Source organism: Bacillus sp. LQ16 (genome assembly GCF_057784645.1).
Genome location: NZ_CM173491.1, coordinates 3,652,702 through 3,768,044, shown reverse-complemented (window position 1 = coordinate 3,768,044; position 115,343 = coordinate 3,652,702). Strand labels below are relative to the sequence as shown.

The 115,343-nt window shown below is 35.8% G+C and carries 104 protein-coding genes and 1 riboswitch (2 of these 105 only partly in view); of the genes, 96 read left to right on the top strand and 8 right to left on the bottom strand.

The window, feature by feature from the left end; translation table 11 throughout:
• The 79 genes from smc to mutL form a co-directional block, all read left to right on the top strand.
• Positions 1–195: the 3' end of a chromosome segregation protein SMC gene (gene smc, locus AC3EMB_RS18800; RefSeq protein ID WP_075717457.1), read on the top strand. 3,375 nt of this gene lie to the left of the window's left edge; the window shows 195 of its 3,570 coding nt (coding positions 3,376–3,570); its start codon lies off the left edge, out of view; it ends in the stop codon at positions 193–195.
• A 15-nt stretch (positions 196–210) separates the two neighbouring features.
• Positions 211–1,200 (top strand): signal recognition particle-docking protein FtsY, encoded by a 990-nt coding sequence (ftsY, locus tag AC3EMB_RS18795; RefSeq protein ID WP_000007642.1) that lies wholly within the window; start codon positions 211–213, stop codon positions 1,198–1,200.
• Positions 1,201–1,332: 132 nt separating this feature from the next.
• Positions 1,333–1,665, top strand: a complete 333-nt coding sequence (locus tag AC3EMB_RS18790; RefSeq protein ID WP_000891062.1) for a putative DNA-binding protein — start codon at positions 1,333–1,335, stop codon at positions 1,663–1,665.
• 12 nt (positions 1,666–1,677) lie between these two features.
• Entirely contained in the window at positions 1,678–3,027 is a 1,350-nt protein-coding gene (gene ffh, locus AC3EMB_RS18785) for a signal recognition particle protein (RefSeq protein WP_000863460.1), read from the top strand.
• A gap of 101 nt (positions 3,028–3,128) precedes the next feature.
• Positions 3,129–3,401, top strand: a complete 273-nt coding sequence (gene rpsP, locus AC3EMB_RS18780; RefSeq protein ID WP_000268750.1) for a 30S ribosomal protein S16 — start codon at positions 3,129–3,131, stop codon at positions 3,399–3,401.
• Between the two features lie 14 nt (positions 3,402–3,415).
• The gene (locus AC3EMB_RS18775) at positions 3,416–3,643 is read left to right on the top strand and encodes a KH domain-containing protein (protein WP_000737399.1); all 228 of its coding nucleotides are present in this window, start codon (positions 3,416–3,418) and stop codon (positions 3,641–3,643) included.
• A gap of 120 nt (positions 3,644–3,763) precedes the next feature.
• The gene (gene rimM / locus AC3EMB_RS18770) at positions 3,764–4,279 is read left to right on the top strand and encodes a ribosome maturation factor RimM (RefSeq protein ID WP_000170272.1); all 516 of its coding nucleotides are present in this window, start codon (positions 3,764–3,766) and stop codon (positions 4,277–4,279) included.
• Positions 4,279–5,013, top strand: coding sequence for a tRNA (guanosine(37)-N1)-methyltransferase TrmD (trmD, locus tag AC3EMB_RS18765; RefSeq protein ID WP_000686899.1), 735 nt, complete (start codon positions 4,279–4,281; stop codon positions 5,011–5,013). The genes rimM and trmD overlap by 1 nt, the downstream gene beginning before the upstream one ends.
• Before the next feature lie 146 nt (positions 5,014–5,159).
• Positions 5,160–5,504, top strand: a complete 345-nt coding sequence (rplS, locus tag AC3EMB_RS18760) for a 50S ribosomal protein L19 (protein ID WP_001186516.1) — start codon at positions 5,160–5,162, stop codon at positions 5,502–5,504.
• A gap of 101 nt (positions 5,505–5,605) precedes the next feature.
• Positions 5,606–6,157 carry a signal peptidase I gene (gene lepB / locus AC3EMB_RS18755; protein ID WP_000711852.1) on the top strand — a complete coding sequence of 184 codons (552 nt, stop codon included), beginning with the start codon at positions 5,606–5,608 and terminating at the stop codon, positions 6,155–6,157.
• Positions 6,158–6,177: 20 nt separating this feature from the next.
• Positions 6,178–7,068 carry a ribosome biogenesis GTPase YlqF gene (ylqF, locus tag AC3EMB_RS18750; protein WP_000236702.1) on the top strand — a complete coding sequence of 297 codons (891 nt, stop codon included), beginning with the start codon at positions 6,178–6,180 and terminating at the stop codon, positions 7,066–7,068.
• A gap of 56 nt (positions 7,069–7,124) precedes the next feature.
• Positions 7,125–7,898, top strand: coding sequence for a ribonuclease HII (gene rnhB, locus AC3EMB_RS18745; RefSeq protein ID WP_001194269.1), 774 nt, complete (start codon positions 7,125–7,127; stop codon positions 7,896–7,898).
• A gap of 193 nt (positions 7,899–8,091) precedes the next feature.
• Positions 8,092–9,252 (top strand): ADP-forming succinate--CoA ligase subunit beta, encoded by a 1,161-nt coding sequence (gene sucC, locus AC3EMB_RS18740; protein ID WP_001020790.1) that lies wholly within the window; start codon positions 8,092–8,094, stop codon positions 9,250–9,252.
• Positions 9,253–9,271: 19 nt separating this feature from the next.
• On the top strand, positions 9,272–10,174 hold the full coding sequence (sucD, locus tag AC3EMB_RS18735; RefSeq protein WP_000115178.1) for a succinate--CoA ligase subunit alpha: 903 nt from the start codon (positions 9,272–9,274) through the stop codon (positions 10,172–10,174).
• 87 nt (positions 10,175–10,261) lie between these two features.
• The gene (dprA, locus tag AC3EMB_RS18730) at positions 10,262–11,131 is read left to right on the top strand and encodes a DNA-processing protein DprA (RefSeq protein ID WP_000818046.1); all 870 of its coding nucleotides are present in this window, start codon (positions 10,262–10,264) and stop codon (positions 11,129–11,131) included.
• Between the two features lie 144 nt (positions 11,132–11,275).
• On the top strand, positions 11,276–13,354 hold the full coding sequence (gene topA / locus AC3EMB_RS18725; protein WP_001286955.1) for a type I DNA topoisomerase: 2,079 nt from the start codon (positions 11,276–11,278) through the stop codon (positions 13,352–13,354).
• A gap of 48 nt (positions 13,355–13,402) precedes the next feature.
• Positions 13,403–14,707 carry an FADH(2)-oxidizing methylenetetrahydrofolate--tRNA-(uracil(54)-C(5))-methyltransferase TrmFO gene (gene trmFO / locus AC3EMB_RS18720; protein ID WP_000213006.1) on the top strand — a complete coding sequence of 435 codons (1,305 nt, stop codon included), beginning with the start codon at positions 13,403–13,405 and terminating at the stop codon, positions 14,705–14,707.
• Positions 14,708–14,772: 65 nt separating this feature from the next.
• Complete coding sequence (xerC, locus tag AC3EMB_RS18715; RefSeq protein ID WP_001101245.1) at positions 14,773–15,672, top strand: tyrosine recombinase XerC; 900 nt, start codon at positions 14,773–14,775, stop codon at positions 15,670–15,672.
• Positions 15,673–15,714: 42 nt separating this feature from the next.
• Positions 15,715–16,257 (top strand): ATP-dependent protease proteolytic subunit HslV, encoded by a 543-nt coding sequence (gene hslV, locus AC3EMB_RS18710; protein WP_000526274.1) that lies wholly within the window; start codon positions 15,715–15,717, stop codon positions 16,255–16,257.
• Positions 16,258–16,279: 22 nt separating this feature from the next.
• A complete protein-coding gene (gene hslU / locus AC3EMB_RS18705) occupies positions 16,280–17,671 on the top strand; it encodes an ATP-dependent protease ATPase subunit HslU (RefSeq protein WP_000550085.1) in 1,392 nt (463 codons plus the stop codon).
• A 77-nt stretch (positions 17,672–17,748) separates the two neighbouring features.
• Positions 17,749–18,528, top strand: a complete 780-nt coding sequence (gene codY / locus AC3EMB_RS18700; RefSeq protein ID WP_000421290.1) for a GTP-sensing pleiotropic transcriptional regulator CodY — start codon at positions 17,749–17,751, stop codon at positions 18,526–18,528.
• A gap of 348 nt (positions 18,529–18,876) precedes the next feature.
• Positions 18,877–19,578: a 30S ribosomal protein S2 gene (rpsB, locus tag AC3EMB_RS18695; protein ID WP_000111485.1), complete on the top strand. Its 702-nt coding sequence runs from the start codon at positions 18,877–18,879 to the stop codon at positions 19,576–19,578.
• 103 nt (positions 19,579–19,681) lie between these two features.
• Positions 19,682–20,569, top strand: a complete 888-nt coding sequence (tsf, locus tag AC3EMB_RS18690) for a translation elongation factor Ts (protein WP_016080531.1) — start codon at positions 19,682–19,684, stop codon at positions 20,567–20,569.
• 66 nt (positions 20,570–20,635) lie between these two features.
• Positions 20,636–21,358 carry a UMP kinase gene (gene pyrH / locus AC3EMB_RS18685; RefSeq protein ID WP_000042669.1) on the top strand — a complete coding sequence of 241 codons (723 nt, stop codon included), beginning with the start codon at positions 20,636–20,638 and terminating at the stop codon, positions 21,356–21,358.
• Positions 21,359–21,360: 2 nt separating this feature from the next.
• Entirely contained in the window at positions 21,361–21,918 is a 558-nt protein-coding gene (frr, locus tag AC3EMB_RS18680) for a ribosome recycling factor (RefSeq protein ID WP_000531505.1), read from the top strand.
• A gap of 85 nt (positions 21,919–22,003) precedes the next feature.
• Positions 22,004–22,780 (top strand): undecaprenyl pyrophosphate synthase, encoded by a 777-nt coding sequence (gene uppS, locus AC3EMB_RS18675; RefSeq protein WP_000971296.1) that lies wholly within the window; start codon positions 22,004–22,006, stop codon positions 22,778–22,780.
• A gap of 17 nt (positions 22,781–22,797) precedes the next feature.
• The gene (gene cdsA / locus AC3EMB_RS18670) at positions 22,798–23,589 is read left to right on the top strand and encodes a phosphatidate cytidylyltransferase (RefSeq protein WP_000813592.1); all 792 of its coding nucleotides are present in this window, start codon (positions 22,798–22,800) and stop codon (positions 23,587–23,589) included.
• Between the two features lie 23 nt (positions 23,590–23,612).
• A complete protein-coding gene (dxr, locus tag AC3EMB_RS18665; RefSeq protein ID WP_488517221.1) occupies positions 23,613–24,755 on the top strand; it encodes a 1-deoxy-D-xylulose-5-phosphate reductoisomerase in 1,143 nt (380 codons plus the stop codon).
• Positions 24,756–24,772: 17 nt separating this feature from the next.
• Entirely contained in the window at positions 24,773–26,029 is a 1,257-nt protein-coding gene (rseP, locus tag AC3EMB_RS18660; protein WP_001090233.1) for an RIP metalloprotease RseP, read from the top strand.
• A 109-nt stretch (positions 26,030–26,138) separates the two neighbouring features.
• The gene (locus tag AC3EMB_RS18655; protein WP_488517220.1) at positions 26,139–27,839 is read left to right on the top strand and encodes a proline--tRNA ligase; all 1,701 of its coding nucleotides are present in this window, start codon (positions 26,139–26,141) and stop codon (positions 27,837–27,839) included.
• A gap of 124 nt (positions 27,840–27,963) precedes the next feature.
• Positions 27,964–32,265 carry a PolC-type DNA polymerase III gene (locus tag AC3EMB_RS18650; RefSeq protein WP_053563760.1) on the top strand — a complete coding sequence of 1,434 codons (4,302 nt, stop codon included), beginning with the start codon at positions 27,964–27,966 and terminating at the stop codon, positions 32,263–32,265.
• A gap of 333 nt (positions 32,266–32,598) precedes the next feature.
• Positions 32,599–33,069, top strand: a complete 471-nt coding sequence (rimP, locus tag AC3EMB_RS18645) for a ribosome maturation factor RimP (RefSeq protein ID WP_000359095.1) — start codon at positions 32,599–32,601, stop codon at positions 33,067–33,069.
• Positions 33,070–33,086: 17 nt separating this feature from the next.
• Positions 33,087–34,193: a transcription termination factor NusA gene (gene nusA / locus AC3EMB_RS18640; RefSeq protein ID WP_000102598.1), complete on the top strand. Its 1,107-nt coding sequence runs from the start codon at positions 33,087–33,089 to the stop codon at positions 34,191–34,193.
• 11 nt (positions 34,194–34,204) lie between these two features.
• The gene (gene rnpM / locus AC3EMB_RS18635) at positions 34,205–34,477 is read left to right on the top strand and encodes an RNase P modulator RnpM (protein ID WP_000071125.1); all 273 of its coding nucleotides are present in this window, start codon (positions 34,205–34,207) and stop codon (positions 34,475–34,477) included.
• Positions 34,478–34,789 carry a YlxQ family RNA-binding protein gene (locus AC3EMB_RS18630; RefSeq protein ID WP_001286522.1) on the top strand — a complete coding sequence of 104 codons (312 nt, stop codon included), beginning with the start codon at positions 34,478–34,480 and terminating at the stop codon, positions 34,787–34,789.
• Between the two features lie 4 nt (positions 34,790–34,793).
• On the top strand, positions 34,794–36,860 hold the full coding sequence (gene infB, locus AC3EMB_RS18625; RefSeq protein WP_000036347.1) for a translation initiation factor IF-2: 2,067 nt from the start codon (positions 34,794–34,796) through the stop codon (positions 36,858–36,860).
• Positions 36,857–37,138, top strand: a complete 282-nt coding sequence (locus AC3EMB_RS18620; protein ID WP_000634350.1) for a DUF503 domain-containing protein — start codon at positions 36,857–36,859, stop codon at positions 37,136–37,138. The genes infB and AC3EMB_RS18620 overlap by 4 nt, the downstream gene beginning before the upstream one ends.
• A 15-nt stretch (positions 37,139–37,153) precedes the next feature.
• Positions 37,154–37,510 (top strand): 30S ribosome-binding factor RbfA, encoded by a 357-nt coding sequence (rbfA, locus tag AC3EMB_RS18615; RefSeq protein ID WP_000776437.1) that lies wholly within the window; start codon positions 37,154–37,156, stop codon positions 37,508–37,510.
• An 86-nt stretch (positions 37,511–37,596) separates the two neighbouring features.
• Entirely contained in the window at positions 37,597–38,520 is a 924-nt protein-coding gene (gene truB, locus AC3EMB_RS18610) for a tRNA pseudouridine(55) synthase TruB (protein WP_488517219.1), read from the top strand.
• A gap of 43 nt (positions 38,521–38,563) precedes the next feature.
• Positions 38,564–39,535: a bifunctional riboflavin kinase/FAD synthetase gene (gene ribF, locus AC3EMB_RS18605; RefSeq protein WP_000766703.1), complete on the top strand. Its 972-nt coding sequence runs from the start codon at positions 38,564–38,566 to the stop codon at positions 39,533–39,535.
• 100 nt (positions 39,536–39,635) lie between these two features.
• Entirely contained in the window at positions 39,636–39,905 is a 270-nt protein-coding gene (rpsO, locus tag AC3EMB_RS18600; protein WP_001229392.1) for a 30S ribosomal protein S15, read from the top strand.
• A 160-nt stretch (positions 39,906–40,065) separates the two neighbouring features.
• Positions 40,066–42,204: a polyribonucleotide nucleotidyltransferase gene (gene pnp, locus AC3EMB_RS18595; RefSeq protein ID WP_000076745.1), complete on the top strand. Its 2,139-nt coding sequence runs from the start codon at positions 40,066–40,068 to the stop codon at positions 42,202–42,204.
• A 152-nt stretch (positions 42,205–42,356) separates the two neighbouring features.
• Complete coding sequence (locus tag AC3EMB_RS18590; RefSeq protein WP_488517218.1) at positions 42,357–43,256, top strand: polysaccharide deacetylase family protein; 900 nt, start codon at positions 42,357–42,359, stop codon at positions 43,254–43,256.
• An 87-nt stretch (positions 43,257–43,343) separates the two neighbouring features.
• Positions 43,344–44,585 (top strand): M16 family metallopeptidase, encoded by a 1,242-nt coding sequence (locus tag AC3EMB_RS18585; protein WP_000593001.1) that lies wholly within the window; start codon positions 43,344–43,346, stop codon positions 44,583–44,585.
• 134 nt (positions 44,586–44,719) lie between these two features.
• On the top strand, positions 44,720–44,971 hold the full coding sequence (locus AC3EMB_RS18580) for a YlmC/YmxH family sporulation protein (protein ID WP_001239757.1): 252 nt from the start codon (positions 44,720–44,722) through the stop codon (positions 44,969–44,971).
• 170 nt (positions 44,972–45,141) lie between these two features.
• Positions 45,142–46,041, top strand: coding sequence for a dipicolinic acid synthetase subunit A (dpaA, locus tag AC3EMB_RS18575; RefSeq protein WP_063548471.1), 900 nt, complete (start codon positions 45,142–45,144; stop codon positions 46,039–46,041).
• On the top strand, positions 46,038–46,637 hold the full coding sequence (gene dpaB, locus AC3EMB_RS18570; RefSeq protein ID WP_000053596.1) for a dipicolinate synthase subunit B: 600 nt from the start codon (positions 46,038–46,040) through the stop codon (positions 46,635–46,637). Before dpaA ends, dpaB begins: the two co-directional genes overlap by 4 nt.
• Positions 46,638–46,787: 150 nt before the next feature.
• Positions 46,788–47,834, top strand: a complete 1,047-nt coding sequence (asd, locus tag AC3EMB_RS18565; protein ID WP_000414846.1) for an aspartate-semialdehyde dehydrogenase — start codon at positions 46,788–46,790, stop codon at positions 47,832–47,834.
• A gap of 23 nt (positions 47,835–47,857) precedes the next feature.
• Positions 47,858–49,090, top strand: a complete 1,233-nt coding sequence (gene dapG, locus AC3EMB_RS18560) for an aspartate kinase (protein ID WP_053563763.1) — start codon at positions 47,858–47,860, stop codon at positions 49,088–49,090.
• A gap of 11 nt (positions 49,091–49,101) precedes the next feature.
• Positions 49,102–49,980 carry a 4-hydroxy-tetrahydrodipicolinate synthase gene (gene dapA / locus AC3EMB_RS18555; RefSeq protein ID WP_000564763.1) on the top strand — a complete coding sequence of 293 codons (879 nt, stop codon included), beginning with the start codon at positions 49,102–49,104 and terminating at the stop codon, positions 49,978–49,980.
• Between the two features lie 926 nt (positions 49,981–50,906).
• The gene (locus AC3EMB_RS18550) at positions 50,907–52,577 is read left to right on the top strand and encodes a ribonuclease J (RefSeq protein WP_000823089.1); all 1,671 of its coding nucleotides are present in this window, start codon (positions 50,907–50,909) and stop codon (positions 52,575–52,577) included.
• Between the two features lie 103 nt (positions 52,578–52,680).
• Entirely contained in the window at positions 52,681–53,430 is a 750-nt protein-coding gene (tepA, locus tag AC3EMB_RS18545; protein WP_000139807.1) for a translocation-enhancing protein TepA, read from the top strand.
• Positions 53,427–53,630, top strand: a complete 204-nt coding sequence (locus tag AC3EMB_RS18540; protein ID WP_000605020.1) for a YlzJ-like family protein — start codon at positions 53,427–53,429, stop codon at positions 53,628–53,630. The genes tepA and AC3EMB_RS18540 overlap by 4 nt, the downstream gene beginning before the upstream one ends.
• Before the next feature lie 212 nt (positions 53,631–53,842).
• A complete protein-coding gene (locus tag AC3EMB_RS18535) occupies positions 53,843–56,224 on the top strand; it encodes a DNA translocase FtsK (protein ID WP_001118792.1) in 2,382 nt (793 codons plus the stop codon).
• Between the two features lie 203 nt (positions 56,225–56,427).
• A riboswitch (purine riboswitch) is annotated at positions 56,428–56,529 on the top strand.
• A gap of 233 nt (positions 56,530–56,762) precedes the next feature.
• On the top strand, positions 56,763–57,488 hold the full coding sequence (locus AC3EMB_RS18530; RefSeq protein ID WP_000114182.1) for a GntR family transcriptional regulator: 726 nt from the start codon (positions 56,763–56,765) through the stop codon (positions 57,486–57,488).
• A gap of 92 nt (positions 57,489–57,580) precedes the next feature.
• A complete protein-coding gene (locus AC3EMB_RS18525) occupies positions 57,581–58,657 on the top strand; it encodes a BMP family lipoprotein (protein WP_000725773.1) in 1,077 nt (358 codons plus the stop codon).
• A 117-nt stretch (positions 58,658–58,774) separates the two neighbouring features.
• Positions 58,775–60,307 (top strand): ABC transporter ATP-binding protein, encoded by a 1,533-nt coding sequence (locus AC3EMB_RS18520; protein ID WP_000456925.1) that lies wholly within the window; start codon positions 58,775–58,777, stop codon positions 60,305–60,307.
• Positions 60,300–61,358, top strand: a complete 1,059-nt coding sequence (locus AC3EMB_RS18515; protein ID WP_001085255.1) for an ABC transporter permease — start codon at positions 60,300–60,302, stop codon at positions 61,356–61,358. The genes AC3EMB_RS18520 and AC3EMB_RS18515 overlap by 8 nt, the downstream gene beginning before the upstream one ends.
• Positions 61,359–62,318 carry an ABC transporter permease gene (locus tag AC3EMB_RS18510; RefSeq protein WP_000008857.1) on the top strand — a complete coding sequence of 320 codons (960 nt, stop codon included), beginning with the start codon at positions 61,359–61,361 and terminating at the stop codon, positions 62,316–62,318. It begins immediately after the preceding gene.
• A 209-nt stretch (positions 62,319–62,527) separates the two neighbouring features.
• Entirely contained in the window at positions 62,528–63,802 is a 1,275-nt protein-coding gene (gene yfmF / locus AC3EMB_RS18505) for an EF-P 5-aminopentanol modification-associated protein YfmF (RefSeq protein WP_000772413.1), read from the top strand.
• A complete protein-coding gene (gene yfmH / locus AC3EMB_RS18500; RefSeq protein WP_000411277.1) occupies positions 63,803–65,089 on the top strand; it encodes an EF-P 5-aminopentanol modification-associated protein YfmH in 1,287 nt (428 codons plus the stop codon).
• Positions 65,090–65,189: 100 nt separating this feature from the next.
• Positions 65,190–65,903, top strand: a complete 714-nt coding sequence (gene ymfI, locus AC3EMB_RS18495; RefSeq protein ID WP_023522827.1) for an elongation factor P 5-aminopentanone reductase — start codon at positions 65,190–65,192, stop codon at positions 65,901–65,903.
• A 75-nt stretch (positions 65,904–65,978) separates the two neighbouring features.
• Entirely contained in the window at positions 65,979–66,227 is a 249-nt protein-coding gene (locus AC3EMB_RS18490) for a DUF3243 domain-containing protein (RefSeq protein WP_000114444.1), read from the top strand.
• Between the two features lie 138 nt (positions 66,228–66,365).
• Entirely contained in the window at positions 66,366–67,151 is a 786-nt protein-coding gene (locus AC3EMB_RS18485) for a DUF3388 domain-containing protein (RefSeq protein WP_000574107.1), read from the top strand.
• Positions 67,152–67,172: 21 nt separating this feature from the next.
• A complete protein-coding gene (locus AC3EMB_RS18480) occupies positions 67,173–68,084 on the top strand; it encodes a helix-turn-helix domain-containing protein (protein WP_488517217.1) in 912 nt (303 codons plus the stop codon).
• 63 nt (positions 68,085–68,147) lie between these two features.
• The gene (gene pgsA / locus AC3EMB_RS18475; protein ID WP_001052977.1) at positions 68,148–68,726 is read left to right on the top strand and encodes a CDP-diacylglycerol--glycerol-3-phosphate 3-phosphatidyltransferase; all 579 of its coding nucleotides are present in this window, start codon (positions 68,148–68,150) and stop codon (positions 68,724–68,726) included.
• A gap of 20 nt (positions 68,727–68,746) precedes the next feature.
• Positions 68,747–69,985 (top strand): competence/damage-inducible protein CinA, encoded by a 1,239-nt coding sequence (gene cinA, locus AC3EMB_RS18470; protein WP_029443109.1) that lies wholly within the window; start codon positions 68,747–68,749, stop codon positions 69,983–69,985.
• Positions 69,986–70,129: 144 nt separating this feature from the next.
• Positions 70,130–71,161 carry a recombinase RecA gene (gene recA / locus AC3EMB_RS18465; RefSeq protein ID WP_071729821.1) on the top strand — a complete coding sequence of 344 codons (1,032 nt, stop codon included), beginning with the start codon at positions 70,130–70,132 and terminating at the stop codon, positions 71,159–71,161.
• A gap of 482 nt (positions 71,162–71,643) precedes the next feature.
• The gene (gene rny, locus AC3EMB_RS18460) at positions 71,644–73,209 is read left to right on the top strand and encodes a ribonuclease Y (protein WP_071729824.1); all 1,566 of its coding nucleotides are present in this window, start codon (positions 71,644–71,646) and stop codon (positions 73,207–73,209) included.
• A gap of 162 nt (positions 73,210–73,371) precedes the next feature.
• Positions 73,372–74,166, top strand: coding sequence for a TIGR00282 family metallophosphoesterase (locus tag AC3EMB_RS18455; RefSeq protein ID WP_001221097.1), 795 nt, complete (start codon positions 73,372–73,374; stop codon positions 74,164–74,166).
• A gap of 149 nt (positions 74,167–74,315) precedes the next feature.
• Positions 74,316–74,576 (top strand): stage V sporulation protein SpoVS, encoded by a 261-nt coding sequence (gene spoVS, locus AC3EMB_RS18450; RefSeq protein WP_000404341.1) that lies wholly within the window; start codon positions 74,316–74,318, stop codon positions 74,574–74,576.
• Between the two features lie 59 nt (positions 74,577–74,635).
• A complete protein-coding gene (locus tag AC3EMB_RS18445; RefSeq protein ID WP_078400454.1) occupies positions 74,636–75,559 on the top strand; it encodes a dipeptidase in 924 nt (307 codons plus the stop codon).
• Positions 75,560–75,784: 225 nt separating this feature from the next.
• Positions 75,785–77,542: a 2-oxoacid:acceptor oxidoreductase subunit alpha gene (locus tag AC3EMB_RS18440; protein WP_000625417.1), complete on the top strand. Its 1,758-nt coding sequence runs from the start codon at positions 75,785–75,787 to the stop codon at positions 77,540–77,542.
• Positions 77,529–78,395, top strand: coding sequence for a 2-oxoacid:ferredoxin oxidoreductase subunit beta (locus AC3EMB_RS18435; protein WP_000190155.1), 867 nt, complete (start codon positions 77,529–77,531; stop codon positions 78,393–78,395). The genes AC3EMB_RS18440 and AC3EMB_RS18435 overlap by 14 nt, the downstream gene beginning before the upstream one ends.
• Before the next feature lie 429 nt (positions 78,396–78,824).
• On the top strand, positions 78,825–80,354 hold the full coding sequence (gene miaB / locus AC3EMB_RS18430) for a tRNA (N6-isopentenyl adenosine(37)-C2)-methylthiotransferase MiaB (protein WP_078400453.1): 1,530 nt from the start codon (positions 78,825–78,827) through the stop codon (positions 80,352–80,354).
• 3 nt (positions 80,355–80,357) lie between these two features.
• Entirely contained in the window at positions 80,358–80,789 is a 432-nt protein-coding gene (locus tag AC3EMB_RS18425; RefSeq protein WP_000870460.1) for a YlbF/YmcA family competence regulator, read from the top strand.
• A 127-nt stretch (positions 80,790–80,916) separates the two neighbouring features.
• Entirely contained in the window at positions 80,917–81,459 is a 543-nt protein-coding gene (gene cotE / locus AC3EMB_RS18420) for an outer spore coat protein CotE (RefSeq protein WP_001288799.1), read from the top strand.
• 180 nt (positions 81,460–81,639) lie between these two features.
• A complete protein-coding gene (gene mutS / locus AC3EMB_RS18415; protein ID WP_078400452.1) occupies positions 81,640–84,312 on the top strand; it encodes a DNA mismatch repair protein MutS in 2,673 nt (890 codons plus the stop codon).
• Between the two features lie 8 nt (positions 84,313–84,320).
• The gene (mutL, locus tag AC3EMB_RS18410; RefSeq protein WP_069356114.1) at positions 84,321–86,264 is read left to right on the top strand and encodes a DNA mismatch repair endonuclease MutL; all 1,944 of its coding nucleotides are present in this window, start codon (positions 84,321–84,323) and stop codon (positions 86,262–86,264) included.
• Between the two features lie 278 nt (positions 86,265–86,542).
• Here mutL and AC3EMB_RS18405 read toward each other — a convergent pair whose 3' ends face one another.
• On the bottom strand, positions 86,543–86,728 hold the full coding sequence (locus tag AC3EMB_RS18405) for a hypothetical protein (protein WP_000461138.1): 186 nt from the start codon (positions 86,726–86,728) through the stop codon (positions 86,543–86,545).
• Between the two features lie 504 nt (positions 86,729–87,232).
• Here AC3EMB_RS18405 and AC3EMB_RS18400 point away from each other — a divergent pair.
• A complete protein-coding gene (locus AC3EMB_RS18400; protein ID WP_197242673.1) occupies positions 87,233–90,016 on the top strand; it encodes a dynamin family protein in 2,784 nt (927 codons plus the stop codon).
• Between the two features lie 46 nt (positions 90,017–90,062).
• On the opposite strand, the gene AC3EMB_RS18395 is transcribed toward AC3EMB_RS18400, so the two are convergent.
• The 3 genes from AC3EMB_RS18395 to AC3EMB_RS18385 all read right to left on the bottom strand — a co-directional run bounded on the left by AC3EMB_RS18395 (position 90,063) and on the right by AC3EMB_RS18385 (position 94,884).
• Positions 90,063–91,982: an LTA synthase family protein gene (locus AC3EMB_RS18395; protein ID WP_053563770.1), complete on the bottom strand. Its 1,920-nt coding sequence runs from the start codon at positions 91,980–91,982 to the stop codon at positions 90,063–90,065.
• Between the two features lie 501 nt (positions 91,983–92,483).
• Positions 92,484–93,821 carry an NAD(P)/FAD-dependent oxidoreductase gene (locus AC3EMB_RS18390; protein WP_029443099.1) on the bottom strand — a complete coding sequence of 446 codons (1,338 nt, stop codon included), beginning with the start codon at positions 93,819–93,821 and terminating at the stop codon, positions 92,484–92,486.
• Positions 93,822–94,086: 265 nt separating this feature from the next.
• Complete coding sequence (locus AC3EMB_RS18385) at positions 94,087–94,884, bottom strand: cell wall hydrolase (protein WP_000771005.1); 798 nt, start codon at positions 94,882–94,884, stop codon at positions 94,087–94,089.
• 292 nt (positions 94,885–95,176) lie between these two features.
• Between AC3EMB_RS18385 and AC3EMB_RS18380 the strand changes: the two genes are divergently transcribed.
• The 9 genes from AC3EMB_RS18380 (at position 95,177) to AC3EMB_RS18340 (ending at position 104,089) form a co-directional block, all read left to right on the top strand.
• Positions 95,177–97,018, top strand: coding sequence for a S8 family peptidase (locus tag AC3EMB_RS18380; RefSeq protein WP_069356110.1), 1,842 nt, complete (start codon positions 95,177–95,179; stop codon positions 97,016–97,018).
• 179 nt (positions 97,019–97,197) lie between these two features.
• Positions 97,198–98,187 carry a phosphatidylinositol diacylglycerol-lyase gene (gene plcA, locus AC3EMB_RS18375; RefSeq protein WP_000066297.1) on the top strand — a complete coding sequence of 330 codons (990 nt, stop codon included), beginning with the start codon at positions 97,198–97,200 and terminating at the stop codon, positions 98,185–98,187.
• Between the two features lie 192 nt (positions 98,188–98,379).
• Complete coding sequence (locus AC3EMB_RS18370) at positions 98,380–99,789, top strand: glycoside hydrolase family 1 protein (RefSeq protein WP_000671628.1); 1,410 nt, start codon at positions 98,380–98,382, stop codon at positions 99,787–99,789.
• 30 nt (positions 99,790–99,819) lie between these two features.
• Positions 99,820–100,527, top strand: coding sequence for a GntR family transcriptional regulator (locus tag AC3EMB_RS18365; protein WP_001274912.1), 708 nt, complete (start codon positions 99,820–99,822; stop codon positions 100,525–100,527).
• 219 nt (positions 100,528–100,746) lie between these two features.
• Positions 100,747–100,938 (top strand): hypothetical protein, encoded by a 192-nt coding sequence (locus tag AC3EMB_RS18360; RefSeq protein WP_000006458.1) that lies wholly within the window; start codon positions 100,747–100,749, stop codon positions 100,936–100,938.
• 186 nt (positions 100,939–101,124) lie between these two features.
• Positions 101,125–102,558, top strand: coding sequence for a MocR-like pyridoxine biosynthesis transcription factor PdxR (gene pdxR, locus AC3EMB_RS18355; RefSeq protein WP_000454956.1), 1,434 nt, complete (start codon positions 101,125–101,127; stop codon positions 102,556–102,558).
• A 33-nt stretch (positions 102,559–102,591) separates the two neighbouring features.
• Positions 102,592–102,948, top strand: a complete 357-nt coding sequence (locus AC3EMB_RS18350; protein ID WP_000878380.1) for a CidA/LrgA family holin-like protein — start codon at positions 102,592–102,594, stop codon at positions 102,946–102,948.
• Positions 102,949–102,971: 23 nt separating this feature from the next.
• Positions 102,972–103,643 carry an LrgB family protein gene (locus tag AC3EMB_RS18345; protein ID WP_242806097.1) on the top strand — a complete coding sequence of 224 codons (672 nt, stop codon included), beginning with the start codon at positions 102,972–102,974 and terminating at the stop codon, positions 103,641–103,643.
• Positions 103,644–103,663: 20 nt separating this feature from the next.
• Positions 103,664–104,089, top strand: coding sequence for a YfmQ family protein (locus AC3EMB_RS18340; protein WP_000214633.1), 426 nt, complete (start codon positions 103,664–103,666; stop codon positions 104,087–104,089).
• Between the two features lie 22 nt (positions 104,090–104,111).
• Here the strand turns inward: AC3EMB_RS18340 and AC3EMB_RS18335 are convergent, their stop codons facing one another.
• On the bottom strand, positions 104,112–104,513 hold the full coding sequence (locus AC3EMB_RS18335; protein ID WP_015406501.1) for a CBO0543 family protein: 402 nt from the start codon (positions 104,511–104,513) through the stop codon (positions 104,112–104,114).
• Positions 104,488–105,666 carry a DUF2515 domain-containing protein gene (locus tag AC3EMB_RS18330; protein WP_000375774.1) on the bottom strand — a complete coding sequence of 393 codons (1,179 nt, stop codon included), beginning with the start codon at positions 105,664–105,666 and terminating at the stop codon, positions 104,488–104,490. Before AC3EMB_RS18330 ends, AC3EMB_RS18335 begins: the two co-directional genes overlap by 26 nt.
• Positions 105,667–105,967: 301 nt before the next feature.
• On the opposite strand from AC3EMB_RS18330, the gene AC3EMB_RS18325 reads away from it, so the two are divergent.
• The 4 genes from AC3EMB_RS18325 to murG are packed head-to-tail and all read left to right on the top strand — an operon-like array spanning position 105,968 to position 109,322.
• A complete protein-coding gene (locus AC3EMB_RS18325; protein WP_488517216.1) occupies positions 105,968–106,954 on the top strand; it encodes a UDP-N-acetylglucosamine 4,6-dehydratase family protein in 987 nt (328 codons plus the stop codon).
• The gene (locus tag AC3EMB_RS18320; RefSeq protein ID WP_098679136.1) at positions 106,951–107,862 is read left to right on the top strand and encodes an SDR family oxidoreductase; all 912 of its coding nucleotides are present in this window, start codon (positions 106,951–106,953) and stop codon (positions 107,860–107,862) included. Before AC3EMB_RS18325 ends, AC3EMB_RS18320 begins: the two co-directional genes overlap by 4 nt.
• A complete protein-coding gene (locus AC3EMB_RS18315) occupies positions 107,859–108,209 on the top strand; it encodes a DUF6572 domain-containing protein (protein ID WP_002094117.1) in 351 nt (116 codons plus the stop codon). The genes AC3EMB_RS18320 and AC3EMB_RS18315 overlap by 4 nt, the downstream gene beginning before the upstream one ends.
• A 48-nt stretch (positions 108,210–108,257) precedes the next feature.
• Positions 108,258–109,322, top strand: coding sequence for an undecaprenyldiphospho-muramoylpentapeptide beta-N-acetylglucosaminyltransferase (murG, locus tag AC3EMB_RS18310; protein ID WP_053563777.1), 1,065 nt, complete (start codon positions 108,258–108,260; stop codon positions 109,320–109,322).
• Positions 109,323–109,401: 79 nt separating this feature from the next.
• Here murG and AC3EMB_RS18305 read toward each other — a convergent pair whose 3' ends face one another.
• Positions 109,402–112,122, bottom strand: a complete 2,721-nt coding sequence (locus AC3EMB_RS18305; protein WP_063548421.1) for a sensor domain-containing protein — start codon at positions 112,120–112,122, stop codon at positions 109,402–109,404.
• 407 nt (positions 112,123–112,529) lie between these two features.
• Between AC3EMB_RS18305 and AC3EMB_RS18300 the strand changes: the two genes are divergently transcribed.
• The 3 genes from AC3EMB_RS18300 (at position 112,530) to AC3EMB_RS18290 (ending at position 114,698) form a co-directional block, all read left to right on the top strand.
• Entirely contained in the window at positions 112,530–113,345 is an 816-nt protein-coding gene (locus AC3EMB_RS18300) for an alpha/beta fold hydrolase (protein ID WP_069356107.1), read from the top strand.
• A 138-nt stretch (positions 113,346–113,483) separates the two neighbouring features.
• Positions 113,484–114,059, top strand: a complete 576-nt coding sequence (locus AC3EMB_RS18295; protein WP_053563780.1) for a histidine phosphatase family protein — start codon at positions 113,484–113,486, stop codon at positions 114,057–114,059.
• A 321-nt stretch (positions 114,060–114,380) separates the two neighbouring features.
• A complete protein-coding gene (locus tag AC3EMB_RS18290) occupies positions 114,381–114,698 on the top strand; it encodes a hypothetical protein (protein WP_053563781.1) in 318 nt (105 codons plus the stop codon).
• A 92-nt stretch (positions 114,699–114,790) separates the two neighbouring features.
• On the opposite strand, the gene AC3EMB_RS18285 is transcribed toward AC3EMB_RS18290, so the two are convergent.
• Positions 114,791–115,343 carry the 3' portion of a YczE/YyaS/YitT family protein gene (locus AC3EMB_RS18285; RefSeq protein WP_001241256.1) on the bottom strand. It continues 86 nt past the right edge of the window, so 553 of the gene's 639 nt are visible here — the last part of the coding sequence; its start codon lies beyond the right edge, outside the window; its stop codon occupies positions 114,791–114,793.

Below are 115,343 nucleotides of genomic sequence, written 5' to 3'. Positions count from 1 at the left end.
GAAGCGAATGTAGCTCGTTTTGCACAGTATTTAAAGAAATTTAGTGATGAGACGCAGTTTATTGTAATTACACATAGAAAAGGTACAATGGAAGAGTCTGATGTGTTGTACGGTGTAACAATGCAAGAATCAGGGGTATCTAAACTTGTTTCGGTTCGTTTAGATGCCGGAGAAGAACTTATTGCAAGTGAATAGGAAGGATGGGAAAGTATGAGTTTTTTTAAAAAACTAAAAGAAAAAATTTCAAAACAAACGGATACAGTTACAGAGAAATTTAAACACGGATTAGAAAAAACTAGAAATTCATTTGCGGATAAAGTGAATGATTTAGTGTATCGTTACCGTAAAGTGGACGAAGATTTCTTCGAAGAGTTAGAAGAAATCTTAATTGGTGCAGACGTTGGCGTTGCGACGGTAATGGAATTAATTGATCAATTGAAAGAAGAAGTACAACGTCGTAACATTCAAGATCCAAAAGAAGTACAAGCTGTTATTTCAGAAAAACTAGTGGGAATTTACAAAGGTGACAGCGATTTTAGTAACGAAATTAATATGCAAGAGGACCAATTAACGGTTGTTTTATTTGTTGGTGTTAACGGTGTAGGAAAAACGACAACAATTGGTAAACTGGCGCATAAGTTTAAATCAGAAGGTAAGTCAGTCCTATTGGCAGCAGGAGACACATTCCGTGCTGGGGCGATTGAACAATTAGAAGTATGGGGCGATCGTGTTGGTGTAGAAGTGATTAAACAAGGATCTGGATCTGATCCAGCGGCGGTTATGTATGACGCTGTACAAGCTGCGAAAGCACGTAAGGTAGATGTATTACTGTGTGACACAGCAGGGCGCTTGCAAAATAAAGTAAACTTAATGAAAGAGTTAGAGAAGGTGAAGCGTGTAATTGAGCGTGAAGTACCAGGTGCTCCTCATGAAGTATTGCTTGTTATTGATGCAACAACAGGACAAAACGGTTTAAGCCAAGCGAAAACATTCCGGGAGGCAACGAATGTAACTGGTATTGTTTTAACGAAGTTAGATGGAACTGCTAAAGGTGGTATTGTATTAGCGATTCGTAACGAAATGGATGTACCGGTGAAGTTTGTTGGATTAGGAGAGCAAATGGATGACTTGCAGCAGTTTGATCCAGAACAATATGTGTATGGTTTATTTGCGAACTTAGTAGAAACAGAAGAAGTATAAGCGAAAGAAGCGGTATTTCCGCTTCTTTTTCTATAAAAATATATGATGTTAAGAAAAAAACTTGACACTCTTTTGGACTCCATGTAAACTAATTCATGTAAAGGGAAATCACTTAACAAAGGATGATCCAACATGCTCGAAAAAACAACGAGAATGAACTATTTATTTGATTTTTATCAATCGTTGTTAACGCAAAAACAAAGAAGTTATATGTCGCTTTATTATCTAGATGATTTATCTCTTGGTGAAATTGCGGAAGAATTTGATGTAAGTCGCCAAGCCGTGTATGATAACATTAAACGGACTGAAGCGATGCTTGAAGAATATGAAGAAAAATTAGTATTACTTCAAAAGTTTCAAGAGCGACAGCGACTTGTTGCAAAGCTAAAACAGCTAATCAGCGAAGAAGAGCATGTGAATGAAGAAATGAAACAAGTTGTTGAAGCTATCGAAAAATTAGATTAGGAGGGCGGCAATATGGCATTTGAAGGATTAGCCGACCGACTTCAACAGACAATGCAAAAAATCCGCGGCAAAGGAAAAGTTTCTGAAGCCGATGTGAAAGAAATGATGAGAGAAGTTCGTCTAGCTCTTTTAGAAGCAGATGTTAACTTTAAAGTAGTAAAAGATTTTGTGAAGCGTGTGTCTGAACGTGCTGTCGGACAAGATGTAATGAAAAGTTTGACACCTGGACAACAAGTAATTAAAGTTGTACAGGAAGAACTTACAGAACTTATGGGCGGAGAGCAAAGCAAAATTGCTGTTGCTAATAAGCCACCGACTGTTATTATGATGGTTGGTCTGCAAGGTGCGGGTAAAACAACGACGACAGGTAAGCTTGCGAATTTGCTTCGTAAAAAGCATAATCGTAAACCGATGCTTGTTGCAGCTGATATTTACCGTCCAGCAGCAATTAAACAGCTTGAAACATTAGGGAAGCAATTGGACATGCCTGTATTTTCTTTAGGAGATCAAGTAAGTCCTGTTGAAATTGCGAAACAAGCGATTGCAAAAGCAAAAGAAGATCATCATGATTATGTTTTAATCGATACAGCGGGTCGCCTGCATATCGATGAAGAACTAATGGATGAATTAGCGAAAGTTAAAGAAGTTGCGAAACCGGATGAAATTTTCCTTGTTGTCGATGCGATGACGGGACAAGACGCGGTAAATGTTGCACAAAGTTTCCATGAACAGTTAGGTTTAACAGGTGTTGTATTAACGAAATTAGATGGTGATACGCGCGGTGGTGCTGCATTATCTATTAAGGCTGTAACAAACACACCGATTAAATTTGCTGGTATGGGTGAAAAACTAGATGCAATTGAAGCGTTCCATCCAGAGCGTATGGCATCCCGTATTTTAGGGATGGGCGATGTCTTAACATTGATTGAAAAAGCGCAAGCTACAGTTGATGAAGAGAAAGCAAAAGAACTTGAGCAAAAAATGCGTACGCTTTCGTTTACGCTTGACGATTTCCTAGAACAACTTGGACAAGTGCGTCAACTTGGGCCGCTTGATGAATTGTTAGGAATGCTTCCTGGTGCAAATAAAATTAAAGGGCTGAAAAATGCGCAAGTTGATGAAAAACAAATTGGGCATATTGAGGCAATTATTCGTTCTATGACTAAATTAGAACGAGAACAACCGGAAATAATCAATGCTAGTCGCAAAAAGCGCATTGCCAAAGGTAGCGGTACAACTGTACAAGAAATCAATCGTCTAATCAAACAATTCGATGACATGAAAAAAATGATGAAGACGATGACTGGAATGCAAAAAGGCAAGAAAAAAGGACTAGGTGGATTGAAGTTTCCATTCATGTAAGGAAAAAAAGATGGCTCTGTTAAGAAAAAATACTTTACAAAGCAATAGTCTTTTTGCTAATATAATTATCTGTGTGAAATAAATTCGGAGGTGCTTTATAAATGGCAGTTAAAATTCGTTTAAAACGTATGGGAGCTAAAAAAACTCCTTTCTATCGTGTAGTTGTTGCAGATTCTCGTTCTCCTCGTGACGGACGTTTCATTGAGGAAATCGGAACTTACAATCCAGTTGCTCAACCAGCTGAAGTTAAGATCAACGAAGAAGCAGCATTAAAATGGTTAGGAAATGGTGCTAAACCATCTGATACAGTTCGTAACTTATTCTCTAACCAAGGTATCATGGAGAAATTCCACTTATCTAAACAAGGTAAGTAATTGAGGCAATGACTATGAAGAAGTTAGTCGAGACGATTGTCAAGCCTCTTGTCGATCATCCTGAAGATGTAAAAGTTACACAGGAACTTTACAACGGAGAGATAAAGTATCGATTAACTGTACATCCTGAGGATGTTGGAAAAGTCATTGGAAAGCAAGGGAGAGTTGCGAAAGCGATTCGAATGCTCTTGTATTCAGTGGGACATCATAATGATGAAAAAGTAACACTGGAAATTCAATAAACGTAAAAAGGGCGAGGAGTTATTCCTCTCCCTTTTTTAACATTTAAATAGAGATTGCATGTTCCATCTATGAAATGGAGATGCTTAATTTATATAGAAACCAGGGGTGACATACTATTTATGACAAAATGGTTTAACGTAGGGAAAATTGTAAATACTCATGGCGTAAGAGGAGAAATCCGTGTTATTTCTCGTACTGATTTTCCAGAAGAGCGATATAAAGTAGGAAACACACTATACATATCGAATGAGAAAGACACAGACTACCTTCCGGTGAAGGTAACTTCTCATCGCCAACATAAGACATTCGATTTATTAACATTTGAAGGATATAACAATGTAGATGAAGTAGAGAAGTTTAAAGGTTCTTTAATAAAAGTACCAGAAGAGCAGTTAGGCGAACTTGCTGAAGGTGAATACTACTATCACGAAATTATTGGTTGCAGCGTTGTAACGGAAGAAGGAGAAGCGCTAGGGACAATCAAAGAAATTCTCTCTCCTGGTGCAAATGATGTTTGGGTGATTAAACGTCCGAAGGGTCAAGATCTTTTAATTCCTTATATTGATGACGTTGTACTTCAAGTTAATATTGAAAATAAATTAGTAACCATTCATGTAATGGAAGGGTTGCTATAATGAAAATTGATATTTTAACGTTGTTCCCAGACATGTTTACCGGTGTATTTGGATCTTCTATATTAAAGAAGGCGCAAGAAAAAGAAGCGGTAAACCTTCGTGTTGTTAACTTTCGTGATTATACAACAAGTAAGCATAATAGCGTAGACGATTATCCTTACGGCGGAGGAGCTGGTATGGTGCTTACTCCTCAGCCTATTTTTGATGCTGTAGAAGATTTGACGAAAGAGACAGAGCGTAAGCCGAGAGTTGTCTTAATGTGTCCGCAGGGCGAAAGATTTACGCAGAAGAAAGCGGAAGAGCTTGCAGAGGAAGAACATTTGATCTTTGTATGTGGGCATTATGAAGGGTATGACGAACGAATTCGTGAGCATCTCGTAACGGATGAGATTTCTATTGGTGACTATGTATTAACGGGCGGAGAATTAGCTTCTATGGTTATTACTGATAGTGTTGTACGTCTCTTGCCAGGCGTGCTAGGAAATCATGCTTCACAAGTGGAGGATTCGTTTAGTACAGGTTTATTAGAGCATCCTCATTATACACGTCCGGCTGATTTTCGTGGTATGAAGGTACCGGATGTATTAATGTCAGGGAATCATAAAAATATTGACGAATGGCGACATAAGGAATCTTTGCGCCGTACGTATACGCGTAGACCTGATTTGTTAGATGATAGAGATCTATCTAAACAAGAGAAAAAATGGCTTGAGGAAATAAAGCGAGAGCAGTAATAACTTCATATATTTGCTATTGCAACAGGCCTAGTAATATGCTATTATAACATTTGTGCTACTGAAATCAGTAGCCGTATTAACGATGTTCCGCTGTAATTTATTAAGACTTTATAAGAGCATCTGTTTAAAGGAGAGAATTTAATATGCAACAATTAATCGCAGAAATTACAAAAGGCCAATTAAAAACTGACCTTCCTTCATTCCGTCCTGGTGACACTTTACGTGTACACGTAAAAGTTGTTGAGGGAACTCGTGAAAGAATTCAGCTTTTCGAAGGTGTTGTAATTAAACGTCGTGGTGGCGGAATTAGTGAAACATTCACAGTTCGTAAGATTTCTTACGGTGTAGGTGTTGAGCGTACATTCCCAGTTCACACGCCAAGAATCGCGAAAATCGAAGTACTTCGCCGTGGTAAAGTACGTCGTGCTAAGTTATACTACTTACGTAACCTTCGCGGTAAAAAAGCACGTATTAAAGAAATTCGATAAGACATGTATGGGAGCTTGTAAATGCACAAGCTCCCTTTTTCCAATCTATATGAAATTTTGGTATAATACGAACAGCTTACATAACCGTGGAGGGGAAATGCATGAAAAAAGAGAAGAGTTCACTTTGGGAATGGATTAAAGCAATTTTGATTGCTGTTGTATTAGCTGGTGTTATTAGACAGTTTTTCTTTGCTCCAATTCTCGTAGACGGGGTATCGATGGCACCTACTTTACATGATCGTGATCGAATGATTGTGAATAAAATTGGTTATCACATTGGAGATCCAAAACGCTTTGATATTATCGTATTTCGAGCAACAGAAGATAAAGATTACATTAAGCGCATTATAGGCCTGCCAGGCGATGAAATAGAGTATCGTAATGATAAACTGTATGTTAACGGAAAGGCTTATGAGGAGCCGTATTTAGACAAGCAGAAAAAGCAAATTGCTGACGGACCGCTTACATATGATTTTAATCTTGAAGAAATGACAGGCAAGAAAACTGTCCCAAAAGATCAATTATTTGTTTTAGGTGATAATCGTCGTTTTAGTAAAGATAGCCGTTCAATCGGTACGATTTCAAAGGATCAAGTAATTGGTAAAGCCAATATGTTATATTGGCCGTTAGAAGACGCACGTATTGTGAAATAAATGAAAAAGAAGGTGGCAACATGGTAATTCAATGGTTTCCAGGGCATATGGCGAAGGCTAGACGCCAAGTAACGGAGAAATTAAAATTAATTGATGTTGTAATTGAGCTTGTAGATGCTCGATTACCATTATCATCTCGAAACCCAATGATTGATGAAATCATTACACATAAGCCGAGGCTTGTTGTTTTAAATAAAGCGGATATGGCAGATGATCGTTTAACAAAACAATGGATCGCATATTTTAAAGAAAAAGGCCATATGGCAATTTCGATTAACGCGCAAGCTGGACAAGGTATGAAAGAAATTGCAGCAGCTTGTAAAGTGCTTGTTAAAGAAAAATTTGATAAAATGGTTGCAAAAGGTATTAGACCGAGAGCGATTCGCGCATTAATTGTAGGTATACCAAATGTTGGTAAATCTACATTAATTAATAAATTGGCAAAGAAAAATATTGCTAAAACAGGAGATCGTCCAGGTGTGACAACAGCTCAACAATGGATTAAAGTTGGGAAGGAAATGGAATTGTTAGATACGCCAGGTATTCTGTGGCCTAAATTTGAAGATCAATTAGTGGGTCTTCGCTTAGCGACGACGGGTGCAATTAAAGATTCAATTTTAAATTTACAAGATGTAGCTGTTTACGCATTACGTTTTATGGAGAAACATTATCCAGAACGCTTGAAAGAACGTTACAATTTAAATGAGATTCCAGAAGATATTGTGGAATTATTCGATGCAATTGGAAAAAATAGAGGCTGCTTAATGGGCGGCGGAATGATTGATTATGATAAGACATCTGAGCTTGTACTTCGTGAGCTTCGTGGTGGCAAACTTGGAAAAATGACGTTTGAGACACCGGAAGAGTTTGCAGAGCAAGTAGAAGATGTGGAAAAAATAGAAGAAGTATAAGACGTGCGTTTGTGCGTCTTTTCTTTTTGGATACGTTTAAAAAGGAGCTTGTATAAATGCAAACAATGACGATAAAAGAAGCGGAAAATGTATTGAAAGAAATTATGAATGAAGAAGATGATCGCTTTCAACTGTTAATGAAAGATGAGCGAAAAGGCGTTCAAAAGCTCGTTTTGAAGTGGTATAAACAAAAAGAGTTAGAACAGAAAGAAAAAGAGAAGTTTTTTGAAATGTCCAAGTATGAAAATGCTTTGCGTGAAAAAGGGGTCACGTATATCGCAGGTATTGATGAAGTAGGGCGCGGGCCATTGGCTGGGCCTGTTGTGACGGCAGCTGTCGTTCTTCCTGAGGATTTTTATATTCCAGGGTTAAATGACTCAAAAAAGCTGAGTGAAGCGAAACGTGAGCGTTTTTATGATGAAATAAAAGTACAAGCGATTGCAATTGGAGTTGGAATTGTATCACCGCAAGTTATTGATGAAATTAATATTTACCAAGCAACGAAACAAGCGATGTTAGATGCTGTTGCAAATTTATCTTATACACCCCAACATTTATTAATTGATGCGATGAAGCTTCCCACACCAATTCCGCAAACTTCAATTATTAAAGGTGATGCGAAAAGTGTTTCGATTTCAGCTGCATCCATTATCGCAAAAGTAACGAGAGATCGTATGATGAAAGAACTGGGAGAGAAGTATCCTGAATACGGATTTGAGCAACATATGGGATATGGCACAAAGCAACATTTAGAGGCAATTGAAGTGCATGGAGTATTAGAGGAACACCGAAAGTCATTCGCGCCAATTAAAGATATGATTCAAAAATAAGCTGTAAATATACAGCTTATTTTTTATTTTGGCATATAAACATTACTATTTCCGAAAAAGAATAAAGCGATTTCAGTTTTCTGACACTTTATTGTAGACAGCGTGCCAATCATCTTATACAATGGCAATGTAATGTTTTTTAAACATTAAAAAACTTTTCGAGTAAAACAGGAAAACAGGGGAGGATGGGACCATGAATATCCATGAGTACCAAGGTAAGGCAGTCCTTAGAAGCTATGGGGTTAGCGTTCCGAACGGGAAGGTTGCATTTACAGTAGAAGAAGCTGTAGAAGCAGCGAAAGAATTAGGAACAGATGTATGTGTAGTGAAAGCACAAATTCACGCTGGTGGACGCGGCAAAGCTGGCGGAGTAAAAGTTGCAAAAAATTTAGATGAAGTTCGTACATATGCAGAAAGCATTTTAGGAACTACACTTGTGACACATCAAACAGGTCCTGAAGGTAAGGAAGTAAAACGCTTACTTATCGAAGAAGGTTGCGATATTAAAAAAGAATATTATGTAGGTCTAGTTTTAGATCGTGCAACTTCTCAAGTTGTTTTAATGGCTTCTGAAGAAGGCGGAACAGAAATTGAAGAAGTAGCAGAAAAAACACCTGAAAAAATCTTTAAAGAATATATTGATCCGGCAGTAGGCTTACAAGGTTTCCAAGCGCGCCGAATTGCATTTAACATCAATATTCCAAAAGAGCTTGTAGGACAAGCTGTGAAGTTTATGATGGGCTTATACCGTGCGTTTATTGAAAAAGATTGCTCTATCGCTGAGATTAACCCACTTGTTACAACAGGTGAAGGTAAAGTTATGGCACTAGATGCAAAATTAAACTTTGATTCTAATGCGTTATATCGCCATAAAGACATTTTAGAGCTTCGTGATCTTGACGAAGAAGATGCAAAAGAAATTGAAGCTTCAAAATACGACTTAAACTACATTCCTTTAGATGGAAATATCGGTTGTATGGTTAATGGTGCAGGTTTAGCGATGGCTACAATGGATATCATTAAACATTACCACGGTGACCCAGCTAACTTCTTAGATGTTGGTGGCGGTGCAACTGCTGAAAAAGTTACAGAAGCATTCAAAATTATCCTTTCTGACAAAAATGTAAAAGGTATCTTCGTTAACATTTTTGGTGGCATTATGAAGTGTGATGTTATTGCAGAAGGTGTTATTGAAGCAACGAAACAGGTAGGTCTTGAGTTACCTTTAGTTGTACGTCTTGAAGGTACAAACGTAGAACTAGGTAAGAAAATTTTAAATGAGTCTGGCTTAAATATTGTTGCAGCAGAATCTATGGCAGACGGTGCACAAAAAATTGTTTCACTAGTGGGCTAATAGAAAGCGGGGGAGAAAAATGAGCGTATTAGTTAATAAAGATACAAAAGTTATTGTTCAAGGTATTACAGGTTCTCAAGGTTTATTCCATACAAAACAAATGATTGAATACGGTACGAAAATTGTCGGTGGTGTAACGCCAGGTAAAGGTGGCACTGATATTGAAGGTGTACCAGTATTTGATACTGTAGAAGATGCAGTGAAAGCAACAGGCGCAAACGCTTCAGTTGTATACGTTCCACCCGCTTTTGCGGCTGATGCAATTATGGAAGCAGTTGATGCAGAAATTGATTTAGTAGTATGTATTACTGAAGGAATTCCTGTATTAGATATGGTAAACGTAAAGAGATATATGGCTGGTAAACATACACGTTTACTTGGACCAAACTGCCCAGGTGTTATCACGCCTGATGAATGTAAAATCGGTATTATGCCAGGATACATTCATAAAAAAGGTCATGTAGGTATCGTATCGCGCTCTGGTACTTTAACGTATGAAGCTGTACACCAGTTAACACAAGAGGGTATTGGACAATCTACTGCTGTAGGTATCGGCGGGGACCCTGTTAACGGTACAGACTTTATTGATGCGTTAAAAGCATTTAATGAAGATGAAGAAACACATGCTGTAATTATGATTGGTGAAATCGGCGGTACAGCAGAAGAAGAGGCAGCTGAATGGGTAAAAGCTAATATGACAAAACCTGTTGTAGGCTTCATTGGTGGTCAAACAGCGCCTGCTGGCAAACGTATGGGCCATGCTGGTGCAATCATTTCTGGCGGTAAAGGAACTGCTGCTGAAAAGATTAAAACAATGGAAGCTTGTGGCATTAAAGTAGCTGAAACTCCAGCAGTTATGGGAGAAACGCTAATCTCTGTTTTAAAAGAAAAAGGTTTATTTGAGACTTGCAAAAACTATTAATCTGTAAAAAGACACCCTCTTACTTGAGGGTGTCTTTTTACACTTTTTCTGTTTACATAATAAAAATTATGGGTAAGGAGAATTGAGATGAAAAGAGAGCGATTATTACATCTTCATTACTTGCTAGCAGATTATTGGAAAGCGATGGAGAGGCTACTATATGTCGATCCAGAATTAAAGAACATATATACTTTTAACGAAAAACAAATGGAATACTACACTGGAATATCCTCGAAAAAATCTTCAGAACTAGTGAAATTTCTTCAAAGTTCAAATCTTCCGCAATATATATCTTATTTAGAGAAAAATCGTATTTTTTATATAACGATATGGGATGAAAATTATCCGCAATTATTACGTGAAATACAAGATCCTCCCTTCGTTTTATATGGAAAAGGAGAGAAAGATTTTCTCAATAAAGTAAATAAATTAGCAGTTGTTGGAACGAGAGAACCATCATTATATGGTCATGAGAGTTTGAAGTTTATTTTACACCCTTTATTAGAAAGAGAGTGGCTTATTGTCAGTGGGTTTGCAAAAGGGATAGATACAATGTCTCATGAGATTACAGTAAGGCATCATTGCCCGACTATTGCGATATTAGGGCACGGATTGTCGTTTATGTATCCGAAAGAAAATAGACATTTATATGAAATGTGGAAGGAATATATATTGTTATTGACAGAGTATCCTCCGCACTATGCACCGAAAAAATGGTATTTTCCAAAAAGGAACCGGATTGTTAGTGGTATAAGTAAAGGTGTTTTAGTTGTAGAAGCCAAATCGAGAAGTGGAACACTTATTACTGCAGACCTTGCGTTAGAGCAAAATAGAGAGGTGTTTGCGCTTCCTGGACCTATATTTATAGAGGGGGCATCGGGAACGAATCATCTTATTCAACAAGGAGCAAAATTAGTAAGAAATGCAGAAGATATCTTGGAGGAGATTTTAAATTAACCTTATATTTTCAAATTTTTATTAAACAATTATTGACAAATGGTAGATTGGCACTGTATGGTATATTCATTCTTGATTGACAAAAACAAGAGAAATCAATAAGATTAATGAAGACTTGAATCCACCTCTTAAGGAGGCACTAGCATGTCAGATTACCTCGTAATCGTGGAGTCGCCTTCTAAGGCGAAGACCATTGAGAAATATTTAGGGAAAAAATACAAAGTTGTCGCGTCTATGGGACATGTTCGCGATTTGCCAAAAAGTCAAATGGGGATAGAAGTAAAGAACAACTTCACCCCGAAGTATATTACCATTCGTGGTAAAGGTCCCGTCTTAAAGGATTTAAAATCAGCGGCGAAAAAAGCAAAGAAAGTTTATCTCGCGGCCGATCCAGACCGCGAAGGGGAAGCGATTGCTTGGCATTTAGCGAATACGTTAAATGTGGACGTTGAATCAGATTGTCGGGTTGTGTTTAATGAGATTACGAAAGATGCAATCAAAGAATCATTTAAACATCCTCGCGCAATTAATATGGATTTAGTAGATGCACAACAAGCAAGACGCATACTTGATCGTCTTGTTGGTTACAATATTAGTCCTTTATTATGGAAGAAAGTAAAAAAAGGATTAAGTGCAGGGCGTGTACAATCTGTAGCAGTTCGTTTAATCATCGAACGTGAAAAGGAAATTCAAAGCTTTGAACCTGAAGAATTCTGGACAATTAAAACAGAATTTGTAAAAGGAAAAGACACATTTGAAGCAAGTTTTTACGGTGTAGATGGTGAAAAAGTTCAATTAACGAATGAAACGCAAGTGAATGAAATAATTGAACAGATGAAAGACAATGCGTTTTCAGTTGAAAATGTAACGCGCAAAGAGCGAAAACGTAATCCTGCATTACCGTTTACAACATCTTCCTTGCAACAAGAAGCAGCACGTAAGTTAAATATGCGAGCAAAGAAAACGATGATGCTTGCACAGCAATTGTATGAAGGGATAGATCTTGGAAAACAAGGAACTGTAGGTCTAATTACGTATATGAGAACTGATTCAACACGTATCTCAGAAACAGCTCAAACAGAGGCACGTACTTACATCACTGAAGCGTATGGTACGGAATACATAGGAACAGAAAAGAAGAAAGAATCGAAAAAGTCAAATGCACAAGATGCACATGAGGCAATTCGTCCTACTTCGGTAATGAGAAAGCCAGAGGAACTGAAAAGTTTCTTAAGTCGTGATCAACTTCGATTATATAAATTGATTTGGGAGCGATTTGTTGCAAGTCAAATGGCGTCTGCTATAATGGATACTGTGACAGCGAGACTCATTAATAACAATGTTCAGTTCCGTGCAAGTGGATCGGTTGTAAAGTTCCCAGGATTTATGAAAGTGTATGTAGAGTCGAAAGATGATGGTGCGGAAGAAAAGGATAAGATGTTGCCGCCTTTAGAAGTAGGGGAAACTGTATTTTCAAAGGATTTAGAACCGAAGCAACATTTTACACAACCTCCTCCGCGCTATACAGAGGCCCGTCTAGTAAGAACACTTGAAGAACTTGGAATTGGAAGACCGTCGACTTATGTACCTACACTTGAAACGATTCAAAAACGTGGATATGTAGGTTTGGATAATAAACGCTTCGTTCCGACTGAACTTGGTGAAATAGTAATTGAACTTATTTTAGAGTTTTTCCCAGAAATTATTAACATTGAATTTACTGCCAATATGGAGCAAAGCCTTGATGAAGTAGAAGAAGGAAATGCCAATTGGGTGAAAATTGTTGATGATTTCTACGTAGGATTTGAACCGCGCTTAGAAAAAGCGGAAAAAGAAATGCGTGAAGTGGAAATTAAAGATGAACCCGCTGGGGAAGACTGTGAATTATGCGGACATCCAATGGTCTTTAAAATGGGTAAATACGGGAAGTTTATGGCTTGTTCGAATTTCCCTGATTGTCGTAATACAAAAGCGATTGTGAAAGAAATCGGTGTAACTTGTCCGAAATGTGAAGAAGGACAAATTATTGAGCGTCGCAGTAACAAAAAGAAACGTCTTTTCTATGGATGCGGTACGTATCCAGAGTGTGACTTTGTATCTTGGGATAAGCCAATTGGTCGTAAATGTCCGAAGTGTGAAGGCATGCTTGTAGAGAAAAAGTTAAAAAAAGGCGTGCAAGTACAATGTATTTCGTGCGATTATGAAGAAGAACAACAAATGTGAGCGTAACTGCTCACATTTTTTTCGGGAAGAAAAGGAAAGGTGATATAAATGACAACACAAGTAGTAAACGTCATTGGCGCAGGTCTTGCAGGAAGTGAAGCAGCTTACCAAATTGCAAAACGTGGTGTCCAAGTTAGATTATATGAAATGAGGCCGGTAAGGCAAACACCAGCTCATCACACAGATAAATTTGCTGAATTAGTATGTAGTAACTCACTTCGTGCAAACACTTTAACAAATGCAGTTGGAGTTATTAAAGAGGAAATGCGTTTAATGGATTCTGTAATTATTCGTGCGGCAGACGAGTGCTCTGTACCAGCTGGAGGTGCTTTAGCTGTAGACCGTCATGAGTTCGCAGCTAAAGTAACAGAATACGTAAAAAACCATCCGAATGTAACTGTAGTGAACGAAGAGCTTACTGAAATTCCAGAAGGACCAACAATTATTGCAACAGGTCCACTTACATCTCCTGATCTTGCTGCACAATTAAAAGAACTAACAGGTGAAGATTATTTCTATTTCTACGATGCGGCAGCACCAATCGTAGAAAAAGACAGCATTGACATGAATAAAGTATATTTAAAATCGCGTTATGACAAAGGTGAAGCTGCATATTTAAATTGCCCAATGACAGAAGAAGAGTTTGACCGTTTTTATGAGGCTTTAATTGCTGCTGAGACAGTGCCTTTAAAAGAGTTTGAAAAAGAAATTTTCTTTGAAGGTTGTATGCCAGTAGAAGTTATGGCAAGTAGAGGGAGACAGACGCTAGTATTTGGACCTATGAAACCTGTTGGATTGGAAGATCCAAAAACAGGAAAAACGCCATATGCTGTTGTTCAGTTGCGTCAAGATGATGCAGCGGGAACTTTATACAATATCGTAGGTTTCCAAACGCATTTAAAATGGGGACCACAAAAAGAAGTGCTACAGTTAATTCCGGGACTGGAAAATGCAGAGATTGTACGTTATGGTGTAATGCATCGTAATACGTTTATTAATTCACCTAATTTGCTTCGTCCAACATATCAATATAAACAACGTGATGATTTATTCTTCGCTGGTCAAATGACTGGAGTAGAGGGATATGTTGAATCAGCAGCATCAGGATTATTAGCGGGAATTAATGCTGCACGTCTTGTGCAAGGTGAAGAGCCAGTTGTATTACCGTCAGTAACTGCAATGGGTAGCATGGCAAATTACATTACGGCAACGAATGCTAAAAACTTCCAACCGATGAATGCGAACTTCGGTCTATTTGCACCGTTAGAGAAAAAGATCAAAAAGAAAGCGGAACGAAATGAAGCATACGCAACACGAGCTTTAGAAACAATTCAAAATTTTGTAAATATTTAGTTAAATTTCTTGCAAAGGCTACTAAGTTGTGATACGATTTAGTAGCCTTTATTGAGGTGAGTTGTGTGAATGTGAAGAAATTGTTACAATTATTCGTTGGATATTTACAAATTGAAAGAAATTATTCAAAATATACAATTGCAAGTTATCAAAATGATTTAGAACATTTTGTGCAATTTATGGAGCGAGAAGGCATATCCTCTTTTTTAGACGTTACATACGCGGATGTTCGTTTGTACTTAACGACGTTGCACGATGAAAAGTTAGCCCGTAAATCTGTCGCAAGAAAAGTATCAAGCTTACGAAGTTTATATCGTTTTTTGATGCGTGAAGGTTATCGAAAAGATAATCCGTTTGCACTTGCGTCACTCCCCAAAAAAGAATTGTCAATCCCAAAGTTTTTATATGCTGAAGAGTTAGAGGAATTATTTGAAGTTTCTGACACGGGAACACCATTAGGTCAAAGGAATCAAGCTTTATTAGAGTTGATGTATGCGACTGGAATCCGTGTGAGTGAATGTGTCAATTTACAACTTACCGATATTGACTTTGCGGTGGGAACAATTTTAGTAATGGGAAAAGGAAAAAAACAAAGGTATATTCCGTTCGGAAGCTATGCGCAAGATTCTTTAATTACTTATATAGAGAATGGGAGAAAACAGTTAGTTAATAAGACTGACGAAGACTCTCGTATGGTATTTTTAAATGCGAAAGGTACACCGCTAACAAGTCGTGGAGTACGTTATGTTTTAAATGAACTCATTAAAAAGGCGTCACTGACAATGCGGATAAGTCCCCATATGTTAAGGCATACATTTGCTACACACATGTTAGATGAAGGGGCGGATTTACGTACTGTACAGGAGCTATTAGGTCATGAGAATTTGTCGACTACACAAATTTATACGCATGTCTCTAAAGAAAGATTGCGTTCTGTTTACATGAAGCATCACCCGCGGGCATAAATTGCTTTAAAAGCTATAAAAACAAATAAAGGAGTTTTTTCTATGGGGAATTTCCACGCTACAACGATATTTGCAGTTCATCATAATGGAGAATGTGCAATGGCTGGAGATGGTCAGGTGACAATGGGAAATGCTGTTGTAATGAAACATACAGCTCGTAAAGTTCGCAGACTTTTCCAAGGTAAAGTTTTAGCTGGTTTTGCAGGTTCAGTTGCTGATGCATTTACTCTTTTTGAAATGTTTGAAGGGAAATTAGAAGAGTATAATGGCAACTTGCAGCGTGCTGCTGTTGAAATGGCAAAACAATGGCGTGGCGATAAAATGTTACGTCAACTAGAAGCGATGCTCATTGTCATGGATAAAACAACTATGCTTCTTGTTTCAGGTACAGGAGAAGTGATTGAACCGGATGATGGTATTTTAGCAATTGGATCTGGTGGAAATTATGCGCTTTCTGCAGGTCGTGCTTTAAAGCAATATGCAAGTGAACACTTAACAGCGAAACAAATTGCGAAAGCGAGTTTAGAGATTGCTGGTGATATTTGTGTTTATACGAATCACAACATAATTGTTGAAGAATTGTAGAATCGTAAGGGAGGCATTTTATATGCATTTACATTTTACTCCGCGCCAAATTGTGGAAAAATTAGATCAATATATCATCGGTCAAAAAGACGCAAAGAAAGCGGTTGCTGTAGCGTTGAGAAATCGATACCGTCGCAGTAAATTAGCTGAAAATTTACGTGATGAAATAGCACCTAAAAACATTTTGATGATTGGACCGACAGGTGTTGGGAAAACAGAGGTAGCACGACGAATGGCGAAACTCGTTGGAGCACCTTTTATTAAGGTTGAGGCTACAAAATTCACAGAAGTTGGATATGTGGGTAGAGATGTAGAGTCGATGGTACGTGACCTTGTGGAAACATCGGTTCGTATCGTAAAAGAAGAAATGGTAGTGAAAGTTCAAGATAAAGCAGAAGAGCAAGCGAATCAACGTCTTGTTGAAATTTTAGTACCGAGTCCGGAGAAGCAATCTGGATTTAAAAATCCATTAGAGATGCTTTTCGGGGGCGCTCAAAATTCGAGTCAAACGTCTGATACACAAGAAGATGGTGAAATCGAAAAGAAACGTCAAGATGTGGAGAGAAAGCTTGCTGCAGGGCTTCTTGAAGAAGAGATTGTATCGATTGAAGTGACTGAGCAACAGTCGTCAATGTTTGATATGTTACAAGGAACTGGCATGGAGCAAATGGGAATGAATTTCCAAGATGCGTTAGGGAGTTTTATGCCGAAAAAAACAAAAAAACGTAAACTTTCTGTAAAAGAAGCAAGAAAACTCTTGACAAATGAAGAGGCACAGCGCTTAATTGATATGGATGAAGTTACACAAGAGGCTGTTTATCGTGCTGAACAGCTCGGGATTATTTTTATCGATGAAATTGACAAAATTGCTGGTAAGCAGTCGAATAGCGTAGATGTATCACGTGAAGGTGTGCAACGTGACATTTTGCCAATTGTAGAAGGGTCGAATGTTGCGACAAAATACGGATCAGTAAAAACGGATTATATTTTATTCGTTGCAGCTGGAGCGTTCCATATGTCTAAACCGTCGGATTTAATTCCGGAATTGCAAGGGAGATTTCCGATTCGAGTAGAATTAACAAAATTATCGACAGACGATTTTGTTAAAATATTAATCGAGCCTGACAATGCGTTAATTAAACAATATATGGCATTATTAGCGACTGAAGGTATAGAAATTGAATTTTCAGACGAAGCTATTCGTAAGATTGCTGAGATTGCTTATCAAGTTAATCAGGATACAGATAATATTGGAGCAAGAAGACTTCATACGATTATGGAGAAGCTCCTTGAAGATTTATCGTTTGAAGCATCTGAAATTACGTTAGAGAAAATAACGATAACCCCTCAATACGTTGAGGAGAAATTAGCAACAATTGCTAAAAATAAAGATGTGAGCCAGTTTATTTTGTAATAGTGTCATCAGGTGACTCGCCCTAGTTTCCAAGTGATGAAAAAATATGTGAGTAACATGTAGGAGGAACTTTTGAAATGGAATTATTAGCAAAAACAAGAAAATTAAATGCGTTATTACAGAGCGCAGCAGGGAAGCCTGTAAACTTTAGAGAAATGTCTGACACAATGTGTGAAGTAATCGAAGCAAACGTATTCGTAGTTAGTCGTCGTGGTAAATTACTAGGTTATGCAATTCACCAACAAATCGAAAACGAACGCATGAAGCAAATGCTTGCAGAACGTCAATTCCCAGAAGAATATACACAAAGCTTATTCAACATTACAGAAACATCTTCAAACTTAGATGTGAACAGTGCTTACACAGCATTCCCGGTAGAAAACAGAGAATTATTTGGTCAAGGTTTAACTACAATCGTACCAATCGTTGGTGGTGGTGAGCGTCTAGGTACATTAGTATTAGCTCGTCTTGGTCAAGAGTTCTTAGATGACGATTTAATCCTTGCTGAGTACAGCTCAACTGTTGTAGGCATGGAAATCTTACGTGAAAAAGCAGAAGAAATCGAAGAGGAAGCACGTAGTAAAGCTGTTGTTCAAATGGCGATCAGCTCATTATCTTACAGTGAGTTAGAAGCAATTGAGCATATCTTCGAAGAATTAAATGGAACAGAAGGTTTACTTGTTGCAAGTAAAATTGCTGATCGTGTAGGAATTACTCGTTCTGTAATCGTAAATGCACTACGTAAATTAGAAAGTGCTGGTGTAATTGAGTCTCGCTCTTTAGGTATGAAAGGAACATACATTAAAGTGCTAAACGACAAGTTTCTACAGGAACTTGCTAAATTAAAAACAAACTAATTTATAAAAAACTCTCCTCGATCGAGGAGAGTTTTTTTGTGCAATGGATTGATGGCGCTTGTGAAAAGTGCCATAAGCGTGTTTTCTGGGAAAACTATTAATTGTGTTTTACTTTTTTGCTTAAAAGAAATGAAGGTTGGTAATACTAGAATTCGAGTATGAACAAAGAAAGTTTTACATTGTTCGCATTTTCGACTTGATTGTAATATTTCAGTATGATATAGTAAGCAGTGGTGTCAGTACAAAGTACACACGTTTACTGATTTAAGTGTTGGTGCTACGTTTGTAGTTTCGCTTAGAGATGAAGTAAACGGAGGATATCAAAAACCATTTAGGAGGAACTATATTATGTCAGTAATTTCTATGAAGCAATTGCTTGAAGCTGGTGTTCATTTCGGACATCAAACTCGTCGTTGGAACCCAAAAATGAAGCGTTACATTTTCACAGAGCGTAACGGTATCTACATCATCGACTTACAAAAAACTGTGAAAAAAGTTGAGGAAGCTTACAGAACGATGCGCGACATCGCTGCTGAAGGTGGAGACATCTTATTCGTAGGTACTAAAAAACAAGCACAAGAAGCTATTAAAGAAGAAGCAACTCGTGCTGGTATGTACTTCGTTAACCAACGTTGGTTAGGCGGAACTTTAACAAACTTCCAAACAATCCAAAAGCGTATCAAGCGTCTTAAAGACATCGAAAGAATGCAAGAAGATGGTACTTTCGAAGTACTTCCTAAGAAAGAAGTTGTTCAACTTAAAAAAGAGTTAGAGCGTCTTGAGAAATTCTTAGGCGGTATTAAAGATATGAAAGGTCTTCCAAGTGCATTATTCGTAGTAGACCCTCGTAAAGAGCGTATTGCAGTTGCTGAAGCACGCAAATTACACATTCCAATCATCGGTATCGTTGATACAAACTGTGATCCAGACGAAATCGATCACGTTATCCCAGCAAACGATGATGCAATTCGTGCTGTAAAACTTCTTACATCTAAAATGGCAGACGCGATCCTTGAAGCAAAACAAGGTGAAGAAACTGTTACTGCGTAACAAAGTTGGAAAGGTGATAAGGGGTTCGGCCTTTTATCACCTTTTTTAAGGTATAAACACCTTTATAAAAGGTATAAATACATATTTTAGGAGGATGAAAAATATGGCAATCACTGCTCAAATGGTAAAAGAATTACGTGAAAAAACTGGCGCAGGTATGATGGACTGCAAAAAAGCTTTAACAGAAACTAACGGCGACATGGAGAAGGCAATTGACTTCTTACGCGAAAAAGGTATTGCGAAAGCTGCTAAAAAAGCAGACCGCATTGCTGCTGAAGGTTTAACTTTCATCGAAACAAACGGTAACGACGCTTTAATCTTAGAATTAAACTCTGAAACTGATTTCGTTGCGAAAAACGAAGGTTTCCAAACACTAATTAAAGAATTAGCTGCTCACTTATTAACTAACAAACCAGCTAACGTTGAAGAAGCTATGGCTCAAACAATGGAAAACGGTAAAAACGTTGAAGAGCACATCAACGAAGCAATCGCTAAAATTGGTGAAAAACTTACACTTCGTCGTTTCGAAATCGTATCAAAAACTGATGCAGATGCATTCGGCGCTTACCTACACATGGGTGGACGCATTGGTGTATTAACAGTTCTTGAAGGTTCTACTGATGAAGCTGCTGCTAAAGATGTTGCAATGCACATCGCTGCAGTTAACCCTAAATACATCGACCGCGATGCTGTAACAGCTGAAGAAGTTGAGCATGAGCGTCAAGTATTAACACAACAAGCATTAAACGAAGGCAAGCCTGAAAAAATCGTTGCAAAAATGGTTGAAGGCCGTCTAGGCAAATTCTTCGAAGAGATTTGCTTACTTGACCAAGCATTCGTTAAAAACCCTGATATGAAAGTTCGTCAGTTCGTTGAGTCTAAAGGCGGAACATTAAAAGGATTCGTTCGCTACGCTGTTGGTGAAGGTATCGAAAAACGCGAAGACAACTTTGCTGAAGAAGTAATGAACCAAGTAAAAGGTAGTAACTAATACAGATTAGGGAACACATTGTGTTCCCTTTTTTAAAATAAAGATGTAAGCAATTGGAGGTTCATTATGAGTAAACCGAAATATAATCGTGTCGTTTTAAAGCTAAGTGGAGAAGCTTTAGCTGGAGAGCAAGGATTTGGAATTAATCCAACTGTTATTAAGTCAGTTGCAGAACAAGTAAAAGAAATTGCAGAACTTGATGTAGAGGTTGCTGTTGTTGTTGGTGGCGGTAACATTTGGCGTGGGAAAATTGGAAGTGAAATGGGCATGGATCGTGCAGGAGCAGATTACATGGGCATGTTAGCTACAGTTATGAATTCATTAGCTCTTCAAGATAGCTTGGAGAATATTGGAATCCAAACTCGTGTACAAACTTCAATTGAGATGCGTCAAGTGGCAGAGCCTTACATTCGCCGTAAAGCAGTTCGTCACTTAGAGAAAAAACGTGTTGTTATCTTTGCAGCAGGTACAGGTAATCCATACTTCTCTACAGATACAACAGCAGCATTACGTGCAGCGGAAATCGAAGCAGACGTTATTTTAATGGCAAAAAATAATGTGGATGGCGTATATAGCGCAGATCCATCTATTGACCCAACAGCTACGAAATACGAAACGCTTACTTACTTAGATGTATTAAAAGAAGGTTTAGGTGTAATGGATTCTACAGCTTCTTCTCTATGTATGGATAATGATATTCCATTAATTGTATTCTCAGTTATGGAAAAAGGTAATATTAAACGTGCCGTTTTAGGCGAAAATATTGGAACAGTTGTAAGGGGGAAATAAATATGGGACAACAAGTATTGAAGTCTTCAAATGAAAAAATGGAAAAAGCAGTTGCTGCTTATTCTCGTGAATTAGCAACAGTTCGCGCTGGTCGTGCAAGCTCGTCTGTATTAGATAAGGTACAAGTTGATTACTATGGTGCACCAACACCAGTTGTGCAATTAGCGAACATTACAGTTCCAGAAGCACGTTTACTTGTAATTCAACCTTATGATAAAACTTCTATCGGTGATATCGAAAAAGCAATTTTAAAAGCAGATTTAGGCTTAAACCCTTCTAATGATGGAACTGTAATTCGTATTGCATTCCCTGCATTAACAGAAGAGCGTCGTCGTGATCTTGTTAAAGTTGTGAAAAAATATGCTGAAGAAGCAAAAGTAGCTGTTCGTAACGTACGTCGTGACGGAAATGATGATCTTAAGAAGCTTGAAAAAGCTGGCGAGATTACAGAAGATGATTTAAGAGGATATACTGAAGATATCCAAAAAGAAACAGATAAATATATTGCAAAAGTTGACGAAATCGCAAAAAACAAAGAAAAAGAAATCATGGAAGTGTAATAGCGATAACTTCGCAAATATGACCCTCTTCTTAAGGGGGTCTTTTTACACTTTTAGGCATACGTCTGCTTGTTGGAGGGTATGAATGATGTTTAAAAACTTTCCTTTTTTTAAAGGTAAAAAGGACACATCGTTTGATCATCTCGTTGAAGAAGTGAAAAAAGGATATATCCCAGAACATATTGCCATCATTATGGATGGGAATGGAAGATGGGCAAAGAGGAGAGCAATGCCTCGTATTGCGGGACATCATGAAGGTATGCAAGTTGTAAAGAAAATTACAAAATTTGCAAGTAAACTTAATGTGAAAGTGTTAACTCTTTATGCTTTTTCAACTGAGAACTGGAAAAGACCGAAAAAGGAAGTTGATTATTTAATGAAGCTTCCAGAAGAATTTCTAGGTACATTTTTACCAGAATTGATTGAAGAAAACGTACAAGTCCGAGTAATAGGGCAAAAAGATCGTCTTCCTACGCATACACGCAGAGCGATGGAGAAAGCCATGGAAGATACGAAAGAGAATACGGGATTAATTCTTAATTTCGCGTTAAACTATGGAAGTCGAGATGAAATCGTTTCTGCTGTGCAACATATGATGAAAGATAATGAGGAAGGAAAAATTCGTTCTGAAGAGGTAAGTGAAGAAATGCTTTCCTCCTACTTAATGACGAGTTCTTTACCCGATCCAGAGTTGTTAATCCGAACAAGCGGAGAGCTACGTATTAGTAATTTCATGTTATGGCAAATTGCATATTCGGAGTTTTGGTTTACAGATGTGTATTGGCCAGACTTCAAAGAAGAACATTTGCTAAATGCGATTACTGACTTTCAACATAGAGGGCGCAGATTCGGAGGCGTGTAGAAAGAGAGGGTTTGGTAGTGAAACAGAGAATTATTACTGGAGTGGTTGCTGCCGCGCTATTCATTCCCATCGTAATATACGGTGGCGTGCCTTTTACGGTTTTAGTGTATGCACTTGCTTCTATAGGTTTATATGAATTAATTCGTATGAATAAGCTTACGCTTATTTCAGTACCGACAGTTTTAGCTGCAGTATTATTGTGGATTCTTTTAATTCCAAGTAGTGCATCAGAACTGTTTACATGGATTGGATTAGGTAAATTGGAAATCACATTTGTGATTGTTTTATTACTTTTATCATATACAGTCCTTTCTAAGAATACATTTACTTTTGATAATGCTTCATTTTTACTAATGGCAACGACATATGTGGCAATGGGATTCTTATATTTAAATGAAACGAGAATATTAGGAATTAAATATGTGTTTTGTGCATTATTTGTTATATGGGCTACTGATTCAGGCGCATATTTCGTAGGAAAAGCATTGGGCAAGAGAAAATTGTGGCCAGAAATTAGTCCAAATAAAACGATTGAAGGTTCATTAGGCGGCATCGTTTGTGGAATTATTGTGGCACTTGTTTACAACGTGTTCTTCCCAGTCGAATCGAATGTAGTAATTTTAATTGTGCTGACAATTATCATTTCTATTTTTGGACAAATTGGTGATTTAGTACAATCTGCTTTTAAACGTCATTATGGCGTAAAGGATTCAGGTACAATTTTACCTGGGCATGGTGGTATATTAGATCGAACAGATAGTTGGTTATTCGTTTTACCAATTCTCTACTTCTTATTACAATACAATTAATAAATGAACGAGGGGTTGGAGTCATGAAAAACATTAGTTTATTAGGTGCAAGCGGATCAATTGGTACACAAACTTTAGATGTATTACGCTCGCACCCAGACCAATTCCGTCTCGTTGCTTTTTCTGTAGGGAAAAATATTGACTACGCAGTAAAGGTAATTCAAGAATTTTCTCCGCAAATCGTCTCTGTGCAAAGAGAGGAAGATGTTTTAAAATTACAAACTGTTTCTGGTAATACAAAAATTGTATATGGTAGTGAAGGACTTTTAGAAGTAGCATTACATCCAGATGCGGAGATTGTAGTAAATGCTGTTGTAGGTAGCGTAGGGTTGTTACCGACACTTCGTGCGATTGAGGCGAAAAAAACAATTGGAATTGCAAATAAAGAAACGTTAGTAACTGCAGGACATCTTGTAATGGAAGCAGCGCGAAAACATAATGTTTCGTTACTTCCAGTAGATAGTGAACATTCGGCTATTTTTCAATGCTTGAATGGTGAAAATGAAAAAAGAATTTCTCGTCTTATTATAACGGCTTCTGGTGGAAGTTTCCGTGATAAAACGAGAGATGAATTGCATCATGTGACCGTAGAAGATGCGCTTCGACATCCAAACTGGTCAATGGGTTCGAAAATTACAATTGATTCTGCTACAATGATGAATAAGGGACTAGAAGTAATTGAAGCACATTGGCTTTTTGGTATCCCTTATGAGCAAATCAATGTTGTTTTACATAAAGAAAGTATTATCCATTCTATGGTTGAATTTGAAGATCGTAGTGTAATGGCGCAGCTTGGTTCACCTGATATGCGAGTACCAATTCAATACGCACTTACATATCCTGATAGATTGCCTCTTTCAGACACAAAACAGTTAAACTTATGGGAAATAGGGACGTTGCATTTTGAGAAAATGGACCAAGAACGATTCCGTTGTTTACGTTTTGCGTATGAAGCTGGAAAAGCAGGTGGAAGTATGCCAGCTGTAATGAACGCAGCGAATGAAGTAGCTGTTGAAGCTTTTTTACAAAAGAGAATTGGTTTCTTAACAGTGGAAGACCTCATTGAAAAAGCAATGAACCATCACAATGTCATTGCACGTCCGAGCTTAGAGGAAATTCTGGAAATTGATGCAGCCACAAGACGGTTTGTGATGGAACAAATTTAGCAAAGGTGGTTATGGAATTGAATACAGCGATTGCCTTTATATTAATTTTCGGTGCACTCGTATTTTTCCATGAGCTAGGGCATCTATACTTCGCGAAAAGAGCAGGCATTTTATGCCGCGAGTTTGCGATTGGTTTTGGTCCGAAAATATTCTCATTTGAAAAGAATGAAACGGTGTATACGATTCGATTACTGCCTCTGGGTGGCTATGTAAGAATGGCTGGCGAGGATGCAGACACAGTTGAGTTAAAGCCAGGGAAAAAGGTTGGCCTTGTGCTAAATGAAAAAGACGAAGCTGTGAAATTAGTTTTTGATGGATATGAAAAATATCCAAATGTTCGTGTTATTGAAGTCGAACAAGCTGATTTAGAGCATAATCTAACGATTTCAGGCTATGAAGAGTATGAGGAAGAGCTTCAAACATTCCGAGTGAATGAAAAGGCTCGCATCATTACTGCTGGAGAAGAAATTCAAATTGCTCCATATAACAGGCAATTTGGCTCTAAAAAATTGGGTCAACGCGCTTTAACAATCTTTGCGGGTCCTGCAATGAACTTCATTTTAGCATTTGTTATTTTTGTGATTCTTGGATTTGTACAAGGGGTTCCTATTGACAAACCAATGGTCGGAAAAGTGATGGATAATAGTGCAGCACAGCAAGCTGGCCTGAAAGAGAATGATACAATTCAAGCGATTGATGGGAAAAACACAAGTACATGGAAAGATGTTGTTACTATTGTACGTGAAAACCCGAATAAAGAAATTACGTTACAAGTAAAGCGTGATAATGAACAGTTTAATGTGAAAGTAACGCCAACACTTGATAAAGAAGGAAAAGACGAAGTTGGTAGAATTGGTGTTTATTCTCCTGTAGAGAAAACAGTAATGGGTTCTATTAAATCAGGATTTGAACAAACGTACCAATGGACGAAACTAATTTTTGAATCTCTTGTGAAATTAGTAACTGGTCAATTTTCTATTAATGAGTTGTCAGGTCCAGTAGGAATTTATAATCTAACAGATCAAGTTGTAGATTATGGATTTACGCGTGTACTAAGTTTAGCGGCAGTTCTAAGCATTAATCTTGGTTTATTTAATTTATTACCAGTTCCTGCTTTAGATGGTGGCCGTTTATTCTTCTTCTTAATTGAAGCGTTACGAGGGAAACCAATTGACCGTCAAAAAGAAGGAATGGTTCATTTTATTGGTTTTGCATTATTAATGTTATTAATGTTAGTTGTAACATGGAATGACATTCGTAAGTTTTTCTTGTAAAATAGAATGAAACTAATAATGAAATAGAGCTCGTAGAATAAAATCCCTCACCTAATTCGAGGTGAGGGGTTTTACTGCGTGTAAGAGTAAAATGAAGAGGTGCAAATAAATGAAACAAAGTATGGTATTCAGTCCTACATTACGTGAAGTTCCAGCTGATGCTGAAATTAAGAGTCATCAATTATTACTTCGCGCAGGTTTTATGCGTCAAAATGCTTCTGGTATTTATAGTTTTCTACCATTTGGATTAAAAGTATTACACAAAGTAGAACGTATCGTTCGAGAAGAAATGGAGCGTGCAGGAGCTGTAGAATTATTAATGCCAGCTATGCAAGCTGCAGAATTATGGCAAGAATCAGGTCGTTGGTATTCATACGGATCTGAATTAATGCGTATGAAAGATCGTAACGCTCGTGAATTCGCATTAGGAGCGACACATGAGGAAGTAATTACGGATCTTGTGCGTGATGAAGTGAAATCATATAAAAAATTACCGTTAACATTATACCAAATTCAAACAAAATTCCGTGATGAGCAAAGACCTCGTTTCGGTTTATTACGTGGAAGAGAGTTTCTAATGAAAGATGCATACTCTTTCCATGCTACACAAGAGAGCTTAGATGAAGTATACGATCGCTTATATAAAGCGTACTCTAACATTTTTGCTCGTTGTGGCTTGAATTTCCGTGCAGTTATTGCTGATTCTGGAGCAATGGGCGGAAAAGATACACATGAATTTATGGTATTATCTGATGTTGGTGAAGATACAATTGCATACTCTGACACATCTGATTATGCAGCAAACATCGAAATGGCTCCTGTTGTAGATACGTATACGAAGAGTGACGAAGCAGAAAAAGCTCTTGAAAAAGTAGCAACACCAGACCAAAAAGCAATTGAAGAAGTATCTGCATTCTTAAACATTGCAGCTGACAAGTGCATTAAGTCTATGGTATTTAAAGTAGATGAGAAATTAGTAGTTGTACTTGTTCGTGGTGATCACGAAGTAAACGATGTGAAAGTGAAAAATGTATACGGCGCTTCAGTTGTTGAGCTTGCTTCTCATGAAGAAGTAAAAGAATTATTAAATTGTGAAATTGGTTCATTAGGGCCGATTGGTGTAACAGGTGATATTGAAATTATTGCTGATCACGCTGTAGCATCAATTGTTAACGGATGTTCAGGAGCGAACGAAGAAGGATTCCATTATGTAAATGTAAATCCAGAACGTGACTTTAAAGTAAATCAATATACAGATTTACGCTTCATTCAAGAAGGAGACCAATCTCCAGATGGAAACGGAACAATTCTTTTCGCACGCGGAATTGAAGTTGGTCATGTATTCAAATTAGGAACTCGTTATAGTGAAGCAATGAACGCGACATTCCTAGATGAAAACGGAAAAACACAACCACTTATTATGGGTTGTTACGGTATCGGTGTATCTCGTACAGTGGCAGCAATTGCAGAGCAGTTTAACGATGAGAACGGCTTAGTTTGGCCAAAAGCTGTAGCACCATTCCATGTGCATGTAATTCCAGTAAATATGAAATCTGATGCACAACGTGAAATGGGTGAAAATATCTACAACTCATTACAAGAACAAGGCTATGAAGTGTTATTAGACGATCGTGCAGAACGTGCAGGTGTTAAGTTTGCAGATGCAGATTTATTCGGTCTTCCAGTTCGCGTTACAGTTGGTAAAAAAGCAGACGAAGGTATTGTAGAAGTGAAAGTACGTGCTACAGGTGAGTCTGAAGAAGTAAAAGTAGAAGAACTTCAAACATATATTGCAAATATTTTAAAATAAGAAGAGGTACCTCGTAATGGGGTACCTTCTCTTTCTTTGTAAACGTATTTTGTAAAAGAAGAAGGAAGAAATCTTTCTTTGTAGTACGTTTCAATTTATAATAGCAAATGGAAGGAGAGTGCTTATGTCTTTAACAAATGAACAACAAGAGCGATTTCAAATTTTGCTCCAGCAGTTGCAAATACCAGACGACCTTATAAATCAATATTTACAAGGCGGTGGTATTGAAAGGCTCGTTATTGATAAAGCGAATAAAAGTTGGCATTTTGATTTACAAGTGCCACGTATTTTGCCTACAGAATTATATGAATTGCTAGAAACAAAGCTTAAGCAATCATTTTCTCATATTGCAAGAACAACATTTGCATTAGAAACAGAGAATAAACAATTTACAGAAGAAGAAGTAAGGGCGTATTGGCCACTTTGTACGGAACGAATTACATTTTCACCCATGTTCGCGTACTTAAAGAAGCAACTTCCGCAGGTGAATGGAGTGAAGTTGTTAATAAATGTAAATAATGAGCTGGAGTCTACTGCTTTAAAGAAAAACGTTGCGAAACCAGTGGGGGATCAATACGAAGCTTTTGGATTCCCGCGTTTCCAGTTAGACACACATATACAGCAAAATGCAGAAGAAATGCAAAAGTTTCGTGAGCAAACGCAGCAAGAAGACCGCGAGCGTGTTATACAAGCTATGGAAGAAATGGCGAAGAAGCAAGCTGAAGAAAGCAGCGTTGTGCATGAAGGACCGATTACACTCGGGTATCTTATTAAGCCGGATGAAGAGATTACACCGATGCGAGAAATTCAAGATGAAGAAAGAAGAAAAACGGTTCAAGGATATGTCTTCCATGTAGAAACAAAAGAGCTTCGTAGTGGGCGTACGTTATTAACTTTAAAAATAACGGATTATACGGATTCTATTATGATCAAAATGTTCTCGCGTGACAAAGAAGATATTCCAATGCTGCAATCCTTGAAAAAAGGAATGTGGGTGAAAGCGCGTGGTTCTGTTCAAAACGATACATTCGTTCGAGATTTAGTAATGATTGCAAATGATATTAATGAAATAACAGGGCCGTCTCGTAAAGATAAAGCGCCAGAAGGCGAAAAGCGTGTAGAACTTCATCTTCACACTCCGATGAGCCAAATGGATGCTGTTACTCCTGTTTCTAGGCTTGTTGCCCAAGCTGGTAAATGGGGACATGAAGCTATTGCGGTTACAGACCATGCTGTGGCTCAGTCGTTCCCGGAGGCATATTCTGCGGGGAAAAAAGCTGGAGTTAAAGTTATATACGGTGTAGAAGCGAATTTAGTTAATGATGGTGTACCGATAGCGTATAACGAGGCGCATCGTTTACTTGCAGAGGAAACGTATGTTGTTTTCGACGTTGAGACGACAGGTTTATCAGCTGTATACGACACAGTCATTGAGTTGGCTGCCGTAAAAGTAAAGGGTGGCGAAATCATTGATCGCTTTGAATCTTTCGCAAATCCACATCAACCATTATCAGCGACGATTATTGAATTAACAGGTATTACAGATGATATGTTAACTGATGCACCAGAAGTGGACGAAGTGTTTAAAAAGTTTGAGGAATGGATGGGTGACCATACACTTGTTGCCCATAATGCAAGCTTTGATATGGGCTTTATTAACGTAGGTTTTAAAAAGGCTGGGTTAGAAAAAACGAATAACCCTGTTATTGATACGTTAGAACTTGCACGATTCTTATTCCCAGAAATGAAAAATCATCGATTAAATACGATGTGTAAAAAACTTGATATTGAATTAACGCAACATCACCGTGCGATTTATGATACAGAAGCGACGGGATATTTACTTGTGAAAATGTTGAAAGATGTAATTGAAAAGGGATTTGAATATCACGATCAATTAAATGATAGCATGGGACAAGGGGATGCGTATAAGCGTGGCCGTCCAAGTCATATGACGTTACTTGCCACATCAGATGTTGGGTTGAAAAATTTATATAAACTTGTTTCATATTCTCACCTTAATTACTTTTACCGTGTACCACGAGTACCGAGGTCACTATTAAAAAAATACCGTGAAGGAATTTTAGTAGGAACGGCTTGTGATAAAGGTGAAGTATTTGAGGCAATGATGCAAAAAGCTCCTGAAGAGGTAGAAGAAATTGCACAGTTCTATGATTACATTGAAGTAATGCCTCCAGAGGTGTTGCGTCATTTAGTAGAGCGTGAACTCGTTCGAGATGAAGGACAATTAAAAACAATTATCTCTAACTTAGTAAAACTAGGTGAGACGTTAGATAAACCAGTTGTCGCTACAGGGAACGTGCATTACTTAGATCCAGAAGATGCAATGTATCGTAAAATTTTAGTTAGTTCACAGGGCGGGGCAAATCCGTTAAATCGACATTCATTACCGCCAGTACATTTCCGTACAACTGATGAAATGCTAGAGTGTTTTTCATTTTTAGGTGAGGACAAAGCGAAAGAAGTTGTTGTAACGAATACACAAAAAGTTGCGTCATTAATTGGTGATGTTCGTCCGGTAAAAGATGATCTATATACACCGAAAATTGAGGGTGCCGATGATGAAACACGTGATATGAGTTATAAAATGGCACGCAGTATATATGGTGAAGAACTACCAGAAATTGTAGAGGCTCGCTTAGAAAAAGAATTGAAAAGTATTATTGGACATGGATTTGCCGTTATTTATTTAATCTCACATAAGCTTGTGAAAAAATCGTTAGTCGACGGATATCTAGTAGGTTCGCGTGGTTCAGTAGGTTCATCGTTCGTTGCAACGATGATGGAAATTACAGAAGTAAACCCATTACCACCACATTATGTCTGTCCAAAATGCAAGCAATCTGAATTCTTTAATGATGGTTCGGTAGGCTCTGGTTTCGACTTACCAGATAAAGATTGTCCGACATGTAATGTGGCATATGTAAAAGATGGACATGATATCCCATTCGAAACGTTCCTTGGATTCAAAGGAGATAAGGTACCCGATATCGATTTGAACTTCTCCGGGGAATACCAACCACGTGCCCATAACTATACGAAAGTACTGTTCGGTGAAGATTATGTATACCGTGCTGGAACGATTGGTACAGTTGCGGAAAAAACAGCTTATGGATATGTAAAAGGTTATGCAAATGATCACAATTTAACAATTCGGAATGCAGAGATTGACCGCTTAGTAGCGGGATGTACAGGGGTAAAACGTACAACTGGACAGCATCCAGGTGGTATAATCGTTGTGCCAGATTACATGGATATCTTTGATTTCTCCCCAATACAGTTTCCTGCTGATTCAATTGGTGCTGAGTGGAGAACAACGCATTTTGACTTCCACTCGATTCATGATAATTTATTGAAACTTGATATACTAGGACACGATGATCCGACCGTTATTCGTATGTTACAAGATTTAAGTGGTATTGATCCGAAAACAATCCCAACGGATGATCCAGAGGTAATGAAAATTTTCTCTGGTCCAGAAACGTTAGGGGTAACGGAAGAACAAATTAACTGTAAAACAGGTACACTTGGTATCCCAGAATTCGGTACGAAATTCGTAAGACAGATGTTAGAAGAGACAAAACCAACGACATTCTCAGAATTGGTCCAAATTTCTGGGCTGTCACATGGTACTGACGTATGGCTGGGTAATGCAAATGAGTTAATTTATAACGGTACATGTACGCTGAGTGAAGTTATCGGTTGTCGTGATGACATCATGGTATATTTAATCTATCAAGGTTTAGATCCATCATTAGCCTTCAAAATCATGGAGTCGGTTCGTAAAGGTAAAGGTGTACCGGAAGAATGGGAAGATGACATGAAAGGTAATAATGTACCAGGTTGGTATATTGATTCATGTAAGAAGATTAAATATATGTTCCCTAAAGCCCATGCGGCTGCTTACGTACTTATGGCTGTGCGTATCGCATACTTTAAAGTACATTTTGCACTTTTATTCTATGCGGCATATTTTACAGTCCGTGCAGATGATTTTGATGTAGAGGCGATGGCGAAAGGTTCAGCATCCATACGTGTGAAAATTGATGAAATAGCTCAAAAAGGATTGGATGCAGCGCCGAAAGAGAAAAGTTTATTAACGGTACTAGAAATGACGCTTGAAATGTGCGAGCGTGGATACTCATTCCAAAAGGTTGATTTATACCGTTCGCATGCAACGGAATTTATTATTGATGGAGACTCATTAATCCCTCCGTTTAATGCAGTGCCTGGTCTTGGTACGAACGCAGCCTTAAGTATTGTGGAAGCGCGCAAAAATGGAGACTTCTTATCAAAAGAAGACTTACAGCAACGAAGTAAGGTTTCGAAAACAATTATTGAGTATTTAGATAGCCAAGGTTGTTTAGGAGATTTGCCGGATCAAAACCAATTATCACTGTTCTAATAGGTAGGAAAAGTCTTTGCAAATCAATATTTGCTATGGTATACTATAAACCGAGATAACCATGTCATGTATATTTTGTGAAAAAGAGAGTGGGGAAACCCACTCTTTCGTGTTACTATCTACATTTTATTCATGTAGATAGTAAAGACATTTCTGTCGTATATACATATTTTGTTACAAGTTTTACTTCTTAAATTTGGTAATACTAAGACAGATATTCCCTGCTTAACGGCAGGGGCTTTTGTTAGCTAACGAGAAAGAATAAGATAGACCGTCTTTATGAACGGGATCTTTTCTTGTAAATGGTACATGGCGGCAGGAAGGAGGCTGTTTATGGATAAGAAAGTCACAGAAGTTGTAGAAGCATTTGCGCAGCCAATCGTTGAAGAGTTAAATCTTGAACTTGTAGATGTAGAGTATGTGAAAGAAGGACAAGACTGGTTCTTACGCGTATTCATCGATTCTGAAAAGGGAGTCGACATTGAAGAATGCGGTGCGGTAAGTGAACGTTTAAGCGAAGCTTTAGATAAAGAGGATCCAATTCCTCACCTTTACTTTTTGGATGTATCATCTCCTGGAGCAGAACGCCCATTAAAGAAAGAGAAAGACTTCCAGCAAGCGGTAGGAAAACAAGTGGCAATTAAAACATATGAGCCGATTGATGGCGAAAAGATGTTTGAAGGAAAGTTACTTTCCTACGACGGTACTACAATTACACTACTATTAACAATTAAAACACGTAAAAAAGAAATCCAAATTCCAATGGATAAAGTTGCAAATGCGCGACTTGCTGTTACGTTTTAGTAAGAAGGGGGATCTTCATGAGCACTGAGTTGTTAGATGCTTTGCTCGTATTAGAGTCAGAAAAAGGTATTAGTAAAGATATTATTATTGATGCGATTGAAGCAGCGTTAATCTCTGCTTATAAACGCAATTTTAACCAAGCACAAAACGTTCGTGTGAGCTTTAACCCAGAAGTGGGAACAATTCAAGTTTTAGCACGTAAGGACGTTGTTGATAATGTGTTTGATCCACGTCTTGAAATCTCTGTAGAAGAGGCAAGACAAATTAATCCAAACTACCAAGATGGCGACGTACTAGAAATTGAAGTAACGCCAAAAGATTTTGGTCGTATTGCAGCGCAAACTGCAAAACAAGTTGTAACACAACGAGTTCGTGAAGCAGAACGTGGTGTTATTTACTCAGAATTTAGTGATCGTGAAGAAGACATTATGGTTGGTATTGTACAACGCCAAGATGCTCGTTTCATCTACGTAAGCTTAGGTAAAGTAGAAGCTTTATTACCTGTAAGTGAGCAAATGCCAAATGAGCAATATAAGCCACATGATCGTATTCGCGTATTTATTACAAAAGTAGAAAAGACAACAAAAGGACCACAAATTTACGTATCACGTACACATCCTGGTCTTTTAAAACGTTTATTCGAAATGGAAGTTCCAGAAATTTATGATGGAACTGTAGAAATTCGCTCTGTAGCGCGCGAAGCAGGAGATCGTTCTAAAATCTCTGTGCATGCAGAAAACATTGATGTTGATCCAGTTGGTTCTTGCGTAGGACCGAAAGGACAACGTGTACAACGTGTTGTAGATGAACTAAAAGGTGAAAAGATTGACATCGTTCGCTGGTCAAATGATCCAGTTGAATATGTTGCAAATGCTTTAAGCCCATCACAAGTTGTTAAAGTACTTGTAGATGAAGATGAAAAAGCAACAACTGTTGTTGTTCCAGACCACCAGCTATCATTAGCTATCGGTAAGCGTGGACAAAATGCGCGTCTTGCAGCTAAATTAACAGGCTGGAAAATTGATATTAAAAGTGAGTCTGATGCGAAACAACTTGGAATTGTAACAGAAGAAGATAGCGTAATCGCATTCGGATTCGATTCAGTTGAAGACGAAATCGAATAGAGGTGATGAGTATGAGCAATCGAAAAGTTCCGTTACGAAAATGTATCGCGACGCAAGAGATGAAATCAAAACGAGAGCTCGTTCGCATTGTTCGTTCCAAAGAGGGCGAAGTGTCTATTGATTTATCTGGAAAAAAATCAGGACGAGGTGCATATTTGTCAAAAGATAAAGAATGCATTATGCAAGCCCAAAAGAAAAACATTTTGGAACATCATCTAAAAGCGAAAATCGACAGTTCTCTGTACGAAGAGCTTCTTGAGCTTGTTGAGAAGGAGTCGAAATAAGTGTCCGATTGGAAATCGTTTTTAGGACTAGCAAATCGCGCTCGAAAAATCATTTCGGGTGAAGAACTCGTTTTAAAAGAAGTACGAAGTGGTAAAGCAAAGCTCGTATTGCTTTCTGAAGATGCGTCAGCGAACACTACTAAACGTATCACTGATAAAACGACGTACTACAACGTACCAATGAAAAAAGTCGAAAATCGACAACAATTAGGGCATGCGATTGGGAGAGACGAGCGAGTCGTTGTAGCTGTGTTAGATGAAGGCTTTGCGAAAAAGCTACGTAGCATGCTCGATACAAATTACCGGGGGTGAAGGTATGAGTAAAATTCGAGTACATGAATATGCAAAAAAAAATAATATCTCAAGTAAAGATCTTATGACAAAACTTAAAGAGATGAATATCGAGGTTTCGAATCATATGACAATGTTAGAAGATGAAGTAGTAAATAAATTAGATAATGAATATAACACTGGAGCGGAAAAACCTTCTGTTGCAGATGAGTTTGAAGTAGAAGAGAAAGTTGTTCGCAGTAAAAAGAACAGCAATAAGAAAAAGAAAAAAGGCAAAGGAAATGAAGACAAACGTCAAGATAACTTTGCTGGAAGACAACAAACGCAAATAGTAGAAACACCAGATAAAATTACTTTCTCTGGAAGCCTTACAGTAGGTGAACTTGCTAAAAAGTTAAGTAAAGAGCCATCTGAAATTATTAAAAAGCTCTTCATGCTTGGAATTATGGCAACAATTAACCAAGACTTGGATAAAGATACAATTGAGTTAATTGCTACTGATTACGGTATTGAAGTAGAAGAAGAAGTAGTTGTAAGTGAAACTGAGTTTGAAACATTCATTGATGAGCAAGATGATGAAGAAAACTTAAAAGAGCGTCCAGCTGTTGTTACGATTATGGGACACGTTGACCATGGTAAAACAACATTACTTGACTCAATTCGTAATTCAAAAGTAACTGCTGGCGAAGCGGGTGGAATTACTCAGCATATTGGTGCATACCAAGTTGAAGTAAATGATAAGAAAATTACATTCTTAGATACGCCTGGTCACGCGGCATTTACAACGATGCGTGCTCGTGGTGCGCAAGTAACTGATATTACAATCCTTGTTGTTGCAGCTGATGACGGTGTTATGCCTCAAACAGTTGAAGCGATTAGCCATGCAAAAGCAGCTGGAGTACCAATTATTGTTGCTGTGAATAAAATGGATAAACCAGCGGCGAATCCTGATCGTGTAATGCAAGAATTAACAGAATATGAATTAGTTCCAGAAGCTTGGGGCGGAGATACAATTTTCGTACCAATTTCTGCAATCCAAGGCGAGGGAATTGACAACTTGCTAGAGATGATTCTTCTTGTAAGTGAAGTAGAAGAATATAAAGCAAACCCAAATCGTTATGCAACGGGTACTGTAATTGAAGCACAGCTTGATAAAGGTAAAGGAACTATCGCGACATTATTAGTTCAAAACGGTACACTTCGAGTTGGAGATCCAATCGTTGTTGGAACTTCATTCGGACGTGTTCGTGCAATGGTAAGTGATATTGGTCGTCGTGTAAAAGTTGCTGGTCCATCAACTCCTGTTGAAATTACAGGTTTAAATGAAGTACCACAGGCTGGAGATCGTTTCATGGCATTCGCTGATGAGAAGAAAGCTCGTCAAATCGGTGAATCACGTGCACAAGAAGCGTTAGTTGCACAACGTGGTGAGAAATCTAAATTAAGCCTTGAAGATTTATTCCAACAAATCCAAGAGAGCGATGTAAAAGAAATCAACTTAATCGTAAAAGCAGACGTACAAGGTTCTGTTGAAGCGATGGCAGCGTCACTTCGTAAAATTGATGTTGAAGGCGTAAAAGTTAAAATCATTCACACTGGTGTAGGTGCGATTACAGAATCTGATATCATTTTAGCTTCTGCATCTAATGCAATTGTAATTGGATTTAACGTACGTCCGGATGTGAACGCGAAGCGTACAGCTGAATTAGAGAACGTTGATGTTCGCTTACACCGCATTATCTACAAAGTAATCGAAGAAATTGAATTAGCAATGCAAGGTATGCTGGATCCAGAATTCGAAGAAAAAGTAATCGGTCAAGCGGAAGTTCGTCAAACATTCAAGGTAACAAAAGTTGGAACAATCGCAGGTTGTTACGTAATTGACGGTAAAATTACACGCGATAGTGGCGTTCGTATTATCCGCGATGGTATCGTAATTTTCGAAGGACAACTTGATACGTTAAAACGTTTCAAAGACGACGTAAAAGAAGTTGCACAAAACTATGAGTGTGGTATTACAATTGAGAGATATAATGACCTTAAAGAAGGGGACATCATTGAAGCATACGTTATGGAAGAAGTGAAGCGATGATTGTCGCTTCACTCTCATTCGAGTGTATGATTTACGATGTGCATTCTTTAAAAGAGAAACGGGCAATTTTGCAACGAGTGCTAACTCGTGTGAAACAGCGCTATAATGTAGCTGTTTCTGAAGTTGGGCATCAAGATGTATGGCAACGTACAGAAATTGCGGTTGTTTCCGTATCCTCAAATCGTGTTATCTGTGAAAAAGAAATGAATCGTGTACTGGAGTACATCGATTCATTTCCTGAAATTGAACGTACGATAACACAATTGGAATGGTATTGAATGAGGTGAAGAGTTATGAAATTACGTGCAAACCGTGTAGGCGAGCAAATGAAAAAAGAATTAGGCGACATCATTAGTCGTAAAATTAAAGACCCACGTATCGGATTTGTTACAGTAACAGATGTACAAGTGAGTGGTGATTTGCAAATTGCCAAAGTATATATTTCTGTTTTAGGTGACGAAGAACAGAAAGAAAATACGTTAAAAGGTTTAGCGAAGGCAAAAGGCTTTATTCGTTCAGAAATTGGCCAACGTATTCGTCTTCGTAAAACACCGGAAATTACCTTTGAGTTTGATGAGTCTATCGGATATGGTCATCGAATTGATACACTTTTACATGAAATTAATAAAGACGGTAAACGTGAAGAATAATGGATAGACATTTGTCTATCCATTTTTTCAATGCAAAATAAGTTTTGGATATTTACTAAGAAAGAATTATGATGAGGTGAACATATATGGAAGGTGTAGTATTATTACATAAGCCAAAAGGCATGACATCACATGATTGTGTATTTAAATTAAGAAAGATATTGCGAGAAAAGAGAATTGGTCATACGGGAACATTAGACCCAGATGTAACGGGAGTATTACCACTTTGTGTGGGGAGAGCAACGAAGATTGCACAATTTTTAACAAGTGAAACGAAAACATATGAAGGTGAAGTAACATTAGGGTTTTCAACAACAACAGAAGATGCATCTGGTGAAGTTGTGGAGAAACAAGATGTAAACCGTGTTATTACACGTAAAGAAGTAGAAGAGGTACTAGCGGAATTAACAGGCACGATTGAACAAATGCCACCAATGTTCTCAGCTGTAAAAGTAAACGGGAAAAAATTATATGAATATGCAAGAGCAGGACAAGAGGTGGAACGTCCAGTTCGTATAATTACGATTCATGAATTCGTATTACTTGATGACCGTGAAGTTTTTGAAGGAGAAAATATTTCATTCCGTTTCCGTGTAACGTGTAGTAAAGGAACATATGTAAGAACGTTAGCGGTAATGATCGGGGAGAAACTTGGTTTCCCATCACATATGTCTCACCTTGTAAGAACGGCATCTGGTGAATTTTTATTAGAAGATTGCATATCATTTGAAGAAATTGAAGAAAACGTGCAAAATGGAACAGTAGAGTCTATCTTCATTTCAATTGATGAAGCATTAAGTAAGTTTCCAAAAATGGTTGTAGATGAAAAGCAAGCAGAGAAAATCAAGAATGGTATGTTCTTAAAGAATGAATTAGAAATAACAGCACCATTTATTACAGTGTTTGATAAAAATGATCGTTGCTTAGCAATTTATGAACATCATCCGAAACATCCTGGCATGTTAAAGCCGATGAAAGTACTTGTGAATAATCAAGAACTAAAGCTATAATGAATTATTGGAAGGATTATTACAGAAAAAGGTGAATTCAAGCGTGAAACTTATTCATTTAACTCATCCACATGAACAAAATAAATTAGAATTACCACCTACTGTAATGGCATTAGGATTTTTTGATGGCATTCATTTAGGACATCAATGTGTAATTCGAACTGCGAAAAAAATAGCGGACGACCGAGGATATAAAAGTGCAGTTATGACATTTCATCCTCATCCATCTGTTGTTTTAGGGAAAAAGGATGCGCATGTGGAGTATATTACACCAATGCGTGATAAAGAAAAAATAGTCGAAAGCTTAGGAATCGATATATTATATGTGATTAAATTTGATGAATCATTTGCAGGGTTATTACCACAACAATTTGTAGATGATTATATTATTGGTTTAAATGTAAAGCATGTAGTAGCAGGGTTTGATTATTCATATGGACGTTTAGGAAAAGGAAAGATGGAGACTTTACCATTTCATGCAAGAGGGGAGTTTACACAGACTGTGATTGAAAAAGTTGAATTTCAAGAAGAGAAAGTAAGTTCTACAGCATTACGAAAGTTAATTCGAAATGGCGAAATGGAACAAATTCCATCTATTTTAGGTAGAGCCTATACTGTAGCGGGAACAGTTATACACGGCGACAAACGTGGGCGTCAAATTGGTTTTCCAACAGCTAATGTAGGTTTAAGTGATGAGTATTTATTGCCACCTGTAGGTGTTTATGCAGTGAGATTAAAAGTTCACGATGAATGGTACGATGGTGTATGTAATATTGGATATAAACCGACTTTTAAAGAAGATGAGCGTCAATTATCAATTGAAGTGCACTTATTTGAATTTAACAAAGATATATACGATCAAAATGTTACAGTAGAGTGGCATATGCGTATAAGAGAAGAGAAGAAATTCAATGGCATTGATGAGTTAGTTGAACAAATCGCAAAAGATAAGAAAACAGCACAAGAATATTTTGCGAGCGAAAAGAATATACTTGCTTTTTCAAATGAAAAGTAGTATTCTATGTTATGTACTTTATGACAACCATTGCTTGGCATTGCGACTCACCGACGCTTGCTAGGTAATTGGGGGTTTAATTAATAGGAGGTGAAATAGGATGGCTTTAACACAAGAGCGTAAAAATGAAATCATTGCACAATTTAGAACTCATGAGACTGATACTGGTTCTCCAGAGGTTCAAATTGCTGTCCTAACGGAGCAAATTAACACTCTAAACGAGCACTTACGTACTCACAAGAAAGATCATCATTCACGTCGTGGTCTATTAAAGATGGTTGGTAAACGTCGTAATTTACTAACTTACCTTCGTAATAGCGATATCACACGTTACCGTGAATTAATCACAAAGCTTGGCTTACGTCGATAGTCAAAGAAGCGGGAATATTCCCGCTTTTTTGTTAGGTAAAAATATATCTTCTACGCTTTATAGCTTACTTAATTTTAGGCAATACTAGAGGTAGAATATTGTGATATACTATCCATTTACATAGAAGAATTGAATACTTTAAATTGAGAGGGGTACTTAAATGAGTCAAGAAAAGCAAGTCTTCTCGATAGATTTAGCTGGTCGCCAGCTAACAGTTGAAACTGGTCAGCTTGCCAAACAAGCGAACGGAGCAGTATTAGTAAGATATGGCGATACAGCGGTTCTATCTACAGCAACTGCATCAAAAGAAGCTAAAAATGTAGATTTTTTCCCACTTACAGTAAACTATGAAGAGCGTTTATATGCAGTCGGAAAAATTCCTGGCGGTTTTATTAAGCGTGAAGGTCGTCCAAGTGAAAAAGCAATTTTGGCAAGTCGTTTAATCGACCGTCCAATTCGTCCGCTATTCGCAGATGGTTTCCGTAACGAAGTACAAGTTGTCAGCATTGTAATGAGTGTTGATCAGGATTGTTCTTCTGAAATGGCAGCTATGCTTGGTTCTTCATTAGCGTTATCGATTTCAGATATTCCATTTGAAGGTCCAATCGCTGGTGCGACAGTTGGTCGTATTAATGGCGAATTCGTTATTAATCCAACAGTAGAACAGCAAGAACAAAGTGATATCCACTTAGTTGTAGCTGGTACGAAAGATGCGATTAACATGGTTGAAGCAGGAGCAGATCAAGTGCCTGAAGAAACAATGTTAGAAGCAATTATGTTTGGTCATGACGAAATTAAACGTTTAATTGCATTCCAAGAAGAGATTGTACAAGCTGTAGGTAAAGAGAAATCAGAAGTGAAACTTTATGAAGTTGACGCTGATCTTAATCAAGCTGTACGTGAAATGGCTGAGAAGGATATGCATTCTGCAATTCAAGTACATGAGAAACATGCACGTGAAGATGCAATTAACGAAGTGAAAAAGCGTGTAATTGAGCATTACGAAGCTGAGGAAGCTGACGCTGATACATTAGGACAAGTAAATGAGATTTTATATAAAATTGTAAAAGAAGAAGTACGTCGTCTTATTACAGTTGAAAAAATTCGCCCAGATGGCCGTAAAGGTGACGAAATCCGTCCTTTAGCATCAGAGGTTGGTATTTTATCTCGTACACACGGTTCTGGTTTATTCACACGTGGACAAACACAAGCATTAAGTATTTGTACATTAGGTGCATTAGGCGATGTGCAAATTTTAGATGGTCTTGGTGTAGAAGAATCAAAACGCTTTATGCACCATTACAATTTCCCATCATTTAGTGTTGGTGAAACAAGACCGATGCGTGGACCAGGTCGTCGTGAAATTGGTCACGGTGCACTAGGAGAGCGCGCACTTGAGCCTGTAATTCCATCTGAAAAAGATTTCCCATACACAGTACGCCTTGTATCTGAAGTATTAGAATCAAATGGTTCTACTTCACAAGCAAGTATTTGTGGTAGTACTTTAGCAATGATGGATGCGGGTGTTCCACTTAAAGCTCCAGTTGCAGGTATTGCAATGGGCCTGGTTAAATCTGGTGAGCATTACACAATTTTATCTGATATTCAAGGTATGGAAGATCATTTAGGTGATATGGACTTTAAAGTAGCAGGTACAGCACAAGGTGTAACTGCGCTGCAAATGGACATTAAAATCGATGGTTTATCACGTGAGATTTTAGAAGAGGCATTACAACAAGCGAAAATTGGTCGTGTGCACATTCTAAATCATATGTTATCTGTTATTGCAGAGCCACGTACTGAATTATCAGCTTACGCTCCAAAGATTATTACAATGACAATTAACCCAGATAAAATCCGTGACGTTATTGGACCAAGCGGTAAACAAATCAATAAAATTATTGAAGAAACTGGCGTTAAAATTGACATCGAGCAAGATGGTACAGTATTCATTTCATCAATAAATCAAGAAATGAACGACAAAGCTAAGAAGATTATCGAAGATATCGTTCGCGAAGTACAAGTAGGTGAGATCTACGAAGGAAAAGTGAAACGTGTTGAGAAATTTGGTGCTTTCGTTGAATTATTCAGCGGTAAAGATGGATTAGTTCATATTTCTGAACTTGCACTTGAGCGTGTAGGTAAAGTAGAAGACGTTGTGAAAATCGGTGATGTAATTACAGTTAAAGTTATCGAGATTGACAAGCAAGGTCGCGTAAATCTATCTAGAAAAGTATTGCTAAAAGAAGAGCAAGAAAAAGAAGCTGCTAAAGAAGAAAACAAACAAGAGCAGCAATAAGTAAAAGCCAGTTAAACTGGCTTTTTTTGTTATGTAAAAAACATGATGTTCATATATTTTTATGTCGGTATAGGTATAGTTTTCATTATAACGCTCAAATTAACAAAGATAAGAAGAAAATGTTTTTATATAGTTAATTTGGGAGGGTTTATATGAAAGTTCGTATATTGGCATACATATGTATATTTTCTTTATATGTCAGTTTAGGCTCTTATTCTGTTTTTGCACAAGATAACTTGCATGAAGAAATTCAAAAGCATGCAAAACAGTATGAGATTGCACCTCAAAATGCGATGATTGATAAAATATGGAAGGCAACACCTGGATATAATGGAAGACAAGTGGATATTGAAGCATCGTATAATAATATGAAGAAGCTAAAGGAATTTGATCAAAAATATCTTGAATTCAAAGAAGTCTCACCGAGTGTTCATTTGGAAGATTTATCACCAGCTCCAATTTATAGAGGGCATCCAAATAAAAAGATGGTAGGATTAACAATAAATGTGGCATGGGGAAATGAGTATTTGCCTCGCATATTAGAAGTCTTGAAAAAGCATGATGTGAAGGCCACTTTCTTTTTAGAAGGACGTTGGGTGAAAGAAAATTTGCGGTTTGCAAAAATGATTGTCGATGCAAAACAAGAAGTTGGAAATCACTCATACACACACCCTAATATGAAAACGTTATCGTCAGATGAAATACGAGATCAGTTACAAAAAACAAATCGAATGATAGAAGTAGCAACGAATCAAAAAGTAAGATGGTTTGCCCCGCCGAGTGGAAGCTTTCGAGATGAAGTCGTAAAGATTGCAGATGATTTTCAAATGGGAACGATTATGTGGACTGTAGATACAATTGATTGGAAGCGACCTGAGCCGGATGTACTATTGCAGAGAGTAATGAGAAAAATACATCCAGGTGCTATCATATTAATGCATCCTACTTCGTCTACAGCAGAGGCTTTAGAAACAATGATTATAAAATTGAAGGAACAAGGATATAAAGTGGGGAATATAACTGAATTACTGGATGAAAAACGTGTGGATTAAATACATTTGCATGACATTCATCCTTAAACTTGTTATCATTAAATAATAGCGTTTTATTTAGAGAAACTGGCAGTAGGAGGAAAGTTTTTGATTAAAAAATATACTTGTAAAAATGGTGTAAGAATAGTTATGGAGAATATACCAACTGTAAGATCGGTTGCAATTGGTATTTGGATCCATGCGGGATCAAGAAATGAAAATGAAAAAAATAATGGGATTTCTCACTTTTTAGAGCATATGTTCTTTAAAGGGACAGAAACACGTAGTGCACGAGAGATTGCAGAATCATTTGATAGCATTGGTGGTCAAGTGAATGCATTTACTTCAAAAGAATATACTTGTTACTATGCAAAAGTATTAGATGAGCATGCTAAATATGCTCTAGATGTTTTAGCAGATATGTTCTTTAATTCAACATTTGATGAGGAAGAACTGAAAAAAGAGAAGAATGTCGTATGTGAAGAAATTAAAATGTACGAAGATGCGCCAGATGATATTGTGCATGATATGTTAACGAAAGCAACATATGAAACGCATCCACTTGGATATCCTATTTTAGGAACAGAAGAAACGCTTAATACGTTTACAGGTGATACGTTACGTCAATATATAAAAGATCATTACACACCTGAAAATGTAGTTGTATCAGTTGCAGGAAATATTGATGAAGCATTTTTACAAACAGTGGAGCAATATTTCGGTAGTTATGAAGGAACAACAAACCGTGAACAAGTACATAGCCCAATTTTCCATTTCAATAAGGTAGCCCGTAAAAAGGAAACGGAACAAGCTCATTTATGTCTAGGATATAAAGGCTTACAAATGGGACACGAAGATATTTATAACTTAATTGTATTAAATAATGTTTTAGGCGGTAGCATGAGTAGCCGTTTATTCCAAGAAGTACGTGAGCAACGTGGATTAGCTTACTCGGTATTTTCTTACCACTCTTCTTATGAAGATACAGGTATGTTAACACTTTACGGTGGAACAGGTAGCCAACAATTAGATACACTGTATGAAACAATGCAAGAAACATTAGAGACATTGAAAAATACAGGTATTACAGAAAAAGAGCTTATGAATAGTAAAGAGCAATTAAAAGGAAACTTAATGTTAAGTTTAGAAAGTACAAATAGCCGTATGAGTCGTAACGGTAAAAATGAATTGCTTCTTCGTAAACATCGTTCACTTGATGAGATTATTGAAAGTGTAAACACTGTAACAAAAGAAAATGTGGACGGATTAATTCGCAACATGTTTACTGATGAATTCTCTGCGGCACTTATTAGTCCAGACGGAAAACTTCCAAAAGGAATAAAACTATAATCGATTTTTATGATGTATCTGATAATAACCTTCTCTCTTTTTAAATGAGAGAAGGTTATTTTTTTTATACATATAGAATAGGTACTAATTATAGACAATGCAAATGAAAAATTCAGTAGGGGAGTGGAGTATGTATGCGATTAAGTGAATTAAGTGGTAAAGAGGTTGTAGATATAGAAAAAGCGGAAAAAATGGGAGTCTTAGGTTATATGGATTTAGAGATTAATGAGAAAGACGGACAAATACAAACACTTATAATACCTGTAGGGAAGTGGGGAGGTTTTAAAAAGGAACCACAAGAAGTAAGGGTGGCATGGAATCAAATAAAGAAAGTCGGACATGATATGCTTCTTTGTGATAGTATAGATCGTTCAAATTCGGAGTGAAGGATGGCCATTTTGGTCATCTTTTTTTGTATCTACATAGAAACCTGATAAATCATATGTGCATTTGGATTTTCAATCACCATAAACTCGTACATTACATATGATGTGGAGGAAAAAGAAAAAGTAGGCACTTTTCTTATAAATGACAGAAAAAGAAGGTGAATTAGGGAATGTTGACTGAGATGCATATTGCTGTCATAGGAGGAGATGCAAGGCAGCTAGAAGTAATTCGTAAGCTAGTTGAATTGGATGCGAAACTTTCTTTGATAGGGTTTGATCAGTTAGATCATGGTTTCACAGGGGCAGCAAAAGAAAGTATACAAAATTTAGATTTCACTTCTGTAGACGCAATCATTTTGCCGGTTGCAGGTACAAATGCTAAAGGAGAAGTAGATACTATTTTTTCAAATGAAAAAGTTTCAATAACGAAAGAACAAATTGAAAATACACCAGAACACTTTACTATATATTCGGGTATTGGTACACCTTACTTGGAAAATCTCGTATCTACTACGAACCGAAAACTTGTTAAATTATTTGATCGTGATGATGTGGCAATATACAATTCTATTCCAACTGTAGAAGGTACATTAATGATGGTAATTCAACATACCGACTATACAATTCATGGGTCCAATGTAATGGTTCTAGGATTTGGTAGAACAGGAATGAGTGTTGCGAGAGCATTTCAATCATTAGGAGCCCATGTCAAAGTTGGAGCAAGACGATCTGAACATATTGCACGTATTACAGAAATGATGTTTTCTCCTTTTCATATGCAAGACATAGAGAAAGAAGTAGGGAATATCGATATTGTAATCAATACAATTCCGCACCTCGTTGTAACAGCGAATGTTATTGCAAAAATGCCAGCTCATACGTTAGTAATTGATTTAGCTTCTAAACCAGGTGGTACTGACTTTAGATATGCGGAAAAAAGAGGAGTCAAAGCGTTGCTAGCACCTGGATTACCAGGTATTGTTGCTCCCAAAACGGCTGGGCAAATTTTAGCAAATGTTCTTTCTCAGTTATTAGCAGCAGATGCAATTGCAAAGGAGGAAAAGAAATGAGTTTGAAGGGGAAACGAATTGGTTTCGGATTTACGGGTTCACATTGTACGTATGAGGAAGTTATGCCGCACTTAGAAAAATTAATTGCTGAAGGGGCAGAAGTACGTCCCGTTGTTTCATACACTGTTCAATCAACAAATACTAGATTTGGAGAAGGAGCAGAGTGGATTAAGAAGATTGAAGAAATAACAGGTTTTAAAGCAATTAATTCAATTGTTGGAGCAGAGCCACTTGGACCTAAAATTCCATTAGACTGCATGGTAATCGCTCCTTTAACAGGAAATTCTATGAGTAAATTTGCAAATGCAATGACAGATTCTCCAGTACTAATGGCAGCAAAAGCGACGCTAAGAAATGGCAAGCCTGTCGTATTGGCAGTTTCGACGAATGATGCTTTAGGATTAAATGGGGTAAATCTCATGCGCCTAATGGCCACAAAAAATATCTATTTCGTCCCATTCGGTCAAGATGCGCCAGAGAAAAAACCGAACTCAATGGTAGCTCGTATGGAGTTACTGGAAGATACAGTATTAGAAGCGCTGCAAGGAAAGCAATTGCAACCGGTGGTCGTAGAAAAATTCAGATATATGAATTAAAAAACGAAAAAAAACGGACAATTTTTGATGAAACCATCATTCTTACTGTAGAATATGATAAAATTAACGTTATTAAGATTAGAAGGGGTATTGTATACTCCTTCTGATTCTAAGTTATAGAAGGATTGGTATCTAGAAAGGGGCATAGTGATGGAAAAGCAAAAAACTTTTCATGTCGCTGTAGTTGGAGCAACCGGCGCAGTTGGTGAACAAATGTTAAATACTTTAGAGAAACGAGAATTTCCAATCGGGAAATTAACGTTACTTTCATCTAAACGATCTGCAGGTAAGAAACTTGTATTTAAAGGCGAAGAATTTACAGTTCAAGAGGCAACTCCTGAAAGCTTTGAAGGAGTAGATATCGCACTATTTAGTGCTGGTGGATCTGTATCGAAACAATTAGCGCCAGAAGCAGCAAAACGCGGTGCGATTGTTGTTGATAATACAAGTGCATTCCGTATGACAGAAAACGTGCCACTTGTTGTACCTGAAGTAAATGAAAACGACTTAAAAGAACATAATGGTATTATTGCAAATCCAAACTGTTCTACAATTCAAATGGTAGTAGCTCTTGAGCCAGTTCGTCAGCAATATGGTTTAAAACGAGTAATCGTTTCCACATATCAAGCTGTATCAGGTGCTGGTGCGGCAGCTATTGAAGAACTTCATGAACAATCACAAGCAATCTTAAATGGCGAAGAAGTTAAGGCAAATGTTCTTCCTGTATCAGGTGATAAGAAGCATTTCCCAATTGCTTTTAATGCGATTCCACAGATTGATAAGTTCCAAGATAATGGATTTACATTTGAAGAAATGAAAATGATTAACGAAACAAAAAAAATTATGCATATGCCTGAATTAGAAGTAGCGGCAACATGTGTACGTTTACCAGTTGTATCAGGACACTCTGAGTCTGTTTATATCGAAGTAGAAAAAGAAGGCGTAACAGTAGCAGAATTAAAGAGCTTACTTGCAAATGCGGAAGGTATTGTTCTGCAAGATAATCCAGAAGAGCAGTTATATCCAATGCCAGCTACTGCAGTAGGTAAAAACGAAGTATTCGTTGGAAGAATCCGTAAAGATTTAAATAACGATAAAGGATTCCATCTTTGGGTCGTATCTGATAACTTATTAAAAGGCGCTGCATGGAATTCTGTTCAAATTGCAGAGCGCTTAGTAAAATTACAATTAGTGTAAACGGCTAAGAGAAGGTGCAAAATATGAAAATAATTGTTCAAAAATTTGGTGGCACATCAGTACGTGATGACAATGGACGTAAGCATGCGCTTCATCATATAAAGAAATCATTAGCTGCTGGTTATAAAGTAGTTACTGTCGTATCTGCTATGGGTCGTAAAGGTGAACCATATGCAACGGATACGTTATTAAGTCTTGTAAATCAAGAGGAATCTACTATTTCTAAACGTGAGCAAGATTTATTATTATCGTGCGGAGAGTTAATCTCTGCAATTGTTTTCTCTAATATGTTGAATGAGAACGGTGTAAAAGCAGCAGCATTAAATGGTGCACAAGCTGGTTTTGTAACGAATGATGACTTTACGAATGCAAAGATTATTGAAATGAATTGCGATCGTATACATGAAGAGTTAGAAAATATAGATGTAATCGTCGTTACAGGATTCCAAGGGCAAACGAAAAAAGGTGATACGACAACACTTGGACGCGGAGGTAGTGATACTTCAGCTTCAGCATTAGGTGTTGCACTTCATGCTGAATACATCGATATATTCACTGATGTAGAAGGTGTTATGACTGCGGATCCTCGTATTGTAAAAGATGCACGTCATCTTCAAACTGTAACGTATAACGAAATTTGTAACATGGCTTATCAAGGTGCGAAAGTCGTTCATCCACGTGCAGTTGAAATTGCGATGCATGCAAAAGTGCCACTTCGTGTACGTTCTACGTATTCTGATAGTGAAGGTACGCTTATTTCAGCATATGACGGTGCTACAAGAGGTCGTGATGTAGAAGAACGTCCTGTTACAGGTATCGCCCACGTATCAAACGTAACGCAAATTAAAGTGCTTGCAAAAGAAACGGCATATGATTTGCAACAACATGTGTTTAAAGAGATGGCGAACGAAGGAATAAGTGTCGATTTAATTAATATTTCACCTACTGGTGTAGCATATACGGTGAGTGATAATGTATCAAGTCATGCAGTTAAATTATTAAAGAACCTTGGATATGAGCCAATTGTGACAGAGCATTGTGCGAAAGTATCTATCGTTGGAGCTGGAATGGCAGGATACCCAGGGGTTACTGCGAAAATCGTTACAGCTTTAGCGGAAAAAGGTATTCAAATCCTGCAATCGGCAGATAGTCATACAACAATTTGGGTTCTTGTAAAAGAAACTGATTTAGTGGAGGCTGTAAATGCATTACATAGTGCGTTTGAGCTTTCAAAAGAAAAGCAACTGGAACAATAAGGAGTGAGACCATGATAGATTTTGGGACAATTGCAACCGCGATGGTAACACCGTTTGATATAAACGGGAATATCGATTTTGCAAAGACAACGAAATTGGTAAATTATTTAATTGATAACGGTACAACAGCAATCGTGGTAGGAGGAACGACAGGAGAATCTCCTACATTAACTTCAGAAGAGAAGGTAGCGTTATATCGCCATGTCGTATCTGTTGTCGATAAAAGAGTGCCCGTAATCGCTGGAACAGGTAGCAATAATACGCATGCTTCTATTGACTTAACTAAAAAGGCAACAGAAGTTGGTGTGGATGCAGTAATGCTAGTAGCACCGTATTATAATAAGCCGAGTCAAGAAGGAATGTATCAGCATTTTAAAGCAATTGCTGAAAGCACGCCGCTTCCGGTTATGCTATATAACGTTCCAGGACGATCTATTGTACAAATCTCCGTTGATACAGTTGTTCGTTTATCAGAAATAGAAAACATTGTTGCTATTAAAGATGCCGGCGGCGATGTGTTGACAATGACAGAAATCATTGAAAAAACAGCGGACGACTTTGCGGTATACAGCGGTGATGACGGTTTAACGTTACCGGCTATGGCAGTTGGGGCTAAAGGTATCGTTTCGGTAGCATCTCATGTTATCGGAAATGAAATGCAAGAAATGATTACAGCATTTCAAGCAGGAGAGTTTAAAAAGGCACAAAAATTACATCAATTACTTGTAAGAGTAACTGATTCGTTATTTATGGCGCCAAGTCCAACTCCAGTAAAAACAGCGTTACAAATGGTTGGATTAGATGTAGGTTCTGTACGTTTACCACTTCTTCCATTAACAGAAGAAGAAAGAGTAACGTTACAATCTGTAATGCAATCTATTCCTCGTTAATAAAAATGACCTAGTGTGAAACTAGGTCATTTTTTTATTGATATGAAAATGTTTGAATCTGTTTTAAAGTGAATATTTTGTAAAATGATTTTAGGATCGCCTTTCTCGTCTGTATATGACCCTATAATATAGAAAACATTTTATGTTGAAAACGAGTATATTACGCTACGCGTTCTCTACTTGTTAAAGTATGATATTGTTCTTTCATTAATTTGGTTCCAACATCTTGTTCTCGATAATGGCTGTCAAATCCTGCTAAAAATTTAACCTTATTAAATTTCTATTAGATTTTGTAATTCATAGCCTTTTGTCATGTAATGCAATGTTTATAAGAAAAGGATCTTACATCTTTAATTTTGTTGAAAAGTAGTTGCTAGTACAGAAAATACTTTCGATTATGTTTTTATAGGAATTGCCTCAAATATGACGTAATCTATAAAAAAGCTTCATTTTATAAGTGTTTTTGTGCAATTCAAGAAAAAAATCTAGGAAATCCATCAAATGAAAGTAATTTACAGTGTTTAAGGTTTTTTTTCAAATAACATGGAGTATAAAAGCAGCGGAAATAAGCCATATACTTTTAGTGCTGTTCCTTTCTTTTACTTTTTCTTTCGCACGATTTAACTTGTGTTCTATTTCTTGTATCAGGTATAATATGGCTAAGTAGCTTAGTACGGGTATGCTTAGCAAAATTGGGAAAAATTATAATTTAATTAAATTTTCATATCATATCGAATAAGATATTTGATTTATATAATGAAAGAGAGGTGAAACCTGGTTTAAAAAATAAACAAGGACATGATATCGCATAACGGTAAGGACATTCGTCTTGGACGGTGAAAATATGGTGGTTGTAGAGTTTCCCCTGGTGTCTCTGCAATTTTAGTGAAATCAGTGTTTGCAAGATTTTTAAACCAGGCAACAACATGAAGAGAAAAGAGAATGAGTCTGTTAAAGTATTTGCTCTTGGTGGAGTAGGTGAAATCGGGAAAAACATGTACTGTGTTGAAATTGATTCTGAAATCTTTATCGTAGATGCGGGGTTAATGTTCCCGGGAGATGAAATGTTTGGAATTGATATCGTTATTCCTGATATTACATATTTAGTGGAAAATCAAGAGCGAGTAAAAGGTTTATTTATTACTCACGGTCATGAAGATCATATTGGTGGAATTGTGTATGTGCTTCGTAAATTATCTATTCCAGTCTATGCAACGAAATTAACAGTAGGACTTATACAAGAAAAACTTGGTGAAGCGGGCATGTTAGGCCGTGTAGACCTAAAAACAATCGATTCAAATTCAACAGTAGAGTTTAACACTACAACAGTGTCATTCTTCGGAACGACACATAGTATTCCGGATTCTGTTGGCGTTTGTTTCCATACATCAAAAGGTGCAATCGTATATACGGGAGACTTTAAATTCGATCAAACTCCAATTGGAAATAGTGGAGCAGATCTTGGGAAAATGGCGCAAATCGGAAATGAAGGTGTACTTTGCCTATTATCTGATAGTACAAATGCAGAGCGTCCAGGGTATACAGGTTCAGAAAAAGAAGTTGGTGTAGAAATTTCTAAAGTGTTCTACGGCGCAGAAGGTCGTATTATCGTTGCTTCATTTGCATCGAATGTACATCGTATTCAACAAGTATTTGATGCAGCTGCCGAAACAGGGCGAAAAGTAGCGGTAGTAGGACGTAGTATGGTGAAAGTAGTAGACATTGCAAGACGTCTTGGTTATTTAGATGTTCCAGAAGGTATGGTTATTTCATTACAAGAAGTAGACAACTTCCCAGAGAAAAAGGTAGCTATTTTAACGACAGGTAGTCAAGGTGAACCGATGGCTGCTCTATCTAGAATGGCAAAACAAGCACATAAACAAATTTCAATTCGTAAAGGTGATACTGTTATCATTGCTGCTTCGCCAATTCCGGGTAATGAAATATCTGTATCAAAAATTATTGATTTGTTATTTAGAGCTGGAGCTGAAGTTGTTTATTACGGCGAAAGAAAAGTTCACGTTTCAGGTCACGGTAGCCAAGAAGAATTAAAATTAATGTTAAATTTAATGAAACCGAAGTACTTTGTACCCGTACATGGTGAGTTTCGTATGCAAAAAGCACATGCGTATTTAGCTGAAGATGTAGGTATTACAAGAGAAAATATCTTTATCGTAGAAAAAGGCGATGTAATTGCTTTTGGTGACGATGAAGCGAACTTAGTCGGTAAAGTACAAGCTGGTAATGTTTTAATTGATGGATTAGGTGTAGGTGACGTTGGTAATATCGTTCTTCGAGATAGAAAGATGTTATCTCAAGATGGAATATTAGTAGTTGTTGTAACACTTGGTAAAGATGAAAAGAAAATTATCTCTGGTCCAGAAATCATTTCACGTGGTTTCGTATATGTTCGTGAATCAGAAGCGTTAATTGAACGATCTACAGAGATTGTACGTATGATTGTTGAGCAGTCAATTAAAGAATATTCGATTGAATGGTCAATGTTAAAACAAAATATTCGTGAATTATTAGGACAGTTCTTGTACGAAGAGACAAAGAGAAAACCTATGATTTTACCGATTATTATGGAAGTATAAAAAAGATCACCCTTATGGGTGATCTTTTTTTCTTTTTAACCCTATCGAATGAAATTTATAACTTAAGAAATAATAGTTATATACGAGTGAAAGGGGATGCGAAATGACAGAACGTGATCGATATACAAATGAAGAAAAAGAAGCTGAGCCAAAAGAAGCTGGAAAAGAGGCTTCAATAGTAGAAAAAATTCAACAGCTTGGACAGACAAATGTACCACAGATGAATGAATCACGTATTCATTGTTTAACGATTATCGGACAAGTGGAAGGTCATGTTCAATTACCGCCGCAAAATAAAACAACAAAATACGAGCATATCATTCCGCAAATTGTTGCGATTGAACAAAATCCAAAAATTGAAGGTTTGCTGTTAATATTAAATACGGTTGGAGGTGACGTTGAAGCTGGACTAGCAATTTCTGAAATGGTAGCTTCACTTTCAAAGCCAACAGTATCTTTAGTTTTAGGTGGGGGACATTCCATTGGTGTACCGATTGCTGTTTCTACTGACTATTCGTTTATTGCGGAAACTGCGACGATGACAATTCATCCAATTCGTTTAACAGGTCTTGTCATAGGTGTGCCACAAACATTTGAGTATTTGGATAAGATGCAAGAAAGAGTCATTCGTTTTGTGACGAAGCACTCGAAAGTAACAGAAGATCGTTTTAAAGAGCTTATGTTTGCGAAAGGAAATTTAACGCGAGATATTGGGACGAATGTAATTGGTGGGGATGCAGTAAAGTACGGTCTTATAGATGATGTTGGTGGTATTGGAAATGCAATTCGAAAATTAAACGAATTAATCGATGTTCGCGCGGAAGGTAGTGCAGAAGGGACAATGTTACAATGATTTTATATACAATTATGCCAGAGCAACTTGTGTATCCGGCCGATTATTCACAATGTGAAAGTCAAAAAGTTGTAAATATAAATGGTGTGGAATTAATGGTTTCTGAAGAGGAACATGGGTGTTATTCTATTGTACGTGTGCTAAGTACGGACCCACTTCACTATTTAGAGTTTGAGCCAGGTCAGAAAATAACCTTTTAGCAAAAAGAAGGATTTTGTTTAGAAGCTATGGTATAATATAAAAAACAAGACGGTTGAGCAGCCATGAGTAGGCTGCTTTCTTCTGTTTATTTAGCATTTTACAAGAAGTGTAAAAATAGAAGATATAAAGACCTGAAAAATAGAGAAAACAGACATATAAATAGAGTGTTTTTAGGAGAGCTTTACTTATATGTAGAACACGAGGTGAAGAAATGGCAAAACAAAAGCAAAGAGGGACGAAGGCAAAGGCAAGACGTACGATAAAGCCAACTTTGTATTATGAAATCGTCGGTTTAACTCTTTTTGCACTTTCAATCATTACGATTTTACAGCTAGGCGTTGTAGGGAAATCGTTTGTGTTATTTTTTCGCTTCTTCTTTGGTGAGTGGTACATAATTGGTGTGTTAGGTGTAATAGCTTTATCGGTTTCCTTTGTTATAAAACGCGGATGGCCGAACCTTTTAAATAAACGGTTAATTGGATTTTATTTAATTGTATTGGCAATATTAATGTTTAGTCATATTACATTATTTAACCTTCTTACAAAAGATGGAGCAGTGCAAAATACTTCTGTTATTGTGAGTACGAAAGATAACTTCTTTCTTGAAATGAAAAAAGGGCCAGATAGCGTTCATTTAGGTGGTGGTATGTTTGGTGCGCTTATGTTCGCGACATGTTACTTCCTATTCGACGAAGTAGGAGCCTATATCATTGGAATTATTTTAGTTATTCTCGGGGTACTCTGTATAACAAATAAACATATTGGAGAAGTGTTAGCTCCAGTTGGTAGAATTCTTAGAAGTCAATTTCAAGTGATACAAGGGGATTATAAAGATTGGAGATCCAAAAGAACGGCTGAACAAACAGAAAAGAAAAAAACAACAAGAAGTACAAGAAGCAAACGTGCTGCAGAACAAGAAGAAGTTATTGAGCCGATGGAAGAAATCCAAATTGATCCGCCAATTATTTCAAATTTCACTGAGAATTATCCTGTAAATGAAGAAGAGGATAAACGAATTGAAGTAGAGCAAGAAGATTTGATCACTTCACCGTTTATTGAAGAGACTCCACCAATTGAAGAATCAAAGAAAAAGCGTGGAGAAAAAATTGTTGAATCGTTAGAGAGTGAAGCGCAAGCACCTCCTATGCAATTTTCAAATGTAGAAAATAAAGATTACAAGCTTCCTTCACTTGATATATTAAAATTTCCAAAGAATAAGCAAGTTACAAATGAAAACGCGGAAATTTATGAGAATGCTCGTAAATTAGAACGTACATTCCAAAGTTTCGGAGTGAAAGCGAAAGTAACCAAAGTGCATAGAGGTCCTGCAGTTACAAAATATGAAGTGTATCCTGATATGGGGGTAAAGGTAAGCAAAATTGTCAGTTTAAGTGATGATTTAGCCCTTGCTTTAGCTGCAAAGGACATTCGTATTGAGGCGCCAATTCCCGGGAAATCAGCTGTAGGGATCGAAGTTCCGAACTCAGAAGTTTCGATGGTAACGCTGAGGGAAGTTCTTGATTCTAAGGCTAATAATCATCCGGAAGAGAAGTTGTTAATTGGTCTTGGCCGAGATATTACAGGTGAAGCTGTATTAGCCCGTTTAAATAAAATGCCCCATTTACTCGTAGCTGGTGCGACAGGTAGCGGGAAAAGTGTATGTATTAATGGTATTATTGTTAGTATTTTAATGCGTGCAAAACCGCATGAAGTAAAATTAATGATGATTGACCCGAAAATGGTAGAGTTAAATGTATATAACGGTGTGCCTCATTTGTTAACGCCAGTTGTAACTGATCCGAAAAAAGCATCGCAAGCATTGAAAAAAGTTGTGAGTGAGATGGAACGTCGTTATGAATTATTTGCTCATAGTGGTACACGTAACATTGAAGGATACAATGATTATATAAAAGAACATAATAGTCAATCAGAAGCGAAACAACCCGAATTACCGTATATTGTAGTAATTGTGGACGAGTTAGCAGATTTAATGATGGTTGCTTCGTCTGATGTAGAGGATGCGATTATGCGTCTAGCGCAAATGGCTCGTGCTGCTGGTATTCATTTAATTATTGCAACGCAACGTCCGTCAGTTGACGTTATTACGGGTGTTATTAAAGCAAATATTCCATCACGTATTGCATTCGCTGTATCTTCTCAAACAGATTCTCGTACAATTCTTGACGGTGGTGGTGCAGAGAAGCTATTAGGTCGTGGCGACATGCTGTTTATACCAATTGGTGCATCGAAACCTGTACGTGTACAAGGCGCATTTTTATCAGATGATGAAGTTGAGAGAGTTGTAGAATATGTTATTGGACAGCAAAAAGCACAATATCAAGAAGATATGATTCCGCAAGATGTTCCTGATACGAAGCAGGAAGTAGAAGATGAATTATATGATGAAGCGGTTCAACTTGTAGTGGAAATGCAAACAGCATCTGTTTCTATGCTACAACGTAGGTTTAGAGTAGGTTATACGCGAGCTGCTCGTCTAATTGATGCAATGGAAATGAATGGTGTAGTAGGTCCATATGAAGGTAGTAAACCGAGAGAAGTACTCATTAATGATGTACAAGAAAAAAGTTCTTAAAAAAAGCCTAATTGTTTTTACAATTAGGCTTTTTTATATAGTGTTTTTGTTATATACTATACTCAGCAATAAAGAAAGGGCTTACATTTATAGGGTCCCTATAGAATACGAATACTTTGAGTATGTTTTATGTAAATGTTCGATATTTAATGCAGAAAAATGTTGGATTTTGTTGACACGTATGAGAGCAAGTGGTAAGATTACTTCGAAAAGAATCACTGCCTCATATAATCTTGGAGATAAGGTCCATAAGTTTCTACCTGGCAACCATGAATTGCTAGACTATGAGGGGAAAAGTGTGTAACAAAGGATGTAAAGGATCTTTGTGCCGAACTTTTTCTCGAAATGAGGAATGTTTATGGTGCAAAGTTTTTTTTATACAGTAAAGAGTGAAAATTTCATTTTAAAAAATTATTATTATTTATTCGACAATTGTGCTTATTTTTAGTGGTTAGTCATTTGTACTATGTTGTAAGTTGAAAAAAGAGAAAAGAAGTCTTACATCAGAGGTCGAATAATTGAAATGCGGGGGAGTCTTATGTCAGTAAAATCCGATAGTCGTCACCTATATTTACGGGTGATTGATCACATCAAAGAAAAAATTAAAGATGGGGCTTATAAAGAACGACAAAAGTTACCATCGGAGTTTGATTTAGCGAAAGAACTTGGCGTAAGTAGAGCGACTTTAAGGGAAGCATTACGTATTTTAGAAGAAGAAAATGTTGTCATTCGTAGACATGGTGTAGGGACATTTGTAAATGCAAAGCCATTATTTTCTTCTGGAATAGAACAACTTTCTAGTATTACAGATATGATTTCTAGTGTGGGGAAAACACCAGGAACGATCTTTTTATCATCATCTACTACAACTTTAACAGAAGAGGAAAAAGAGAAATTTAATAGTGAAGATGGTTTTAATGCAGTGATGATTGAACGCGTGCGTACAGCAGATGGGGAACCTGTTGTATATTGTATCGATAAACTTGCAAAAGAAATATTGCCAGATTTATCGGGTTACAATGAGGAATCATTATTAACGGTGATACATAATAACACGCATAAGCGCATAACATATGCGGTTGCTCACATTGAGCCAATTGGCTATCACCCTAAAATCTCACCAATTTTAGAATGTGAGCCTGAAACAGCACTGCTTGTATTAAAACAAATGCACTATGATCAAAATGATGAGCCAATCTTATATTCTATCAATTACTTTAGAGCTGATAAGTTTAGCTTCCACGTATTAAGAAAGCGTATGTAGGTAAGTTCCTTTTTAGGGAGGTGACAGCAAGAAGTAAGGGACAGCAGCGAAAGAATAAATAAATATATATCATTTTTGGAGGGGTTTCTAGTATGAAGAAAAAAGCAGGTCTTTTATTATCATTAACATTAGTAGCAAGTACAGTTTTAGGTGCATGTGGTAACTCGGATAAGGCAAGCAGTGACAAGAAAGACACGAAAGACTTCAAGGTTGGTATGGTAACGGATGTTGGGGGCGTTGATGACAAATCGTTCAACCAATCTTCTTGGGAAGGACTAAAAAAGTTTGGTAAAGATAATGGATTAAAGGAAAAGACAAATTATCGTTACCTACAGTCTGAAAAAGAAGCGGATTATATTCCAAACTTAAAGAAATTTTCAAAAGATAAGTATGATTTATCTTTCGGAATTGGTTATAAATTAGAAGGTGCAATTAAAGAAGTAGCAAAAGAATCTCCAAAACAACAATTTGCAATCGTTGATACTGTAGTAGATGCGCCAAACGTAACGAGCATTACATTTAAAGATCATGAAGGATCATTCCTTGTAGGTGCGGTAGCAGCTATGTCAACAAAATCAAATAAAGTAGGATTTGTTGGTGGGATGAAGAGTGATTTAATTAGTAAATTCGAAAATGGATTTAAAGCGGGTGCAAAAGCAGTAAATCCAAACATTGAAATCGTATCTGAATATGCAGAAGCATTTGATAAACCTGAAAAAGGTACAGTTCTTGCATCAGCAATGTACGGTCAAGGCGTAGACGTAATTTACCATGCTGCTGGTGGTACAGGTAACGGTGTATTCACTGAAGCGAAAAACCGTAAGAAAAAAGGTGAAAATGTTTGGGTAATCGGTGTTGACCGTGACCAAAACCAAGAAGGTATGCCTGAAAACGTAACATTAACTTCAATGGTAAAACGTGTAGATATCGCTGTTGAAAAAGTAGCACAAGAAGCGAAAGACGGTAAGTTAAAAGGCGGTAAAGTAGAAGCGTTTGGTTTAAAAGATGACGGTGTTGGTATTGCAAAAACAACTGACAACGTGAAAAAAGTTAACCCTGAAATTTTAACAAAAGTAGAAGAGCTTGAAAAGAAAATTACAGACGGTGAAATTAAAGTACCAGCTACAGATAAAGAGTATAAAGAATATGAAGCTTCTCTAAAAAAATAAATAGAGAAATAGCAAAGGTTAGTTCATAGAACTAACCTTTGTATGTATAAAACTTCCGAATTGCTTAATAAGTTAATAGTGTAATAGGGAATGTTCCCTGTTAAAAGGAGGAACACAATGGAATACGTAATTGAGATGAATAACATTACGAAAGTATTCCCAGGCATTGTAGCGAATGATGATATTACGCTGCAAGTAAAGCAGGGTGAGATACATGCTTTACTTGGAGAAAATGGTGCAGGGAAATCCACATTGATGAATGTACTATTTGGTTTGTACCAACCAGAACAAGGTGAAATTAAAATTAAAGGAAAGTCTGTAAACATTACCAATCCGAATGTGGCAAATGACCTTGGTATTGGAATGGTTCATCAGCACTTTATGCTTGTTCATAATTTTACAGTTACAGAAAATATTATTCTCGGAAATGAACCGAAGAAAAAAGGGAAAATTGCTGTTGAGGAAGCTGCTAAAGAAATTCAAAAACTGTCTGAACAATACGGTTTAGCTGTAGATCCATATGCGAAAATACAGGATATTTCAGTTGGTATGCAACAGCGTGTTGAGATTTTGAAAACTCTTTACCGCGGTGCAGAAATTTTAATATTTGATGAACCAACAGCTGTGTTAACACCGCAAGAAATTCATGAGCTAATTCAAATTATGAAAAAGCTTGTGCAAGAAGGAAAATCTATTGTTCTTATTACACATAAGTTGAAAGAAATTATGGAAGTTTGCGATCGTTGTACGATTATTCGTAAAGGAAAAGGAATTGGAACGGTTGACGTTGCAAATACGGATGAAAATAAACTTGCAGAATTAATGGTCGGACGTCAAGTGAATTTTAAAACAGAAAAAATAGACGCGAAACCAAAAGAAGAGGTACTTTCAATTGCAAACCTTGTTGTTCACGATGCACGTCAACTACCTGCTGTAAAAGGCCTTGACTTAACTGTTCGTGCGGGGGAAATTGTTGGGATTGCAGGGATTGATGGAAACGGACAAAGTGAATTAATAGAAGCAATTACTGGTTTACGAAAAGTTGAGTCAGGTTCTATTGCAATTAAAGGGAAAGAAATAACAAATTGGCCTGTTAGAAGAATAACAGAAGAAGGAATTGGTCATATTCCAGAAGATCGTCATAAACACGGACTCGTCCTTGATTTTTCTGTTAGAGATAATATAGTTCTGCAAACGTACTATAAGAATCCGTTTTCAAAGAAAGGGATTTTAAATTTCAGCAAAATTACAGAAAAAGCAAAGGCTCTTATTGAACAGTTTGATGTACGTACACCTAGTGAGCAAACGTTAGCACGCGCTCTATCTGGGGGAAATCAACAAAAAGCAATTATTGCACGTGAAGTAGACCGTGATCCAGATTTATTAATCGCAGCACAGCCAACACGTGGTTTAGATGTAGGAGCAATTGAATTTATTCATAAGAGATTAATAGAGCAAAGGGATAAAGGGAAAGGTGTATTACTTTTATCACTAGAGTTAGATGAAATCTTAAATGTTAGCGATCGAATTGCTGTTATTTATGAAGGGAAAATTGTAGCAATAGTTGATGCGAAAGAAACGAATGAACAACAGCTTGGATTGTTAATGGCTGGAGGAACAAAGAAGGAGCAGGTGGGTACAAATGGCTAAAAAACTTTTAACAGAACGAACGATAAATATTTTAGTCCCAGTACTATCCGTTATTTTTGGCTTACTTGTCGGAGCGATTGTAATGCTAGTTAGTGGTTATGATCCAATTGTTGGTTATAGTGCACTTTGGACAGGGATGTTCGGCAGCGCAAGTGCGATTGGTGAAACGCTTCGTACAATGATACCGCTTATTCTTGCTGGTTTGTCAGTGGCGTTTGCATTTCGTACAGGTTTATTTAATATCGGGGTAGAGGGTCAATTGCTAGTTGGTTGGCTTGCAGCGGTTTGGTTCGGTTATGCAGTTTCACTACCAGCTTTCCTTCATATTCCATTATCTATTTTATTCGCAGCATTGGTAGGAGGAATTTGGGGCTTCATTCCTGGATATTTAAAAGGAAAGTTTCAAGTTAATGAGGTTATTGTAACAATTATGATGAACTATATCGCATTATATGTAACATATGACATCATTAAGCGCTTTTTACATGAAGGTAATGATAAAACGTATGACATTAAAGAGAGTGCATCACTATCTTCAGACTGGCTTGCTTCTATTACTGATGGTTCGCGTCTTCACTGGGGAATTATTGTAGCAATATTAATTGCTATTTTAATGTGGTTCTTATTAGATCGAACAACTTTAGGCTACGAATTAAAGTCGGTAGGATTTAATCAGCATGCTTCTCAATATGCAGGTATGAAAGTTTCTCGTAATGTAGTATTCTCCATGACAATTGCTGGTGCATTTGCGGGGATTGGTGGAGCGATGGAAGGATTAGGAACATTCCAGAGTATGACAGCGATGTCTTCGTTTACAGGAGTAGGATTTGATGGGATTGCTGTAGCATTACTTGGAGGGAATAATCCGTTTGGGATAATCCTTTCAGCTTTATTATTTGGTGGTTTGAAAAGTGCTTCCCCTCAAATGAACTTTGAGGCAGATGTACCATCAGAGCTTATTAATGTAATTATTGCATGTATCATCTTCTTTGTTGCATGTAGTTATGTGTTAAGATGGGCGCTTACACGCATGAGCAAGGAGGGGAAATAAATGAGCTTTTTAGATATATTAGCCATTCTTGTGACGGGTACGTTATATACATCGGCACCTATCATTTTCACAGCACTAGGTGGTGTATTTAGTGAACGATCGGGTGTTGTAAATATCGGATTAGAAGGACTAATGCTATTTGGTGCATTTATTGGAGTTGTTACAAACTTATTAATGGGTGATACTTGGGGAACGATGACTCCGTGGATTGCGTTATTATTTGCGGCAATTGGTAGTGGATTATTTGCATTACTTCATGCGGTAGCTTCTATTACATTCCGAGCAGATCAAGTTGTAAGTGGTGTAGCAATTAACTTCTTATCTCTTGGTTTAACGGTATTTGCAATTAAGAAGATTTTTGATAAAGGGCAGACTGACTTTATTCAGTATCGTATTGAAAAGATTGATATTCCAGGCCTTTCGGATATTCCGGTTTTAGGGAAAATATTTTTCTCGAACGTACCAATAACGTCGTATATTGCCATTATTTTAGCATTCGTTGTTTGGTATGTTATTTATAAAACACCGTTCGGTCTTCGTCTACGTGCTGTTGGTGAACACCCAATGGCAGCGGATACGATGGGGATTAACGTATATAAAATGCGCTATATTGGAGTCTGTATTTCAGGAGTGTTTGCTGGAATTGGTGGAGCGATTTTTGCAATGTCAATTTCTAATAACTTCTCAGGGGCAACTATTACAGGACAAGGTTTCTTAGCTTTAGCTGCTATGATTTTTGGAAAGTGGAATCCACTAGGCGCACTAGGTGCAGCTCTATTCTTTGGTTTTGCACAATCTCTTAGTGTAACGGGCGGAACAATTCCTGTATTAGATCAAATTCCAAGTGTTTTATTAACGATATTACCATATGTATTCACAATATTAGCGCTTGTTGGTTTTGTAGGTCGTTCTGAAGCTCCGAAAGCATTAGGAACTCCTTATGAAAAAGGAAAACGATAAGTATTTTATAAGTATAAAAAAGCTCGCACATTAGTGTGGGCTTTTTTACATAGAATATATTTAATACGGAATTTTACTATGTTCCTTACATATTAAAGTTTTTAGAAAGAATCATATGTAAGCATAATAAGGGAGAAAAGTTGATTTTTTATTTCTAAAAACTGTATATTGAAGAGGAATATTCCTATATACGTAAAGGAGGGCTATAAATGAAACTAATGGAACAACAACTACATGAGTTAGGTGGTTTGCGCGTACATATTATTCCGACTGATAAATATAAAACGAATACCTTTGTATTTCGTTTTAAAGCGCCTTTAAATGAGGAGACGGTGACAGAGCGTGCCCTATTGCCATACGTATTGCAAAGTGCGACAGAAAAATTACCTTCTGTAATTCGTCTTCGTCAATATTTAGAAGAATTATACGGGTCTTCTTTAGCAGTAGATGTAAGTAAAAAAGGGGAAGACCATATTATCTCCATTTATGTAGACATTGCAAATGAAGTATATTTACATGATGCACCACCGTTATTTGAAAAAGCGCTTTCTATGTTGTCGGATATTGTGTTACATCCAGCGACGGAGGGGAACGGTTTCCTACCTTCTATCGTAGAAAGTGAAAAAAGAGCACTGTTACAGAGAATTGAAGCTACTTATGACGATAAAATGCGTTATGCAAACGAGCGTTTAATTGAAGAAATGTGCAAAGTAGAACCGTATCGTTTAAGTGCAAATGGAAAAAAAGAGAGTGTTGCTTCTATTACAAATGAAAGTCTGTATCAATATTATCAAAAGGTGTTAGCGGAAGATGAGATGGATCTATATATTATTGGTGATATTTCAGAAAACGCCGTTGATCTTGTAAGTAAGTATTTTTCTATTTCAGCTCGTCCAGTGAGAGAAAGAAATGTACTCCTTCATAGACGAAATAATGAAGAAAAAGAAGTTGTTGAAAAACAAGAATTAAAACAAAGTAAATTACACATCGGTTATCGTACATTTGTCACATATAAAGATGAAGATTATTTTGCATTGCAATTGTTCAATGGATTGTTTGGTGGTTTTTCTCATTCGAAGTTATTCGTAAATGTGCGTGAAAAAAATAGTTTAGCGTACTATGCAGCATCGCGCTTTGAAAGTCATAAAGGTTTATTATTTGTTATGTCAGGAATTGAAGCGAAAAATTATGAAAAAGCAGTTGAGATTATTAAAGAACAAATGCTTGCGATGCAAAACGGAGAGTTTTCTGAAGAAGAAATACATCAAACAAAAAGTGTCATCCAAAATCAAATATTAGAGGCGATTGATACACCGCGTGGATTTGTAGAAATGCTATATCATGGTATTATTTCAGATCGTACACGTCCAGTTGAAGAATGGCTTACAGGTATAGAAAGTGTGACAAAAGAAGAAATTGTAAAAGTTGCTAAAAATATTGAACTAGATACAATTTACTTTTTACAAGGAACGGAGGGAGAGTAAATGGAGAAAATTATTTATGAGCAATTAAAAGAAACACTCTATTATGAAAAACTTCCTAATGGATTAGATGTATATGTTTTACCGAAACAAGGATTTAATAAAACATTTGCGACGTTTACGACGAAATATGGTTCAGTAGATAATACATTTGTACCATTAGGGAAAGAAGAAATGATTCGTGTACCTGATGGGATTGCACATTTTCTTGAGCATAAATTATTTGAAAAAGAAGATCACGATGCTTTCCAATTGTTTAGTAAACAAGGAGCATCGGCAAATGCTTTTACATCCTTCACACGAACAGCTTACCTTTTTTCATGTACTTCAAACGTAGAACAAAATTTAAATACATTACTAAACTTTGTGCAAGAGCCTTATTTCTCTGAAAAAACAGTTGAAAAAGAGAAGGGGATTATTGGGCAAGAAATTCAAATGTATCAAGATAACCCAGATTGGCGTTTGTACTTTGGGTTAATTGATAGCTTGTTTGTAAAACACCCAATTAAAATTGATATTGCAGGGACAATCGAATCTATTAGTAAAATTACGAAAGATTTATTATATGAATGTTATGAAACATTTTATCATCCGAGCAATATGTTATTATTTGTTGTGGGTGCAATTGATCCAGAGAAAACAATGGATTTAGTACGTGAAAATCAAGCAAAAAAAGATTATAAAAACCAGCCAGAAATTGTGCGTTCATTTGAAGAGGAACCAAATGAGGTAAATGAAAAGAAAAAAATTATTTCAATGCCTGTGCAAACACCGAAATGTTTAGTTGGTATTAAAGCGACTAATTTAAAAGAAAAAGGGCAAGCGCTTTTAAAACAAGAAATTGCGCTTACGTTACTTTTAGATTATTTATTTGGAAAAAGTTCTGTTCATTACGAAGCTTTATATAATGAAGGGCTTATTGATGATTCATTCTCGTATGACTATACAGAAGAAAATAACTTCGGTTTTGCAATGGTTGGCGGTGATACGAAACAACCTGATGAATTGGCAGATCGTTTAAAAGATATTTTATTAAAAACAGATTATGATCAATTAGATGCGGCGGCATTAGAACGAGTGAAGAAAAAGAAAATTGGTGGTTTTTTACGCTCGTTGAATTCACCAGAATATATTGCAAATCAATTTACACGATATGCGTTTAATGAATCTAGTCTATTTGATGCATTGACTGTATTAGAAGGGCTAACCGTTCAAGACTTACAAGAAGTAGCAAAATTATTGTTATCAGAAGAAAAAATGAGTGTTTGTCAGGTGTTACCGAAAAAATAACATTTTAAAGATACCCTCATCTTATCATTGAAAAATTGTAAGATGAGGGTATTATTTAGTTGTGTAAAAAGTGAACTTGTAGAGATAAGAGAGGGAATTTATGAAAAAGTATGCGTTAGTAACTGGAGGGAGCGGAGGGATTGGCTCTGCTATTTCGAAACAATTAATTCAAGATGGATATACAGTTTATGTTCATTACAATAACAGTGAAGGAAAGGTATTGGAATTGCAGAAAGCATGGAGGGAAGTTATCCCTGTGCAAGCGAATTTGGCTTCTAGTGATGGAGCTGAGCAATTGTGGAGACAAATTGAACATCCTATTGATGTTATTGTATATGCAGCTGGGAAGAGTATTTTTGGACTAGTAACAGATGTAACAAACGATGAATTGGATTATATGGTAGAACTTCAAGTGAAGAACGTATATAAATTACTTTCAATGGCACTTCCGCCTATGATTGGGAGGAGAAGTGGTAATATTGTAATTGTTTCATCTATATGGGGACAAATAGGGGCTTCTTGTGAAGTGCTTTATTCAATGGTAAAAGGGGCGCAAAATTCATATGTGAAAGCTTTGGCGAAAGAAGTGTCTTTAAGTGGATTACGTGTGAATGCGGTAGCACCAGGAGCAATTGAAACGGAAATGTTAAGTGTTTTTTCTGAAGAAGATAAAATGGGAATTGCTGAAGATATACCATTAGGTAGAATAGGGTTACCAGAAGAAGTAGCAAAAACAGTTGCATTCCTCGTATCACCAGGAGCATCTTACATAACTGGACAAATCATCGGAGTGAATGGTGGTTGGCACTGTTAAAAATTTCTTACATAAAAAATGAACAGTTGCACAAATTAAGCATGATTTTATTACTCAATAGTGAGGTGCTTAATTATGTCAGTATTAGATAATTTTGATCAGTGGAAGAGCTTTTTAGGAGATCGTTTAGAGCAAGCGCAAGGAAAAGGTTTAGACGGCGGTGCGGTATCAGATATGGCATTTCGTGTTGGCGACTACCTTGCTAATGAAGTAGAAGGACGCAATGACCAAGAGAAATTATTAGCTGAGCTTTGGAAAGTTGCTGATGAACAGGAGCAACATACCATTGCAAACTTAATGGTTAAGTTTGTACAACATAAGTAAAAGTAGAGAGGAGATTCTCCTCTCTACTTTTTTTGTATAATAATTACACAGGATAGATTATACATTTAGCTTCCCTATTAAGGTGAAATCATATAATATAGTACGTAGGTGTAAAGTAAGCAAGGGGAGTGATCTTGGATGATTGAATGGTATTTTGAATATGAAATACATAAAAACCGACCTGGCTTGCTTGGTGACGTTTCTTCGTTAATCGGTATGCTCGGCATTAATATTGTCACAATTAATGGTGTAGATAATGCACGACGTGGGTTACTTCTTATGTGTGATAATCAAGAGCAAATCTCTAGACTTGAATCAATTTTAAATACGATGGATAACATAACGGTAACGAAATATCGTCCGCCCAAGCTAAGAGATAAGCTAGCGGTTAGGCATGGTAGGTACATACAACGAGATGCAGATGATAAGAAAACATTTCGATTTGTGCGTGATGAATTAGGCTTACTTGTAGACTTTATGGCAGAAATTATGAAAAAAGAAGGCCATAAACTAATTGGGATACGCGGAATGCCTCGTGTCGGAAAAACAGAATCCATTGTTGCTGCAAGTGTTTGTGCAAATAAAAGGTGGTTATTTGTATCATCTACTCTTATTAAGCAAACTGTTCGTAGTCAATTAATTGAAGATGAGTATAGCGATGACAATATTTTCATCCTAGATGGAATTGTGTCAACGAAGCGTGCTAACGAAAGACATTGGCAGCTCGTTCGTGAAATTATGAGATTGCCTGCAACAAAAGTTGTAGAACATCCTGATGTATTTGTGAGTCAGTCAGAATACACATTGGATGATTTTGATTATATTATCGAGTTGCGCAACGATTATGATGAAGAAATTCAATATAATTTAGTAGATGAAATTGAGCAAGGTACGCAAAATAATTTCTCTATGTTTGACTTTTAAAGAAATATTGAGGTGTTAGTAGTGACGGAATTGGGACAAAAGCTGAAAGAAGCAAGAGAAGCGAAAGGCTTGACTATTGATCAGCTGCATGAGATTACAAAAATTCAAAAACGCCATTTAGTGGCAATTGAAGAAGGCAATTATGATGTATTGCCAGGAGCTTTTTATGCGCGTGCATTCATTAAACAATACGCAGATGCGGTTGGATTAAATGGAGAAGAACTGCTTGTAGAACATCAGAGTACGATACCACAATCTGAAAAGCGTGAAGTTCCACAAGTATCAACGGGACAAAAAACACAAGAAACAATGCAAAAATCTTCATCATGGCCAATTGCAGATCACATGCCGAAAATCTTAGTTGCGTTGTTAGTAATCGCAGTTGGAGTGGTAATCTGGTTTGTGTTTCAAGTGTTAACTGGAAAAGATGATGAAAAAGTTCCGAGTGCTCAAAGTGAGAAAATTGAAGTTCAAAAAGCAAAAGATTCTCCGTTAGATACGAAGAAAGATGAAGCGAAAGCGGAAGAGCCAAAAAAAGAGGAACCAAAGAAAGAAGAACCAAAGAAAGAAGAGCAACCAGCACCATCAACGGGACAGCAAGAAGTGAAAGTAGTTGGAACAACTGGTAAGGTATCTACTTTGGAAATTCATAATAATAAAACGTTAGAATTGGAAATCATAGCGAAGGGTACAAGCTATGTAGATGTTAAAGATGATGCGGGTAACGAAATTTTAAACACTACAGTACAAGGTGGTCAAACAGAAAAACGTGATGTATCAACATTAAAAGAAGTACGACTTAATATTGGAAATGCAACGAATGTTGAAGTTAAACTGAATGGCCAAGTGGTTGCTTTCCCATTGGACCCAGAAAAAGAACTTCACCAAAGATTGGTGATAAAAAACCAAGGGATAGGGCAACCTGCACAATAACAGTCATCGCTTCGATGACTTTTTTCAATGAACAAATGTTTTTGATATGATGGAGGAATAGCTGTGAATTTACCAAATAAAATTACAATATCTAGAATCTTCTTAATTCCAATTTTCATGGTAATTATGTTAGCGCCCTTTAATTGGGGTTCATACACAATTGGTGATGTTGATTTACCAATTCAACATTTAGTGGGGGCACTTATCTTTATCGTTGCTTCAGCTACAGATTGGATTGATGGACATTACGCAAGGAAGTATAATCTTGTAACGAACTTAGGAAAGTTTCTTGATCCGTTAGCTGATAAATTACTTGTTTCAGCAGCACTTATTACATTGGTAGAGATGCGATATGTACCGGCTTGGATTGTTATTGTAATTATCAGTCGTGAGTTTGCTGTAACAGGTTTACGTCTTGTACTTGCTGGAACAGGGGAAGTAGTTGCGGCAAATCAGCTAGGGAAAATTAAGACATGGACACAAATTATTGCGATTGCAGCATATTTATTACACGATGTACCTTTAAATTTAATCCATATTCCAGTTGCGGATATCTTCATATGGATTGCATTAATCTTTACTGTTATTTCAGGATGGGATTATTTCTGGAAAAATAGAGCTGCTTTTGTAAACTCAAAATAGAAGTTTATGGGGGAATTGGGATGAATGCTGAGATTATTGCGGTTGGAACTGAATTATTACTTGGACAAATTGCAAATACAAATGCCCAGTTTTTATCTGAAAAGTTGGCTTCAATTGGAATTAACGTGTACTATCATACTGTTGTTGGTGATAATAATAAGCGACTGCAAAAGGCGATTGAAGCTGCGGAAGAACGTGCTGATATCCTTATTTTTACAGGTGGATTAGGACCGACAAAAGATGATTTAACGAAAGAAACAATAGCGACTAGTTTAGATGAAAAGCTTGTGTATGATGAAAAGGCATTAGCCTTAATAAGTAATTACTTTAAGCGTACAGGCCGTGAATTTACGGAGAATAATAAAAAGCAAGCGCTCGTTTTAAATGGAGCAACAGTATTTGCAAATGACCACGGTATGGCGCCGGGTATGGGGGTAAATAAGAACGGAAAAGTTTATATTTTATTACCAGGGCCGCCAAAAGAAATGAAACCAATGTATGTAAGTTACGTAGAGCCTTTTTTACGTAATTTTACAACAGGAGAAAACATTTATTCACGTGTGCTTCGTTTCTTCGGTATTGGGGAGTCCCAATTAGAGGTGAAAGTTCAAGATTTAATTGATGGACAAACAAACCCAACAATTGCCCCGCTAGCAAATGATGGAGAAGTGACATTACGTTTAACCGCTAAGCATCAAAATGTTAGCGAAGCGGAGAAACTAATTCAACATGTGGAAGATTTGATTTTAGAAAGAGTAGGAGAATTTTTCTACGGATATGACCAAGAATTTTTGCATTATAAGGCAATCGAGTTATTGAAGAGAAAAGGGTTAACTTTAGCATGTGCAGAAAGTTTAACAGGTGGTCTTTTTGGAAATCAAGTAACTGAAAATGCTGGTGTTTCTTCTGTATTTAAGGGCGGTGTCATTTGTTATCATAATGATGTGAAGCAACATGTTTTACGTGTGCCTGAAGAAGTATTGCATACTGATGGTGCAGTTAGTAAGGAATGTGCTCGTTATCTTGCTGAAAATGTTAAGGATTTATTAAAAGCGGATATCGGAATTAGTTTCACTGGGGTAGCAGGGCCAGATGCTTCAGAACAGAAAGAGCCAGGAACAGTATTTGTTGGATTAGCGATTAAAGGTGAACAAACTGCAGTCTTTCCTCTTAATTTAAGTGGAAGTCGTCAACAAATTAGAGAACGATCAGCAAAATATGGATTTTATCATTTATATAAAAAGCTAGAAGAGATATAAGTCTCTTCTAGCTTTTTTTATAGTTAAATTCCGTATTTGTGTGATGGAAAATAAAAAAATCGAATAAATGTTCGATTTTTGTTGGCAAATTGAATTGAAAATAGGTATAATAAGATTAGCAATTCAGTTAAGGAGGAATTTTGAATGAGTGATCGTCAAGCGGCATTAGATATGGCGTTAAAACAAATAGAGAAGCAATTCGGTAAAGGTTCAATTATGAAATTAGGAGAACAAGCGGAACGTAGAATTTCTACAATTTCAAGTGGTTCTTTAGCACTTGATGTGGCGCTAGGGGTAGGCGGATACCCACGTGGCCGTATTATCGAAATTTACGGACCTGAAAGTTCAGGTAAAACGACAGTTTCATTACATGCAATTGCAGAAGTACAACGTCAAGGTGGACAAGCAGCATTCATCGATGCGGAGCACGCAATGGATCCTGTATATGCACAAAAATTAGGCGTTAACATAGATGAATTACTATTATCACAGCCTGATACAGGGGAGCAAGGATTAGAAATCGCAGAAGCACTTGTACGAAGTGGTGCGGTTGACATTATCGTAATTGACTCTGTAGCAGCTCTTGTACCGAAAGCAGAGATTGAAGGAGACATGGGTGACTCACACGTAGGTTTACAAGCACGTTTAATGTCACAAGCACTTCGTAAGCTTTCAGGAGCAATCAACAAATCAAAAACAATTGCAATCTTTATTAACCAAATTCGTGAAAAAGTTGGGGTTATGTTCGGAAACCCAGAAACAACTCCAGGTGGTCGTGCGTTGAAATTCTATTCAACTGTCCGTCTTGAAGTGCGTCGTGCGGAGCAATTAAAGCAAGGTAACGACATCGTTGGTAATAAAACAAAAGTAAAAGTAGTGAAAAATAAAGTAGCGCCACCATTCCGTGTTGCTGAAGTTGATATTATGTACGGAGAAGGTATTTCAAGAGAAGGTGAAATCTTGGATATGGCTTCTGAGCTTGATATCGTTCAAAAGAGCGGTGCTTGGTATTCTTATAATGAAGAACGCTTAGGACAAGGTCGTGAAAATTCGAAGCAATTCTTAAAAGAGAATACGGACTTAAGAGAGGAAATTGCCTTCTTTGTTCGTGATCATCACGGAATTGGTGAAGATTCTGGTGTGGAAGACGCGGAAGATTCAACTCTTCAAGATTAAAAAATAAAAGACACGGGTCCCGTGTCTTTTATTTTTTTACCTTCTATTAAAGAGGTATCTATCGTAGTGGTTAAAATATTTTTTTGACTCAAATGGGATGTGTAAAGAGGAATATTCATACGTTTTAAGGGAATAAAATGGTATTTACTAAGGTTTTCCAGGATAATATGCTATCAATTTTTCAAATTCAGATAACATTCAGGACTGAAGGTAAAGAAAGTAAAAGTAGACAACGCTTGACAATGAAAATTACGATAGATACAATGAGAATGTATATTTTTTCTTATATACGATATACTCTTCTCAAGAAGAGAAGTAATATTCGGAGTAAGGTTTAAATCTTACCGAAATAATAATATGACATTTTAATTGTGAAATGAAGAAAGTCCCTTAAAAAAGCGGGACGACGGTCTTTGCTGTATGTTGTAATCAATGTACATGCCGACAGTCTTTTTTCATTCATAGCAAGGGGAGGTGAAATCATGAGTAATACAGTTTGGATACTCATCTCCATTTTGCTTGCAACAACAGTCGGTGCAGTTGTTGGCTTTTTTGTTCGAAAGTCTATTGCTGAAGCGAAGATTAATGGTGCGGCTAATGAAGCGAAACGTATTCTAGACGAAGCGAATCGTGAGGCTGAAGCACTTAAGAAAGAAGCGCTTTTAGAAGCAAAGGATGAAATTCATACACTTCGTACAGAAGCTGAATTAGAAATTCGTGACCGTAGAAGCGAATTACAAAAACAAGAAAATCGTTTAATGCAAAAAGAAGAGAACCTTGATCGTAAAGACGAAACGCTCGATAAACGCGAGCAGCAGTTAGAGAAGAAAGAGGATTCTCTTGTAGCGAGACAACAACAGATTGAAGAGTTGGAAAGCAAAGTGGGAGAGTTAGTTCAAAAGCAACAAACAGAATTAGAGCGCATTTCCAATCTGACACGCGAACAAGCGAAAGCAATTATTCTTGGTAAAGTAGAAAATGAAGTTTCTCATGAAATCGCTGTTATGGTAAAAGAAAGTGAAGTTCGCGCGAAAGAAGAAGCGGATAAGAAAGCAAAAGAGATTTTATCTCTTGCAATGCAAAGATGTGCAGCTGATCATGTTGCTGAAACAACCGTTTCGGTTGTAAATCTTCCAAATGACGAAATGAAGGGACGTATTATCGGGCGTGAAGGTCGTAATATTCGTACGTTAGAAACGTTAACGGGTATTGACTTAATTATCGATGATACACCAGAGGCGGTAATCCTTTCTGGATTCGATCCAATTCGTCGTGAAACAGCTCGTATCGCTCTTGATAAACTAGTACAGGACGGACGTATTCACCCAGCGCGTATTGAAGAGATGGTCGAAAAATCAAGACGTGAAGTGGACGAGTATATTCGCGAAGTCGGAGAGCAAACAACGTTTGAAGTGGGTGTTCACGGATTACACCCAGATTTAATTAAAATTTTAGGTCGTTTAAAATACCGTACAAGTTATGGACAAAACGTCTTAAAACACTCTATGGAAGTTGCATATTTAACTGGACTTATGGCAGCAGAGCTTGGCGAGGATGAAAAACTAGCAAGACGTGCTGGTCTATTACATGATATCGGAAAAGCGATTGACCATGAAGTAGAAGGTAGCCACGTTGAAATTGGTGTTGAACTCGCAACGAAATATAAAGAGCATCCTGTAGTTATAAACAGTATCGCATCTCACCATGGTGACACAGAACCAACTTCTATCATTGCAGTTTTAGTTGCAGCAGCAGATGCTTTATCAGCTGCAAGACCGGGAGCTCGTAGTGAAACGCTTGAAAACTACATTCGTCGTCTTGAAAAGTTAGAAGAGATTTCAGAGTCTTATGAAGGCGTTGAAAAATCATTTGCAATTCAAGCAGGACGTGAAGTTCGTATTTTGGTAAAACCAGATACAATCGATGATTTAGAAGCTCATCGTTTAGCTCGTGATATCCGAAAACGTATTGAAAATGAACTGGATTACCCAGGACATATTAAAGTAACTGTTATTCGTGAAACACGTGCAGTGGAATACGCAAAATAAAGTGGTGAAACACCACTTTATTTTTTTGTGTTGGAATTGGATAAAATAAAGACAGTTAGTTATATAGCGTAAAAGTGAAACAAACTTATAATAAACATATTATAAGGAATTTCCTTAATGCTATAGCAATAAAAAATGCAGTACATAGAAAGGGTAAGACATATGAGAATATTATTTGTTGGGGATGTAGTAGGATCTCCTGGTAGAGGTATGATTCAACAATACGTACCGGCATTAAAGAAAAAATATACACCTACAGTAACAATCATTAATGGAGAAAACGCAGCAGGTGGCCGTGGGATTACAGAAAAAATATATCGAAACTTTTTAGAATGTGGGGCGCAAGCAGTTACACTTGGAAACCACGCTTGGGATAATCGTGAAGTATTTGAATTCATCGATGATGCAAAATATCTTGCAAGACCAGCTAACTTCCCAGAAGGAACTCCAGGAAAAGGACTTATCTTTGTGAACTGTAATGGAACAGAAGTTGCAGTTATTAACTTACAAGGACGTACTTTCCTTCCTCCGATTGATTGTCCATTCCGTAAAGTGGATGAATTAATTAATATTGCGAAAAAACGTACGAATATTATCTTTGTTGATTTCCATGCGGAGACTACAAGTGAAAAACAAGCGCTAGGTTGGTATGTAGATGGACGCGCTACAGCAGTAGTAGGTACGCATACGCATGTCCCTACAGCGGATAACCGTATTTTACCAAGCGGTACGGCATATATTACAGATGTTGGGATGACAGGGCCATATGATGGAATATTAGGTATGGACCGAGAAGCGGTATTGAAGAAGTTTTTAACGAACTTACCGGTACGATTTGAAGTAACAAGTGGTAGAACGCAATTAAGTGCAGTGTTAATTGATGTGGATCCAAATACAGGAAAAGCAAAGAAAATTGAGCGCATTTTAATTAATGACGATCAACCATTTTTTGAGTAAATTTCCGTTAAATTTTAGATAAGTTATTATATTTTAATTTTTTAGAAAAATTACGAAAATTTAGCAGGAATACGCGCCATTCCTCGTGAATATAAGTTAAAGTGAAATAATTGCTAATACTTTTTAAAGAAACGAGGAGGAAACGCGGAATGGAAATATTAAAAGTTAAAGCAACGTCGGTCCCTAATTCTGTAGCTGGTGCACTTGCAGGTGTTATTCGCGAACGCGGAACAGCAGAAATTCAAGCTATTGGTGCAGGTGCATTGAACCAAGCGGTAAAGGCAGTAGCAATCGCAAGAGGATTTGTAGCGCCTAGTGGTTTGGACCTGATTTGTATCCCAGCGTTTACAGATATTATGATTGATGGCGAAGAGCGTACAGCAATAAAATTAATTGTAGAACCTCGTTAAGTTTTAAACAACCTGTTTGCAGTATGCAAACAGGTTGTTTTTATAATGGAGGAATGAAAATGAAAATTTTTGATGCTCATTGTGACGTGCTTCTTCAGTTATGGAGTGCACAAGGGAAAAGGAATTTTAACGATGATTCACAATTACATATTACATTTGAACAGTTAAAGAGAAGAAAAGGAAGTATACAATGTTTTGCTATATATGTACCAGAAACAGTGGCATATGAAAACCGATTTGAAGCAGCATTACAAATGGTAGATATTTTTTATAATGAAATTTTATCGCTATCAGGTGTGAGATTTATCCGAACGAAAGAGGATATAAATAGATTAAAACAGGACGAGGTTGGCGCGCTATTAACGTTAGAAGGGTGCGAAGCAATTGGTAAAGAAGCGATGAAATTACGTTTGTTTTATCGGTTAGGTGTACGTTCTTTCGGATTAACATGGAACTATGCGAATTTGTTAGCTGATGGGGCGCTAGAGACACGTGGAGCAGGTTTAACTACTTTTGGTAGACAAGTTGTACACGAGCTAAATACTTTGGGCCTATGGACGGATCTATCACATTTAAATGAGAGAAGTTTTTGGGATGTTATAGAGATTGCAAAAAATCCTATTGCTTCCCACTCAAATTGTATGAAACTTTGCGAGCACCCACGTAATTTAAACGATGAACAACTTAAAGCTCTTATAAAGAAAAATGGCATGATCGGTGTCACTTTTGTACCGCAGTTTCTAACAAGTGAAAGGCAAGCAAATATAACTGATATCATAAAACATATCGAATATATTTGCTCGCTAGGTGGAGAAAACAATATAGGGTTTGGTTCAGATTTTGATGGGATTGTAGATACGGTTGTCAATGTATCTGCCTATGGAGATTATGAAAATGTCATGAATGAGCTTTATAAATACTATGCTGCATCTACTGTAGAAAGATTTTTATATGATAATTTTGTTGAACATATGAGTTTTTAAGTTTGTGGTTTAAAATTCAGAAAAATTAAAATTAACTCATTTGATTTTATTGCTTTTTTTAAGACCTAATACTAGAATGAAAAACAAAATAGCTTTATACTAAAGATTCAGGGAAATCAGAAGAGGCATAATTTGCGTCCGTTGTAGTTTATTTGCATAAAAAATGCTAAACTATTACTGTAAAAAAATACACTACAATGAATGCAGCCAAAAGGGGTGTAGGAGATGATTAGTCAACTTTCATGGAAAGTTGGAGGCCAACAAGGTGAAGGAATTGAAAGTACAGGAGAAATCTTCTGTATTGCATTAAACCGATTAGGATATTACCTATACGGTTACCGCCACTTCTCATCACGTATAAAAGGCGGCCATACAAATAATAAAATTCGTGTAAGTACAACAGAAGTACGCGCGATCTCAGATGATTTAGATATTTTAATTGCTTTTGACCAAGAAACAATTGATTTTAACTTCCACGAACTACGTCCAGGTGGAATTGTAGTTGCGGATGCGAAATTTAATCCAACAATACCCGACAATACAGATGTAAATCTATATGTGATACCGTTTACAGATATTGCTTCAGAATTAGGCACATCATTAATGAAAAACATGGTTGCTGTTGGAGCATCAAGTGCAGTATTAGGATTAGACGAAACAGCTTATTTAGATGTTGTTGAAGAAATCTTTGGTCGTAAAGGAGAGCAAGTCGTTCAAAAGAATATGGACGCAATTAAACGCGGCTCTCAATATATGAAAGAATTACTAGGTGAGAAAGTAAACATGATGCAGCTTGAAAAAGCTGATGGTAAAAAACGCATGTTTATGATTGGAAACGATGCAATCGCATTTGGTGCGGTAGCTGGTGGTGCTCGTTTTATGTCAGCATACCCAATCACACCTGCATCAGAAATTATGGAATACTTAATTAAAAAATTACCGAAAGTCGGCGGAACAGTAATCCAAACTGAGGATGAAATTGCAGCTTGTACAATGGCAATCGGCGCAAACTATGCTGGTGTTCGTACATTAACTGCATCTGCTGGTCCTGGTCTGTCATTAATGATGGAAGCAATCGGTTTAGCAGGTATTACAGAAACCCCATTAGTAATTGTTGATACACAACGTGGTGGTCCAAGTACGGGATTACCAACGAAACAAGAACAGTCTGACTTAATGGCGATGATTTACGGTACGCATGGTGAAATTCCAAAAATCGTAATGGCGCCAAGTACAGTTGAAGAAGCTTTCTATGACATTGTAGAAGCATTTAACTTATCTGAAGAATATCAAGTTCCTGTTATTTTCTTAACAGATTTACAGCTTTCGTTAGGAAAACAAACAGTAGAACCACTTAAATTAGATAAAGTGGAAATCCGTCGTGGTAAGCTTGATTTAGAAGCAGAATTACCAGAACGTGAAAATAAAGCATACTTCAAGCGTTATGAAGTAACTGAAGACGGCGTTTCGCCGCGTGTTTTACCTGGTATGAAAAATGGTGTTCACCATGTTACAGGTGTAGAACATGATGAAACTGGAAAGCCATCGGAATCAGCAATAAACCGTAAAGATCAAATGGACAAACGTTTCCGTAAAATGGAGAACTTGAAGTTTAATACCCCTGTTTATAAAAATGTTAAGCATGAAGAAGCAGACGTATTGCTTGTTGGATTTAACTCAACTCGTGGTGCGATCGAAGAGGCAATGACGCGTTTAGAACAAGAGGGTATGAAAGTAAACCATGCTCATGTGCGTTTAATTCACCCGTTCCCAACAGCTGAAATCGATCCACTTGTGAAAAAGGCGAAGCGTGTTGTAGTAGTAGAAAACAATGCAACAGGTCAACTTGCTAACATTATGAAAATGAATCTTGGTAATGGTGAGAAAATTTCTAGTCTTTTAAAATATGATGGAAACCCATTCTTGCCGAAAGAGATTTACAACGAATGCAAAAAAGGGGTTGTATTAAATGGCAACATTTAAGGACTTTCGTAACAGTGTAAAGCCAAACTGGTGCCCAGGTTGCGGAGACTTCTCAGTGCAAGCGGCAATTCAACGTGCAGCAGCTAACGTTGGCTTAAATCCAGATGAACTTGCTGTTATTTCTGGTATCGGCTGTTCAGGCCGTATTTCAGGTTATATTAATTCATATGGTGTGCATAGTATTCATGGTCGTGCCCTTCCGATTGCACAAGGTGTGAAAATGGCAAATCGTGATTTAACAGTTATCGCTTCAGGTGGTGACGGTGATGGATTTGCGATTGGTATGGGACATACAATCCATTCTATTCGTCGTAATATCGATATTACGTACATCGTAATGGATAACCAAATTTACGGATTAACAAAAGGGCAAACTTCACCACGTAGTGAAGCTGGATTTAAAACGAAAAGCACACCACAAGGTTCAATTGAACCATCACTAAATGTAATGGAAATGGCTTTAACAGCTGGTGCGACATTTGTGGCGCAAAGCTTTTCGAGTGATTTAAAAGAATTAACACAAATTATTGAAGCTGGTATTAACCATAAAGGATTTTCATTAATTAACGTATTTAGCCCATGTGTTACTTACAATAAAGTAAATACTTACGATTGGTTTAAAGAGAATTTAACGAAACTAAGCACAGTAGAGGGATATGATCCATCTAATCGCATGATGGCTATGCAAACGTTAATGGAAAATAACGGTTTAGTAACAGGTTTAATTTATCAAAATACTAAGCAACCATCATATCAAGAACTTGTTAAAGGCTATAGTGAAGAGCCTTTAGTGAAATCGGATTTAAATATGGATCAGAAAATGTTTGATGAGCTTGTTGCTGAATTTATGTAATGTAAGAAGAGGAGGTTGCCGATTTGGCAACCTTTTTTATGTGCAAAAAATATAGGGTAGTTTTATTTACTTAGAAAATTCAGAATGGTAAAATAATATGTAAATCGTTGTATGAAAATGGCAAGTTCATTGCTTATGAAATGTAAGATAATAAAGGGCCTCTGGATTGTTAAAATTGGCGAAACACGTCATACTATGGTAATGTTTATAGGGATAAAGCAATATGCTTTTGGGTAGGACAATAAGAAATAATAAAAAGCGAATGTCTATTTGCGTGGGGAAGACTTCATTCTTATGAATGATTAGATTGATTACTCAAGTTTCAAAGGACAAGTTATCTCCAAGCTATCTAACCATTTTTGAGGTGAGTCTAAGCGCATTAAAATGGACTATAGAGTGTGTATAGTTAAGGGTGAAAGGAGATTACCGATGAACGAGCAACAACGATTAGCAAGTCAACAAGCAAATTCCTCTACGAAAAAAGAAGAGAAAGATTATAGTAAATACTTTGAAAGTGTATATCAACCACCTTCCTTAAAGGATGCGAAAAAGCGAGGGAAAGAAGAAGTTAAAATTGAACGGGATTTTGGCTTACCTGAAGAGTTTCGTAATTTTGGTACAGGAAGAAAGTTCTATATTCGTACATATGGTTGTCAAATGAATGAGCATGATACGGAAGTAATGGCAGGTATTTTCACAACGCTTGGATATGAACCAACTTTTTCAACTGAGGATGCAGATGTAGTTTTATTAAATACTTGTGCGATTCGTGAAAATGCTGAAAATAAAGTGTTTGGTGAACTAGGCCATTTAAAGTCACTCAAACGAAGAAATCCGGACCTTTTAATTGGTGTATGTGGTTGTATGTCTCAAGAAGAATCTGTTGTAAATAAAATTATGCAAAAAAATCAGCATGTAGATATGGTGTTTGGAACGCATAATATTCATAGATTACCGTACATTCTAAAAGATGCGATGTTCTCGAAGGAAACGGTAGTTGAAGTTTGGTCAAAAGAAGGGGATGTAATTGAAAACCTTCCGAAAGTACGCCGTGGTGATATTAAAGCTTGGGTAAATATTATGTATGGCTGTGATAAGTTCTGTACGTATTGTATTGTACCGTATACACGCGGAAAAGAGCGAAGTAGACGTCCAGAAGATATTATCCAAGAGATTCGTCACTTAGCTGCGAATGGTTATAAAGAAATTACATTACTTGGACAGAACGTAAATGCATATGGTAAAGACTTTGAAGATGTAAAATACGGTCTTGGTGATTTAATGGACGAACTTCGTAAAGTTGATATAGCCCGTATTCGTTTTACAACGAGCCATCCACGTGATTTCGATGATCACTTAATTGAAGTACTTGGCAAAGGTGGCAACCTAGTAGAACATATCCATTTACCAGTTCAATCTGGAAGTACAGAGATGTTGAAAATTATGGCGCGTAAATATTCGCGTGAGCATTATTTAGAACTTGTAAGAAAAATTAAAGAAGCAATTCCAGATGCAGTATTAACAACAGATATTATCGTTGGTTTCCCAAATGAAACAGATGAGCAATTTGAAGAAACGATGTCGTTATATCGTGAAGTAGGGTTTGATACTGCCTTTACATTTATTTATTCTCCTCGCGAAGGTACACCAGCTGCAAAAATGAAAGATAATGTACCGATGGAAGTAAAGAAAGAACGTCTTCAACGCTTAAATACACTAGTAAATACGTTGGCAATTGAAAAGAATAGTCGTTATAAAGGTCAAATTGTAGAAGTGTTAGTTGATGGGGAAAGTAAAAATAATCCGGAAGTACTTGCAGGTTATACTCGTACGAATAAACTTGTAAACTTCGTCGCTTCAAAATCTTTAATTGGTCAGCTTGTGAAAGTAAAAGTAACGGAAGCAAAAACTTGGTCTCTTAACGGGGAATTAGTTGAAGAGCCGATTGAGGTGAAATAATAGATGAAAGTATATTCGAAAGATGACATTGTTGAACAAGCGAAAGAATTAGCAAAAATGATTTCTGAAACAGAAGAAGTTGATTTTTTTAAGAAAGCAGAGGCGCAAATTCATAAAAATGAAAATGTAAAACGCGCAATCGATGAAATTAAAGCACTGCAAAAACAAGCAGTAAACTTGCAACATTACGGGAAATGGGAAGCTTTAAAAAAGGTAGAAGCTGAAATTGATGCATTGCAAGATAAGTTAGACAGTATTCCAGTTGTACAAGAATTTAAATCTTCACAAACATATGTAAATGACTTATTACAGTTAGTTGCTAGTACAATTTCTAACAACGTAACAGATGAAATATTAATTTCAACTGGTGGCGATGTACTAAAGGGTGAAACTGGCGCAGCGGTAGAAAGTAAAAAAGGAAATTGTGGTTGTTAAAGAGATGTCATATTGACATCTCTTTTTTTTTAGTTGATTAAACGTAAGTTCTTCTCAAAAAAAGAATGACACATTCCGCTATTGTCACGCATATGATTAAGTGAATAGTGATTGAGGAGGGTTACGAATGTCCGAATTTAGAGAGATTATTACAAAAGCAGTGGTTGGAAAAGGACGTAAGTATACAAAGTCAACGCATACATGTGAATCGAATAATGAACCAACAAGTATTTTAGGGTGCTGGGTAATTAACCACTCGTACGAAGCAAGAAAGAATGGGAAGCATGTGGAAATTGAAGGTTTCTATGATGTGAACACTTGGTATTCATTTGATGGAAATACAAAGACTGAAGTTGTAACAGAACGCGTGAACTACACGGACGAAGTAAGCATTGGTTATCGTGATAAAAACTTTTCTGGTGACGATTTAGAAATTATTGCTCGTGTTATTCAGCCACCAAATTGTTTAGAAGCGCTTGTATCACCAAACGGTAATAAAATTGTTGTAACTGTAGAACGTGAATTTGTAACAGAAGTAGTTGGAGAAACGAAAATTTGTGTAAGTGTAAATCCTGAAGGCTGCGTAGAATCAGATGATGATTTCCAAATTGCTGATGATGAATTTGAAGAATTAGATCCGAACTTTATCGTTGATGCAGAAGAAGAGTAATAGAAAGCTAGGGAGAAGTTCTTCCTAGCTTTTTACTTTACATAAGTGGCGCTGAATGAACATGATTCTTTATGAAATATGTTATAATGAAGATAGACTCCTGAAATAGGAGATATGGATGTCCGTGAAATGTGACATATATGAAAATTGATTACTATGTAAGAATTATGGAGGAAAAGTATGACGCAATATACCCCTATGATACAGCAATATTTAAAGGTTAAGGCAGACTATCAAGATGCCTTTTTATTTTTCCGATTAGGCGATTTTTATGAAATGTTCTTTGAAGATGCCGTTAAAGCAGCTCATGAGCTTGAGATTACATTAACGAGCCGAGATGGTGGCAGTAGTGATCGTATACCGATGTGCGGTGTACCCCATCATGCAGCTAAAAACTATATTGAACAACTTGTTGAAAAAGGATATAAAGTTGCTGTTTGTGAGCAAGTGGAAGATCCAAAAACAGCTAAAGGTGTAGTGCGCCGTGAAGTAGTACAACTAATTACGCCAGGAACGATGATGGAAGGGCGTACAATTGATGAGAAAGAAAACAACTTCTTAGCCGCATTAACATATTTTGAAGATGGATCATATGCTTTAGCTTGTAATGATTTAACGACTGGACAAAATACAGTAACGTTATTGACTGGTTCAGTAGAAGATATTTTATTGGAAGTGTATGCAACTGGTTCGAAAGAAATTGTTGTAGATTCTTCATTTTCTAAAGATGAATTAAATAAATTAACTGAAACGTTAAAAATGACAATTTCATATGAAGATGCAACGGCAATTCCTGAAGGATTAGAACATCTTGTGAAAAATGTTTCGCAAGCAAAGTTAATTAAAGCAATTGGACGCTTATTTAACTATGTGATAAGAACACAAAAACGTTCATTAGATCATTTACAACCTGTAGAAATTTATTATACGAATCAATTTATGAAAATTGATGTGCATTCAAAGCGAAATTTAGAGCTGACGGAAACACTTCGAACGAAAGAAAAAACAGGATCATTATTATGGCTATTGGATAAAACAAAAACAGCTATGGGTGGTCGTATGTTAAAACAGTGGATGGAACGTCCACTTATTCAGAAAGAAAAAGTTGAAGAGCGTTTAGAAATGGTTGAAACATTTGTAAATGATTACTTCTTACGTGAAGATTTAAAAGAAAAATTAAAAGAAGTATATGATTTAGAACGTTTAGCAGGAAAAGTTGCATTTGGTAATGTCAATGCAAGGGACTTATTACAGTTAAGACGATCTTTACTTCAAGTGCCAGCTATTTTAGAAGCGATTAGTTTGTTAGATAATGCTTATGCAGCAAGGTTAATTCAAGGAGCGGATCCATGTGAGAGCTTAACTGAATTACTAGGAAGAAGTATTCAAGAAAACCCACCGCTTTCTATTAAAGATGGAGATATTATTAAAGACGGTTATAATGACAAGCTTGATCAATATCGTTACGTTAGTAAAAACGGAAAAACGTGGATCGCTGAGCTTGAAAAACGAGAGCGTGATATTACAGGAGTTAAATCGTTAAAAATCGGGTACAACCGTATTTTCGGCTACTACATTGAAGTGACGAAGGCGAATCTTGCAGCACTTCCAGAAGGCCGCTACGAACGAAAACAAACGCTTGCTAATGCTGAACGTTTCATTACAGATGAACTGAAAGAAAAAGAAACGTTAATTTTAGAAGCAGAAGAAAAAATTGTACAACTAGAATACGATTTATTTACAGCGCTTCGTGAAGAAGTAAAAGTATTTATTCCGAAATTACAACATTTAGCAAAAGTAATTAGTGAATTAGACGTACTGCAAAGTTTTGCGACAGTTAGTGAAGAAGAACAGTTTGTAAAACCTGTACTAACAACGAAGCGTGAAATCTTTATTAAAGATGGTCGTCATCCTGTCGTTGAAAAAGTATTGAACGGGAAATTGTATGTACCGAATGACTGTATTATGCCAGAGAAGATGGATGTCTTTTTAATTACAGGACCGAACATGTCTGGTAAAAGTACGTATATGAGACAGTTAGCACTTGTAACGGTTATGTCACAAATTGGTTGTTTCGTACCAGCAACAGAAGCAGTATTACCTGTATTTGATCAAATCTTTACGAGAATTGGTGCAGCGGATGATTTAATATCAGGTCAAAGTACATTTATGGTCGAAATGTTAGAAGCGAAAAATGCAATTGCAAACGCATCAGAAAGAAGTTTAATTTTATTCGATGAAATTGGACGAGGTACATCTACGTATGATGGCATGGCACTTGCACAAGCGATTATTGAACATATTCATGACCAAATTGGTGCAAAAACGTTATTCTCTACGCATTATCACGAATTGACTGTGTTAGAAGAGAGTTTAGATCAACTGAAAAATGTACACGTTTCAGCAATTGAAGAGAATGGAAAAGTAGTATTCCTTCATAAAATTCAAGATGGAGCAGCTGATAAAAGTTACGGAATTCACGTTGCGCAACTTGCAGAGCTTCCAGATAGCTTAATCGCCCGCGCGAAAGAAGTGTTAGCACAACTAGAAGGACAGGAAGAAATTATTATTCCAAAGCGTGTAGAAGTAAAGGTACAAGAAGTTGTTCCAGAACCTGTAGTTGTAAAAGAAGAACCGGCAGAAATACAAGAAAAGAAAGAAGAGACTGAAGAAGAGTCACAACTATCTTTCTTTGGAGGAGACCAATCTTCAAAAAAACAAGACAAGCCTGTGCTTGATCAAAAAGAAAGCGCAGTACTTGCGCAAATTAAAAAAATTGATTTACTTGATATGACACCTTTAGAAGCGATGAACGAATTGTATCGCTTACAGAAAAAGTTAAAGAAAGGATGAGTAAGTAGATGGGGAAAATTCGCAAACTCGATGACCAACTCTCTAACTTAATTGCGGCAGGGGAAGTAGTAGAGCGCCCTGCTTCAGTCGTAAAAGAACTTGTGGAAAATTCTATCGATGCGAATAGTACATCTATTGAAATCCACTTAGAAGAAGCTGGGTTATCGAAAATTCGTATCATTGATAACGGTGATGGTATTGCAGAAGAAGACTGTATCGTCGCTTTTGAACGCCATGCGACGAGTAAAATTAAAGATGAAAACGATCTGTTTCGCATAAGAACACTCGGTTTCCGCGGTGAGGCATTGCCGAGTATTGCCTCTGTTAGTGAATTAGAATTAATTACTAGCACAGGTGATGCGCCTGGTACACACCTCATAATTAAAGGTGGAGACATTATAAAACAAGAGAAAACTGCGAGCCGAAAAGGAACAGATATTACAGTACAAAACTTATTCTTTAATACACCAGCGCGTCTTAAATATATGAAAACCATTCATACGGAGCTCGGGAATATTACAGATATCGTGTATCGTATTGCAATGTCACATCCAGAAGTATCGTTAAAACTGTTTCATAATGAAAAGAAATTGCTTCATACATCAGGTAACGGTGATGTAAGGCAAGTACTTGCATCGATTTACAGTATTCAAGTTGCGAAGAAGCTTGTTCCAATTGAAGCTGAATCTTTAGACTTTACAATTAAAGGCTATGTAACATTACCAGAAGTAACGAGAGCATCTCGAAATTATATGTCAACGATCGTAAATGGTCGTTACGTTCGAAACTTTGTACTAATGAAAGCAATTCAGCAAGGATACCATACATTACTGCCAGTCGGCCGGTATCCAATTGGCTTCTTATCTATTGAAATGGATCCAATGCTAGTTGACGTTAACGTACATCCAGCGAAGTTAGAGGTTCGTTTTAGTAAAGAACAAGAATTGCTAAAGCTGATCGAAGAAACATTGCAAGCTGCATTTAAAAAAATACAGCTCATTCCAGATGCAGGCGTAACAACGAAGAAAAAAGAAAAAGACGAAAGTGTGCAAGAACAGTTCCAGTTTGAGCATGCAAAGCCGAAAGAACCATCTATGCCGGACATTGTTTTACCAACTGGCATGGATGCAAAACAAGAAGAACCGCAGGCTGTGAAACAGCCACCACAACTGTGGCAACCGCCGAAACAAGAATGGCAACCACCACAGTCGCTCATAAGAGAAGAGCGAAGTTGGCAACCATCCACTAAACCGATAATCGAAGAACCAATTCAAGAAGAGAAATCGTGGGACAGTAATGAAGAGGACTTTGAACTAGAGGAATTAGAAGAAGAAGTTCGGGAAATAAAAGAGATTGAAATGAACGGGAATGACTTACCACCACTTTATCCAATTGGACAAATGCATGGAACATATATTTTCGCTCAAAATGATAAAGGCTTATATATGATTGACCAGCATGCCGCGCAGGAACGTATTAATTATGAATACTTCCGTGATAAAGTAGGAAGGGTAGCGCAAGAAGTACAAGAGTTACTTGTACCGTACCGTATTGATCTATCTCTTACTGAATTTTTACGTGTCGAAGAACAGTTAGAAGAACTAAAAAAAGTCGGGCTATTTTTAGAACAATTCGGCCATCAATCCTTTATCGTCCGCTCGCATCCAACATGGTTCCCGAAAGGACAAGAAACAGAAATTATCGATGAAATGATGGAGCAAGTTGTTAAACTAAAAAAAGTTGATATTAAAAAGTTACGTGAAGAAGCAGCCATCATGATGAGCTGTAAAGCGTCCATTAAAGCGAATCAATATTTAACGAACGATCAAATATTTGCCTTACTGGAAGAATTACGTACAACAACAAACCCATACACATGCCCACACGGAAGACCGATTCTTGTGCATCATTCTACTTATGAGTTGGAAAAGATGTTTAAGAGGGTTATGTAGAGTGAATAAAATTACTTTTCAAAAGGGAGCAACATTTACTGTTGCTCCCTTTTAATATGTAGATTTAATTGTTAAACGAAAATAAGGTGGAGTAATTTTGCAGTTTATTTCTTGGTTGCGTTAGCTTAAATTTATCTATGTATAAAAAAGCGCTGTATACAGCACTTTTTAAAAGGTGCATGAATTGTATAATAAAGATTTCTACATTACTAACCAAATAACTATGCATGGCCAAATGTTGCTTCTTATTTGGCTAATTGTTATAAGGATCTATACAATTATTTATTTTTATTATTATTGATTTTTTCAGTGTATAGAACTTGCTCTTTATAGTGCTTCTTAATTGGAAAGTTATGTGTACCTGTCCCGTTCTTGAATTTTTTGTCAATGGGGTTCTTTAGAGGAACTGTTGTAGTTTCAGTAAATTCATATGGGTAATTTATTTTAGATTTATCTTCAAACATGAAAATGCCTCCTTTTAGGATCTCCTAAATTCTTTACTATAACATGATATGCATATAGATATTTTTTGGACTAGTTATTTATATAGGTTAATGGAATTTAATTACATAACTACTGAAACATTTTAAAGGAAAACAATTTGAGAAAGAAATGGTATGAATAGCTGTTGGCTCCTATTGTTGTTTTTTTGTTTGACAGCACAGTGAATTATGTATATAAATTCAATATAGATTGTTTTTATAATATGGTTTATATGGGGTTTTCCTGATAATATAATGTGGAATATTATAGTGTTATTAGGTTATTAGGAACATTTAATGCTGTTTCATAACTGAAAGGGAATTGAAAAAAAACTGAAACTTTTCTCATAAAAATTCAATCTAACTTGAAAAATGAAAGGAAAATGAAATTTTCCAAAAGATATTCTTTGTTAAGATAAAAAGCATACATACAAAAAGTATTGACATATCTTAAAAATGTATTTTCAAGATATAGTGGGGGAAAAGATGAGATTAGAAAAACAATTAATAAAAAAGATGTATTATGAAACATTCCTAATGGAGAATGAAACAAAACCAACTCTTGACGTACTTGGACAAGCTTATGTAAACGAAGAAAAAAATGAGATTTCTGATGGGTCTTATATTCGTTTTGCACAAGGTGAATTTTATTATCGTCATCAAGATTTTGAAGCAGCTATTTTTAAATGGGAGAAGGTTAGTAATGAATTAGCACCATGGGCACAAAAAAATATTGCGGATGCTTATTTCGAACTTAATCAGTTATCATTTGCTGAAAATATTTATACTTCTATTACCACTGATAATAAAATATTGATGACCGAAATTAGACTACAATTACTTTCTCTTTATATTGAGCAAAATAATTTTGACTCAGCTTTCGGTGTTATTAAAGAAGCAGTTTCTTTAAATCCTGATTATCCGAATGTCACAAAAATTGCCCGTTCCTTTTATGAGGAACAGCAAGATTTTGATAGTGCAGTAGAGCTTGCTGTGAATGAGTTAATTCGCATAGAATCGTATCCTTGGTTTGAGGTGTTAAAAGGATATATCGATAAAGGGTTTACTAAACATATTTCACCAGACTATTTTTATGATGCATTAGCTACATTAAATAATGTAGATCAAGTCCAATTTACGCAAATGGTTTCATCACTCTGGAACAGTTATAAAAATGAAAAAAATTACTTATTGTGGCTTAACACAATAAATGAATTTTTCTTACATATTGAAATACATTCGTCCGATATATGGAACAAAGTTTCTGCTCTTTACGAAGAAACGTACTTTGCATTAATTCAAGGTCAATATACGCTTAGACAATTAAACGATATCATACCAAATCTGTTAGCAAATTGGTTAAAGGTAGTCAATCCATCTTATGCTGTATTTCCATCTGCAGCTGTATTGGCATGGGATGAGATTTTCCCTTCCAAAATAGATTCAGCAAATATAGAACATGCGGAAAACTTACTGTCACATTCTATTAATCATGTAAATGGCTTAGAGTACAGCTTACACCTTTTTGAATCTATTACACAATGGGCACAAAAGCACAATATAGAAATAGGTCACCGGTTTAAATGGCTAGTTGACGAGCTCGCAGATTTAAGAACAAATCGTATTTTAGTAACGGGAACTTCAGGAAACGGAAAAACTACATTTATTAACTCTATATTAGGAGAAAATATATTAGAAAAATCAATTTCAAATGTAGTAGTTTTAAAAAATGATGCTCATATAGAAATAAACGCTATAACAGACTCAGCAATTACAACAACGGAAGATGTCTCTGATTACCATAATATGATGTCTCAGCACCATCAAACATATAGAGATAGAGCGTGTGTTGAATTTAAATTACCATGCAGATTTTTAAATGAAAATAAACTTACATTTGTAGTGACACCTGGCTTTAATAGGAATAACGACACTAGAGATGAGATATTCGAATATTTAAATTCTGTAGACGAATTACTATTCGTATTGAATGCGGATTCACCTTTTACTGATAAGGAACGTGACATTCTATTAAGTATTCAAGAACATACGCCAAATTTACAAATTCATTTCTTATTAAATAAAATCGATAACATTTACAGTGAAGCAGAAGTGAAAAGGGTATTACATGATACGGCAACGAGAATAAACACATATTTCCCGCATGCGAGAATTTTCCCTTATTCTTCGTTATATACAAGTAGTCAACAATTAAATGATTTAACTGAGTTTATTCATTTTAACTTTAATCATAAACATATAGATGCAGAACGTACTGAAAAGTTATTATATTTCATTCGAAAAACAATTACATATCTTTTGGATAAACGTGTTGAGAAAGAAAACAATCTAGTGGATGCTATTAATTGGAATGAAGAGATGCTAGTGAAACTAAACGGTAGCATTAATAACCTTACTGCATTTGAGCGGGAAAAAATTCATCTCATTACACAATCATATCGTTCAATGAAAACTGAAATTACAAATGATCTTACTGAAAATATTCCGAAGATATTAAAGAGCTGTTCTAATTTAATTAGTGAAGAAAGTGATTTCGGGCACATGGATACGGAACTAAATAAAGCAATGAATGAAAGAGTGCATAAATATTTAGAACAAACTGTATTACCTAATCTTGCTCTTTCTATGCAAAATTGGATTGCAACTTCTAATAATGAGCTTCTTCAAAGTCAAACGTATTTAGAAGAACTTAGTGAAGGGCTTAATTCACTATTTGGAGAAAATAGAATACAGTTAGAATGTGACTTTAAAGTGCTTGATGACTGGCGCAGAGATACTGACAGGATGACGACTAGAATACAAATGGATGAAGTAAATATTTTACGTCGATTTACGCCAGCACAATTTTTACTGAAAAGTGCCGGTAAATTATTTGGAGTTCTTCCTAAAAATAAATCTATGCTATATAACAAATACAAACAGTATGTAGAAAATGAAGATTATACTGAGGTAACGGCTTCTATTATGAAGAAATTTTTCTTGCAATTTGAGCTGTTTGAAAACACACAAGAGCGAGATATTAATATATTCTTTAGGAATCCATTTAACTCCTTAAAGCAAGCTGTAGAAAACACGCATATAGAAATACAAGAAAAACAAGAGATATTACATAAGATGAAATCAAATCCTGAAATCTATCATGATTCTATCATGCTCTTTGAATTGAGATTGCGTCAATGTGAAGTAATTTTAAATATTGGTAATGATAATACCTATACGGATGTAGCTTTAGAAACAAGCGTAGAATAAAAGAAAAAGGGAGCAACTGTAATAAGTTGCTCCTTTTTCATATAGATTATTTTTCTGTTTCTTTAATTTTAGTTTGTACTTCGCCAGTTTTAATTTTATTACTTTCTGAGAAACGTAATAAATCGCCTTCAATAATTTTGTCAGACATTCGTAATTCATTTTGTGCACGTTTAATGAGGGTTTGAGCTTCTTTTTTTGGTAAATCTACAATTTCACCTGTTATACGGTCGTAGAAAGTGTTGTTTTTGTATGCATACTTATCTGTAACGAAGCTACCATCACGTAAAACAACAAAGCCAGTATATTCATCTGAAAACATATCATGGCCAAAACGGATATCATTCGTAGAATCAACACCTAATAAATTTAGAATAGTAGGTTTCATATCGATTTGTCCCGTAGGCTTTGAAATAGTTTGACCTTCTGTTTGTCCAGGAATATGAATATATAAAGGCGTACGTTGTAAATTTAAAGTATCAAATTCTGTTATTTGATCTTTTTCTAAAAACTGTGCCATTGCACGATTATGTTTTTCGGAAATACCATAATGATCACCGTATAACACAATAATAGAATCATCGTAAAGCCCCTCGGCCTTTAGACGTTCAATAAATTTTTTAATTGATTCGTCTAAGTAACGTGCTGTTACGAAGTAACGATCAAATACGCCATTACCAGAGTTGTATGGTTCAATGAATTTTGTATCTTCATCATACGTAAATGGATAATGGTTTGTTAAAGTGAGGAAACGAGCATAGAATGGTTGATTAACAGTTTTTAATATATCTACTGATTGATCAAAGTATTCGATATCTTTTAATCCCCAATTTAAATTTGTTTCTGGTGTAATTTTGTAATCAAGCTCATTATAGTAACGATCATAACCAAGAGCAGAGTACATGATATTACGATTCCAAAATGTTGCGTTATTCGCATGGAATACAGAAGTGAAATAACCTTGCTGACGTAAAATTTCTGGAGTCGCAGTATAATCATTGTTACCGTGTGTGAAGAATACAGCCCCTCGATTTAATGGATACAACGACGTATCGATTAGAAATTCAGAATCGGATGTTTTCCCTTGACCAGTTTGATGGAAAAAGTTATCAAAGTAATAACTTTCATTTATGAATTCATTTAGGAATGGTGTAACTTCTTGCCCATTGACTGATGCTCCTATTAAGAAGGTTTGCAAGGATTCAAGAGTGACTACAATTACGTTTTTTCCTTTCGCTACACCAAACATATTAGGGTTTGGCTCGCTTTGGTTTGCTTTTACGTAGTTTTCAGTTTCTTGTAATTTACTACTATCAGCAAGCGCTTTTTGTGAACCGGCTTTTACTTGCAGTGTTAAGTCATATACTTGGTGAGTATATAAGCCTAAATTTTTGACAAGCATTACTCGGTCGAATGATCTCGTTAATAATTCAGGGCGCTCTTTTTCTGCAAGATGTAGATTCGCAAAGAATACACCAATTGTTAAAAGAAAGTATAACAAGCGTGTAGAATGAGTTACACGTTCGGTTTTAAAGACCAATGATTTCTTTTTTAATAAAATAAAGAAGAAAACAATGTCTACGAATGCGAGTATAATTTTGTAGTTTAATATTTCTATAATACTGCCGCCTAATTGTCCAAAGTTTGAGGTTTGTCCAAGTACTGGTAATGTAACGAAATCACTATAAAAATCATAGAACATTACATTTCCAACGAGTACGATTGTTAATAAGAAATTAATACATAGCGCTATATAATTTCGCTTTTCACCAGTTGAAAATAATGCTAATCCAACAAATGCTAATGATGCGGCTAGAGGACTAATAAACAAAATAAGCTCTTGCGTTGAAGACTCGATTTTTAAATCAAAACTGAATCGCGTAATAAGATATGTTTTTAACCATACTGCTAAAGCCATTATTATAACAAAGCTTATATTTTGCATTTGTAAATTTATTTTATTCTTCATTTTTACACCTTCTTTATACAATTTATTTAACTGAAGTTATATATTATGTTTTTATAACTATTAGAGTGTGATGAACCATTTAGACTCTGTTTTCTAAAGGGAATAATTTGAAGTATTCATATACATACAATGGGGATTTTTAAAGCGTAGTAGCATAAATATAACTCTTTTTGAGAAACGGGCAGAACCAGTCATAGTTGTAGTGAAATTGACTTATAGACATCCTACCATATTAAACACTATGATGATGTTACAAAATATCGAACAAATGAAAGTGAAAATGGATAGAGACTTTTAAAACTGTTGACATTCAATTTATTAGAATTGAATACCAACAGTTTTAAATATGTAGTTATATTACATATGTATCTTGTAAAATTCCGATTTTTTGTCGGTTAATCATTAGCCGGGAAGGATAGGAGGGCTTATTAATATATTTTTACTATATAAGTAAAGTGTTTTGAAATTAGGAATATTTGACTAGAATCTTAATGATAGAAATTAAATGTCAGATAAGTACTTTCCAACATACAGACCACTTGCAGCTGCTTGAGATAATGAATGCGTAACGCCTGAACAATCTCCAATTAAAAATAGCCCATGTATACTAGTTTCAAAATGATTATTAATTTTTATCGTAGGAGCATAGAACTTTCCATCAATTCCATATAGTAAAGTATGCTGATCGATAGGCTCTTGTATAAATTGTTCTAAGCGTAATAAAAATTCTTTTAGCCCTTCAATATATAATTGAGGAATTTCTTGATTCAAATCTCCATAGTCCCCCTGTAGTGTAGGCTGTATACGATTATGTTCCATGCTGTTTTCCGCCGTAGGTTGTTTCTTTAGTAAGTCCTCTAAGCGCTGTATAACAATCCGATCTCGTCCTTGGTTAATGCCTTTAATAATTGAACTTGCGTATACATTTGCTTCTTTGAGAGTTGGAAAATAGCGAGGAATAAATAAAGTGAAATTTAAATTAGAAGTGCCAGTTCCTTGCTCTCGAAAATTTTGACCGTCAGGCATAACTAAACCTTCTTCGTACTTTCGAATGATGCGTCCTTTTGGATTCATACAGTAAGTAGTTGCTGTGAAATGCTCACCTTGATAAGAAAGTTTTGTTTCAAAAGTATCTTTTAATATAGAACGTAATTGATGTTCTTTCATTTCTACTCTAATTCCTAAATCTACACGTGTTTGCTCCTGAGAAATATTTAGAGAACTGCACATATCTTTTAACCAGTCAGCCCCTGAACGCCCAGTTGCAAATACTAGTTGCTTAGTTTGAGCTGTTCCTTGATTTGTCTCTATTGTAAAATGATCTTCCTGTTTCAGAATATGTTGTACATCTATATGAAATTGGATCTTTATTTTCGTCAGTAAAAATTCATAGAGCTGCTGAAAAATGTTACTGGAAAGTGTAGTACCAAGATGTCTTACTTCTGTTGTTAGCATTTGTAAACCACACGCTTCAGCTCTCTTAGTGAGACTTGAATTTTCAGTAGAATATTTTGAGACAGAACTTCCACCAAACTGACATAGAATTTCATCTACTTCAGCCATGAGTTGTATAAAGCCCTCTTTACCGACTTTTTGCTCAAGTTCTCCGCCAAATCCGTTTGTATAATTAAATTTCCCTTCAGATTTTCCTAAACCACCAAACCCAAAATATTTATCACATGTAGTACAATTACACACTTTTCCTTCGTCTAAAGGACAATGGCGATCTTCTAGCGCTTTACCTTTATCAAGAATTAAAACTTTTTTGTTACTTTTAGCTAGTGAATAAGCCATAAAAATGCTACTTACTCCAGCGCCGATAATTGTAACATCATACATATTCTTTCACCTGCTAACGAATAGTTTGTTTTTTATTTTTCTAGTGTATAACAATTTTATGAAGGTAAGAAATAGCTTTTATTAATAAAGTGGGAGTTTTTGAACTTGATGCTCTATTAATTTCTCCGAGTGGTGGAGTAAATACAAAAATTTTTATTTGAAAGAAGAAATAGTTTAAAAAATCACTATGTCATATGATTAATAACATCTTACATATAAAAAAACAGACCTTTTAAGTGAAGAGGCCTGTTAATGATTTTAAATCTTATTTAGCAAACACATGGTTACCAATTACTGCTACTGTTTGACGTGTCGTAATCCACTTGTCCGTTGATGTTTTTGGATTGTAGAAATAAATCCAGTCTGAATCTACTCCATTTGTGGAGATAGCCTCTTCTACAGCCATTTTTGCTTCTGCACTTGCAGGTTGATTAATTCTTCCATCTGTAACAGGAGTAAATGCATATCCGTATTTAATAGGTTCATAAATAACGCCTGTTATTGTATTTGGAAAACCTTTTGCATTTACACGATTTAGTATAACTTTGGCTACTGCTACTTTTCCTTTATAGGATTCGCCACCTGCTTCAGCGGTAACTAAGCGTGCCATTAAGTCTTTTTCTTTTTGTGAAATACTTGAGTTGATTTTTAAATGTTGTCCTGTATAAAGCTTGTTTCCGACTGTATTGTTCATTTGTTTTATAGATTGGACAGTGACATTGTAACGCTTTGCTATCGTTTCTAATGAATCTCCCGGTTGTACTTGATAAATAATTTGTTCAGAAATGTTCGCAGGCTTGGCGTTTTGAGGAACAGTGATTTCATTTGATTTCACGGACCCTGGAATATGTAACTGTTCGCCAATAAAGGTTTTATCGTTTCCTTTATTATTAGCCTGTTTAATGGATTGTATTGAAACTCCGTATTGTTTACTAATGCCCCAAAGTGTATCGTTCTTTTTTACTGTATGAATGGTAGAAGCTTCAGCTGTACTTTGACTACATACGAATGTAATTGCGGCCGCAGATAAAGGAATTATATGTTTTATTTTTAGTAATTTCATTGTAAATCCTCCTAAGAAAAAATTAAGGTGAAACAATTAAGTAATGTAGTTTGAAATGTGTATATGCGTAATATATTAATGTAAGTATATTAGCACATATAAAATAAATAATCACTATAAGTTTCATATTCGTTTAGTGTAGAGTCAGAATATGAAATATTGCATATGAAAATACATTGAAGTTCATATTTCTGATTACTATAATCTATTTAGTAGAAAGGGAATACGTTATAGAATTAATCATTATAGATTAATATAATGATTAATAATTATTAATAGGAGGATTGATGTAATGAAAATATTTCAAAAAATGTGTGCGTCAACTGTAATCATTACAACACTTTTAGGAACAGGAGGCACTATCAATAGTGTATATGCTGATTCTATAGAACAGCAGAGTAAATTAGGGATAGAACAAGAAACAGATAAGCAAATCATTGTAAAATTTAAAGCGGATTTGGATTTGCCATATGAAGATGGTATTGAAAAACAAATACAATCTCAAACGAATGATAAAGTAATAAAAGATCTTTTGACAGAATATCCAGATGTAACATTTACTCGTTTATTCACATCTGTAAGCCCGGAACAAATACAAAACCTTGAAGTGAAAGCACCTAATCATGTATCTACAAGTCTATTAAACTACTATATTCTTCAAAATCAAAATAGTGGGTATGAAGAAGAAATAGTAGATAAGTTAAAGGCATCTTCTTTAATAGAAGATGCGTATATGAAGAAACAAGAGAAAATAATGCCACCTGAAGTGCAATCATCAAGTGTAGCTCTTAATCCTAATAACAATCCTAGATTTAAAAAACAAGGTTATCTTGAAGCAGCCCCATACGGTATTAATGCGCCTTTCGCCTGGGGAATTCAAGGCGGTAATGGAAATGGTATTACTTTTGTTGATATGGAATACGGATGGCTATTAAATCATGAGGATTTATTACATCAAAATATTGAATTAATGTCTGGAAGAAATATAAATCAGCATGTCGGTCATGGGACGTCTGTACTAGGAATTGTATCCTCTGAGGACAATGAAGTCGGGAATATTGGGATTGCGCCAAAAGCGAAAGCAAAGGTTATCTCTCAAATAAGAGATAACGGACAGTATAATACGGCTGATGCAATATTAAGCGCTGTAAATCAGTTAGAAGCTGGGGATGTTTTATTATTAGAGGCGCAAGCATCCTTTGATGGATATGGTGATAAATATTTACCTGTTGAAGTACAACCAGATATTTTTGATGCAATTCGTGCTGGTACAGATAAGGGAATTGTAATTATAGAGGCTGGAGCAAATGGGTGGAATGATTTAGATCAGTTCAAAGATAGAAAAGGTAAGCAAGTCTTAAATCGTAATAGTAAAGATTTTAAAGATTCGGGTGCAATTATGGTAGGAGCTGGCTCTTCATCTTTCCCTCATGAACGTATGTGGTTTTCGAATTATGGAAGCCGTATTGATGTGTACGGATGGGGAGAAAATGTAGATACAACTACAGCCGAGCAAAGTAGAAGTGCTGTAAATCTTTATACTTCAAGCTTTAGCGGAACATCTAGTGCCTCGCCAATTATTGCTGGGGCAGCGACTTTAGTACAAAGCATTGCTAAAGAAAATTTAGGACAACCATATAGACCAAGTGAACTAAGAGCAATATTAAGCAACCAGAGCACAGGAACAAAATCTAAAGATCCATATGCAGATAAAATTGGTGTTTTACCAGATTTGAAGTCTATACTAGTAAACTTAGGTTATGAACAAAGAAAACCAAACGGTGGGAATGAGTTACAAGTAACAGAAAATGAACCAAACAATGAGCCTAGGCAGGCAAATAAAGTTAACTTTCATACACCGGTGAAAGGAACGCTACATAATAGTGATAGAGTAGATGTATTTACTTTCCAAATTGACTCACCGGAAAATATTAATATTTCTCTACTAAATGAACAAAATATCGGAATGACATGGGTACTTCATCATGAATCAGATTTAAATAACTATGTAGCATATGGTGAAAATGAAGGAAATGTAGTTAAAGGAACTTATAATGCAAAGCCAGGGAAATATTATTTATACGTCTATAAATATGAGAATAAAGATGGTTCATATGTATTGAACATAAAATAAGCAAAAGGAACTTCAGATGAAGTTCCTTTAAATTTTTCTAATTTAGTATATGTGAATGATTTTTTAACTTTACTTCTATGCAATATTTCATATTGATGAAATGTTATTTATTTTTTATGAACTAGCTTATATTATATTCAATAAGTTTGATGTAAAAACAGAAAAAGTGAGGGATAATAATGAGCAATAAGAAGTTAATTTTGAAATTATTCATATGTAGTACAATATTTATCACATTTGTATTTGCTTTACATGATAAGAGAGTAGTTGCAGCTAGCTCTGTTAATGAGCTTGAAAATTGGTCAAAATGGATGCAACCTATACCTGATAATATCCCGTTAGCACGAATTTCAATTCCAGGAACACACGATAGTGGGACGTTCAAGTTGCAAAATCCGATTAAGCAAGTGTGGGGAATGACGCAAGAATATGATTTTCGCTATCAAATGGACCATGGAGCTCGCATTTTTGATATAAGAGGACGTTTAACAGATGATAATACGATAGTTCTTCATCATGGGCCATTATATCTTTACGTAACACTGCATGAATTCATAAATGAAGCGAAACAATTTTTAAAAGATAACCCGAGTGAAACAATTATTATGTCTTTAAAAAAAGAGTATGAGGATATGAAAGGGGCAGAAGGTTCATTTAGTAGTACGTTTGAAAAAAATTATTTTGTTGATCCTATCTTTTTAAAAACAGAAGGAAATATAAAACTTGGAGATGCTCGTGGGAAAATTGTACTACTAAAAAGATATAGTGGTAGTAATGAATCTGGAGGATATAATAATTTTTATTGGCCAGATAATGAGACGTTTACTACAACTGTAAACCAAAATGTAAATGTAACAGTACAAGATAAATATAAAGTGAATTATGATGAGAAAGTAAAATCTATTAAAGATACGATGGATGAAACTATGAACAATAGCGAGGATTTAAATCATCTATATATTAATTTTACAAGCTTGTCTTCTGGTGGTACAGCATGGAATAGTCCGTATTACTATGCCTCTTATATAAATCCTGAAATTGCAAACTATATAAAACAAAAGAATCCTTTGAGAGTGGGCTGGGTAATTCAAGACTACATAAATGAAAAGTGGTCACCATTATTGTATCAAGAAGTTATAAGAGCGAATAAGTCATTAATAAAAGAATAAAGATGATGAGAGTAAGAAGCGATAAAATATATCGCTTCTTATTTATTTTCCAATAACCAACAATAGAAATTGTACTTTTATAATAGAAAAAAATAAAAACATAAGATATAATCATACATATAAAATTTGTACCTATAAATTTTATATATGTGAATGAATTTGATTTGTTGTAATGAAATGGAGGTATATACTATGAAGTTTCCACATGATTTTTTATTCGGAGCTGCTTCAGCTTCTTATCAAGTAGAAGGTGCATGGAATGAAGATGGAAAAGGTGTTACGAATTGGGACGAGTTTTCAAAAATTCCTGGCAAAACATACAATGGAACAAATGGTGATGTAGCTGTTGATCATTATCATCGATATAAGGAAGATGTTCGCTTAATGGCTGAGATGGGATTAGAATCGTATCGTTTTTCTATTTCTTGGGCGAGAATATTGCCGACTGGAGATGGAAAGGTAAATGAAAAAGGGATTGAATTTTATAACAACTTAATTGATGAATGTTTAAAATACGGGATTGTGCCGTTTGTCACTTTATATCATTGGGATTTACCATTACCGTTAGAAAAAGATGGTGGATGGACGAATAAAAGAACAGCAGAGGCTTTCGTAAAATATGCAGAAACTTGTTTTAAGGCATTTGGTGACAGAGTTAAGCATTGGATTACTTTTAATGAGACAGTAATGTTTTGTGGATTAGGTTATTTAAAAGGTGCACATCCACCAGGAATCCAAAATGATGTTCCAAAGTATTTTCAAGCGACTCATTATGTATTTTATGCACATGCGAAAACAGTTGCGGTGTACAAGCAGCTGAAACAATATGGTGAGATTGGGATTACACATGTTTTCTTACCTGCTTATAGTGTGGATGATCAAAAAGAAAATATACAAGCAGCAAATCATGCGAATGAATATGAAACGTATTGGTATTATGATCCAATTTTAAAGGGCGAGTATCCGTCTTATGTTGTACAACAATTAAAGGAAAAAGGATGGACTCCTAATTGGACGGTTGAAGAATTAGAAATCATTAAACAAAATGCAGAAGAAAATGATTTTATTGGCTTGAATTATTATCAACCAATACGAGTAGAAAGATACGATATGGATATAAAGAGTGAGGAACATTCTCGAGAAAACTCAACGCTTGCTCCAGGTAACCCTTCTTTTGATGGTTTTTATCGAACAGTTAAAATGGATGATAAAACATATACAAAATGGGGATGGGAAATATCTCCCGAAGGTTTCTTAGAGGGGTTGCATATGTTGAAAGCGCGTTACGGTGACATAAAGATGTATGTAACGGAAAATGGACTTGGTGATGAAGATCCAATCATTGACGGAGAAATTGTAGATGTTCCGAGAATTAAATTTATTGAAGCGCATTTAAAAGTAATGAAGCGTGCAATTGAAGAGGGAATTAACTTAAAAGGTTATTATGCATGGTCAGTGATTGATCTTTTAAGTTGGTTAAATGGATATAAAAAGCAATATGGCTTTATTTTTGTCGATCATAATGATAACTTAAAACGTAAGAAGAAACTTTCGTTTCATTGGTATAAACGTGTGATCGAAACGAGAGGGGAAGAGTTATAACAGATAAAAGCGTATTTTAGGAGAAAGTGTATGAGTGCAAAGTATAAACAAATTGCAGATGTGTTAGAGCAAAACATTCGAGATGGGCTTTTTAATGAAACGAAAAAACTACCTACAGAAGAAGCGTTGATGAATCGATTTGAAGTAAGCCGTAATACGATACGTAAAGTAATTAGTCAGCTTGTGAATAGAGGTTATATTTTTCAAGTGCAAGGTAGTGGCATGTTTTTACGCGAAACTTCTGTAACAGATTACATTAATTTAGGAAGTTTACGTGGATTAACGAAAAATCTTGTTTCACAAAATATTGAAACGAAAGTGTTAGAGCTGGAAGTAATAGATGCGGACGAAGAGATAGCAAAGCGGATGCAATGCGAAGCTGGAACTAGGTTGTATTTTTTGAAGCGCTTAAGAATTGTAGATGCTAAACCATTCTCTATTGAAGTAAGTTATTTCAAAAAGGATATTATTCCATATTTGAACGAAGAAATAGCATTAAGCTCTGTATACAGTTATTTCATTGAAGATTTACGATTAAATATTGGTTTTGCTGATAAAGTTATTAGTTGTGAAAAAGTAAATAAAGAAAATGCACAGCTTTTAGAATTAAATGAAGGTGATCCGGCGCTTCTTATTGAAAATACAGTGTATCTTGTAAATGGAACAATTTTTGAGTTATCTCAGTCGATGTTTCATTATGAAAAGGCGAAACTTTTAAATCGAATTAATTTTAAATGAAAAATTATCGTGTGAAAAAAGCAACTGGTCCTAAGTGATCAGTTGCTTTTTATTTTTTAAGTGGATGAGCAAAAAAACACGAAAGTGGTTGGTCCGCTTTTTGCAAACATCTATTATGATAAGAGAAGAAAGGTAGTATGTTATCAACGTTTTAAAGAGGAAGGTTTTTATGTAAGTTCTTTAATTAAAATAGATGGGTCTTAGAGAGGTGAAAAGACAATGAGTTTTGCAATTTCACTAGTCGTTATTATTGTAATTGTATCGCTATTTGGGACTGTACTAGTTGCAAGAAACGTGGAGGAGAATTACGGTAAGTCTACAAAAAGAAATGTGAAAAACTTATCTGCAATCTATATTCTTCTTCTTTTTGTTCTACTGGCCGGGGTAACATGGTACGCGGTAATGATTTAATAGTTTGTAAAAGAACTGAAATGAGAGTATGAAGTTGGAATTTCAGAAGCTATTGAGTAATCAGAAAGAGAACCATTTTGGATATATCCATTTACGGATAAGAAAATGTGACTAATTAATACTATTTTTACGGTGAATACTGTTAGTAAAAAATGAGGATAGTTCGTTTTGAAAGGAGGAAACTAGATGGAATGGAAACCAAATCGTGCAGATAAGACACCTGTATATAAACAAATTGCTGATTATATTGAAAGAGGCATTTCTTCAGGTGAATTTCCTTCTGATAGTAAGTTACCTTCTGAGCGTATATTGGCAAAGGAATTACAGGTGAACCGGAGTACAATAGTAGCTGCGTATGAAGAATTAAAATCACTTGGAGTAGTAGAACGGCAAAAGGGAAGCGGAACACGGGTTAATACAGACATATGGGGTGTCTCACATAAACGAATACCGAACTGGGGTAGGTACGTGGAGGATGGATCGTTCTTACCTAACGTACCACTCGTTCAACAAATTCGAACGGAAACACAAAAAGATGATTTAATTAATTTAGCGAGTGGTGAACTGTCACCAGAATTAATTCCGAGTGATAGATTTCGAACAATTTTGGCGGAGAAAACATTTATGGAAAATCTCGGCTATGACCATCCACTTGGAAATGAGATGTTGAGAAAAACAATTGCAGCACATGTTCAGCAATATAAACAAATTGAAGCAGATTCAAGCTCTATTCTTATTACGTCTGGAGCACAACAGGCGCTTAATCTTATCGTTCAATGTTTATTAAAACCTGGCGATGCGATTGCGATTGAAGATCCTTCATATTGTTTTTCACTTCCAATGTTTAAATCGGCCGGTTTAAACATATTTCATTTACCTGTTGATGAGCATGGAATGAATCCAGATGACTTAATCGATTTGCACAAAAAGCATCGTATTCGTATGGTCTTTTTGAATCCAGATTATCAAAATCCAACAGGTACTGTGCTTTCATTAGCGAGACGTAAAAAGATTTTAGAACTGTCTTCTGAGTTCGGTATACCAATTGTAGAAGATGATCCGTATAGTTTAATTTCTTTTAATGGAGAAGTGAACCCGACATTAAAATCAATGGACCAAAATGGAAATGTTCTTTATATAAGTTCATTATCAAAAATTGTTGCATCAGGATTACGTATTGGATGGATAATTGGTCCTACACGCGTAATTGAGCGTTTAGCAGATGCAAAGCAACAAGTTGATTTTGGCCATAGTGTATTTACGCAGTGGGTAGCAAATCAATTTTTAGAATCAAAGGATTTTCATACACATATTACGATACTTCGTGGACAATTGAAGCAAAGAAGAGATGAATTAATTGCAGAGCTTGAAGGAACATTGGGAGACCGAGTTGAATGTTTCGTGCCAGAGGGTGGAATACATGTATGGTGTAAAGTGAAAGGAAAGTTTGATGAATATCACTTATTAGGTGAATCTATACGGAATGGTGTCGCATTTGTTCCGGGCAGTGTTTTAGGTTCGAAAAATGAATATATACGATTTACGTTTGGTAGAGCGAATATAGAACAAATTCAACTTGGAATTAAACGGTTTGCCGACACGCTAAATGAAATTTCATAATATGGATGTGTGATAGTGAAATGAGGGAAAGAAATGAAGTACGTGATGCTTTTACTTCAAGTAGGCGTGCTATATATATTTAGCTTAGTGGGTACGTGGATTCAGGAAATATTCCATCTATCAATACCGGGAAGTTTAATAGGGATGTTAATGCTGTTCCTGCTCCTTTCCACTCGCATTTTACCGTTAAAATGGTTTGAGTTAGGTGCGGAAAAGTTAATCGTATTTTTACCGTTATTTTTAATCCCTTCGACAACAGGGCTGATGGAATACGGGTCTTTTCTTTTAAGTAAGGGGAGTATTATATTCCTTTTAGTAGTTGCAAGTACTGTAGTAACTTTGATTGTTTCAGGGTATATAAGTCAATTATTAATAACAACAAAAAAATAAAATCGACAAGGTGCACGATTCAAATGGTCTTAATTATTATTACTGTAGCAATTTATTTCTTGGCGACAAAGCTATATAAAAAATTTACGTTTGCATTTACGTTACCGGTGTTAACAGTTACGGCAATTATGATTTGTTTATTTTTGATTTTTGATATTTCTCATCATGAGTATAGGGAAAATGGAGGAGACATTCTTTCAAGCTTATTGAGCCCTGCAATTGTAGCATTAGCCATACCTCTATTTAAAGAGCGAAAGATACTTATGAAAAATTTTTTATCGATACTTATTGGAGTAGTGATAGGTATAGTGGCTGTAACGAGTATGAATGTAGTGATTGGCGGAATTTTAAATATAGATAAGGAACTTATATTAACTACTTTACCACAGTTAGCAACGATGCCTATTGCCCTATCATTAGCGGATCAAATTGGTGGTATTCCATCTATGACTTCTAGTTTTGTAGTTGTTGCAGGAATAACAGGTGCTATTATCGGACCAACAGTACTTAAGCTTTTCAGTATAACAAGTACGATTGGAAAAGGAGTTGGAATGGGCTGTGCATCACATATTATCGGTGTGAGCCGTTTAGTGAAGGAAGGCGAGAAAGAAGCGACTATCGGTTCGGTAACGATGATTGTAACTGGAATACTCATTAGTATACTAATACCGTATGGAACGAAATTTATTTTTTAAATGTAATGGAGATGATAACAATGACAACATGGTTTATAGTTACATTATTTGTTTTTGGAGCTATTAAAGTATTAGTTTCTAGCATGCCCACTTCTGTTGTAGAATCAATTATTAGTAAATTTGAATTGCATCAAAAGCTTGAGGCGGAAAATACTTCTATATCGATAGATGGAAAAAATATAGAGGGAGAAATGAAACTACAAGTTATTCATGAATTTAATGAGGCTTTGTTTTTAGATAAACATTATTTCCCGCCGCACGGAGAAGGGACACCAATAGTCATTGATACGAAGAAAGGGAATAAAGAGATTAGGTTTTCTCTATATAGCTATGAGGAACATGTTGATGTCATTAAGCAATATAAGAAGAAAGTCGTTGCCTATCGTTTACGCTCTAAAAGCCTTCAAACACTGGCACCATTAGCAATAATGGAAGAGTATGCTTAAGAAGGGACCTATAATGGTCTCTTTATTTTTTTATCCAATTATATACGTTCCAAATAAAAGAATAAAAAATCATATAACCAAATAAAGAATATGTATGGTTCCAATTCGCACTATGTACAAATAAACCTAAACTTTCAGCAATCTGTTCAAAAAGGCTAGCGCAAATACCGATCGAAATAATAAATAGAATTCTAGAAACTTTAGATAATTTTTTTGAAATGTGTATAAAGATAACTGTTAAAATCGGCAGTACGAACAATGTAAAAGCTATATTAACTAAAAATGTGGATGAGAAGGGTCTAGCTGGAAAGGAATATATTTGTTTATGAACAAAAAAAGCATCTAAACAAGTTCCAATAATAGAAGAGAGAAAGATTGTAACTACTAATGCTAGAAACTCATTCTTCTTCTCGGAGGAGGACATTTTTCTTTGCGAGAATTGCGAGTTCAATTTTTTCGAGTGTTTTGCAGTAGTCTTCTGTAATTTGTCCATTTATATTTTCCTCCTTATCAACTAAGTAATTTACAACTTGCCAATCGGTAAACCAATCTTCACTGTCAACTTCTTCATGCTTCATATCTCGCCATGCATAGATGAGTGAAGGACTGTATATACGATAAGCGCCACTTCGCAACTGGCATTTCTTTATTCGGCGCTTATAAAACTCACGGGAAAAAGATTCATTTACACTTGAAAATAAATGGGGCCAGTAATCTTTCCTTGATCCTGTATGCGGATGATGTTGGGCCCAGCTTATTATTTGAGATAAAACATGTGTATCTCGAAATAATAATGAATACAATCTTTTTCCAATTAATATTCGTTCATGTAAGGAAGTGAAATGTTTCATTGTATCACCAAATAGTAATACTTTTTGTTTTTTATCATTTTCGTAGAATGGGAAAAGGATATGATTAAACTGAAAGAAATCAAAGAGTTTAAATCCAATACTATTTAGTACAGTCTTTTTAAATTGTACATTTTGAATCACTCTTTTTTCTAAGTAGTTTTGTTCATTAACAATAGTTGCAATCGCTAATGTTTTTTTGTTGCCTGTTTTCCAAAAATCGTTCCACATCGTTTCCATAAATGTAGAAACATTTAGGTGAGGGAGAAGGTGAAATAACTTTTGTGATCTCTTTACACTTTGTTCGTAAAGTAAAAATTGAGGGTATACATCTTGGAAAATAAGCCAATTCCCTCTTTCTAAAAAAGAAAAAAATATGAATTGATCTTTCTCTGATAAAATTCTCGTATATAAATCGCCCTTTAAATCAGTCATATTCCAACCGCCGTTACGTGATACCATATGCCCAAGCAGTGCCCAATGTATTTCTGGATATTGAATGTAAAATTGGTAGTATGCGCGTGTTCTTGTAACATTATTTTTATTTAGCTGTTCTGTTTGTATTTTTATTTTGTTGATGATGAGTTGCTCTTCTTTCGTTAATTTATACATGGTATCAGAAGGAATAAGTTTGCTTTTTTGTTTCAATTCATTTTTTACATCGAATAGGGAGAGAGGCAGTGCTTTGGAAGGTCCGTTATATGTATGATATGAATTGTTTCGGTCCATTCCGTTACCTCCCTTTTTCATAAATTTAAACATGATTATTGGCTATGAATCATTCTATTTATTTTATTACGAGTATAAGAAATAAATGAGCGGTGTTTTTTACAAGGAATTTATTTATCATGCAAACAGTATAAAAAATCTTACTGTTGTGAGGTGAAATGAAAAACAGAAACTAAGTTTAATAGTTTCTGTTTTTTTATTTTGTCAATTAAATGTAACAAACGACGATTATGATTTGAATCAATTGAAAATAATTCAATAAATATTATTTAAATTGAGATGTTTCGTAGGAGGAAAAGGAATGTTAAATAAAATAATTTTAATTACTGGTGGTACAGGTTCGTGGGGGCATGAACTTATAAAACAACTATTAGAAAAATCACCGAAAGAAATTAGAGTTTTTTCAAGAAATGAAACGGTCCAGTTTGAAATGCAGCAACAGTTTATAAATGATGATAGGCTAAAATTTATTATTGGAGATATTCGTGATAAAGATCAACTAGTCTATGCATGCCAAGGTGTACATTATGTATTCCATCTTGCAGCTTTAAAACACGTTCCAGTATGTGAGTATTATCCTTATGAAGCTATAAAAACTAACATACATGGTACGCAAAATGTAATTGAAGCCTCTACACAGACGCAAGTTGAAAAAGTTATATATGTTTCAACGGATAAAGCAGCTGATCCATCAAATACGTATGGGATGACAAAAGCAATTGGTGAAAAATTAATGATTCATGCGAATATACAAACGAAGAAAACAAAATTCATTTGTGTTCGTGGTGGAAATGTTTTAGGAACGAGTGGAAGTGTAGTACCGCTTTTTAAACAACAAATTAAAAGATCTTCACAAGTAGGGATTACCGATGCGAATATGACTAGATTTTTCTTAACAGTTGAAGATGCTGTTGGATTGTTATTTAAAGCAGTATATCAAGGTAGAGGCGGGGAAATCTTTGTTATGAAAATGCCGGCATGTAAAATAACAGATTTAGCAGAAGTGTTAATTAAATATTCAGGAAAAGAAAATGTTAAGGTAAAAGAGGTAGGGATAAGACCGGGTGAAAAATTAAGTGAAATGCTTCTATCTGAGGTAGAGAGTAAAACAAGTATAAGTTTTGATCAAAATTATTTTGTGGTACTACCGACTATTCCTATCGAAGGACTTCAAGAATATTATTCTAGCTATCCTTTAGTGGATGTGAAGAGTTTTAGTTCTCAACAAGATTTACTTGCAAAACATGAGGTGAAACAAATGCTATTAAAAGGAGGGTTTTTGCGATGAAAAAAAATGCGAGCCTTTTAATAACTGGTGCAAATGGTTTCACAGGACGCCATGCTTGCCAATATTTTTTAGAGCAGGGCTTTCATGTAATTCCTATGTTTCAAAATCGTGCACATAGAGAAAAAATTAGAAATGGTATTACTTGTAATTTAACTAATAAGAGCGAAGTAATGAAGGTAATGAAACAAATAAAGCCAGACTACGTATTGCATTTAGCAGGAAGGAATTCGGTTATAGAATCTTGGACAGCTGCTCTTGAGTATATAGAGATTAATGTAATAGGAACGTTATATTTATTAGAAGCAATTAAGCAAGAAGCCTCGGATTGTAGAACATTAGTTATAGGATCTGCTTTGCAAGCAGATAGTATGAACGAAATAAAAATTTCAAATCCATATAGTTTAAGTAAAACGATGCAAGTCATTATTGCAGAGGCTTGGGGAGGATTAATGGATTCAAATATTATCATTGCAAAGCCCTCAAACTTAATTGGTCCAGGGGAATCGAATGGCATTTGTTCGATTCTCGCAAAGAAAATGATAGATATAGAATCAGGTAGAAGTAAGGCTATTATCGAAGTAAACAGTTTGAAAGATAGTAGAGATTTTCTAGATGTACGTGATGCCATTAAAGCGTATCATGTGTTATTACGAGATGGAATAAATGGAACACAATATAATATCGGATCAGGAGTAAAACGATCTTTATTAAATGTACTAGAACAATATAAAGAATTAACACAGCTAAATTTTTTTATAGAGGAAACAGAGAAGAGTGGGAGCGACTCAAATGAGAGTTTAGCAATAGAGGAGATAAAAAGGTTAGGTTGGATCCCAGAAATTGAATTTCATCAATCATTAAAAGATGTACTTGAGTATGCGAAGTGTAGTGACATCTGCATGCAATGAAAAACAAAAAAGGGTGTAAGAAATATATGAATGATTATGAAATAATAGATAATCAAAATACGCTATTTCTTTCAATTGTTGATACGTTGGATTGGAGAGATGAAGAAGCGCATGTATTGCGTCTTTATGAGGCAATACATAAATATCAAGCGTATGTAGAAGAAAAAAGGGTTAATCAAATAAAGTCAGCATTAGAGACGGAAACTAGATATGTGATTCAAATCTTTGCTCAATACGAGTGTAGTGAGTATGGAAATGATTTTTATGAACTCATTAAAGATCTTTTACAAGATATAGAGGTGGAGTTAAAGATTTATATAAAAAATAATAAGTTTATTTACATTTAAAAGGTAAAGAGATAGCTAGATTTTTAATAATAAAGGTGGGTATAAGTTATGAGCAAAACGATTCTTTTTACTGGGGGCGGTACAGCCGGACACGTTATGATTAATATTGTATTAATTCCTAAATTTATAGAGAAAGGCTGGAGAGTCGAGTATATTGGATCAAAAAATGGAATTGAAAAATCATTAGTGCAAAATGTTAAATACAATAGTGTTTCAACGGGCAAGCTTAGGAGATATTGGGATTGGGAAAATTTTAAAGATCCTTTTAAAATTATACGAGGGTGTTTACAAAGTTATAAATTAATTAAGAAAACAAAGCCTGACGTTATCTTTTCAGCAGGAGGATTTGTTTCAGTTCCTGTAGCTATAGGAGCATGGTTAAATCGTGTGCCTATAATTATACGTGAACCAGATAGCACATTAGGACTTGCTAATAAAATAGCATTACCTTTTGCTACAAAGCTATGCACAACATTTCCTCAGACAGGAGAAAATGTAAGTAATGAGAAGAAGGTTTATGTAGGACCAATTGTAAGGGAAGAAATTGAGAAGGGTAACGTATTACGAGGAAGAAGATATTGTGAATTTCAGCAAGATAAACCAGTATTATTAATTATGGGTGGGAGTCAAGGTGCTAAGTGGATAAATGATATGGTAAGGGAATGTTTAGATACAATACTATTAAATTTTAATATTATTCATATATGTGGTAAAGGAAAGGTAGACCCATCTATTGGTATGGAGGGGTATATGCAATTTGAATATATAGGCGACGAGTTGCCGCATATACTAAATATGGCAAGTGTTGTAGTTTCTAGAGCGGGTTCTACTGCTATTTCTGAATTGTTATTTTTGAAGAAACCGATGTTGCTTATCCCGTTAACTAACAGTTCCAGTAGGGGAGATCAAGTTTTAAATGCTGAATATTTTTCACGGCAAGGATATGCTGAAGTTATACTCCAAGACAGAGTAAGTACGAATACATTTATACATGCAGTAAATAAGTTGTATACAAATAAGGAGAAATATATTCAAAACATGAATGGGTATAAGAAAACAAATGATGAGGGGATTCATCAAATAATAGATATAATAAATGAAGTGGTGAAGTAATAGAAATGTAAATAGAAAAACAAAAGGAAAGAAGGTATCTTCTTTCCTTTTTGCTATATTTGTTCTAATTAGTTATGTACTATGGGTGAATGCCGTTTTCTAATAGCTCAGTAAATGCATGAATATGAATAGGTTTACTGTAATAGTAACCTTGAATAAACTGACATTTATTTTTTTGAAGGAAATTTACGTGCTCTTTTGTTTCTACACCTTCAGCAATGACAGACATTCCTAATGTATTTGCTAATGTGATGATCGTTTTAATAATTTCCATTCCATCATCACATGTTTCAGACATTGTAATAAATTCTCTCGGGATTTTTAACGTATCAATTGGATATAAAGGTAAGTAGGCTAGCGAAGAATAACCTGTACCAAAGTCGTCGATTGAAATGTGAATCCCTAAACTTTTTAGTGTACGCAGTTTTATCAATGTTTCTCGCTCATCCATCATTGCAATTCGCTCTGTTAATTCAAGATCAAGAGAGCTTGCTGGTAAACCTGTATTTGTTAAAGTAGAAGAAATAGATTTTACAAAATCCTCTTGTTCAAATTCTTTAGCAGATAAATTTACACCTATTTTTAAATGTGAATATCCGAGTGCGTGCCAACGTTTCATTTGCTTACAAGCCTGCTCTAATGTCCATTTTCCTATTGAAATAATTTGTAGTGTTTCTTCTGCAATCGGAATAAACTCGTATGGAGAAATAATACCTAATTCAGGATGATTCCACCTAATTAAAGCTTCTGCACCGATAATTTTATTAGATTCACTATCAACTTGAGGTTGATACAAAAGGAACAATTCTTCATTTTGTAGTGCGTTTGGTAAATCTTTTTCTAATCGTAATCGTCTTTCAATTTTTTTAGCGATTACATCGTCATAAATAGAGACAGAATTAAGCTCTTTTGCTTTTGCATCATACATTGCAACATTAGCGTTTTTCAAAAGTGTAGCGGTATCGATTCCGGAATGTGGATAAATAGCGATACCGATACTCAGTGATAAAGTTAATTTATGCTCATGTATGATAAATGATTTTTTCATGCATTCAAATAATTGGTTACATAATTGGAATAAGTAATCTTCGTCAGTATAGTTTTCAATTATGATTGTAAATTCATCGCCACCGATTCTTGAAAGATGAGTATGTGATGGAAGACATGATTGGAATCGCTTTGCTACTTCTTCTAATATGTAATCTCCTGACGAATGTCCAAGTGTATCGTTAATTGCTTTAAAGCGATCTAAATCTAAATATAATAATGCAAACTCGCTTTCTGTTATTTTAGCATTTTTTATAACTCTCTTTAATTTCTTATGGAAAAAGGCACGGTTCCCAATTTTCGTTACAGTGTCATGGAATGCTAAATATTTTATTTCTTCTTGCTGTTTTTTTAGTGCAGTAATATCTTTCACCATAATATAGCTTCCTGAAATTTGTCCGTCTATTATAATAGGAATGATTGTAACGTATAAAAAATAAGTAAAGCCATCTTTATATTGAGAACTAAGTTGTAAGAATGCCGATTCTTGTTGTTTCACTTTTTCTAATGCCAATGCTAGCTTATGCTTATCTTCATCTAAAATGATCGAAAAACAAGTTTCGCCTAGTAACTCATCCGTTGGTGCCCCAAGTAGTACACTCCCAGCCTTATTTACATTTAAGAATGTTCCATTTAAATCAATGGTGAAAATAGGGTCAGGATGATATTCATATAATGATTTAAACTTTTGTTGTTTTTGAGAAAGAGCCTCTGATTTATGAACTAAATCAGACGTCCGTACAGTAACTTTTTCTTCTAGTTGGGCATTAAATGCCTGTAAACGTTTTGTTAAGGAATTGTTTTGCATACGTACGATAGAATGACGAATGAGTACGAAAATAAAAGTAATACAATTCCCTGTAATGAGAGTTGAAGATGATGTTTGTTCTTTTAATGTAAACCCGATTAGTATTGCAACAGCAAGATAGGGAAATACAACTAAAGCTTTTTTTCCTATTATAGGGTTTACAATGAAATAATTTTTATGGCTATTATGATCTTCTGAAATAGAGCCAGCTATTGCAATAAGTAATATAGGTATTCTATATAAAAGACGTAATAATGTTATTGTTTCTGTTGATAAGTGGTTATTTAAGTAAAAATAAATATAGTTAAAAGTTGCAGAACTTATTAATACAAAAATAAATATATAAATTTTCCGTTTGGAATTAAAAATTGTTGGACGGAAAAAGAGACTAACACCTAGCAGTAGAAATAATAAATCTGCAATTGGATATAAAAATGAAAGGAAAACATCTCCTAGTGAAAGAGCGAATATATTTAAATTTGGTTGATTAAATAAATACCATTCTAATGTAAATATGGAAGTAAGCACTATGCATATATCACAAATAAAGAACGCTTTTTCCCATTTATTGCATTCCTTTAAGATTTTATAGGAGAAAGCGATAAGACAGAAAAGTAGAAAAACCATGTAAAATACATCAGAAATAGTAAAACGATGTATTGGAATTTCGAAGAAGCTATCTTGATATGTATATACTATTTTCCCTAATAAAAAACTACCAATTGCTATTGTAATACATATCCAAAACGGATTTGAACTGACTTTTTTAGAATATATAGAGTAAATCAGTGATACAAATGTAATGGCTTCAACGACAAGTGAAGCGAAGCGTACATCTGAATTTGAAAAATGAGTAGGGAACAGATAGAAAAACATAAAATAGATTGAATAGCATATTAATGTTCCGATTAATATACATAATTGTAAATTTTTATTTAATTTCAATGAAATCACCTTCTTTAATTATGCACTATGTTCGTTATATCTATACATAATAATATTATTTAAGAATTGTATCAGATTTCCTTATAAAAATCATGTTTATAAGGAAAGTGTTAAAGAGTATAAGTATTCTCAAAATTGAAAAAATATTGTGGTGGATAGTATAGACGGTATCAAGACTTTAAATAGAAATTGTATATTTAGTCATCCTTTGAATTGTAAAGTTTTTTTAGTGATTTGTAAGTGGAGATGCAAAATTGCATATAAAATGATGAGGATTTTTTTTAGGTGGGATTTTTATTTTTAGTCTGAAAATTAATATTTGTAGAAATGTTAGGAAAAGATATAAAATAAGAACGTGTATTCTTACAGAGTGGAATAGTATTTCCACTAAATAGGGAGGTTTTTTTATGATATATCGAATTAAAGATGCAGAAATATACTATGAAATTGTGGGGGAGGGTAAACCGGTCATTATCATACATGGCTGCGCTCCTGACCATAGGTTAATGATGAAATGTATGGAATCAGTATTTCAGAAATATGAAGGTTATAAGCGAATATATATTGATTTACCTGGAATGGGAAAATCGAATGCTCCAAATTGGATAAATAGTTCAGATCGTATAGTAGATGTGCTTATCACATTTATTGAGGAAATCATTTGTACTGAAAAATTTTTATTGGTAGGAGAATCATATGGAGGCTATTTAGCCAAAGGTATACTTGCAAAGATGTTTGAGAGAGTTAGCGGATTACTATTAGTATGTCCTGTTGTTGTAGCGGAGCCAGAAAAAAGGATTCTTCCAGATAAACAGATAATTGTACAAGATGAGGAATTTTTAAATACGCTCACTTCCACAGAAAGAGAGGAGTTTTGTGAGTTAGCTGTAATAGCAAATGAATATACATATACGCGATTTAAAGAAGAAATTAAGCCTGGGTTAGATGTTGCTAATTATGAATTTATTGAAAGGTTGCAAAAGAATTACTCTCTTACTATGGATTTTCAGCATGAAAAATATGGAAATCCCGTTCTTTTACTGACTGGAAGACAAGATATATCAGTAGGTTATCAAAATATTATAGAAATTATTGAAGAATATCCAAGGGCAACATTAGCAGTGTTAGATATGGCAGGGCATAATTTACAAATTGAGCAGCCTGAATTATTTGAGAGTTTAGTAGGAGAATGGATTAGACGAACAAATCAGCACAGTTTATAAAGTATTTTAGTATTACCCCTAAGTGTTGAAATGGGATAAATGAACGTGATTTATTAACTTATCTCGCTATTTGCCGGGCAGCCCGATTAGTGAGGGCTGATTAAAGTTTCACTTTATAAAAAATTTTAAGGAGAAATTATGAGCACATATATTTATATGGTTAGACATGGTGAATCACCAAAACTAGAAGGAAATGAAAGAATGCGTGGATTAACTGAGAGGGGACATATGGATGCCCGTGGAGTAACTGACATATTAAAAGCGGAGAGGATTGATACTTTTATTTCCAGTCCTTATAATCGGGCTATGCTAACGATAGAGGAGTCAGCTAATTTCCATGAAAAAGAAATAGTAGTATATGAAAATCTTAAAGAGTGTATGTTTTCAAGTGAGGATCAGGTTATATCAGACAAAGAGGTGTATCCACTTGTACAGAAGATGTTCTCTAATCCGGACTTTGCACGAACGGAAGGAGAGTCATATGCAGATTGCCAGAGAAGAGTAGTGAAAGTATTAAAAGAAATCTTAATGGATTTTCGAGGATGCAAAATTGTAATTGGTACACATGGGCTTGTCATGACATTAATGATGAACTATTTTGATAAACAATATGGTTTTGAATTTTTAATGAATACGTCAAAACCGGATATATATAAGATGGAGTTTAAAGAAGAACAATTAATGAATGTAAAGAGATTATGGAAAGCGGAATAAAATTAGTTGCATGGATTTTGTTGTAAAAGTTACTTTTATAGCAAAGTCTTTTTTTGAATAGAAAGCATCTTTATCAACTATTTTTAGAATGTTAAATCAATAAGTAATTATTCAGTATTTGAATAAATTATTGGGGAATTGGTTTAGGGAAACAATTTTAAATGTGTCAAAACTCCAAACGTTGGATTTATATTCAATAGGAGAAAAAGATGTAGAATTTTGTCTTACAGTCCCCGTTTACTTTTCATTTCATTACATATAGGCTTTGTGGTGTAAGGGAGGACATTACCTTTACGCAAAATCTATAAGGAGGTCATTGTAATGAAACAGATTAAAAAGTTTGCGGGAGTTGCTTTAGCGGGGACGATTGGATTAAGTGGACTACTGTTTTTAGAACCAAGTGTAAGCGTTGCGGAAGCACAGCAAGTGAAAGTGGAAAATTTCAATACAATTGATGTATCGATGAATCTAAATGAATTGTATGTATTAAGTGGCAGAAGCATTGATATTCTTTCTGGAGATAAAGAAGCAATTCAGTTAAATAAATACACAATTAGTTTTAATAAACCTGGGAAGTATGTGATTAAAGTAAATGGCTGTATTCATGATGATGTATATACTTTTATTGTGAATGAGTAGTATATATTCTTAAATTGCGAGATAAAAACAGAAACACCCTATTTGCGATGAGAGTCGTAAATAGGGTGAATTTATTTGTATTAAGCTGTACTTTAAATATGCTCACTAATTTTCTTTTTGCCATGTAAAGTATGTAAAAGTGTTTGAAACATCTTAAATGATTGCTGAAAGATTGGACTTTGAATAAAGGTGTACAGAAAAGTTACGATGAAAACAGGACCTCCTAGCATAAATCCAATAACTAGTACAATACATTCTACTATGATTCTAGCACGGCTAATAGAAAGTCCTGTTTTGTCTGAAATAGTAAGCATGAATCCATCACGGGGTCCAGCGCCAATCCCAGCCGCAACGTACATACCTCCCCCGATACCTGTAATGGCAATACCAGAAAATAAAATGAGTAAGTTTATCCATAAATAATTACTAGCGTCTGGAAGCATGTTTGATTGTAAGAAAAAGTCCATAATGGGACCGATAAGTAGTGCATTCAAAAATGTCCCCACATTTATATATTTTCGATCTACTAGTAAAGATATTAGAACGAGACATAACCCACATATGACACTCCACGTACCGATGGTCCATCCAAACTTTTGGTAAAGAGCCATATTTAAAACTTCCCAAGGGTGCAAACCGAGAAAT

Bases quoted from the DNA above. Each gene is read 5' to 3' on its own strand.
- ftsY (WP_000007642.1), top strand. From the start codon at position 211: ATGAGTTTTTTTAAAAAACTAAAAGAAAAAATTTCAAAACAAACGGAT.
- AC3EMB_RS18790 (WP_000891062.1), top strand. From the start codon at position 1,333: ATGCTCGAAAAAACAACGAGAATGAACTATTTATTTGATTTTTATCAA.
- ffh (WP_000863460.1), top strand. From the start codon at position 1,678: ATGGCATTTGAAGGATTAGCCGACCGACTTCAACAGACAATGCAAAAA.
- rpsP (WP_000268750.1), top strand. From the start codon at position 3,129: ATGGCAGTTAAAATTCGTTTAAAACGTATGGGAGCTAAAAAAACTCCT.
- AC3EMB_RS18775 (WP_000737399.1), top strand. From the start codon at position 3,416: ATGAAGAAGTTAGTCGAGACGATTGTCAAGCCTCTTGTCGATCATCCT.
- rimM (WP_000170272.1), top strand. From the start codon at position 3,764: ATGACAAAATGGTTTAACGTAGGGAAAATTGTAAATACTCATGGCGTA.
- trmD (WP_000686899.1), top strand. From the start codon at position 4,279: ATGAAAATTGATATTTTAACGTTGTTCCCAGACATGTTTACCGGTGTA.
- rplS (WP_001186516.1), top strand. From the start codon at position 5,160: ATGCAACAATTAATCGCAGAAATTACAAAAGGCCAATTAAAAACTGAC.
- lepB (WP_000711852.1), top strand. From the start codon at position 5,606: ATGAAAAAAGAGAAGAGTTCACTTTGGGAATGGATTAAAGCAATTTTG.
- ylqF (WP_000236702.1), top strand. From the start codon at position 6,178: ATGGTAATTCAATGGTTTCCAGGGCATATGGCGAAGGCTAGACGCCAA.
- rnhB (WP_001194269.1), top strand. From the start codon at position 7,125: ATGCAAACAATGACGATAAAAGAAGCGGAAAATGTATTGAAAGAAATT.
- sucC (WP_001020790.1), top strand. From the start codon at position 8,092: ATGAATATCCATGAGTACCAAGGTAAGGCAGTCCTTAGAAGCTATGGG.
- sucD (WP_000115178.1), top strand. From the start codon at position 9,272: ATGAGCGTATTAGTTAATAAAGATACAAAAGTTATTGTTCAAGGTATT.
- dprA (WP_000818046.1), top strand. From the start codon at position 10,262: ATGAAAAGAGAGCGATTATTACATCTTCATTACTTGCTAGCAGATTAT.
- topA (WP_001286955.1), top strand. From the start codon at position 11,276: ATGTCAGATTACCTCGTAATCGTGGAGTCGCCTTCTAAGGCGAAGACC.
- trmFO (WP_000213006.1), top strand. From the start codon at position 13,403: ATGACAACACAAGTAGTAAACGTCATTGGCGCAGGTCTTGCAGGAAGT.
- hslV (WP_000526274.1), top strand. From the start codon at position 15,715: ATGGGGAATTTCCACGCTACAACGATATTTGCAGTTCATCATAATGGA.
- hslU (WP_000550085.1), top strand. From the start codon at position 16,280: ATGCATTTACATTTTACTCCGCGCCAAATTGTGGAAAAATTAGATCAA.
- codY (WP_000421290.1), top strand. From the start codon at position 17,749: ATGGAATTATTAGCAAAAACAAGAAAATTAAATGCGTTATTACAGAGC.
- rpsB (WP_000111485.1), top strand. From the start codon at position 18,877: ATGTCAGTAATTTCTATGAAGCAATTGCTTGAAGCTGGTGTTCATTTC.
- tsf (WP_016080531.1), top strand. From the start codon at position 19,682: ATGGCAATCACTGCTCAAATGGTAAAAGAATTACGTGAAAAAACTGGC.
- pyrH (WP_000042669.1), top strand. From the start codon at position 20,636: ATGAGTAAACCGAAATATAATCGTGTCGTTTTAAAGCTAAGTGGAGAA.
- frr (WP_000531505.1), top strand. From the start codon at position 21,361: ATGGGACAACAAGTATTGAAGTCTTCAAATGAAAAAATGGAAAAAGCA.
- uppS (WP_000971296.1), top strand. From the start codon at position 22,004: ATGATGTTTAAAAACTTTCCTTTTTTTAAAGGTAAAAAGGACACATCG.
- dxr (WP_488517221.1), top strand. From the start codon at position 23,613: ATGAAAAACATTAGTTTATTAGGTGCAAGCGGATCAATTGGTACACAA.
- AC3EMB_RS18655 (WP_488517220.1), top strand. From the start codon at position 26,139: ATGAAACAAAGTATGGTATTCAGTCCTACATTACGTGAAGTTCCAGCT.
- AC3EMB_RS18650 (WP_053563760.1), top strand. From the start codon at position 27,964: ATGTCTTTAACAAATGAACAACAAGAGCGATTTCAAATTTTGCTCCAG.
- rimP (WP_000359095.1), top strand. From the start codon at position 32,599: ATGGATAAGAAAGTCACAGAAGTTGTAGAAGCATTTGCGCAGCCAATC.
- nusA (WP_000102598.1), top strand. From the start codon at position 33,087: ATGAGCACTGAGTTGTTAGATGCTTTGCTCGTATTAGAGTCAGAAAAA.
- rnpM (WP_000071125.1), top strand. From the start codon at position 34,205: ATGAGCAATCGAAAAGTTCCGTTACGAAAATGTATCGCGACGCAAGAG.
- infB (WP_000036347.1), top strand. From the start codon at position 34,794: ATGAGTAAAATTCGAGTACATGAATATGCAAAAAAAAATAATATCTCA.
- AC3EMB_RS18620 (WP_000634350.1), top strand. From the start codon at position 36,857: ATGATTGTCGCTTCACTCTCATTCGAGTGTATGATTTACGATGTGCAT.
- rbfA (WP_000776437.1), top strand. From the start codon at position 37,154: ATGAAATTACGTGCAAACCGTGTAGGCGAGCAAATGAAAAAAGAATTA.
- truB (WP_488517219.1), top strand. From the start codon at position 37,597: ATGGAAGGTGTAGTATTATTACATAAGCCAAAAGGCATGACATCACAT.
- rpsO (WP_001229392.1), top strand. From the start codon at position 39,636: ATGGCTTTAACACAAGAGCGTAAAAATGAAATCATTGCACAATTTAGA.
- pnp (WP_000076745.1), top strand. From the start codon at position 40,066: ATGAGTCAAGAAAAGCAAGTCTTCTCGATAGATTTAGCTGGTCGCCAG.
- AC3EMB_RS18590 (WP_488517218.1), top strand. From the start codon at position 42,357: ATGAAAGTTCGTATATTGGCATACATATGTATATTTTCTTTATATGTC.
- AC3EMB_RS18580 (WP_001239757.1), top strand. From the start codon at position 44,720: ATGCGATTAAGTGAATTAAGTGGTAAAGAGGTTGTAGATATAGAAAAA.
- dpaA (WP_063548471.1), top strand. From the start codon at position 45,142: ATGTTGACTGAGATGCATATTGCTGTCATAGGAGGAGATGCAAGGCAG.
- dpaB (WP_000053596.1), top strand. From the start codon at position 46,038: ATGAGTTTGAAGGGGAAACGAATTGGTTTCGGATTTACGGGTTCACAT.
- asd (WP_000414846.1), top strand. From the start codon at position 46,788: ATGGAAAAGCAAAAAACTTTTCATGTCGCTGTAGTTGGAGCAACCGGC.
- dapG (WP_053563763.1), top strand. From the start codon at position 47,858: ATGAAAATAATTGTTCAAAAATTTGGTGGCACATCAGTACGTGATGAC.
- dapA (WP_000564763.1), top strand. From the start codon at position 49,102: ATGATAGATTTTGGGACAATTGCAACCGCGATGGTAACACCGTTTGAT.
- AC3EMB_RS18550 (WP_000823089.1), top strand. From the start codon at position 50,907: ATGAAGAGAAAAGAGAATGAGTCTGTTAAAGTATTTGCTCTTGGTGGA.
- tepA (WP_000139807.1), top strand. From the start codon at position 52,681: ATGACAGAACGTGATCGATATACAAATGAAGAAAAAGAAGCTGAGCCA.
- AC3EMB_RS18540 (WP_000605020.1), top strand. From the start codon at position 53,427: ATGATTTTATATACAATTATGCCAGAGCAACTTGTGTATCCGGCCGAT.
- AC3EMB_RS18535 (WP_001118792.1), top strand. From the start codon at position 53,843: ATGGCAAAACAAAAGCAAAGAGGGACGAAGGCAAAGGCAAGACGTACG.
- AC3EMB_RS18530 (WP_000114182.1), top strand. From the start codon at position 56,763: ATGTCAGTAAAATCCGATAGTCGTCACCTATATTTACGGGTGATTGAT.
- AC3EMB_RS18525 (WP_000725773.1), top strand. From the start codon at position 57,581: ATGAAGAAAAAAGCAGGTCTTTTATTATCATTAACATTAGTAGCAAGT.
- AC3EMB_RS18520 (WP_000456925.1), top strand. From the start codon at position 58,775: ATGGAATACGTAATTGAGATGAATAACATTACGAAAGTATTCCCAGGC.
- AC3EMB_RS18515 (WP_001085255.1), top strand. From the start codon at position 60,300: ATGGCTAAAAAACTTTTAACAGAACGAACGATAAATATTTTAGTCCCA.
- AC3EMB_RS18510 (WP_000008857.1), top strand. From the start codon at position 61,359: ATGAGCTTTTTAGATATATTAGCCATTCTTGTGACGGGTACGTTATAT.
- yfmF (WP_000772413.1), top strand. From the start codon at position 62,528: ATGAAACTAATGGAACAACAACTACATGAGTTAGGTGGTTTGCGCGTA.
- yfmH (WP_000411277.1), top strand. From the start codon at position 63,803: ATGGAGAAAATTATTTATGAGCAATTAAAAGAAACACTCTATTATGAA.
- ymfI (WP_023522827.1), top strand. From the start codon at position 65,190: ATGAAAAAGTATGCGTTAGTAACTGGAGGGAGCGGAGGGATTGGCTCT.
- AC3EMB_RS18490 (WP_000114444.1), top strand. From the start codon at position 65,979: ATGTCAGTATTAGATAATTTTGATCAGTGGAAGAGCTTTTTAGGAGAT.
- AC3EMB_RS18485 (WP_000574107.1), top strand. From the start codon at position 66,366: ATGATTGAATGGTATTTTGAATATGAAATACATAAAAACCGACCTGGC.
- cinA (WP_029443109.1), top strand. From the start codon at position 68,747: ATGAATGCTGAGATTATTGCGGTTGGAACTGAATTATTACTTGGACAA.
- recA (WP_071729821.1), top strand. From the start codon at position 70,130: ATGAGTGATCGTCAAGCGGCATTAGATATGGCGTTAAAACAAATAGAG.
- rny (WP_071729824.1), top strand. From the start codon at position 71,644: ATGAGTAATACAGTTTGGATACTCATCTCCATTTTGCTTGCAACAACA.
- AC3EMB_RS18455 (WP_001221097.1), top strand. From the start codon at position 73,372: ATGAGAATATTATTTGTTGGGGATGTAGTAGGATCTCCTGGTAGAGGT.
- spoVS (WP_000404341.1), top strand. From the start codon at position 74,316: ATGGAAATATTAAAAGTTAAAGCAACGTCGGTCCCTAATTCTGTAGCT.
- AC3EMB_RS18445 (WP_078400454.1), top strand. From the start codon at position 74,636: ATGAAAATTTTTGATGCTCATTGTGACGTGCTTCTTCAGTTATGGAGT.
- AC3EMB_RS18440 (WP_000625417.1), top strand. From the start codon at position 75,785: ATGATTAGTCAACTTTCATGGAAAGTTGGAGGCCAACAAGGTGAAGGA.
- AC3EMB_RS18435 (WP_000190155.1), top strand. From the start codon at position 77,529: ATGGCAACATTTAAGGACTTTCGTAACAGTGTAAAGCCAAACTGGTGC.
- miaB (WP_078400453.1), top strand. From the start codon at position 78,825: ATGAACGAGCAACAACGATTAGCAAGTCAACAAGCAAATTCCTCTACG.
- AC3EMB_RS18425 (WP_000870460.1), top strand. From the start codon at position 80,358: ATGAAAGTATATTCGAAAGATGACATTGTTGAACAAGCGAAAGAATTA.
- cotE (WP_001288799.1), top strand. From the start codon at position 80,917: ATGTCCGAATTTAGAGAGATTATTACAAAAGCAGTGGTTGGAAAAGGA.
- mutS (WP_078400452.1), top strand. From the start codon at position 81,640: ATGACGCAATATACCCCTATGATACAGCAATATTTAAAGGTTAAGGCA.
- mutL (WP_069356114.1), top strand. From the start codon at position 84,321: ATGGGGAAAATTCGCAAACTCGATGACCAACTCTCTAACTTAATTGCG.
- AC3EMB_RS18405 (WP_000461138.1), bottom strand. From the start codon at position 86,728: ATGTTTGAAGATAAATCTAAAATAAATTACCCATATGAATTTACTGAA.
- AC3EMB_RS18400 (WP_197242673.1), top strand. From the start codon at position 87,233: ATGAGATTAGAAAAACAATTAATAAAAAAGATGTATTATGAAACATTC.
- AC3EMB_RS18395 (WP_053563770.1), bottom strand. From the start codon at position 91,982: ATGAAGAATAAAATAAATTTACAAATGCAAAATATAAGCTTTGTTATA.
- AC3EMB_RS18390 (WP_029443099.1), bottom strand. From the start codon at position 93,821: ATGTATGATGTTACAATTATCGGCGCTGGAGTAAGTAGCATTTTTATG.
- AC3EMB_RS18385 (WP_000771005.1), bottom strand. From the start codon at position 94,884: ATGAAATTACTAAAAATAAAACATATAATTCCTTTATCTGCGGCCGCA.
- AC3EMB_RS18380 (WP_069356110.1), top strand. From the start codon at position 95,177: ATGAAAATATTTCAAAAAATGTGTGCGTCAACTGTAATCATTACAACA.
- plcA (WP_000066297.1), top strand. From the start codon at position 97,198: ATGAGCAATAAGAAGTTAATTTTGAAATTATTCATATGTAGTACAATA.
- AC3EMB_RS18370 (WP_000671628.1), top strand. From the start codon at position 98,380: ATGAAGTTTCCACATGATTTTTTATTCGGAGCTGCTTCAGCTTCTTAT.
- AC3EMB_RS18365 (WP_001274912.1), top strand. From the start codon at position 99,820: ATGAGTGCAAAGTATAAACAAATTGCAGATGTGTTAGAGCAAAACATT.
- AC3EMB_RS18360 (WP_000006458.1), top strand. From the start codon at position 100,747: ATGAGTTTTGCAATTTCACTAGTCGTTATTATTGTAATTGTATCGCTA.
- pdxR (WP_000454956.1), top strand. From the start codon at position 101,125: ATGGAATGGAAACCAAATCGTGCAGATAAGACACCTGTATATAAACAA.
- AC3EMB_RS18350 (WP_000878380.1), top strand. From the start codon at position 102,592: ATGAAGTACGTGATGCTTTTACTTCAAGTAGGCGTGCTATATATATTT.
- AC3EMB_RS18345 (WP_242806097.1), top strand. From the start codon at position 102,972: ATGGTCTTAATTATTATTACTGTAGCAATTTATTTCTTGGCGACAAAG.
- AC3EMB_RS18340 (WP_000214633.1), top strand. From the start codon at position 103,664: ATGACAACATGGTTTATAGTTACATTATTTGTTTTTGGAGCTATTAAA.
- AC3EMB_RS18335 (WP_015406501.1), bottom strand. From the start codon at position 104,513: ATGTCCTCCTCCGAGAAGAAGAATGAGTTTCTAGCATTAGTAGTTACA.
- AC3EMB_RS18330 (WP_000375774.1), bottom strand. From the start codon at position 105,666: ATGGACCGAAACAATTCATATCATACATATAACGGACCTTCCAAAGCA.
- AC3EMB_RS18325 (WP_488517216.1), top strand. From the start codon at position 105,968: ATGTTAAATAAAATAATTTTAATTACTGGTGGTACAGGTTCGTGGGGG.
- AC3EMB_RS18320 (WP_098679136.1), top strand. From the start codon at position 106,951: ATGAAAAAAAATGCGAGCCTTTTAATAACTGGTGCAAATGGTTTCACA.
- AC3EMB_RS18315 (WP_002094117.1), top strand. From the start codon at position 107,859: ATGAAAAACAAAAAAGGGTGTAAGAAATATATGAATGATTATGAAATA.
- murG (WP_053563777.1), top strand. From the start codon at position 108,258: ATGAGCAAAACGATTCTTTTTACTGGGGGCGGTACAGCCGGACACGTT.
- AC3EMB_RS18300 (WP_069356107.1), top strand. From the start codon at position 112,530: ATGATATATCGAATTAAAGATGCAGAAATATACTATGAAATTGTGGGG.
- AC3EMB_RS18295 (WP_053563780.1), top strand. From the start codon at position 113,484: ATGAGCACATATATTTATATGGTTAGACATGGTGAATCACCAAAACTA.
- AC3EMB_RS18290 (WP_053563781.1), top strand. From the start codon at position 114,381: ATGAAACAGATTAAAAAGTTTGCGGGAGTTGCTTTAGCGGGGACGATT.